Here is a 113,322-nt window from a genome sequence, read left to right as displayed (position 1 = left end):
GAACTGCACCGCTGGCACGGCATCTGGGCCTACGACAACGGCCGCTACGCCGAGGCGATCAAACAGTTCCAACACGCCTCGCGCTACGCCGACAAATATTCGCAGCACTTCCTCAGCATGATGCACTGGTACGGCGAAGGCACCGACCGCAACCCCGTGCTGGCCTACATCTGGGCCGACCTGGCCGCCGAGCGCGGCGACAACGCCGAACTGCTGGCGATGCGCGAGAAAATCTGGGAATCGCTGACGCCCGAGCAGCAGGTGCAGGTGGCGGTGCAGGGCGAGGGCTACTTCGCCCGCTACGGCGACGCGACCACGCTGCCGCGCATCAACTCGCACATCCGCCACTTCGCCCGCAGCCAGACCGGCAGCCGCGTCGGCGCCCAGACCGCGCGCCTGGACGTAGGCCTGGGCCGGCCGGACATCTGGGCCGCCGGCGGCGGCAGCGCGGTGTCGGTCCAGGCCATGCGCGGCATCGCCCAGGGCGAGTTCTACGGCGACCACCGCACCCGCACCGACGCCTACTGGAAGGACCAGGGTCTGCTGCTGCGCACGCTGACCGGGCAGGTCGAGGTGGGCGAGGTGAAAAAGGTCGAGGCACCGGAGAAGTAGGGACGCATTGCCAAGAGCAAATCCCCCTCAATCCCCCTTTTCCAAAGGGGGAAGACCAGTCGGCGGTATCGAATCCAGGCGCAGCTTTGTTCCCCCCTTTGAAAAAGGGGGGCAAGGGGGGGGGATTTGCTTTACCGCTTCACCGAGCCCCCACCCGAATCCGCACCCCCAACCACGCTCCACCCCACCGCGCAATCTGCGAACTTGCCCCGCCCTTGCCTACACTAGGCGCATGGCCAAGCTCTACTTCTACTACTCGGCGATGAACGCCGGTAAGACCACCACCCTGCTGCAGTCCGCGCACAACTACCGCGAACGCGGCATGCGCGTGGCCATCCTCACCCCGCGCCTGGACGACCGCGCCGGCAGCGGCACCGTCGCCTCGCGCATCGGCCTGAAGGCCGATGCCATCGGTTTCGGCCACGATCAGGACCTGGAGGCGCTGATCCGCGCCGACATCGCCGCCCACGGCGCGCTGAACTGCGTGCTGGTCGACGAAGCCCAGTTCATGACCCGCTCCCAGGTCTGGCAACTCAGCGAGGTCGTCGACCAGCTGCGCATCCCCGTGCTCTGTTACGGCCTGCGCACCGACTTCCGCGGCGAACTGTTCGAAGGCAGCCAATACCTGCTGGCCTGGGCGGACGAGCTGACCGAGATCAAGACCATCTGCCACAGCGGCAAGAAGGCCACCATGACCGTGCGCGTCGACGAAGCCGGGCGCGCGGTGCTCGACGGCCCGCAGGTCGAGATCGGCGGTAACGATCGCTACATCTCGGTGTCGCGCGCGGAGTACAAGCGGGTGATGCGGGGCGAGGGGACGATCGAGCCGTTGCAGCCGTCATTGCCGTTGTAAGTTCGGCAGCCGCCGCCTCCGAGGTTTCGTTCGACCATCACGGTCAGGTTGAGCGTGCGATGCGTCTGTGCGCGCGATTAAGGCGTCAATGAAGTGTTGTTCTGCACCTGGTTGGCACAAGTGATTCGGATCTGACTTCGCAGCATTTGCGACGACCGCGCTTTAGGCTCCAAACTGTATTCGGGGGGATCGGCAACGCCGGTTCTGAAGTTTGGTTCGATACCGGCCGTTCGTCCGGCAAGAGCGTCATCGCATGCAGTCTTATCTTGTGCCTACAGCGGCGCGTCCGGCAATCGGTGCGCGCGCGAATCGTCGCGCGTTCACCCTGTTCTCCAGCATCGTTCTGATTGCATTGATGTGGGCGGCGGCCGGTTCGGTGGCGGCTCAGTCCATGACGACCGAGGCCGAGTACCAGAAGAAGATTCAGGCAGCCTCGACGATCACCGCCGCCGGCGAAGGGGTGTTCGGCAACCGAACGACGGATGCGACAGGCAAGACCGAGTTCGTGAATATCGACATCGATGTTCCGGGCAGCAGTGGCCTGCCCGTGCAATTCGGTCGGCGTCTGCCGATCGACTGGTGGTATCTGCCCGAACAATTGGGCGGGCTCGGGAACTGGGATGTCGAAGTTCCGTATATTCAGACGACCGTGTCCAGCAACATGGGGTGGTCGGTGGCGGGGGCGTCCTCCCCGAATCGGTACAAGCGCTGTTCCTTTCCGGGCTTGCCGGCCGTAGAGGGTCTTCTGATCAGCTCGGAGGAGGTGTCGCACGGCTATCGCCTGCATGTGCCCGGCGTAGGCGACGAGCCGATGCTGGTGGATCACAACCTCAACACGGACCCCACGAACGGTTCGAGTTACCCGTGGGTGCTCAAATCGATGGGCCGAGTCGGTTGCTTGCCTACCGTCAAGAACGGCTATCCCGGCGAAGGCTTCTATCTGCTCACGACAGATGGCGTGAAGTATTACTTCGACGTCGCTGTCGAACGTACCGCGATGAAGATCCGGAAGGGGCCGAAAGGTCTGCCCGGATACACGATGGCGCGCAAGAACATCTATCTGCTGGCATCGCGCATCGAGGATCGATTCGGTAACTACGTCAACTACACCTATGTCGACGGGCGTCTGAGCAGCATCGCCGCTAACGACGGGCGCCAAATCACCGTGCAGTACGGCGCAGGCTCAGTGACCGCCAGCAGCCACGGACGCAGTTGGACCTACACACTGACGAACGGCCATCTGACCCAGGTAGCCAATCCGGACGGCTCCACCTGGCAGTATCCGGCATACGGTTTCAGTTCGCCCTATGACCAGCAGCAGTCGGACGCGATGGGGTTGTCCTATTTCGATCCCGGCACCATGTGCCAGGTCGAGTCTAGTCCCGATCGCTTTGCGGGAGAGTTCCCGTTTACGGTCAAGCATCCCAGTGGCGCACAAGCGACGTTTCAGTTCGAGGGGCGGCGTTTTCATCGCAGCCGTGTGCCCTACATTTGCTTCATCGACTTCTTTGATCATGAAGTCCGCGTGGCGGGTGGTTCTGTCAATTTCACCGCGACCCTGGATTGGGAATTAATCATCAAGATGTCCGAAGATGGTTATTCGTGGGAAGCGGCTGTCGACAATGTCGAGCTGTACGAAAGCCAGGGGCTGGTTGAAGAATACGTCGACGTTGGAGGTCACGCTCGGATCGGAACGCCGAACTATTTCGACGTGTTCTCGCTCAAGTCGCTGACGATTTCCGGCCCAGGCATTGCATCCCAGGTGACCGGTTACGCGTATCAGCAGGACACCTACCCCTACTGCGGCATCTACAATCATCAAACCGGCACGCCGGACGGGCCGACCTGTCAGGAAGACCCGTGTGCGGGCCAAGCTTGCGGCGACGGCGTCGGCAGAACGACCACCATCACGCTGCCGAATGGGGCAGTGGTCAAGAAGCGCTATGGCGTCATCTTCGATAAGAACGAAGGGATGCTGCTCAGCGAGCAGGTTATCGGGGCGGGCGGTGCCGAAGCGCAGAGGGTGGACTACACCTACGTGCAAGACGAGCAAGTGGGGCAGCAGCCGTTTCCAAGCGAAGCGGGGTATGGCTTCGGCGATCGAATGGAGTCCAAGCTTCGCCCCTTGAAGTCGACATCCTTGGTGCGCGATGGCGTGACCTACACCAGTGCGGTCGGTGCATTCGATAGGTTTGCTAGGCCCACCTCGGTCACCCGCGCCAGCACCATCAACGGCGGCCACACCCGCACCGACACCACGCAGTACCACGACGACCTGTCCAAGTGGGTGCTGGGCCAGACCAAGCTGTCCACCACCAACGGCATCGAAGTCGGCCGCACCGAGTTCACCGCCAACGCCCAGCCCTACCGCAGCTTCCGCTACGGCGAAACCACGCCGTCGCAAACCCTGACCTACAACGCCGACGGCACCGTCGCCACGGTCACGGACGGCAACAATAACGTCACCACGCTGTCGAACTGGAAGCGCGGCATCCCGCAGACCATCCAGCACCCGGCCACCGCCGAGTCGCCCTCGGGCAGCACGCAGTCGGCGTCCGTCAACGACAGCGGCTGGATCGACTGGGTGACCGACGAGAACGGCTACAAGACCAGCTACCAGTACGACACCATGGGCCGGCTGTCGCGCATCGTCTATCCCACCGACGACACCGTGGCCTGGAACGACAAGCTGTTCTCGTTCCAGCAGGTCAACCAGGAAGAAATGGGCGTGCCCGCCGGCCACTGGCGGCAGACGGTGGTGCAGGGCAACTACGAAAAGCTGACCCTGTTCGATGCGCTGTGGCGCCCGATCCTGCAGTACGAACGCGACAACGCCGATTCCAACGGCACCTACCGGATCGTCCGCAACGCCTTCGATCACGACGGGCGGCAGACCTTCGCCTCCTATCCGCGCAACCCGTACGCGGACGGCAACTGGAACCTCAACACCGGCACCTGGACCACCTACGACGCGCTGGGCCGGGCCACCAAGGTCGAGCAGGACTCGGAGCTGGGCAAACTCACCACGACCACCGCCTATGCGTGGGGCGGCGACATCGTGGTCACCAACCCGCGCGGCCACCAGACCCGCACCCGCTACGCGGCCTGGGACCAGCCCACCACCGATTACCCGATCGAAATCATCCAGCCGGTGGCCACCACCACCATCGACCGCGATCCGATCTACTTCCTGCGCCCCAAGTCGGTCACCCGCTCGGGCACCTACGCCGGCCAGCCGGTGCAGGCGCTGCGCCGGTACACCTACGACGGCCTCAACCGCCTGTGCCGCACGGACGAGCCTGAGACCGGCTCGACCGTCATGGGTTACGACGCCAACGACAACATGACCTGGTCGGCCGCCGGCCTGTCGGGCCTGAACAGCGTCAACTGCGACCACGTGGCCGCCTACAACGCCGGCCGCACCGTCACCCGCAACTACGACGCACGCAACCGCATCACCCAGTTGGGCTTCCCTGACGGCCTGGGCAATCAGTCCTGGACCTACACCAAGGACGGCCTGCCGGCCACGATCACCACCTACAACGGCAGCAACAATACCTGGCCCTGGATCAACGCCTACCACTACAACAAGCGCCGCCTGCTCGACGGCCAGGGCGACAGCATCAGCCAACCCGGCTGGTACACCTGGTCCTTGGGCTACGGCTACGACCGCAACGGCCACCTGTCGGTACAGACCTACCCGACCGGCTTGGCGGTGGGCTATGCGCCCAACGCCCTGGGCCAGGCGACCCAGGTGGCCACCGTCGCCGGCAGCACCACCACCGGCACCTACGCCAGCGGCGTCAGCTACTACCCCAACGGCGCGATCAAGCAGTTCACCTATGGCAACGGCCTGCTCCACGCGATGTGGCAGAACGGTCGCCAATTGCCGTGGACGGTCGATGACGGCGGCCTGTCAAGCTTCTCGTACACCTACGACGAGAACGGCAACCCCACCCAGATCACGGATAACGCCCAGGGCGCCAATTTCCACCGCTACCTGGAATACGACGCCCAGGACCGTCTGCTGCGCGCCGGTTCGCTGATGTTCGGCGGCACCAACCACTGGATCGACTACGCCTACGACCCGATCGACAACCTGCGCAGCGTCAGCCACCCGGGCGTGCGCGAGCACAGCTACTGGTACGACGCCAACAACCGCCTGACCAACGTCCGCAACGCCGGCGGCGCTACGGTCACCGGCCTGGGCTACGACGTCCAGGGCAATCTGAACAACAAGAACGGCCAGGCCTACTGGTTTACCTTCGGCAACCGCCTGCGCGAGGTGACCGGCAAGGAGAGCTACGCCTACGACGGCCTGGGCCGCCGCGTGCAGACCATGCAGGCCGACGGCACGGTGCGCCTGTTCCAGTACAGCCAGGCCGGGCAGTACTTGTTCGGCTCCAAGCAGACCCCCGCGGGCGTGCAAACGACCCAGGAGAACATCTACCTGGCCGGCAGCCTGATCGCGACGGTGGACCACAACTGGCCCAGCAATACGGTCATCGCCACGAAGTACCACCACACCGATGCGCTGGGCAGTCCGGTGGCGACGACCAACGCCGCGGGCGCACTGATCGAGCGGACGAACTACGAGCCGTACGGCAGCGCGATCAACAAGACGGTCAACGGCATCGGCTACACCGGGCATGTGATGGATGGGGCCACGGGCCTGACGTACATGCAGCAGCGGTATTACGATCCGACGCTAGGGAGATTCCTGTCCGTGGATCCGGTGACCGCTAATTCGGGTACCGGCTCGAACTTCAATCGTTATTGGTATGGGAACAACAATCCCTACAGATTCACGGATCCGGATGGTCGGCAGTCTACTGAAAATGTAAGGGCGCAGCCCACAGGAATACCATACATTGACTGGTTTATGACTCCATCAGATGAGCGGGGCAGCCAGCGTCTGATGATGAAGAAGCAGCTCGCATTTGAAATGAGCTTGCCGCGTAGCTGGAGAGACGTCGCACTGAATATTGGAATTGCGCTTTCGGCTGGAGCCGGTGCTGCGGGCCGTGGAGCCGCTCGCAGTATGGCGCGAAGTGGCGCCAGGGGAGCCAGCGGGCCGCTGGAAACAACGAGCGGAAATATATGGCACGGCAACAGCAGTGGCTCGGCCGCTTCGGGCGGCGATGCGCTAGCACCTATGCATCCGCGGACTCAGCGAGCCCTTGATATAGTGCAGAAACCATCTAGAACTCATGGGCAGTGCTGTGAAATTGATGCGATCAATAAAGCGCTAAATGCCGGTGACGATGTTCGGGGAGCAAAGATGGGTCCAGTGAAGCTAAATGAATCGGGCAGGATTATCCCGCCGTGCTCGACTTGTCGAGAAGTGAAGAAGACGCTGGGAATTGAGTAAAACATGAATATTGACACCATCGAGAGTGAGTTTTTTGTCTTTCTAGACAAGGCTTGGGCGTTAGAGGACGTTTCACCTTTTTTACGTTCTTATGTGCGTCTTCTTCTAGTCTTTAAACACGAACTTTCGCTAATTGAGATCGATGCGCTGCTAGAACGGCAGAGACAACTCGCCGACAACCGGCTGGCGGCAGATTCTTTTTCTGAGTTGACGGCCGCGCTGCGCGAGAAGCTCAATCGTCATCTAAGTCGAAATGAAAGTGGGAGCAGAGAGGAGGCGCTAAATCGATTGCTTTTCAGTGCTTTCCTGGACTCTACAGAGTCCGATTTTTTTTATCTCGTAGAGCCGATGTTCGATTTCGCAAGGAGAATGGGTGTCAATCCTGAGGTGCTCAAAGATGTATTGGAGGAGGAGTTTCCAGGGTTCGCGATTACAGACTCGTAGGGTAGGAGTGCGGCAATAGATCGGGAATACAGGAATACAGACTGTGCCAATACCAATACAGACTGGGACACCCACTATTTCCTCCGCGCATTTCTGGTTGTTACCAGTTGAAGGTCATCAAGCAGCGAAGCGCCGCTCAAAGACCAGAAGGGATTGGCGTCGACCACGCGTGATCCTCCCTATCGGGTATCAGCGTCCCCATGCTTTAGGTCAGTCCGAGTACGAGAGCTTCGCCGCCAAACCGATGCCCTTGAGCCATCGCTGCTGTAGGTCTCGCGCTCGCGCGGTGAGGTCTTCAACTTCGCCCGCCACACGCCAGTACCTCGATCCAATGCCTCTGACTCGGACAGGCCAGCGCTCGGGTTTGGGCTCGATTCGCGTTAACACGGCCGGAGTCGACCTCGGTAGCGCGCCGCGCTTGCCTGACCGCACCTGTTGGCCCGTCCATTCGACAAGCGCCAAATACTCCCCGAGTTTCACCGGCAGGCATGCCGCTACGGAGCCGGCGATGGGGCGTAGTGGTTGAACTCGGCTCACGTCGGTCAGTGTCTCCAGATGCCGCTTGAGGCTGGTGTGTTCGCAGCCGTCCAGCCGTCGGGTGAGTCCGGCGCGGACGGGGTTCAAATCGACATAGGCCATCGCGGCAAGCACGGCACGGTCATCGCACAACCGCTGGGCTTTGAATCGGCCCTGCCAGAACCGCCCGTTACATCCATCCTCCGCGTTGGCCGCGCACGCAATCGGCTCGGCCAGACACCTCATGAGCCAAGACAGATCCGTCAGCGCAAGTGAAGTCCGGTGGAGGAAAAGGCATGGCCGGGCAATTGAGGCGGACGGAGCAGGCTACCGGACTTCCCGCTATAGGTTATGGGCCTGATCTCGGCAAACATGTGTTGCGAAACTGCGCGGCCACGAACTGCGAAAAGACTTTGATCGAGGTAGTTAAGCCATGAACTCAATAATAATATTTCAAGCTTTAGAGTCTAGGTGGAGCCCAGAGAGCTGGGCGGTAGAAAATGGTGCGGATCGTGGGAAGGGCGGTGAGTTTGTGGTGGAGGGGGTGGCGGGATGGGTTTCCGTTGTGCAGGATAAAGATTTAGTAAATGATTACGACTTGCGTGAGATGGATTTAGTTCGGAAACTGATTCCAGAATTCAATGCGTATGTGATTGAGTGGCGCGGAGATGATCTGATGAGTGATTTGCTGAATTCCGCGCCTTTCGGTCATTTTGCGTTGGTGGACAATGATCATGGCCTTCTAGTTCCATTCGGTGACATTCGTGATATTCCTTGCCGTTTCTGGGTTCAGTCTAATAAGCTCGAAAAGTGGCGATAATTTCGGAAATAGAGGTGGGCTCGGGCCGATCATGTAGCAAATGGGAAATAGCGCGACTAACTAGGGACACCCACTGCTTCGCCCGCAACGCCCTGGCCCACGCGTTGTCGGAAGTTCGAGTCATCCACTTTCCTTAGATGGGTGGGAAAATAGGGGGGCAGGGTGGAGCGGCTCTAGTAATTCGACCTCCTATTCGGAGCCGGTGCAGCCGTCTTTGCCCGTGTGGCTGCGCGTCGGCGCAGCGCGCCTCCCCCCGATCGCCCAGCGTCTAAACGACCATTGAGTCGCGAGCTGCATTTCTTCGCTCTATCGGCGCCACCGCGGCCGGCCGCCTGGCCTGCAGTCGCAACGTTTGCGATTGCCCTGCCTTAGCCTCCACACTGTGGTCAGGGGGGCCGGCAGAGCCGGCTTGAGTTCAAGCTTACAGTCCGTGCCGCTCGGCCCGGCGAGAGCATCCATCGCATGCAATCCTATTCCGTTTCCGCTTCGACGGTCCCGGTCTCCGGTGCTCGTCTGTCTTGTCGCGCGCCTCTGCTGAGTTGGTCAATGCGATGCACGGTGCTGGCATTGCTCGCCACGACGAGCATTGCCGCGTTCGCGCAGTCGACGTACGTCACGCCTTCGGATGAGTTCCGGAAACGTATCGATCAACAGAGCGTCGCGCCCTTGGGCGACTCCATTTTCGGTGCAGACACGAGTCTCTATTCCGGGGCCACGGAGTTCTCGGCCGTCGATATCGATGTGCCAGGCAACAGCGCGTTGCCGGTTCGGTTCGGTCGGCGATTCGTGATCGAAGACCGTAAGCAGATGGGATACATCTCGGGTTTGGACGATTGGGATGTGGATCTTCCCCATATCGAGACCACGGCTTCGGAGCAGGGATGGATGGTGCTTGGCTACAACCATCCGGATCGATACAACCGTTGCACGACTCTAATTCCTCCGCTGACGGGAAACTCCTTGATCACGGTCGAGCAAGCCTGGGGTGGCTATCAGCTCCACTTGCCCGGCCAGGGCGACCAGGAGCTGATGAAGGCGATTCCGGGCGCGTTCTCAGCGCCGAGCGACGGTGGCCAGTATCCCTGGGTAACCTCCGCGAACGTTCGTCTGAGTTGCCTGAGTAGTCTGCAGAACGGACATCCCGGCCAGGGCTTCATGGCGCTTATGCCCGACGGCGTGCGCTACTGGTTCAATTGGATGATCGAGCGAGAAGCGCCGACGATGCGTAAAGCCGGGCCGCAAATGGCTGCGGCAGCGCTACGAAAGCGGTACTTCCTATTGGCTACCCGGGTTGAGGACAGGTTCGGCAACTGGGTGACCTACTCCTATTCGGGCGACAAATTGACCAGCATTGCGGCCAACGACGGCCGCGCTATCACCCTCGCCTATGCCAATGGCAAGGTGTCGACTGCGACCGCGCATGGGCGGACATGGACTTATCAGTACGGCACAGGCGGCTTATCGGCAGTGATTCAGCCGGACGGCGCACGGTGGTCATTCGAGAAGACAGGCAGTCTGGTCTCGAATAAACCTGGAGACCCTTCCGTTCTGCCAGTGGATACGTGGGAGCCGCAGTGCCTCGAATCGGATCCTGCCCTGCTTGGGCCTTTCCGCTATGTGATCACGCATCCGGGCGGCGCGCGCGGCGATTTTCAGTTCGGTCTGGCGCGGCACTATCGCTCTACCGTGCCGTGGACCTGTCAATGGGAATACCCGCCTTTCGACAAGGTAACGCTGCCTAGTGAGGTTGGGAGTTCGCAGGTGGTTAGGGACGTGCTGTTTCTCATGAGCAGAGGCATGCCGTTCCATCTGGCAAAGAGCGCGGTTCCTGGCGCGGAGGAAGCCTTTCAACAGATGAGCGGTATCACCATCGAGCACTTCATCGGTCAGGATGAACTGAGAGTGCCGAACTATTTCGATGTGCTCGCTTTGACATCGCGCAAGGTGACCGGCCCGGCAATCGCGGAGCAGACGACGAGCTACCACTACGGCGAAGTGTCACCGTTGGGCTTCTGCTATCCGGGGTCGGGCTGCGCCGGGCAGGAAGAGGCGAAGTGGGTGACCGTCACTCATCCGGATGGAACCAAGGATAAGTATCGCTACGGGGTTCAGTATGCGATCAACGAGGGACGATTGCTGGAAACGGCAAAAGCCAAGCCGGACGACGCGGTGGTTTCGAGCACATCGTCCATCTACATGTCCAGCCAGGAAGTCGCGCAGCAGCCGTTCGCGCCGCGGGTCGGCGAAGCGCTACGCGACATCCCGATGGTTTCGTATGTCCACCCACAGGTCAGTACCATCACGTTGTTGGACGGTGTCACGTACAGCAGTACGGTCGACAGTTTCGATGCCCTGGCTCGCCCGGTTTCCGTGACCCGTTCCAGCAACATCAGCTACGGCTACACACGCACCGACGTCACGTCGTATCACGACAATCTGTCCAAGTGGGTTCTAGGCCAAGTGGCATCGATCAGCACCGCCGGCCTGGTGCCAACCCAGACTGAATACGACGCCACTACCGCGCTGCCGATTCGAACCTACGCGTTCGGCACATTGACGCAAACGACGACCTACAACGCCGACGGCACCATGGCCACCGTCAAGGACGGCAACAACAATCTAACCACGGTGTCGGATTGGAAGCGCGGTATCCCACGTACGGTCAGGCACCCGGCTACGCCGGAGTCACCTAGCGGGGCGACGCAGACGGTGGTCGTCGATGATCACGGTTGGATTAGTTCGACGACCGACGAAAATGGATACGCCACCCAGTATGGCTACGACAGCATGGGGCGCTTGTCTTCGGTTGCGTACCCAGTCGACGATTCAGTGTTGTGGAACAATACAATCACTTCGTTCGTCCAGGTGAATCAGGCCGAGATGGGTGTGCCCGCCGGACACTGGCGCCAGATAGTGCAGCAAGGCAACTACGAAAAACTGACCTTGTTCGATGCTCTGTTGCGGCCGGTACTCCAGTATGAGCGGGACATCTCCAACAACGATCAGACGTATCGAATCGTCGCCAACGCCTACGACACCGCTGGCCGTCAGATCTTCGCCTCGTATCCGCGGAATCCGTATGCGGATGGCAACTGGTCGATTGGTTCCAGCGGCACACACACGTTCTACGACACGTTGGGTCGAGTGGTCAAAGTCCAGCAAGACTCGGAGCTCGGCGCTCCGGTCACTACCACTACCGAATACCTGACGGGTGGCGACATCAAGGTGGTCAACCCCCGAGGCAAGGTTACGCGGACGCGTTATGCGGCATGGGATCAGCCGACTACCGATTATCCGATTGAAATTTTTCACCCCGAAGGCGCATTCACGCAAATCGTACGTGACGCCATGTTGCGGCCGATCCAGACCCGTCGCACGGAGGTGGCGCCATGAGCCGCTACGATCGCCGAGAAATCGACTCGAGCTTCAAAGACCGGACGTGTCAGTCGAAGCCAGCGAACTTTCTCCGAAGACTGAAGTTGACGCATCAGGGGGCGCGTATGTTGGTTGCACGCACATTCCTCATGCTGTTGTTGCTTTTTGTGGGGATGGGCATTGCACAGGCCAACGGACCATGGATTCGCATCGCTAGCCCGGCGAATGGCGCGTCGTTTCCGGCCCCTGGCAACGTCACCATCAGCGTGGAAGTGGGAAGCACCGACCCCGCCTTGACGGTCGACGATATTTTCGTCCAGGTCAACGACGAGCCGGTTCAGAACAACTCGCAATTGCAGAATCTCGCGCCGGGCACGTACAACGTTTACGCCTTTGCGAACGTCTATAACGGTGGTGTGGTAGAGCCTGACCCGGTGGAAGTGGTCGGGCAATTCGTGATTACTGCCGCGCCGGCACGAAATGCGCAGTTCGTGTCCCAGTCGGTGCCGATAGCAATGGCGGCCGGCCAGTCCTATGCCGTTACCGTGCAGATGAAGAACATCGGCACGGCGACGTGGACATCCGGCGGCGCATATAAGTTGGGTTCGCGTAACCCGGTCAATGGAGATACCTGGTCCCTTACTCGTGTTGCCGTTCCCGGTGACGTGGCGCCGGGGCAGACCGCGAGCTTTACTTTCACGACGCGGGCACCGACGGCGCCTGGAACTTATAATTTCCAATGGGGCATGCTGCAGGAAGGCGTCGAATCGTTCGGAGAAGCTAGTTCGAATCTGTCCATTGCCGTAACTTCAGGATCGATTTCGGCCACGCCGAATCCGTGCGCCATTCCGAGCGGAGGTGCCGTATGTACCAGCTCCATCACTTGGTCTTCCAGCGCTAACGACGCTGAGGTCTGGGTAACAGGTCTGGACAATGCCAATCCGCAACTCTTCGCGCGGGCCAAAAGCGGCACGCAAAGCGCAAGTTGGATCAACGCCGTGGGAAAGCGCTTTCATCTCAAGAGCGGCGCCCTGACAACAGCTACCATCGATGTGGCGGGCCAGTTCGCCGCCAATGTCGCACCGTCGGTGCATCTGACGGCACCCGTTGGCGGACAAGTGTTTCCGGCTGGTAGCACGGTCACGCTTAAGGCATCGGCATCTGACCCGGATAACGGAATCCAGCGGGTCGAGTTCTATGTCGATGGTGTCAAGGTCGGCGAGGACGCCAGTGCCCCCTATAGCGTCGGCTGGATATCGACGGCGGGGCCGCATTCGCTTGCTGCCGTCGCTATCGATCCGCTCAACGCGCAGACAACGTCGACCGCGGTCGGCATCACGGTTAGTTCACCGCCGTCTGTCGTGACGGGCGGGGTGGGGCGGTATTACGTCTACAACAACGATCCCGCGTACGGGGCCGATCAGCGCTTGTGCAAGATCATCGAGCCGGAGACCGGTGCGACGGTCATGCGCTATGACAGTGCCGGCAACCTGATGTGGTCGGCATCCGGCCTGAATCTGCCCAGCACCACCAGCTGCGACTACGCTGCGGCCCATGCATCCGGTCGTCGTTCCGATCGTCTTTACGATGCGCGCAACCGCGTGACCGATTTGTCCTTCCCGGATGGCAACGGCAACCAGCATTGGGGCTACACGCCCGATGGACTGCCGCATCAGCTCAGGACTTGGAACGACGCCGGTACCACCGTGGTCGATACCGTCTACGCGTACAACAAGCGTAGACTGCTGGCCAAAGAATCGTTATTGCGGCCGTACGAATGGGCGATCGGCTATGGATACGATCAGAACGGCAGTCTGGCCGCGCAGACCTATCCAACCGGTTTGGCGCTGACCTATGCGCCAAACGCCCTGGGGCAGGCGACTCAGGTGGGTACGGCTCCGAACAGCACCACCTCAGGTACTTACGCGTCCGGTGTCGGCTACTACCCCAACGGCGCCATTAAGCAGTTCACCTACGGCAACGGCATCGTGCATACGATGTTGCAGAACGCTCGTCAATTGCCGCAAACCACGCAGGATGGCAGCGTCCTTGGTTTCACCAATCTCTATGACGAGAACGGCAACACCACGCTGATAGACGACTTGGTGCAGGGCCAGAACTTCAAGCGCTATCTAAGCTACGACGGCCTGGACCGTCTGACGGCGGCCGGCTCGGCGATGTTCGGCGGTACCACCCACTACATCAATTACACCTACGACGCGCTAGACAACATCCGTACCGTAAGCCACCCCGGCGTGCGCGAGCATACCTACTGGTATGACGCATCCAATCGTCTGACCAATGTCCAAGCCACCGCCGGCGGTGCGACGGTCATCGGCCTGGGTTACGACGTCCAGGGCAACCAGACCAACAAGAACGGGCAGGAGTACAACTTCGACTACGGCAATCGCCTGCGTCGGGTGACAGGCAAGGAGCGTTACCGCTACGACAGTCTGGGCCGTCGCTCCGATGTGCTCTACGAAGACGGCTCCGTCCACGTGTTCCAGTACAGCCAGGCAGGGCTGCCGTTGTTCAGCTCCAAGGTTTCCGCTGCCGCTGTCCAGACGACGCATGAGAACATCTATCTGGCGGGCAGCCTGATCGCGACGGTGGACCACAACTGGCCCAGCAACACGGTGATCGCGACGAAGTATCACCACACCGATGCGCTGGGCAGCCCGGTGGCGGTCACCGATACGAGCGGGGCGGTGATCGAGCGAACCAATTACGAGCCTTACGGTAGCCCGATCAACAAGACGGTCAACGGAATTGGTTACACCGGTCATGTGATGGATGGGATGACCGGGCTGACGTATATGCAGCAGCGGTACTATGACCCTTCAATTGGACGTTTTTTGAGCGCTGATCCGGTTTTGGCGTATCCCGATTCAGGTGGCAACTTTAATAGATATCGATATGTAAATAACAATCCATATGGATTCTATGATCCTGATGGGCGCCAATCTGTCAAAAGCGCTTATATTCGGCTAAGGGCGAATGTAATAAATTTTGCCAGAGGAATGGGAAAAGAGACGTTTGACGCAGTTGCAGAGGATGCGTTTACTTCAACACCCAATCCAATGGCAATCCCTGCGTATCCTGGGGAGTTTTCGTTTGCTGAGCAATGCGGATGCGCGTACAACTCGCCGTTTTCAGCAACTAGTAATAATGAGGAGCAACTAGGTAGGGACATGGCCCCTGCTGCAGCAGTTTTACTTGCCTTGTCTGGCAAGAGAGGGGCTGTATCAGGTCCGCGAATAATGCGGTCAGTGGGTTCAGCTGTAAATCGCGGCATGTCTTTCTCAAGGGCGCGATTGCAAGCCAAGTTTAAACATGCTAGTGATTTTGGTGTAAATGGCGCATGGAATCGTGAAGCGGGTGCTTCCTTTGAACAGGCGCTTAGGAATCACATCGATGCTGACGGTACACTGGTTATACAGGGTACTTATAGATGGGCAAATGATGTTACTCATTTCTACAATCCTTCTACGGGATTGAACGTTATTAGAGATGCGGATATGAATTTCGTATCGGGTTGGCGCCTTAGTCCGCGTCAGCAGGCAGACATTATGGAGAATGGCAATGTCTATTGATGGCATTGGGGCGAATGACGCTATTTACCTAATGGAAGCCTTCGTTCGCGGAAAAATGACGATTGAAGATTTTTCTTTCGAGTACCAGAAGTGGTGGAGGCGCGCACGTGAAGCTGATTTTTTCTCTACGCTGAGCCCATATTTACAAAGAGCACTCGATGTGGTTTTTACCAGCATTGAGCACGCGGACGAGGGGGGGCTCGATCATATGAGTGCAGAGGTGGTGTGTAAGATCGAGGTTCGTGTCGCCTTGAGTATAGTCATTGGTATTAGGTAGTAAACTAAGGGCGACTAGGTTGATCTGCTGGCATCGTATAGTGTGAATCGATGTTTCGCCTTTTGTTCGTGAAGCCTACTGCCGCAGAGAATTGCTAGTGTTGAGCAACCGTATTTTCGTTATTCGGAATAGATCAAGTCTTCCCATGCTTGTATGGCCGGGGGTTATTTGTTGACGACGATGCGCTTTCGGTGTGAATGCTGTGCGGCGACCGTGGCGTAGACAGTCGTATCTATCTTCGAAGCATCTTGCAAGTCTGTGCGAAAACTAACCTCCGCACTTCGCCTTGATCCCATCAATCTCCCGCCCGATCGCACTCCCATCCGGCCGCTGCGTCGCCAACGTGCGATGCAACACATCCAAACGTTCCCGCGCCTCCGCCTTCGCCGGCCCGACGCACCGCACATGCGCGGCGTAAGCCTGCGCCAGCCAGCCGATCTTGCGCAGTTCGATATCCGAGTTCGGCAGCGCCGATAGCGTGTCGAGTTGAGCCAGCGCCGCGGCGTCGCCGGCCAACGCTTGCGGGTACGCCAGGCTGAGTTCGGCGCGGCGGGTGTGGGAATGCGCGCCGCCGTAGCCGGCGCGGGTTTGGCGGACGGCTTCGCCGAGCAGGGCCAGGCCGCGGTCGCGTTCGCCCAGGGCCAAAAGAACTTCGCCTTCGAGGCGGTCGGTGTCGCCGAGCAGGGGATGATCGACGCCGTAGCGTGCGTCGCGCAGGCGGCGGGATTCGCGCAGCAGGGTTTGGGCTTCGCGGTCGCGGTCTTGTTCGTGCAGGACCATCGCCAGGTTGAACAGGGTGCCGGCGAGGCGGCCGGTGTCGCCGTGCTTGCGGGCGATTTCGATCGCGCGGCGCAGGGCGATCACGGCGTCGGGCAGTTGGCCGCGTTCCCAGGCGATCACGCCCAGGCTGTTGTAGGTGGCGCTGAGGTCGGCGTGGTCGGCGCCCAGTCTGGCGCTGAGCAGGTCGCGGATTTCGCGGAATTCTCTTTCGGCCAGGGCGAAGCGGCCCTGGTCGACATGGATGGCGGCCAGCTGGCGGCGCGCGGCCAGGGTGGTGGGGTGTTGCGCGCCGTTGACCTCCAGCGCGATCGCCAGGGCATTGGCGGCTTCGCGTTCGGAGGCGTCGGTGAGGCCGAGGTCGCGCAGGCGCGCGGCGATGTTCCAGCCGATCTCGACCAGCAGCGGATGCTTTTCGCCGCCGCTCTGGCGCAGCTGCGTGCGCGCGCGCTCGAAGCCGGCCAAGGCGGCGCGGGTTTCGCCGACGTCGGCCTGCAGGCCGGCCAGGTCCATGAGGTTCTCGACTTCGCCGACTTCGTTGTGCAGCACTTCGCGGCGCAACGCCAGCGAGCGTTCGAACAGCAATCGCGCGCTCTGGCGCTCGCCGTTGATGCGGCGGCAGCGACCGAGTTGGGAATAGAACTCGCTGGCTTGGGTGGGCAGTTGCGCCTGTTCGCGCCGGGCCTGGTCGTTCCAGGGTTGCATCAGCTCGATGCAGGCGCGCGATTCGCCGAGCAGGCGCAGCACCTGGCCGCGTTGGGTCAGCGATTCCAGGCGCAGGCTGGCGGGCACGTCGTCGGTGACGTCGAGGATGTTGGCCTGACGGTCCAGCAGCACCTTGGCTTCGTTGTAGTCGCCCAGGCCGGTGCGCAGGCGCGCGACCACGCCCAGCAGTTCGGCGCGCTCGCGCGGCTGTCGCGCGAGTTCGCGATTGCCGCGCGCGACGGACGCGTCCAGCAGGCCGCGCAGGTCCAGCGCCTGGCCTTCGGGCGTGCCGCGCGCGCTTTCGAACAGGCCGACCATGAAGTCCTGCATGGCCTGCGCGCGGCTGGCTTCGCGCACGGCCTGGCGTGCCTGCCAGGCGACGATGGCCAGCGCCGCGCCCAGCACCAGGGTGACCAGGGTGGTGGTGGCCAGCGCCCAACGGTGGCGCTGCACGTACTTGTTGAAGCGGTAGCCCAGGCTTTGCGCGCGCGCCTGCACCGGGCGTCCGGCTTCGAAGCGCTGCAGATCCAGCGCAAGCGCTTCGACCGACGGGTAGCGTTGCTCGGGGCGCTTGGACAGCGTCTTGAGCACGATGTTGTCGAGGTCGCCGGCCAGCTGGCGCGCGTGACGGCGCAGCGCGGCGCTGTCCGGCGGCGGGCCTTCCTCGCCGGTGCTTTCGGCGTTGCGCAGCACGGTCTGCGAAGGACGCAGCGGGTCGGCGGCGAGGATCGCCTCTTCCCACTCGGCGTCGGTCTGGCGTTTGAGGCGGTAGGGCTTGGTTTCGGTCAGCAGTTCGTACAGCACCACGCCCAGCGAGTAGACGTCGGTCATGGTGGTGACCGGTTCGCCGCGCACCTGTTCCGGCGCGGCGTAGTGCAGGGTGAAGGCGCGCACGCCGGTGCGGGTCTGCTCGGGGATCGGCACGTCGGTGTCGAGCAGCTTGGCGATGCCGAAGTCGAGCAGGCGCACGTCACCGCCCGGCGTGACCATGATGTTGGACGGTTTGAGGTCGCGGTGGACGATCAGGTTGGCGTGGGCGTGGCTGACCGCGTCGCAGATCTGCTGGAACATGTGCAGCCGCTTGTCCAGCGGCGTGGACTGGTTGCGGCAGTAGTCGGTGATGGGTTCGCCTTCGACGTATTCCAGCGCGAGATAGGGCAGGCCGTCGGTGCTGATGCCGGCGTCGAGCAGGCGCGCGATGTGCGGATGCGCCAGACGCGCGAGGATCTGGCGTTCGCGGGTGAAGCGGATGCGCAGGTTGGTGTCGGCCAGGCCGGGGCGCAGCAGTTTCAGGGCGACGCGGCGCTGATAGAGGCCGTCGGCACGCGAGGCCAGCCAGACCTGGCCCATGCCGCCTTCGCCGAGCAGGCTTTCCAATCGGTACGGGCCGACGGTGCTGCCGGGACGCGCGCCGGCCAGGGCGGCCACCAGCGGTTCGGCGAGGAAGTCCTCGTGGCCTTCCTCCAGCGCGATCAGGGTTTCGAGTTCGTCGGCGAGTTCGGAGTCCTCACCGCGCAGCTCGCTCAGGCGCGCGGCGCGCGCCGGCGGATCGAGCTCGAACAAGGCGTCGAGCAGGGGGGACAGCCGTTGCCAACGCTCGGCGTCCACGGGCGGCGCTGCTCAGCTGTCTTTGAGCGACGCCAGCAGGAACAGGCGGGCTTTCTGCCAGTCGCGGCGGATGCTGCGTTCCGAACGTTGCAGCAGCGCGGCGATCTCCAGTTCCGACAGGCCGGCGAAGTAGCGCAGCTCCACCACCTGCGCCAGGCGCTGGTCGACGGCGGCCAGCTTGGTCAGCGCGGTGTCCAGGCCCAGGGTTTCCTCGTCCAGGCGCAGGCCGCCCTCGACGTCGTCGGGCAGCTCGGTGACGCGATGCAGGTCGCCGCCGCGCTTTTGCGCGAGGCGTTGGCGGGCGTAGTCCACGACCACGCTGCGCATGGCCGAGGCGGCGTAGGCGAAGAAGTGGGCGCGGTCGTCGAACTGCGCTTCGCGGCGGCCGACCAGCTTGAGGTAGGCCTCGTGCACCAGTGCGGTCGCGTCCAGGGTCTGGCCGTGCTGGCCGGCGAGCTGGCGCCGCGCCATGGTGTGCAGCTCCTGGTACAGCGTCGCCAGCACACGGTCCAGCGCGCCGCGATCGCCTTCGCGCGCGGCGTCCAACAGCAGGGTGATGTCAGCGCTTTCGGCCATCGTGTTCCCCGGGGCAAGGCGCGACTATAACGTGTTCATCTTGGCCCGGCGCATTCGCCGGTTGGCATCAAAATTGCCTAGGGCGTGCGCCAAGTCAACGCTGGCAGTGGCCGCACCAGACCGTGGCGCGCTGGCCCACCGAGGCCTGTTTGAGGGCGCGGCCGCAGCGCGGGCAGGGCTCGCCGCCGTGGCCGTAGGCGGCCAGTTCCTGTTCGAAGTAGCCCGGCGCGCCGTCGGGGCTGATGAAGTCGCGCAAGGTGGTGCCGCCGCGCTGGATGGCGTAGCCCAGGATGGTCTTGATGGCGCCGGCCAGCTCGCCGTAGCGCTCGCGCGAGACCTTGCCGGCGGCGCGCAGCGGCGACACGCCGGCGGCGAACAGGGCCTCGGCGACGTAGATGTTGCCCACGCCGACCACCACGCGCTGGTCCATCAGGAAGGTCTTCACCGGCGCCTTGCGGCCGCGGCTTAGATCGAACAAATAGTCGCCGTCGAAATCGTCCGACAGCGGTTCCGGACCGAGCTCGCTGAGCAGTTCGTGGGTCTCGCCGGGCCGCTGCCACAGCAGGCAGCCGAAGCGGCGCGGGTCGTTGAAGCGCAGCACGCGGTCGGAATCCAGCAGCAGGTCGACGTGGTCGTGCGCGCGCACCGGGGTGTCGGCCGGCAGCACGCGCAGGCTGCCGGACATGCCCAGGTGCAGCAGGGCGCTGCCGGCCGCGGTGTCCAGCAGCAGGTACTTGGCGCGACGGCGCACGGTGGCGATGCGCTGGCCGGGCAGGTCGGTTTCGATTTCGTGCGGAATCGGCCAGCGCAGATCCGGGCGGCGCAGGATCGCGGCGACCACTTCGCGGCCTTCCAGGTGCGGCGCCAGGCCGCGGCGGGTGGTTTCGACTTCGGGGAGTTCGGGCATGCGGCAAGGGTACTCTCGTCGTGGCGCTGGGCGGCGGTGCGGCGCTTGCCTGCCGGGGCGGATAGGGTGCTGCCGGATTGCCGAAGTTCGAGCGCCAGACGCCGCCAACCGCGCACGTTGACCGAAGTTAGCGCCTCGCCGGCGGGCCGAACGCGTCCTTGCGACCGCCTCGCCCATCGCCCTAGCTGAAGCGCTTCAGCTAGGCCCGCCGTCGCCCGCCTTGCGCGCTCCCCCGGCGATCCCCATCACAGAACCAGCCCGTACCGGCGCGAACGGTATGGTTCGGGTGGCATGATCCCGCGCGGGAGCCTGCCCCCGGCGCCTCCCCTTTCCGGCCCGCCCCGCGCGAGCCGGTCGTTCGTTCCCGGAGTTCCATCCATGCCCGCTTCCTTGCTCGACTTCCTTGCCGGCGGCCTGATCCAGGCCAGCTTCTGGGAGCTCGTCGTCTATTTCATGGTGGTCACCCAGCTCACCATCATGTCGGTGACGCTGTACCTGCACCGCTCGATGGCGCACCGCTCGGTCGATTTCCATCCCGCGTTGGCGCACGTGTTCCGCTTCTGGACCTGGCTGACCACCTCCATGATCACCAAGGAGTGGGCGGCGATCCATCGCAAGCACCACGCCAAGTGCGAGACCGAGGAAGACCCGCACAGTCCGCAGTTCAAGGGCATCGACACGGTGATGTGGCGCGGCGTAGAGCTGTATCGCGCGGCGCGCGGCGAGCGCGAGGACATCGAGAAGTACGGCAAGGGCTGCCCCGACGACTGGATCGAACGCAAGCTCTACACCCCGCACGCGACCAAGGGCCCGGTCCTGCTGCTGTTCCTGAGCTTCGCCCTGTTCGGCTTCGCCGGCGTGGCGATCTGGGCGCTGCAGATGCTGTGGATTCCGTTCTGGGCTGCGGGCGTGGTCAACGGCCTGGGCCACTGGTGGGGCTACCGCAACTTCGAGACCACCGACACCGCGACCAACCTGACACCGTGGGGTTTCTGGATCGGCGGCGAAGAGCTGCACAACAACCATCACGCCTTCCCGAGCTCGGCCAAGTTCGCCCTGCGCAAGTGGGAGTTCGACATCGGCTGGACCGTGATCCGCGGCCTGCAGGCCCTGCGCCTGGCCAAGGTGCTGCGCGTGGCGCCGTCGCTGGACGTGCGTCCGAACATCGCCATGCCCGACGCGGAGACGCTGAAGGCGCTGCTGGCGATCCGTTTCCAGGCCATGACCGATTACTACCGCAGCGTCACGCTGCCGGCGCTGCGCGAGGAAGCCTCGAATGCGGGCGACCGCGTGCGCGCGCTGCCGCGCAAGCTGCGCAAGGGGCTGGCCGACGGCGGCCGCTGGCTGGACGGCGACGCGCGCGAGCGGCTGCAGAACTGGGTCGCCGAGCGTCCGCGCATGGCCACCCTGGCCGATTTCCGCCAGCGTCTGGCGCAGGTGCTGGACGATCGCTCGCACGACGCCCAGGCCACCCTGCAGAAGCTGCACGCCTGGTGCGCCGAGGCCGAGGCCAGCGGCATCCAGGCGCTGCAGGCGTTCTCGGCCCGCCTCAAGGGCTACGCGCTGGCGCCCGCGCGCGCCTGATCCTGCCGCGCCGCAGCACGCCAGCAAGCCCGCGCAGCGATGCGCGGGCTTTTTGTTTGCGCTGCGCGCGGGCGCTTCTTCACACCGAAGTCTCACTGTGACGCGTCGTATTGCGGGCCTCGCATCGGCGGTGTTAGCTTCGATGCAGGACGCGATCGCGCGCTTGGACGCGCGCGAGACGCAGGCGTAAGCCACAGGGAGGTGCGTGTATGCGCAGGGATCGCTATGCCTATGTCGCCTTGGCCCTGGCCTGCGCGCTGGTGGTGCTGCTGGGCGTGCAGAACCGCCAGCTGCGTCGCGACTACGCCGCCCTGATCGACGAAACCGCGAGGCCGCAGGTCGGCAGCTGGCTGCCCAGCGCCGAAGCGGCCACGCTCGCGGGCCCGAAGCTCGTGCTCGGCCGCGCCGCCGGCGAACGCCAGCTGCTGTACTTCTTCGACCCCACCTGTCCCGTGTGCGAGGCCTCGGTGCCCGCGATCCTCGACCTCGGCCGCGCCTTGCAGCGTCAGGATCCGGCGCAGGTGCAGATGGTCGGCGTGGCGCGCCAGGACGCGCCGGCGCTGGCCGCGTATCTGCGCGCGCGCGGTTTCGATTTTCCGGTCGCGCTGTCGACGCCGAAGATCCGCGCGCTGTTCAAACTCAATCTGGTGCCGCTGCTGGTCGTGGTCGACCGCGATGGCCGCGTCGTGTATTCGCACGTCGGAAAAATAGATACCAAGGAGCAGGTGCCCACCATCCTGACCGCGTTGCGCGCCACGGAACGGCATGCCATGCCACAGCATGTAGCGGTTGGATCATCGCAATGGAGAGAACGATGAAGGTCTTGTCTAAGCGTCTGAAGGCGGTCGTCTTCGCGGTCGCAATCGTCGGCACCCTGGGATTCGGCGCCGCGCAGGCGTTCGGCACCCATCCCGACACCGGCTGCCCGATCAAGCCGGGTTGCAAGTACGGCGGCCAACGCGTCGGCTGCTGCGTGCTGCCGTAAGCGATACGACAACGCTCCCCCAGGGCGATCCCCTGTCGTCGCCCTCGTACGGCCGGCCCTCGTGGCCGGCCGTACGTCTTATCGGCGCCGGCCGCGCCTGAATCGCGCCCCACATGCGGCGCGTGCGGACTTGTCTGCGCCGCGCGCGCGCGTCAGGCTGCGCAGCATCTCCCGTCCGAATCCACGCATGCGTCCCTCGCTCCTCGTCCTGTGCCTGCTCGCGCTGCCGTCCGCGGCTGCCGCCCAGGTCAATTCCACCGGCGACTATCTGTCGCGCATGGACACCGACGGCGACGGCAAGGTGTCGCTGGTCGAGTATCAGGATTGGCTGAGTTACGGTTTCGACGCGATGGACAAGAACCGCAACGGCGTGCTCGAACCCGAGGAGCTTCCGTCCGGCCGCCGCAGCGCCGGCGCCGCGTTGACGCGCGAGCAGCACCGCGCCCAACTCGCCGAGACCTTCCGCAAGCAGGACCGCAACCGCAACGGCAGCCTGGACGCGCGCGAGCTGGCGTCGCCGCCGCAGTAACCGGGCTCAGTCGCAGCCGTCGCGTTCGCCGTCGAAGTAGGTTTCGGCGACGCGTCCGTCGCCATCGATGCGCTGGATGAGCAGGCGCTCGTCGTGCGCCTTGACCACGATCCATTCGTCCGCGCCGTCCTGCCGGTAGGCGGCGACATGGCCGCCGTCCGCGCGCGGCAGCAACGCCGCGCCGACCTGCGGCAGGCGCAGGTAGTGACTCGGCAGGCGCGCGTCCATCGTCGGGTAGCCGGGGATCGGCCGGCGCAGTCCCAGCGTGCTGCCGTCGCGGGCGAACATCAGGTCCAGGCGCGATACCGGCGGATCGCCGTAGGCGCTCATGGCGTGGCCGCTGAGCGCGCCTTCGACTTCGCGGTCGGGCAACAGGCGTAGAAACCCGTCGACCGGACCGCCCGGCGTGGCACGCGTGGCCCAGCAGCCGCGCACGAAGTCGATGTCGTCGGCGGCGCCGGCGGGTGACGCGATCAGCAGCGCCGCCGCGAGCAGGACCGTGCCGTGCAAGCGCTTGCTGCGCGGGCCGGCGATGGACGGCAGTGCGTGAGTCGGTGTCATGGCGGCGCTCCGTGATCCGCGCACCCTAGCACCGGTCGCCTCCTGGAACGTCGGCCTGCGTACGCTTCGCGCTGCGCCGTTCAGCGCGCAGCGCTGTTGCGCTGCTGATGGCGCCGCGCCTTGGCGACATTGCCGCAGGTGGCCATGTCGCACCAGCGCCGGCGGCCGTTCTTGGACGTGTCGATGAAGACCCAGCCGCAGTCGTGGCCGTCGCAGATGCGCAGGCGGTCGAGTTGCGCGTCCTTGAGCAGGTCGATCGCGTGCGCGGTGAGCACGTGCGCGATCAGGTCCGCGCCGGAGCGTTCGACCGACCATTCGGCCAGCAGGCGGCCCTTGCGTGCGGTCAGTCTGGCGGCCGAGGACGCGGTCAGGCGCGCCTTGTCCAGCGTCGCCAGATCTTCGGCGGCCGGCGCCTGCTCCTGCGCAAGCGCGTACAGGATCGCGCACAAGGCCTCGCGCAGCGTCTTGCACCGGTTGAGTGCGGCGGCGGCTTTGGCGGGTTCGGCGTTCGCCAGTTCCTCCAGCCGGACCAGGTCGGCGCGCGCGTAGTGACCCGACTGCCGTGCCCAGCGCAGCAGCGCGCCGTAATCGTCCAGCCAGTCGCGCGGCTGGGTGTCGCGCGCGGTGACCGTGTTGACCAGGTCCAGGGCGAGGTGGCCGGCGACCAGGTCGGCGGGCTGGAAGGCGTGGTGCTCGATGCGCATGGATAACCTGCTAACTGATATTGACAGGTTATGGCGACGGGCCTATAACCGTCAAAACTAGTTTTAAAGGTTGAGTGCCATGAGCCCGAACCTGCGCTTCGCGCGCCGCTGCCTGGAAACCGGCTTGCTCGCCGCCGGCATCGGCGTGGCGGGCGGCGCGTGCGCGCCCGCGACCTCCGCCGAAGCGGACGCGAGCCCGATGCGGACCGAAACGACAGCGCCGACGCGCATCGTCGCCCTCGACGCACCCAGCAACCTCGGCCTGCGCCCGCCCGCGCCCGGTGTCGAGCCGGGTGCGCGCAAGTTAGCGGCTGCCATACGCGACACCGGCTTGCTCGCACGCCTGGGTGCGCGCGACGCCGGGGGTGCCGAGGCCCCGGCTTATTCGCCCGATCCGGATCACGCGGTCGGCTTCCGCAACGGCACCGCGCTGGCGGCATACACGCGCACGCTGGCCGATCGCCTCGCCCCCTTGCTGGACGGCGACGAGTTCGTGTTCATGCTGGGCGGCGACTGCAGCGTGCTGCTCGGCTCCACGCTCGCGCTCAAGCGCCGCGGCCGTTACGGCCTGGCCTTCGTCGATGCGCACGACGACTACTCCTATGCCCGCGACAGCAAACGCTACGCCGGCATCTACACCGCCGCCGGCGTCGACCTGGGCCTGGCGACCGGACACGGGCCGGCGACGCTGACCGACATCGACGGCTTGGCGCCCTACCTGCGCGAGACCGATGCGGTCCAGCTGGGTTTGTCGCGCACGCACGCAGACAGCGAGTACGCGGCGACCGAGTCCTACGACGCGTCCGCCATCCATACCCTGGATGTGGAGACGATACGCCGCCGCGGCGGAACGGCAGCGGGTGCCGAAGCGCGCGCGCGGCTGGAATCCGCCGACACGCAGGGTTACTGGATCCACGTCGATGCCGACGTGCTGGATGCCCGGGTGATGCCGGCGGTGGATTCGCCCAACGAGCGCGGACTGAGCTTCGCGCAACTGCGCGCGTTGTTGGCGCCGTTGCTGGCTAGCCCGAAGGCGGTGGGTCTGGAGCTGACGATCTACGACCCGGATCTGGATCCGGACGGGCGCTACGGCGCCGCGCTGGCGCACACGATCGAGGGCGCGTTCGCCGACAGCGGCCGCTTCGGCGTACCCGCGCCCGCTAAGGTGCCGCGAACGCGCCGCTAGGCGTCCTGGAAACTGCAGGGCAGCGGCGCCTCGTCGACGTCCTCGTAGATCTCGGGGCGAAAGCGCGGCGTGCAGATCGCCAGGAACACCAGTTGGCCGTCGCCGAGATTGGCGATGCGCTGCCGACAATCGGGCGGGATCAGCACCGTGTCGCCGGGACCGACCTCCTGCGCCGGCAGGTCGCCGATTTCGATGCGGCCGCGGCCTTCGGCGATCACGTAACGCTCGCCGGTGCCGCGCAGGCGATGCCAGCGCGTGGTCACGCCCGGCTCGACCCGCACGCGCGCGATCGACAACTCGGGGTCGTCGTCGCTGTTGGACAGCTCGACGATGTGGCATTGCTCCGAGATGTAGAACTCGGTGGACGGGTCGTAGAGGCGGATGGCGGGTTTCATGGCGGGGTCCGGAGTCGCAGGGGCGGTCGCATGCACGACTGTAGCCAATGCGGCGAACGCCGTCGTGAGCGCGCGCGTCGATCCGGTTTTTTGCAGGGTCCGGTCCAAAAAACAACGCCGGCTTGCGCCGGCGTTGCCTCTACCGCATACGACGTGGGGTCGTTCGGGTCAGTCGGTGATGTCGCGGTCCTTGGTTTCCGGCAGGAACAGCGCGCCGATCACCACCGTCATCGCGGCGACGATGATCGGGTACCACAGGCCGCTGTAGATGTTGCCGGTGGCGGCGACGATGGCGAAGGCGGTGAACGGCAGGAAGCCGCCGAACCAGCCGTTGCCGATGTGGTACGGCAGCGACATCGAGGTGTAGCGGATGCGGGTCGGGAACAGCTCGACCAGCCAGGCGGCGATCGGGCCGTACACCATGGTCACCAGCAGCACCAGGAAGGTCAGCAGCACGATCACCACCGGCGTGTTGACCTGCGCCGGATCGGCGCTGGACGGATAGCCCGCGGTCTTGAGCGCGTCGCCCAACTGCTTGCCGAACGCGTCGGACTGCGCCTTGAACTCGTCCTTGCTCAGCGCCTCGCCTTCGAAGCTGCTCACGCTGACGCCGCCGATCGACACCGTGGCCACGCTACCGGCCGCGGCCGGAGCGTTGACGTAGGGAATGCCCTTCTTGGCCAGCGCCGACTTGATGATGTCGCAGGACTGCTTGAAGGTCGCCTTGCCGACCGGGTCGAACTGGAACGCGCAGCGCTCCGGATCGGCGCTCACCGTGACCGGCGACTTCGCCACCGCCGACTCCAGCGCCGGATTGACGTTGTGGGTCAGCGCCTTGAACACCGGGAAGTAGGTGAACACCGCGATCAGGCAGCCGGCCAGCACGATCTTCTTGCGCCCGATCTTGTCCGACAGCCAGCCGAAGAAGATGAAGCCGCCGGTGGCCAGCGCCAGCGCGATCGCGATGAGGATATCGGCGCGGTTGGGATCCAGGCCCAAGGTCTTGGTGAGGAAGAACAGCGAGTAGAACTGGCCGCCGTACCAGACCACGGCCTGGCCGGCGGTGGCGCCGAGCAGGGCGAGCAAGGCGATCTTGCCGTTGCGCGAGAAGAAGCTTTCGGTGATCGGCGCCTTGGAGGTCTTGCCCTCGGCCTTCATCTGCTGGAACAGCGGCGACTCGGCCAGCTGCATGCGGATCCACACCGACACGCCCAGCAGCACCACCGAGACCAGGAACGGAATGCGCCAGGCCCATTCCTCGAACGCTTCCTTTCCGAAGTAGTTGCGGCAGCCCCAGATCACCAGCAGCGACAGGAACAGGCCCAGCGTCGCGGTGGTCTGGATGAAGCTGGTGTACAGGCCGCGCTTGCCGTTGGGCGCGTGCTCGGCGACATAGGTCGCCGCGCCGCCGTACTCGCCGCCCAGCGCCAGGCCCTGGGCCAGGCGCAGCGTGATCAGGATGATCGGCGCGGCGATGCCCATGGTCGCGTAACTGGGCAGGATGCCGACCAGGAAGGTCGCCAGGCCCATGATCACGATGGTGACCAGGAAGGTGTACTTGCGCCCGATCATGTCGCCCAGGCGGCCGAACACCAGCGCGCCGAACGGACGCACCGCGAAGCCGGCGGCGAAGGCCAGCAGGGCGAAGATGAACTGGCTGGTGTCGTTGAGGCCGCCGAAGAACTGCTTGCCGATGATGACGGCGAGCGAACCGTACAGATAGAAGTCGTACCACTCGAAGACGGTGCCCAGGCTGGACGCGAAGATGACCTTCTTGTGGCCCTTGGTGAGCTCGCCGGATCCGGGCGATGCGCTGGCGGTGACGCTGGACATGGTGCGTTCCCCTAAAGGTTAGAAGCTGTACTTGACGTGCGTCTGCAGGCGGCTGAGCTCGCCGGAGTCGCCGTTCTCGAGTTCGCGCTTGCCCCAGATCAGTTCCGCGCCGACGTCGAGCTTGGGCAACGGAGAATAGATCAGGTTGACGTGCGCCGACTGCGCCGACTGGGTGATGCCCAGGCCGGTCAAGGCGGTTTCGTTGTCGTACTCGGCGCGCGAATAGAACAGGTTGCCGCGCAGCTTCGGGCTGAACACGTGACGCCAGCCGACGAAGCCGCTGATCAGGTCGATGTTCTCCAGGTTGCCGGTGGAATCGAGCACGGCGTCGTTGTTGAGCGCCAAGCCCACGTAACGGCCGATGCCGCTGCCGGCGGTGACCATGTAGCGCAGGTCGTCGCTCTTGCCCAGGTTGAACTTGCCCGAGATGCTGGCGCCGTAACCGGTGCTGCTGTCGTTGACCGGGCCGGTCTGGTACTTGAGCTGGCGCGCGAGCAGGCCGACGCCGAAGTGGCCCCAGTCGCCCTTGGCGGTGTAGCGCGCGGTCACGTCCGGCATGCTGCCGTCGTCGCCGGCGACCTGGGCCATGTTGCCGCGGAACGGCGTGTACACGGTTTCCGGGTTCTCGATCGAGAACGACCACGGGCCCTTGGTGTAGCGCAACTGGGCCTGGCGCACGAACACCGTGCCCTCGGTGGGGCCGAGGAAGTCGACGGTATCCGGCAGCGCGGCGGTGTCTTGGAAGTTGGACCAGGCCTGGCCGGCCATCCAGTTGTTCCAGGTCACGTAGGCCTGGCGCAGGGTGAGGGCGTAGGTGTTGGTGGCGATCTCGTTGCCGGTGAAGGCGGTGGTGCCGCCGCCGAACAAATCGAACTCAAGGTAGGCCTTGAGCTTGTCGCCGCTGTCCAGGTCGGTGTCGGCGGCGAACCAGAAGCGCGAGAAGTTCGCGCCCATGTCGGTGTCGGTGCCGCCTTCGCGCGTGCGCCCGCCGCCGACCGGAATCGCCTTGGGGACGTAGAACAGGCGTCCGACCGAACCGTCGGCGATGTCGCCGTCGTTGGTCTGGGTGACGGAGGCGTCGAGCTTGATGAAGCCGCCGTAGCTGAAGCGCGTGCCCGGATTGGCGCCGGGTGTGATCGCCGCGGTCTGCAGCGCGGGCTTGCCGGCGACCGGCGCCGGTGCGGCCGGTGCCGCCGTCTGCGCGGTCTTGACCTCGGCGATCTGGCTTTGCTGCTGCTGTTGCTGCGAGACCAACTGCTGGACCATGGCTTCGAGCTGGGCGACGCGCGCCTCCAGCTCCTTTTCCTTCGCCGTCTGGGCGTAGGCCATACCGGGCAGCGTCAGGGCGACCAGCAGTGCCGCGGCCAGCGGGCGCCGCCGGATCGCGCTCCCCGCCGGCGATGCGTTGCGAATGGACATGATTCCCTCCCGAGGAATGCCGCGCAGGGCGCGCGACTGCGGCCAGACTGCGCGTGGGTTCGGGGAGGGGCCATTCGCCATTGGTCGTAAAAACGCGCATTCAGACGCCGCCTACGACCATGGTCTAAACCGGGGTCACGGCGGCTATCGTGGCGGATGCGGCACACTGGCGGTTCGCCCGCGCCTGCGCGCGAACACTAGCCGTCCCGCCCCTCAACCGACCCGTCCCACGTCCAACCGCCGGAGCGCCCCATGACCTCACCCGCCACCGTCTATCCCGTTGTCGCGGACTTCGCCGATCGGGCGCGGATCACGCGGGAGGACTACGAGCGCCTGTACGCCGAATCGGTGCAGCAGCCCGAGGCGTTCTGGGGCCGGGTCGCGCAGCGCCTGGACTGGTACACGCCGCCGACCCAGATCAAGAACGTCAGCTTCGCGCTAGACGACTTCCGCATCCGCTGGTACGAGGACGGCGAGCTCAACGCCAGCGTCAACTGCCTGGACCGCCACCTGGCCACGCGCGGCGACAAGACCGCGCTGCTGTTCGAGCACGACGATCCCAACCTGCCCGCCGAGCACGTGACCTACCGCGAACTGCACGCGCGCGTCTGCCGCCTGGCCAACGCCTTGCGCGCGCTGGGCGTGCGCAAGGGCGATCGCATCACCATCTACCTGCCGATGATTCCGGAGGCGATCGTCGCGATGCTGGCCTGCGCGCGCGTCGGCGCGATCCATTCGGTGGTGTTCGGCGGCTTCGCGCCCAACTCCATCGCCGACCGCGTCGCCGACTGCGCCAGCAAGCTCATCATCACCGCCGACGAAGGCCTGCGCGGCGGCAAGAAGATCCCGCTCAAGGCCAACGTCGACGCCGCGCTCAAGCTGCCGGGCACCAACTCGGTCGAAACCGTGCTGGTGGTGCGCCACACCGGCGCCGCGGTGGACATGCAGATGCCGCGCGACCGCTGGTACGAGGCCGTGGTCGAGGGCCAGCCGGCGACCTGCGAGCCGGAGCGCATGAACGCGGAAGACCCGCTGTTCATCCTCTACACCTCCGGCAGCACCGGCAAACCCAAGGGCGTGCTGCACACCACCGGCGGTTATCTGGCCTACGCCAGCTACACCCACGAGGCGGTGTTCGACCTGCGCGAGGACGACATCTACTGGTGCACCGCCGACGTCGGCTGGGTCACCGGCCACAGCTACATCGTGTACGGGCCGCTGGCCAACGGCGCGACCGCGCTGGTGTTCGAGGGCGTGCCCAACTACCCCAACGTGTCGCGCTTCTGGGAGGTCATCGACAAGCACCAGGTCACGATCTTCTACACCGCGCCGACCGCGATCCGCGCGCTGATGCGCGACGGCGACGAGCCGGTGACGCGCACTTCGCGCAAGTCGTTGCGTCTGCTGGGCTCGGTCGGCGAGCCGATCAATCCCGAAGCCTGGCGCTGGTATTACGAGGTGGTCGGCGATTCGCGCTGCCCCATCGTCGACACCTGGTGGCAGACCGAAACCGGCGGCATCCTGATCACCCCGCTGGCCGGCGCGATCGACCTCAAGCCCGGCTCGGCGACCAAACCCTTCTTCGGCGTGCAGCCGGCGCTGGTCGACGCCAACGGCGCCGCGCTCGAGGGCGCGGCCGAAGGCAATCTGGTGCTGCTGGATTCCTGGCCGGGCCAGATGCGCACGGTCTACGGCGACCACGCGCGCTTCATCGAGACTTACTTCAAGACCTATCCGGGCAGCTACTTCACCGGCGACGGCTGCCGCCGCGACGACGACGGCTATTACTGGATCACCGGCCGCGTCGACGACGTGATCAACGTCAGCGGCCACCGCATCGGCACCGCCGAGGTCGAGAGCGCGCTGGTGCTGCATCCCAAGGTCGCCGAAGCGGCCGTGGTGGGTTTCCCGCACGACCTCAAGGGTCAGGGCATCTACGCCTATGTGACGCTGATTGCCGGCGAGGCGCCCGGCGAAGACCTGCGCAAGGAACTGGTCGCGTGGGTGCGCAAGGAGATCGGCCCCATCGCCACGCCCGATCACCTGCAATGGGCGCCGGGCCTGCCCAAGACGCGCTCGGGCAAGATCATGCGCCGCATCCTGCGCAAGATCGCCGAGAACGCACCGGACCAACTGGGCGACACCAGCACGCTGGCCGATCCGTCGGTGGTGGAGAGCTTGGTCAACGATAGGTTGGGTAAGTGAGGGGGAGGAGCAACAGCAAATCCCCCCTAACCCCCCTTTTTCAAAGGGGGGAATCCGTTGCGTCGCTGTTTGCGGTTTCGCATGAGTGCGCGCGCGCTTGGTTACCCATGCAGCCGCCTTTGCTTTTCCCCCCTTTGAAAAAGGGGGGCAGGGGGGATTTGCTTTCCCGTCAGCAGCGGTCAGCGCATCTGCTCCCTGATCACCTCCCAAATCGCAGCCAGCACCGCCTCGGTCTCCAGCAACACCTGCCGATTGTCGAAACGAAGCACCCGCAAGCCCATCGCCGCGAGCACGGCCTCGCGCCGTCGGTCCGCCGCCGACGCGTCCGGCCCGAAGTGCTGTCCCCCATCGACTTCCACCACCAAGCTCGCGGCGGCTGCGTAGAAATCCACCACATAGATCGCAAGGGGCTTCTGTCTGTAGAAGCGAGCGCCCTCGATCTGACGCCGCCGCAAGCGAAGCCAAAGCAGCTGTTCCGCGTCGGTCATTGCAGTCCGCAAACGGCGTGCCGGTCGCTGCAGATTTTTTCGGTACGGCAACATGCAGGAATTAAAGCGCCCGCCGCAGCCACCGCGACAGACGGCCGATGCCGCGTCGTAGCGCAGGAAAAACCTTACCCAGGAGCGCAACCGTGGCTACCCTGCTGATCGCCGACGACCACCCGCTGTTCCGCGAGGCCCTGCGCGGCGCAGTAGCGCGGGTGCTGCCCGATGCGCTGTTGCGCGAGGCCGACAGCGTCGATGCGCTGTACGCGTTGGTCGAAGCCGAGTCCGACGCCGACCTGCTGCTGCTGGATCTCAACATGCCCGGCGCGCAGGGGTTCAGCGCGCTGGTGCACCTGCGCGCGCTGCACCCGCAGCTGCCGATCGTGGTGGTGTCCGCGCGCGAGGAGCCGGCAGTGATGCGGCGCGCGCTGGATCACGGCGCGGTCGGTTTCATTCCCAAGTCGGCCGACGCGGCGACCCTGGGCGAGGCGATCGCCAGCGTGCTGGCCGGCGATCGCTGGGCGCCGGCCGCGGCCCTGTCGGCGCCGGCGGCGGCCGAGGACGAGCACGATGCCGCGCAGCGCCTGCGCGACCTCACCCCGCAGCAGTTCCGCGTATTGCAGATGTTGGGCGCCGGCTTGCTCAACAAGCAGATCGGTTACGAGCTGGGCGTGTCCGAGGCGACGGTGAAGGCGCACGTGACCGCGATCCTGCGCAAGCTCGGCGCCAACAACCGCACCCAAGCGGTGCTGATCGCCGGCCGTCTGGCGCTGGACCCTGGCGCGATCGTGCTGCCGGCCGAAGAGGGCGAGTAGAAGCGGCTCGGGCGCCTGCTGCACCCGTCCACCGCATCGATCGCGCTAGGCGATGGCAGCGGTGCGCAAGGGTCATAGACTCGCCGCCGGAAAATTGCCGGGGTGTTCGTGAGCAAACGAATGGCCGTGTCGTTGCGTATGAGTTATTTCGTATGCCTTTGCGCACTGCTGGGTTCGGTCCCTGTAGGATTGAAATCCGATAAGTCCGCCTGAGTGCTCGACATGCGCAACGCAGTCGATGTGGGATCCCGCAAGCTGTCGTGGCTATGCGCACTACTCGCCCTCTTCGCCAGTCCGTTGTCGTATGCCGGCGACGACGACTGCAGTTTCGACCAGGATTACCTGATCAAGCGGGTGGCCGAGGCGGCGGCGCGCCATCCCGGCGGGCGCATCAGCGCGGACGGACACGTGGTGTCCTGGCGCAGTGCCGACGGCAGCGTGCTGAGCGTGGCTTACGGAGGCTGCGTGGATTTGGGTGCGACAGTCAGGCTCCGCTATCCCTCCGATCGACGCCCCGACAATCGGATCGCGTTGCGCCGGCTGTTCGCGGCGGTGTCGACGTATTGGTCGCCCGCCGATGCCCAGGGCATGGTTGCGGCGTTCGCGAGTGGGGCGTTCAGCGTCCGCGCGGAGAGCCGCGAGTTGGTCGAGCTGGACCTCTCGCGCGATGAGGAATCGCCGTTCCCGCTAGGTCTCACCCTATCGATCACGCCTACGGAGCTTGCGGTCACTTGGACGGATGGCTGATGCGCGTGTTCGAAATCGAGATGGGCGCATGAGCGCCGAATCGGAGCGTGACTATCCGCAACGGGTCGATAAATCCATTCTGATCCAGGCATCGCCGCTCGCGGTCTGGGCCGCACTGACCGAAGCGCATGCGCTCGAAGCCTGGATGTCGGACGAGGAGTTCGCGGTGCAGACCGACTGGACGCCAGGCGGTCCGGTGGTGTTCCGCGGCCTACTGCACGGTCGCCTGCGTTTCGAGAATCGAGGTGTGGTCCAGGCCTTTGATCCTCCGCGCGTGTTGCAGTACACGCACTGGAGTTCGCTGTCGCGGCGGGTCTTTCCCGATCTGCTCGAGCACCACGTCGTGCTGCGCTTCGAGCTGACGCCTTCGGACGGCGCCACGTGCGTGACCCTGGCCTTGAGCAACCTGGGCAACTACGCCGTGTACGGGCACATTAACTATTACTGGGAAATTGCGCTGCCTGCGTTGCGGCGCTACTGCGAAGAGGCAACGCGGGCTTAGGCGCATGCCGTAAGCCTAATCCAGCGCGCGCCTCAAACCGAAACAGTGTGCCGCTGCGCGGCCAGGAACGCGCGCAGCGAGGCCGGCTTGATCGGTTTGGTCAGCACGCGGCAACCGCGTTCGCGCGCGGCCAGTTTCAGCGCGTCGCTGCCGTCGCCGGTGAGCAGGGCCGCGGGCAGGGCGCGTCCGGCACGCGCGCGCAAGGCGTCGACCACGCCCAGGCCGTCGAGGCGGTCGTGCAAGTGGAAATCGATCAGGGCCACGTCGGGCCGTTGCTCCATCAATGCCAGGGCTTCGTCGACGGTGGCCGCGACCAGCGCGGTCGCCTGCCAGCGGCCGAGCAGGGCGCGCATGCCGTCCAGGATTTCCAGGTCGTTGTCCACGCACAGCACGCGCAGGCCCGCCAGGGAGTCGGCGATCGCGGGCGCGGCTTTGATGCGCGCGCGCGTCGTGCGGCCGCAGGGCACGGCGATCGAGAACACGCTGCCGCGCCCGACCTGCGAGCGCACGCGCAGCGGATGGTCGAGGGTGCGTGCGATGCGTTGGCAGATCGACAGGCCCAGGCCCAGGCCGCGTTCGCCACCGACGCCGGGCTGATCGAAGCGGCGGAATTCGTCGAAGATCTGCTCGAGGTGATGCTCGGGGATGCCCGGGCCGGTGTCCCATACCTGCAGTTCGATCTGACCCTGACGCACGCGTGCAGCCATCAGTACGCCGCCTTCGCGTGTGTAACGCAGGGCATTGGCGATGAAATTCTGCAAGGCGCGCCGCAGCAGGCGGCGGTCGCTGCGCACCGGCATTTCGTTCAGCGGCACGCGCACGCGCAGTTGCAGGCCGCGTCCGGCCGCGCCGGGCGCGTACTGCGCGGCCAGTTCGCGCAGCAGTTCGCCGGCGTCGAAATCGGTGGGCTCCGGACGCAGCGCGCCGGCGTCCAGGCGCGAGATGTCGAGCAGGCCGTCGAGCAGATCCTCGGCCGCGCGCAGCGAGGCGTCGACGCGTTCGGCCAGGCGCGACTGTTCGTCGGCGTCGGTGGTCTCGCGCAATGCGGTGGTGAACAGGCGCGCGGCGTTCAAGGGTTGCAGCACGTCGTGGCTGACCGCGGCCAGGAAGCGGGTCTTGGACTGCTGCGCGGCCTCGGCTTCCTGGGTGCGCTGCTCGACGCGGTGCTCCAGGGTTTCGTTGGCCTCGCGCAACGCCTGCTCGGCGCGCTTGTAGTCGGTGACGTCGCTGTAGCTGGTGACGTAGCCGCCGCCCAGCAGCGGGCGGCCGACCATCTCGATCACCTGGCCGTTCGCGCGCACGCGTTCGAACACGTGCGAGGCGCCCGCGCGCAGATGGGCGAGGCGGCGGCGCACCTGCGCGTCGATGTCGCCCGTGCCCATCTCGCCGCGTTCGGCGTTCCAACGGATCAGGTCGCTGACCGGGCGGCCGACGTAGAGCATGCCGTCGGGATAGTCGAACAATTCCTGATAGCGGCGGTTCCATGCGACCAGACGCATGTCGCGGTCGACCACGCTCACGCCCTGGCTGATGTTCTCCAGCGTGGTCGACAGCACTTGGCGGTTGAAGCGCAGCTCCTGATTCGCCTCGTCTAGCAGCGCCACCACTTCGCCCAGTTCCATGCCCGAGCCGCGCAAGGCGCTGGTCAGGGTCAGGCGCGCCGACGCGGCGCCGATCGCGGAGGCCAGCAGGCGTTCGGTGAACTGCGCCAGCGCGCGGTCGGCGGGTTGGTCGGGCAGCCAGTCGCGGCCCTGGGCCTGGGCGTATTCCTCGAACGCGCGCCGCGCATGGCGCTCGCCGACGATGCGTTCGGCCAGGGTCAGCAGTTCGCCGCTGCGCACGCTGCCGGCCCAGCCGCCGGGGCCCAGCGCGGGGCGTTGCACGTACGGATCCAGGTAGGTCGCGGCCAGCAGTTGCTCCTGCAGGCGCGGGCGTTGGCGCACCGACACGAACAGGAAGGCGCCGACGTTGAACAGCAGCGACCAGAACGTGCCGTGGGTGAGCGCGTCCCAGCCGGTCAGCCCGAACAGCTGCTCCGGCCGCAGCCAGGACACGCCCAGCGGGCCGTGCTCGATCCAGTCGGCGTCCAGCCAGCCCACTCGCGCCAGCGCCGGCAGCAGCAGCGTGTACAGCCACAATGCAGCGCCGGCCAGCAAACCCGCGAACGCGCCGGCGCGACTGGCGCCGCGCCAGTAGAGGCCGCCGATCAGCGCCGGTGCGAATTGCGCCACCGCGGCGAACGCGAGCAGGCCGTGCTGGGCCAGGCTGTCGGCGCCCATCGAGGCGCGGTGGTAGGCGTAGGCCATCATCGCCAGCACCAGGATGGTCGCGCGCCGCACCCACAGCACCTGACGGTCGATGCCCTGAGTCTCGCGCAGGGCGCCGCTGCGCAACAGCAGCGGCACGATCAGGTCGTTGCTGACCATGGTCGCCAGGGCGACGCTGGCGACGATCACCATGCCGGTCGCGGCCGAGAAGCCGCCGATGTAGACCATCAGCGCCAGCGTTTCCTGTTTCAGCGCCAGCGGCAGCGCGAGCACGTAAGTGTCCGGCGACACCGCGCTGCCGGACAGCACGGCCTGGCCGGTCAGGGTGATCGGCACCACCAGCAGACTGATCAGGGCGAGGTAACCGCCGAACAGCCAGCGCGCGGGGCGCAGGTCGTTGGGGTCCTGGCATTCGACCACGGCGACGTGGAACTGGCGCGGCAGGCACAGGATCGCGGTGAAGGCCAGCAGGGTTTGGGCGACGAAGCCCGGCGGCAGGCCGGGCGCGGTGACCACGCGCGCGGCCTGGCCCACGCGCGCGGCCAGGCCGCCGTCGCCGGGCAGATGGGCGAGCGCGAACACGCCGATGGCGACGAACGCGACCAGTTTGACCAGCGACTCCAGCGCGACCGCCAGGACCATGCCGTGGTGGTGCTCGGTGGCGTCGATCTGGCGCGTGCCGAACAGGATCGCGAACACCGCCAGCAGCAGCGCCACGTACAGCGCCGGGTCGGCGAGCAGGCTGGCGTCGGACGGCACGCCGGCCAGCACTTCCACGCTCATCGCCACGGCCTTGAACTGCAAGGCGACGTAGGGCACCGCGGCGGTCAGCGCGACCGCCGCGACCAGTGCGGCCAGGCCCGGCGCGCGGCCGTAGCGCGAGGACAGGAAGTCGGCGATGGAGACGATGCGGTGTTCGCCGGAGATCAGCACCAGGCGTTCGAGGATGCGCCAGCCGAAGGCCAGCATCAGCAGCGGGCCCAGGTAGATCGGCAGGAAGCCCAGGCCGGTGCGCGCGGCGGTGCCGACCGCGCCGTAGAAGGTCCACGACGAGCAGTACACGGCCAGCGCCAGCGAATACACCGCCGGCCGCAGCCAGCGCAGCTTGGGCGTGCGCGCGGTGCGCTGATCGCCGTAGTAGGCGACGGCGAACAGCAGGCCGACGTAACCGGCCGATACCAGCAGCAATATCCAGCCGGGGATCACCGCAGCGCCACTCCGCGTTCGGATCAGGGAGTGTACGGCGGGCGAGGCGGAGGGCGCTGGGGGGCTACGAAAGTCGTAGAGCGGCCCTCATCCCAATCCCTCTCCCGCAGGCGGGAGAGGGGCTGCTGCTTCGCAGCTTTATTTCCTGCTGCGAAGGGGGAGTAGGTTGCTGGTTTTGCCGTCATCCCCGCGAAAGCGGGGATCCAGTGACTTCAGCGTGGGGCTGCGAAGGCGAGTGGGATCGAGGAAAGCACCGCGAACCGCGGCGAATGAGATGCCCCCGTCCGCCAAAGCCGTCATCCCCGCGAAAGCGGGGATCCAGTGACTTCAGCGTCGGGCTGCGAAGGCGAGTGGGATCGAAGAAAGCACCGCGAACCGCGGCGAATGAGATGCCCCCTGTCCGCAAAAGCCGTCATCCCCGCGAAAGCGGGGATCCAGTGACTTCAGCGTGGGGCAGCGAAGGCGGGTGGGATCGAAGAAAGCACCGCGAACCGCAGCGAATGAGATGCCCGCCGTCCGCCACAGCCGTCATCCCCGCGAAAGCGGGGATCCAGTGACTTCAGCGTGGGGCTGCGAAGGCGAGTGGGATCGAAGAAAGCACCGCGAACCGTAGCGAATGAGATGCCCCCGTCCGCCACAACCGTCATCCCCGCGAAAGCGGGGATCCAGTGACTTCAGCGTGGGGTTGGGGGAGCGGGGCATCGCAAGGCGTTCGAATCGCAGGCAAAAAGAAACCCGCCTGGTGGGCGGGTTTCTCGCGAGGCCTGGATCCCCGCTTTCGCGGGGATGACCTTCCGGCAAAGCCGTTCGCGCGCAGCGCGAACGGGCCGGAAGGTCACTTGATCTTGCCTTCCTTATAAATCACGTGCTTGCGAACGACGGGGTCGTACTTCTTGACCTCCATCTTGTTCGGGGTGTTCTTCTTGTTCTTGTCGGTCGTGTAGAAGTGACCGGTGTTGGCCGAGGAGATCAGACGGATCTTGTCGCGCTTGGAAGCCATGATTCAGGTCCTCAGATCTTTTCGCCGCGGGCGCGGAGATCGGCCAGGACGGCGTCGATGCCGTTCTTGTCGATGGTGCGCATGGCGTTGGCGGAAACACGCAGCTTGACCCAACGGTTCTCACTGGCGACCCAGAAGCGGCGCTCGTGCAGGTTGGGGAGGAAGCGGCGGCGGGTTTTGTTCATGGCGTGCGAGACGTTGTTGCCGGTCGTCGTTCGCTTGCCCGTTACTTGGCATACGCGGGACATGTGCACCTCGAAAGGATTGGATGCTTCCCTTGGCCAGGGAGGCGGCGGCCCCGCCGTCGGCGCGGAATTCCGCGGACAGCGCGCGATACGGGTGGTTACCTCAGCCGAGCGAGGCGGTCGGAATCGCACTTCCGGGACCGCCCGGACCTGCCCCTAGGGGAGGGTCGGACACAGCGAGCCGCGTATTATGGCGGCAAATCCCAGCCGGGACAAGCACTTGGGGCCAGGCGGGCCGGCCGAGCCCAGCCGCGGGTATGCTGAAGGCCTGTCGCGGCTACCTGAACGGGCGTACCGACCATGAATCCACGTCTGGCGACCTGCTCCTGCGGCCAGCTGCGGCTGGCCTGCGAGGGCGAGCCCACCCGGATTTCGATCTGCCACTGCCTGGAGTGCCAGCGCCGCACCGGCAGCGTGTACGGCGTGCAGGCGCGCTACCCGCGCGAGCGGGCGCGCCTGCTGGAGGGCCAATCCAGCCGCTACCAGCGCCGCGGCGACGCCGGCACCCTGGCCACCTTCCATTTCTGTCCCAACTGCGGGTCCATCGTGTACTGGGAGCCGGAGGCGTTCCCGGATTCGTTGGTGGTCGCGGTGGGCGCGTTCGCCGAGCCGGGCTTCCCGGCCCCCACGGTCTCGGTGTACGAGGAGCGGCGGCACGGCTGGGTGCAGTTGCCCGAGGGGATCGAGCACTACGATTGAGTTGCCGGTCGCTGCGGTTAGCGCCGCACCGCGCGTGGCCTCAATGCCCGGCGCGATCCCGGTGCCAGCCGCGGTGCTTGATGTCCAGGTACAGGCTGTAGGCGGCGGTGAAGGCCGGGAACAGGTTCTGGATCACGCCCACCGAGTCCTGCTTCTGCGAGAACACGAAGTAGCTCAGCGTCATCGCGCTGCCGACCAGGCTCATGTACCAGAACGCGCGCGGGATCACCGGCTTGCCCTGGCGCTTGCTGGCCACGAACTGCACCAGCCAGCGGCCGCCGAACATCAGCGCGCCGGTCAGGCCGATCAGCTTCCACGGCGACATGTGCAGGCCGGTCCAGGCCAGCCATTCAATCGGCGAATTCATGAAGTCCATGGCTCAGACCTCTTCGGTGGCGGTGACCTTGCCGCGCTTGATCAACCAGGCGACGCCGCGCAGGTCGCTGATGCCGACCAGGGCGCGGTTGAGGTTGTTGTACTTGGACACGCCGGTGGAACGCGCGCGGTGGTTGACCGGCACGCTCACCGTCTTCCAGCCGGCGCGCTGCATCAGCGCGGGCAGGTAGCGGTGCATGTGGTTGAAGTGCGGCAGATCGAGGAAGGCCTCGCGCTCGAACAGCTTGATGCCGCAGCCGGTGTCGGGGGTGTCGTCGCGCAGCATGCGGCTGCGGATCGCGTTGGCCCACTTGGAGGCCCAGCGCTTGCTGCCCGAGTCCTGACGGTTCACGCGCCAGCCCGCGAACAGCTTGATGTCGGGCGCCGATTCGGCGCGCTTGGCCAGCAGCTTGGGAATGTCGGCCGGGTCGTTCTGGCCGTCGCCGTCGAGCGTGGCGATCCACCGACCGCGCGCGGCTTTCACGCCGTTGCGGATCGCGGTGCTCTGGCCGCTCTGGGTGACGTGGTGGACCACGCGCAATTCGGGCACCTGCGCCTTGAGCGCGCGCAGCGCGTCCAGGGTGCCGTCGCGCGAACGGTCGTCGACGTAGACGATCTCGAAGTCCCCGCCTTCATCGGGCGCAAGGCCGCGCAGGGCGGCGGTGATCTCGTGGATCAGCGGGGCGACGTTGTCCTGCTCGTTGAACACGGGGACGACGACGGACAGTGATGGGTTCTGGCTTGCGGTCATCTGGCGAACTCGTCGCGGCTCGCGTGAGCCGGGAGGGGCCTCCGGGTCGGCGGAGGCGGTTGCAACACGTTACGGCCTGCGGCGGTCGCTGGCGCGGGGCCGGCTCAGACCTTGGCGCCGAAATAGTCCCGGCACCAGGCGACCACCTGCGGCAATCCGGTTTCGATCGAGGTCGCAGGCTCGAACCCGAACGCCGCCTTGGCGCGCGCAGTATCGGCCATCGTCTCGATCATGTCGCCGGGCTGCATCGGCTTGTAGACCTTCTGCGCCGGCTTAGCCGCCGCGGCCTCGATCACCGCGATGAAATGCTCCAGCTCGACCGGGGTGTGGTTGCCCAGGTTGAACACCCGGTGCGGCGGGTCGTCCTGGGACGGGTGCGCGAGCGCGCCCAGCACGCCGGCGACGATGTCGTCGACGAAGGTGAAGTCGCGGCGCATGCGGCCGTGATTGAACACCTCGATCGGCCGGCCCGCCAGCACTGCGCGCGAGAACAGCAGCGGCGCCATGTCGGGACGGCCCCAGGGGCCGTAGACGGTGAAGAAGCGCAGGCCGGTGGCGTGCAGGCCGTAGAGATGGGCGTAGGTGTGCGCCATCAGTTCGTTGGCGGCCTTGGTCGCCGCGTACAGCGAGCGCGGCCGGTCGACGCGCTGGTCTTCCGAGAACGGCGCCACCGCCGAGTCGCCGTAGACCGAGGACGAACTGGCGTAGACCAGGTGCTGCACGCCGCGATGGCGGCACAGCTCCAGCAGGTTCACGAAGCCGGCCAGGTTGCTGTCGACGTAGGCGTGCGGATGGGTCAGCGAGTAGCGCACGCCGGCCTGCGCGGCCAGGTGGATCACCTGGGTCGGCGCGAACTCGTCGAACAGCGCGGCCAGGCCGTCGCGGTCGCCCAGGTCCAGGGCGCGGATCTCGACGTCCGGGCACAGCGCGGCGACGCGATCGCGCTTGAGCTGCGGGTCGTAGTAGTCGTTGTAGCTGTCCAGCCCGACCACGGCCTGGCCGCGGGCGCGCAGGGCGCGGCAGACGTAGCTGCCGATGAAGCCGGCGGCGCCGGTGACGAGGATGGTCATGGGGCGAGGAGGGCGGGTGCGGAGACGGAGAGCATGCGTGAGCGGTGGTTACCGTTGCGACAGTGTCCGCGAATCCGTGTCGGAATCGTGTTCGGCGCCGACGGCCGCACCGATCCGTGGCGGAACGCGGGCGACAGCTTGGCCGCCCGCGCCTGAAGCGCAGCAGACTCCGCGCCGGGGCCGGAGTCCGCCGGCCGCGGTCACTTCACCGCCAGTTGCTTGGCCAGGGCCAGGGCTTCGTTGAGCTCGCCCTGGGTGGCCGCGTCGATCCAGACGTAGATGCGGACCTTGCTCTTGGGCTTGTCGCCCGGCAGCAGGATCGTGGTCTCGCGCGAGAACGGGCGGGTGCCGCTGGGCTTCTTGTACCAGACCACCTGCTGGGTGCCGACCGTGCCCTTCTCGGCGCGGTTGTCCTTCTCGGGCTTGAAGCCACGCGTGCCCAGGTACACGCCCAGGCCCTTGCCGGCGGCGATGGCGGACGGCAGCTCCAGGTAGCACAGGGTGTAATCGTCGCCCTGGCGCTGGGTCCAGGCCAGGTCGGCGTTGTTGAGGGTGGGGCAGCTGGCGCCGGCCTGGGCGAAGGCCAGGGACGGGGACAGCAGCAGGGCCGCGAGGGCAATCCGTTTCATGTGCATCTCCTTCAGTGGTGGGGTGTTTCGTGCGCGGCCGTGGCGCGGGACCAGTCTAGCCGGTCGCCGCGCAGGCGCTGGGATTCGAAAGGCGCCGGCGGGCGGCGTCGTAGGCGCGAGCGGCGGCGCCGATGCGCCCCGCGTAGCGAGAGTGTCCATGCGTTTCCCCTGTGCATGCGGACCGGGCCAGCATGCCGGTCCAGCATGACACGAATCCCTTCCCGCGCCACCGCGCGGGCGGCGGCTCAGCCTTCGCTGCGGCCGCGCAGCTTTTCCAGTACGCCGTCCAACGAGTCCAGGTCGCTGTAGTGAATGACCAGGCGGCCCTTGCCGCCGCGGCCGTGCAGCACGTTGACCTGGGTGTTCAGCGATTCCGACAGCTCGCGTTCCAGCGTGGCGATGTCGGCCTGCGGCTTGGCCTTGGCCGGCTTGGGCTTGCCGCTGCCGGTCGGGACCTTGCCCGCGGCCAGCTGCTGCACGCGATGCTCGACGTCGCGCACCGACCAGCCCAGTTCGGCGGCCTGGCGCGCCAGCGCGATCGCGGCCTGCGGGGCCAGGGTCAGCAGCGCGCGCGCATGGCCCATGTCCAGGGCGCGGGTTTCCACCAGCACGCGGATTTCGGCCGGCAGCTCCAGCAGGCGCAGCAGGTTGGACACCGCCACTCGCGAGCGCCCGACCGCTTCGGCGGCCTGGGCGTGGGTGAGATCGAACTCGTCGATCAGGCGCTGCAGCGCGTTGGCCTCTTCCAGCGGATTGAGGTCTTCGCGCTGGATGTTCTCGATCAGCGCCATCGCGACCACGGTGCGGTCGTCGACTTCGCGGATCACCACCGGGATTTCGGTCAGGCCGGCCAGCTGGGTGGCGCGCCAGCGGCGTTCGCCGGCGATGATCTCGTAGCGCTTGCCGCCGATGTCGCGCACCACGATCGGCTGGATCACGCCCTGGGCCTTGATCGACTCGGCCAGCTCGGCCAGCTTGTCGTGGTCCCAGGTCTTGCGCGGCTGGTACTTGCCGGCGGTCAGCGCGTCCACCGGCAGGGTGCGCATCACGTCGGACTCGGTGGCTTCCAGGATCGGCGCCTCGGCGGCGGCCTTCGGGCCGAGCAGGGCTTCCAGGCCGCGGCCCAGGCCGCGCTTCTTCGCCGCGCTCATGCCACGGTCTCCTTGTGTGCGGTTTTGGCGGCCTGCTCGCGTTCGCGCTGGCGGCGCAGCACTTCGCCGGCCAGGCCCAGGTAAGCGATGCCGCCGCGGCTGGCCTTGTCGTAGCCGACGATGCTCTGGCCGTGGCTGGGGGCCTCGGCCAGGCGCACGTTGCGCGGCACGATGGTGCGGAACACGCGGTCGCCGAAGTGGTTGGTCAGCTCGGCCGACACCGCGTTGGCCAGGTTGTTGCGCACGTCGAACATGGTGCGCAGCACGCCTTCGATTTCCAGCTCGGGATTGAGCCTGGCCTTGAGCGCGTTGATGGTGTCGAGCAGGGCGCTGATGCCTTCCAGCGCGTAGTACTCGCACTGCATCGGCACGATGATCGAGTCGGCCGCGGTCAGCGCGTTGAGCGTCAGCAGCGACAGCGCCGGCGGGCAGTCGATCAGGATGTAGTCGTAGTTGCCGCGCAGCGGCGCCAGCGCGGCCTTCAAGCGTTGCTCGCGCGCGTCCTCGCCCATCAGGCGGATTTCGGCGGCGGTCAGTTCGATGTTGGCCGGCAGCAGGTCGAAGTCTTCCGGCGCGCGCAGCAGGATCGAGGCGGCCTCGGCTTCGCCCAGCATCACGTCGCAGATCGAGTCCTCGATGCTGCGCTTGTCGATGCCGCTGCCCATCGTGGCGTTGCCCTGCGGGTCCAGGTCCACCAGCAGCACGCGCTTGGGCGCGCGCGCGAGCGCGGCGGCCAGGTTGACCGCGGTGGTGGTCTTGCCCACTCCGCCTTTCTGGTTGGCGACGGCGATGATGCGGGCCATGCGGCTCGTCCCCTGCTGTACGGGCTGTGTGATGGGTTCGGACGGCGCCGGGCGCCGGTCGGACTGGGGATTATGCCCGGACGGGGCGCGTTCGCGCTCCGTCATGCGGCATCGGGGTGTGCGTGGGCGCCGGCGCGGGCGACCACGACCAGGTGGCGCTCGGCGTCCAGGCCCGGCACCGCCAGCGGGTGCGAGCCGCGCACGGCCCAGCCGGCGGGCAGGGCGGCGATCTCGTCCACGGGGTGGGCGCCCTTCATCGCCAGCAGCGCGCCGTCGGGCTTGAGCAGGTGCCCGCCCAGTTCCAGGATCAGCGGCAGGGTCGCCAGCGCGCGCGCGGTGATGGCATCAAAGGCGCCGGGTTCGGCGAAGGCTTCGATCCGCGATTCGGCCACGCGCGCGTCCTTCAGGCCCAGCGTGCGCAGGGCCTCGCGCATGAAGCGCGCTTTCTTGCCGTTGCTCTCCACCAGGGTCACGCGCAGGCCGGGCTTGACGATGGCCAGGGGAATACCGGGCAGGCCGGCGCCCGTGCCCAGATCGGCCAGGGCGCCGCCGTCGTGCGCGATCGCGTCGACGTAGGGGTGCATGGCCAGAGAGTCCAGCAGGTGCTTGGTCACCATCTCCTGCGGATCGCGCACGGCGGTGAGGTTGTAGGTGCGGTTCCAGCGCGCGAGCAGGGCCAGGTAGTCCAGCAGCGGCGCGGCCAGGGCCGGATCCAGGGCCAGCGCGGACAGGCCGGATTCGAGCTCGCGGCGGAGCCCGGGCGGGAGGGGGGCGGTTGCGTTCATTGCCGACAGTATCGCCGATGGCGGCGACCGGCTCCGCGCGCGGTCCGAATCAGGGCGGCGCCGGCGCGCCCGGTCGCGGGCGCCAGGCCAGCGCGCCGACGTAGCCCGGCGCGGGCGCCAGCTCCTGCAGCCGCCATTCGTGCGGCGCGCCCAGGGCGGGGTCGCTGTCCACCAGTACCAGCAGTGCGTCGCGCTCCTCGAAGCGCAGCCGGTGCAGGCCGAACGAGAGACCGTGGCCGTGGGCCTTGAGCACGGCTTCCTTCAGGCACCACAGGCGCAGGAAGGCGCGGTCGCGGTCGGCCTGGGCGTCCAGCCAGGCGGTTTCGGGAGCGGTGAAGTAGCGCTCGGACACCGCCAGCGCGCGCGGCCGCGGGCGCAGTCGCTCCAGGTCCACGCCGACCCGGCCGTGCGCGGTCAGGGCGATCAGCAGGCTGTCGCCGCTGTGGCTCCAGTTGCAGTCCCAGTGCTGGAACGGCGCCTCCAGGTAGGGCCGCTGGCGGTCGTCGCGGGCCAGGCGCAGGGCCTGCGGATCGGTCCGCAACTGCTGCGCCAGCCAGGCCTGCGCCTGCGCCTGCGCGGCGTGGCCGGGCGTATGCGGCTGCCAGGTCCAGCGTGGCGGGAGCAGCGGTTGGGGCGGAGTCATCGACGGATCAGGCACATGAACGAGGCGTTTGACGGAACGCCGGCGCGCCAGCGTAAGCTAAAGCAGGGGATGCGGCGTTGGCCGCGATCGATGCCGTTGCCGCGAGGCCGGCGCACAGGGGAAGGCGGCGCAGGCCGTCGGCGCCGGGACCTGCACGGTCGCGGCGGGAGCAAGCAATGGCGGACGATGTCAGCAGTAGTTGATCACGATGCGGTGCCCGGCGACGAACGCGTCGCGCTGGTGATCGGGGCGCAGACGCGCTTGTTTGCGTATGCGCACGGTCAGGCCGTGGCGCAGGAACGCTTCGAACGCGAGGTGCGCGCGCTGGCCGCGGCGCTACCGGCGGCGCGCCATGCGATCAATCTGTGCGAGGACCGCTACCGCTTCCTGGTCGCGTTCTGCGCGGCCGCGCTGCGCGGGCAGACCACTTTGTTGCCGTCCTCGCGCGCGCCGGCCGTGGTCGACGACACCTATGCGCAGCACGCCGACAGCTACTGTCTGGGCGACGGCGCGCTGGATCCGCCGCCGCCGCGCTACTGGCGCCTGCCCGAGGTGCTGTCGCAGGCCGACGGACCCGCGCCGTGCGTCGCCGCGCAGGCCCTGGTCGCGATCGGCTTCACCTCCGGCAGCACCGGCCAGCCCAAACCCAATCCCAAGACCTGGCAGGCGTTCCGCGCCAGCACCGCGCAGAACCTGGCGGCGTTGCACGATCTGCTCGCGCCCGACGCGATCACGCCGCTGGTGGCGACCGTGCCGCCGCAGCACATGTACGGCATGGAGATGTCGGTGCTGCTGCCCTTGCTCGGACCGGTCGCCGTGCACGCCGCGCGTCCGTTCTTTCCCGGCGATGTCGCCCTGGCGCTGGCCGACGCGCCGTCGCCGCCGCTGCTGGTCACCACGCCGGTGCATCTGCGCGCGCTGGTCGAATCCGGCATCGATCTGCCGCCGCTGGCCGGCATCGTCTCGGCGACCGCGCCGTTGACGCAGGAGCTCGCGCTGGCCGCCGAGCAGCGTTACGGCTGCGAGGTGCGCGAAGTGTTCGGTTCCACCGAGACCTGCGTGATCGCGCGCCGCCGCACCGCCCACGAGCAGGCGTGGACGCCGCTGCCGGGCGTGCGTGTGTCGCCGCAGCCCGACGGCACCGCGGTGCACGCGCCGCACCTGCCCGAGCCGGTGGTGCTGGCGGACCTGATGGAAGTCGGCGCCGACGGCCGCTTCGTGCTGCGCGGCCGCAGCGCGGACCTGCTGGAAATCGCCGGCAAGCGCGCGTCGCTGGGCGATCTCACCCGCAAGCTGCTGGCGATCGACGGCGTCGAGGACGCGGCGGTGTTCCAGCTCGATGCCGAGGACGGCGCGGTGCGCCGCATCGCCGCGCTCGCGGTGGCGCCGACGCTGGACGAGGCGCGCATCCTGCAGGCGCTGCGCGCGAGCGTGGACCCGGTGTTCCTGCCGCGGCCCCTGCGCTGCGTCGCCGCGCTGCCGCGCAACGAAACCGGCAAGCTGCCGCGCGACCGGCTGCTGTCGCTGTTGCGCGGCAACGACGGCTGACCCGCACGCGGCGTGTCTACGCCGCGTGACGCGCGCGCCGTCGCGCAGACATCTCCGTCACAAACTTCCGCCCAGACTCGTTCTGTCTCGTAGGGCAGACGTGCCGGTCGCATCGGCGCGTCTGCGCGACGGGCGTCCTGTGAACTGAAGAAGGAGACACGAGCATGATGGGCATCATCATTTGGCTGGTGGTAGGCGGCGTCATCGGCTGGATCGCCAGCATGATCATGAGGACCGACGGCCAGCAGGGCATCTTCCTGAACATCATCGTCGGCATCGTCGGTGCGTTCCTGGGCGGTTGGCTGGGCGGGGTGCTCGGTTTGGGCGCGGGCGACATCAACGACGGCAATTTCAGTCTCAACGGGCTGTTGCTGTCGCTGGTCGGCGCGATCGTGCTGTTGGGCATCGTCAATCTGTTCCGGCGCGGCCGCGTGCGCTGAATGCGCTTTGCGTGCGCTACGAAAAAGCCCGGCATCGCCGGGCTTTTTTCTAGGCTCGCATTCGCGCGTTGCGCCGATGCCTGCCTGTAGGAGCGGCGTGAGCCGCGACCGCGAATCCCGGCTATCGAGCCTATCCGGTTCCGATGGCCTCCAAATCCCGGCGTTGCGCTTTTAGCTCCCTCCTTTGACAAAGGGTGAAGCCGTGCGTTTACGAACCGCAGGTTCGTGCACGGGTGAACGACAACAGGCTGTGCCTGTTGGCCGGGCGGGTTGGGGAGGATTTGCTTTGGCCGTTGCTTTGCTGCTTCTGACCGAAGGTCAACGACTTCCGCCTGCTGCGCATGCGGGTCACTTTCTCTTGCATGCACTCTCTGTAGGAGCGGCGTGAGCCGCGACCGCGAACTCCGGCTATTGCGCCTACCCGGCTCCGATGGCCGCCAAACTCCGGCGTCGCGCTCTTAGCTCCCTCCTTTGGAAAAGGAGGGTTGGGGAGGATTTGCTTTGGCTGTTGCTCCGCTGCTTCTGACCGAAGGTCAAAGGCTTCCGCCTGCTGCGCATGCGGGTCACTTTCTCTTGCTGACCCAAGAGAAAGTAACCAAAGAGAAGGGTCTGAGCCAGGAGCTCCCGTGTGGCTTCGGTTCTTGCGCCGGGATTTTTCGATAGGACATCCCTGTCCTATCGAAAAACGGCGCGCGTCCTGCGCGCCGCCCTCCGGGTCTGGGAGTGGTCGTGTGGCTTCGGTTCTATGGACTTCAATGCCGGAGCAAACTCAACGGCAACGGCAACGGCAACGGCAACGGCAACGGCAACGGCAACGGCAACGGCTGAAGCGAGCGTTTAATTCCAGGTGCCTGCGTTGGTGCTGCCATCAATCCGCCAGCTCCACCCACGCCGGTGCGTGATCGCTGGGGCGTTCCCAGGTGCGGGGTTCGCGGTCGATGCCTGCGCCCACGCAGCGGGCGCGCAAGGTGTCGGAGATCAGCGTCAGGTCGATGCGCAGCCCCAGGTTGCGGCGGAACGCCGCCTGTCGGTAATCCCACCAGCTGAACTCGCCCTCGGCCTGCGGATGCAAGCGATAGGCATCGTGCAGTCCCAGGGCTTGCAATCGCTGCAGCGCCTCGCGTTCCGCGGTGGAAGTCAGGATATGGCCCTCATTCCACACCGTCGGGTCGTACACGTCGCGCGCGTCGGGGGCGATGTTGAAATCGCCCAGCACGATCATCTGCGGATAGCGCTGCAGCTCCTGCGCGATCCAGGCGTGCACCGCGTCCAGCCAGCGCAGTTTGTAGGCGTACTTGTCGGTGCCCACGTCCTGGCCGTTGACCACGTACAGGTTGACGATGCGCAGCTCCCCGACGGTGGCGGCGATCACGCGCTTCTGCTCGTCCTCCAGTCCGGGCACGCCGATCTGCACGTCCTGCGCCGGTTCGCGCGACAGGATCGCCACGCCGTTGTAGGTCTTCTGTCCGGCGAACACGCTGCGGTAGCCCAGCGCCGACAGCTCGGTGTCGGGGAAGCGGTGGTCTTCCAGTTTGGTTTCCTGCAGCGCCACCACGTCGGGCAGGCGCAGGCCCAGCCAGGTTTCCAGGTGCGGCATGCGCACGTTGAGCGAGTTGACGTTCCAGCTGTAGATCTTCATGCGACGCCTGTCGGAAGGGGGGGCGTGGATAGCGATGCCGGCACCGCGCGCAGGCCGCGCGCACCCGTATGAGGCGTCGGCGGCTTGGGCCTTGGGGCAGGCGCTGTGGCCACTTTAAGGCATGATCGCGCCGCTAACCCAAGTCGGCCGGCGCTACAGGGGATCACCCGTTCGGATCGGGTCGCCGCTGTCCGCCTGCGGCTCCCGCGTCCTGGGACATGGCGCGGGTCGAATGCGGGCAACGCGCGCCGGCCGCATTCCCTGTCGCCATGTCGGAGGCGGGTATGTAGCCGGCGTCCGCAGGCAGGTCGATGGGCGCGCCGCGGTGCAGGTCGGCAAGCATGCGGCGAGCGGTCAACTGTTGATAGCCCTCGTCGCCCAGCGCGCGTCCGGCCAGATCCTCCGCGCTGCGCCATTGCGCCGCGGCGCCCTTGCGGTCGCAAGTTTGATAGGCGTGCAAGCCACGATAGAGCATCGACTCGTACAGCGTCATGGCGCGGATGTACTCGTTGACGCTCTGAGCGTCGGATCGCGTCGTGGCGATGAAACTTTGGTTCTTCGTGATCCAGTCCGCGAACCCACGGTCGGCGAGCGCATGCTGGCCTCTGCGAAAAAGCAGCTTGTTCTGGAACACGGTGAGCTCCAGCACATAGTTGTCGTCCGCGGAGAAGTAGCGCCCCGCTTCGCCGGCTGCGACGTTCAGCAGTTCCGCGGCGTCGGCCAGGCGCTCCTTGGGGCCGAAATTCGTCAGTCCTTCCGCAAGTTTCAGGCGTTGCCACGGCGTGGGCAGGCCGCTGGCCTGCATGTCCCGAATCGCGTCGCCCAACAGCGTGAAGCCGCGTAGCGTGTCGGCATCCGTGCGGTGATCGCTGGACATGTCCAGCATGAAATAGCCGAGCCTGGAGCGCGCATTCAGCGTGCGCTCGCTACGCGGGCCCAGGTTGTTCGTCAGTACGCCGATCGCGTGCTCCATCAGCGCGATCTTTTCCTGCGCCGATTTGGGCATATGCCACATCGCCGAGTTCAGCGCCCAGGCGTACTCGGGGTGCTCCCGGCCGTACGTCGCTTCGATGATCGACAAGCCCTTTTGGATGGCCGCGCCCGCATAGCTTTGATCCTCGGCCTCGCCCACGCGCAGCCAGGCCCAGCCGGTCTTGGGGTGGCGTTCGCCCAGGGTGCGTATGCGGCTGTCGCGCAATCGCTTGGCGACCGCCAAGGCGTCCGGTGCTCCGCGGCGGGCGAGCAAGCCGAACAGGCGCTCGCGGGCGTCGTCGGCGAGCACCGGATTGATGCCGTCGGCCAGTTGCACCGCGCGCTTGCCGTCCTCTTCGGCTTGCTTTGCGCGCAGCAGAGAGCTGTTGTATTCCGACCGCAAGATCAACAGCTCGGCGGTCGGTTCGCGATTGTCCAGAGGGGCGGCCTCGGCGAGCGCCGCGTCCACCGTGCGCATCGCCGACCGCATCTGTGCCAGTCCCCATTGCGCGCGCGCCAGCTCGGCCTGCAAGGCGATACGTGGGCACTCGCGGTGACCGGCATCGCAGGCGTCCAGTCCGGCCAGCGCGGCGCTCGCCAGCGTCGCGGCTTGCGCGTGGCGGCCGCGGAGGTTGAGCATGGCCGAGCGGGTGGCGGCCACGGCGCCGGTGGCGTCGTCGCGGTCGCCGAGGGTGCGCGTGGCCACGTCCGCCAACCGCTCGGCATCGCGCATGTCGCCAATGGCGGCGCGGCTGCGCGCCAGCGTGGCGTAAGCGCGCGCCAGCAGCGCCGGGTGTTCGGCCAAACGCAGGCGACGCAGCTCGCGTTCGGTCTTGTCCAGCAGCGCGCGCGACGAGAACGGCGCCGTGCCCAGGCCGGAAATCGTCGCGGTGCCCAGGTTGGCGGCGAACAAGTGGCCGATCGTCTCGCTGGCGCGCGCATCGCGCAGGTCCTGCCGATGCCGCTGATAAGCCAGGCCGGAGACCGCGAGCGCAGCGATCAAAGCGGTGGCGACGATCCCGGCCGGCACGCGGTTGCGGCTCAGCCATCGGCCCGCGCGCGCGGGCCAGGCCAGCGGGCGGGCCGACACCGGGCGCTGGTCCAGCCAGCGTTGCAGGTCGTCGGCCAGCGCCGCGACGCTGGCGTAGCGGTCCTCGGGCCGATGGGCGACCGCCTTGCGTGCGATCGCGGACAGATCGCCGGACAGCCGCCGCGCCAGCGCCGCCACGCTGGCTTCGCCGCGCACGCGCGCGACGTCTTCGGCCGCGCCGTCCAGCAAGCGGTCCATCGGCCTGCCGTCGGCATCGGACAGCGGCAGGGCGCCCAGCAGCGGATGGCGCGCCTGCGGCCATTGGCCGCACAGCAGACGATAGATCAGCACGCCGAAGGCATAAACATCGGTGGCGACCGAGCGCACGCCCAGCTGCCGTTGCTCGGCGGCCGCATAGTCCTCGGTGATCGCGATGCCGCCGTTCGCGGCGCCGGACAGGCTGGAGATGCCGAAGTCGACCAGCTGCACACGGCCGTCGCGATCGATCAGCAGGTTGTTCGGCTTGATGTCGCCATGCACCACGCCTTGCGCATGCGCATACGACAGGGCCCGGCTGGCCTGCAGCAGCAATTCGATGCGCGAGCGGATGCCGAGCCGGCGCACGTCGCACCAGGTGTCGATCGGCGCGCCCGGTACGTAGCGCATCGCGAACCAAGGCTGGCCGTCGGCATCGATGCCGCCGTCGTAAAGGCTGGCGATGCCGGGGTGGTCCAGCCGCGCCAGCAGCTGGCGTTCCTGCAGGAATGCGGCCGTCAGCTGCGGGCCGGCATGCTTCGCCAGCACGAACTTGAGCGCGACCCGCTGCTGGTATTGCCCATCGTCGCGTTGCGCCTCGTAGACCGTGCCCATGCCGCCGCTGGCGATCACCCGCTCGATCCGCCACGCGCCCACGCGGGTGCCCAGGCGGGGGTCCGAGGCGGGTCGTTCGCCGGCCGGCGGCTGCGCGCGCGCGATCACGTCCACGGCCGAGCCATCGACCAGGTGCCCATCGCGCTCGCCGTCGGCGCGCAACAAATCGTCCAGGGCGGCATGCAAGGCCGGATCTTCGCTCGCCAGGATCTGCATCCGGCGCGCCCGTTCGGCCGCCGGCATCTGGGCGTATTCGTCGAACAGCGACAGCGCGCGCAGGTGGTGGCTGCTCACGGGTCGCTTACTCCGCGCGCCTCAGTCGCCGCCACTGGCCAGCGGCGCCCCCAGCTGCGACACCAGGAAGGCACGCGCCTTGAGCCAGTCGCGGCGTACGGTGCGTTCCGTCAGGCCCAGCGCTTCGGCGATTTCGATTTCGGTCATGCCGGCAAAGTAGCGCATCTCCACCACGGTGCCCAAGCGAGGATAGGCAGCGGATAGCTCGTTCAAAGCGACGCTCAACGCCAGCATTTCGTCCAGCCGCGGGTCGTAGCCGAGGGTGTCGACCGCATCCTCGGGTGCGGGCGCGCCGGCCTGGCGTTTCAAGGCTTTCAGCCGCTCGGCCTCGTCCAGCAGGGCGTAGCGCATGGAGCGTGCCATCACCGCCAGTAAGTGCTGGCGGTTCTGCAGGCTCAGCCGGCTGGGGTCGAACCGCAGCCAAGCCCGATTGACCAGGGACGTGGCCGAGCGGCCTTCGCTCCACTGGCGCAGCCGCTGCTGGGCGATCTGGTGCAGTTCGTCATAGAGCAGGCCGTAGACCTGGTCCCAGGCCTCACCCTGACCAGACTGGGCCCGTTCGATCAGGGCCGTCACCGACTCGATCGATGCGGACGGCAGGAGAGGCTCTTCATCCATCGCGGTCTTCGGTTTCCCCACGGCATGTCCGGTTCCCAAGCCGAATCCCGACTTTGGGACTAGGGGCACCCTAAGTCGTGCCCGATTTCGACAGGGGCAGGCTGTGGGTATGTTCGGTGCGGGTGGGGCAAATAGCAATCTGGATGTGGCGGCTGGGGCGATGGGTTCAGCGGCGAAGCGCGGCGCTCGTATGCCATTGCGCGCCACGCCGCCGCCGTCCCGGCCGGGCGCGAGCGGGCCGTCGCCGACGACAGGCCCGATGGGCCACGACGACTCCCACTCCCCCTGCGCAGCTGAAGCGCGCAGGGTCGCGTCGGTGCGATTCGCACCGAACCTGGGGCAAGGCCGCCGGTTGCTCGTGGCGCTGTGCGCTGCGATGTCGATACTGCTGCCGGCGCATGCGCTTGCGCAGACGGTGATCTATCGGGAGACCTTCAACAACGGCAATGCCAACAACAACGGCAATCCGAGATTGGTCAATACCTATGTTGGGCCCGGACCGCTCAACATGACCTATACCGCCGACCCGGCATGGCTCACGAACTGCAACGGGCTGGTGACTGCGGGCAATGTACCCGCGAACAATGCGGTCGGACTAGCCGCTTGTCCGGGCAGCAACGACACGGGGTTTTCTGCCTGGAGCGGTTCGGGCATCGCGCAGAAAGCCGTCGGCGCTTACAACCTAAATACTCCGAGCGGCGCTCTGTCGACGCCTGGCGACCCTTCGGGCGCTGCTTATGGCGGAGATATCGGCATTACCGCCTGGACCGCTAGCCCTCCGACCGTGGGTAGCGTCATTCTGCAGAATGCGCAGCCGATTCCGTTCCCGGCGGTGCCGCCCGGAGGCACCGGGCGCTTCGTCACCTTCCAGTTTGTCGCCGGGGCGGCAAGCTGCAACGCGGCGCATCCGCTGATAACCGTCAATTTGAACGGAACCCAGCTGGGCGGGCAGATGGACCTGTGTACGGGTGGTACGAACGTTCGCAATTACAATTCGATCACGAACCGGGCGGGTGCAGGGTTCAATACCGCTCGCGCGGCCACTTTTACGCCGGCAGGGGCTGGCAGTGCGGTGTTGGTGACGGGGGGCGGGCTGACCTTCACCATCATCAACCAGCAGGCCAGTGGCATTGGCAATGACTATGCCTACGACAACTTCACCGCGCTGGACGTCACGCCCAGCGTGACCAAGGCGGTGGACATCGCCTCCAACTATGTCGGCCAGGTCAAGCGGTTGACCTTCACCATTACCAACACCAGCGGCGACAACGGCGCCAAGGTGGGCTGGGGTTTCACCGATACGCTGCCGGGCAGCGTCGTGATCGCGCCCACCCCCAATGCAACGACGACTTGCGGCGCCGGCACCACGCTGACCGCCAACGCCGGCGATGGCACCTTCACCGTCGCGGGCGGCAATCTGCCCGCCGGCACCGCAGGCGGCGCGGCCACCACCTGCACGGTCAGCGTGAACGTGACCAGCAACACATTGGGCACATTTACCAACACGCAGGCCAGTTACACCAGCTCAACCGCCCTGAACATCCCGAACCAGTCGGTGCCGATGACCTGGGTGGCCAATACCGTCACCGTCACCAAGATCAGCAATGGTGCCACCGGAACCTTCGACTTCTCGGGGTCGAACGGGATTGCCAGCCACCAGATAACGACCACGGCGCAGGGTGCGCCCGGCACCGCCGGGGCGCTGCAGACCTTGACGCTTGCCAGCACCACCACAACGACCACGCTCGCCGAAGCCGCACTAGCGGGCTGGACTGTCACCGGTACGCCGTCCTGCACCGTGGGTGGCTCGGCGCTTGCCGGGGTCACCTACAACGCCGGAACGCGGACGCTGACCTTGCCGGCATTGCCGCTGGTCGCCGGCGCGGGCCGCAATGTGCTGTGTACGTTCACCAACACTGTCGCGCCGCCGGCGTTGACCGTGACCAAAATTTCCAACGGCGGCACCGATACGTTCGGCTTCTCGGGCAACAACGGCATCGCTGCGCACAACATCACCACCACGGCGGCCGGCGCGCCCGGCACGGCCGGCGCGCAGCAGACGCTGACCACTGCGGCCACCGCGACGGCGATCACCGAAAACGCCCCGCCCGCGGGTTGGGTGCTGTCGAGCGCGGCCTGTACGGTGACGCCGCCGGGTGGAACGGCCGCGCCCGCCGCGGGCACGTTCGATGCGGCCAGCCGCACGTTCAACCTGACGGCGGCCGATACCGCTGCCGGCAACACCATCGCCTGCACCTTCTCCAACGCGCTCCGCCCGACGACCCTGACCATCACCAAGATCACCCAGGCCGACAACGGCGGCGGCCCGTTCAACTTCGTCATCCAGCGAGGGGCCGGCGGCGGCACGACCAACCAGAGCCTGACGACGACGGCCGCGGGCGCGTCGGGAGCGGCTACCGGAGCGACGATCACGCTGACGCCCGGCGCCTTCTTCCGGGTCAACGAAGGCCTTCCGGTCGCCTACTCGGTGACCGACGCGAACTGCGTCATGACCAGGCCCGACGGTACGACCCAAACCTATGGCGCCATTCCTACCTCTGGCATCCCCAATGAAGTCATTGTGCCGGGCGGCGATGTGCAGGCCGGTTCGACCACTGTGTGCACCTTCACCAACACCCGACGACCGAGGCTCCAGATCACCAAGCTCACTGCAGGCGACGCGGGCGGTCCGTTCAGCTTCACGGCTCCAAACAGCGGTTTCGGCACGCTCCCCATCACTACGACCGCCGCGGGCGCTCCGGGGACGACGGCCGCCGCCCGGCCGATCAACATCGGCTTCGCGGGCAATATCGTGGAAGCCGCGCCGCCTGCCGGTTGGGCGTTCACGGATGCCGCCTGCACCGTGACCACGCCCGCCGGCGTGACCACGCAGGCGCAGGGTCCGGTCAACGTCGCTGCGCGCAGCTTCCCGCTGACCGCGCAGGACACCGCCGCCGGTAACGCGATCGCCTGTACCTTCACCAACCAGCGCCAGGCCAGCCTGCAACTGGCCAAGGCCTGGGCTGCGGGCAGCACCGCAGGGCACCAGGTCAGCATCGGCGCGACCACGGGCGGCGCCAACAACACCGCCGCGTTCGATGCGACCGCGCCGAACGCCGCCGACAGCGGCGCGCCGGTGGCGGTGAGCATCGGCGATACGGTCACGCTGCCTGCGGAAGGGGGCACGAACGCGGCCAACTACACCACGGCGCTGGCCTGTACCGGCGGCCACACGCTGTCGGGCAACGACGGCCAGCAGGCCAACACGCTGACCATCACCAGCGCCAATGCCGCGGTGTGCACCTACACCAACACACTGCGCACGACGGACCTGTCGATCACCAAAACCAACACGTCGGCCGCCGGCCCCAGCGACCAGGCCGACGACACCCTGCAACGCGGCTCGGCGGTCACCTACACCCTGGTGGTGACCAACAACGGCCCGGCCACGGTCACTGGTGCCGTGGTGCGCGATGCGCCCGGCGCGGAACTGACGTGTGCGGCCGGCAATCCGGTGACCATCACCGGCAACGGCGTGCCATCGGGCAGCTTCACCGTTGCCGACCTGACCGGCGCGGGCGGCATCGTGTTGGGGCAGCTTAACGTGGGCCAGAGCGCCACCTTGCGCTACGACTGCACGGTGAATTGAGGGGAGGGACGGGCCGGCACCTCGCGTGCCGGCCCGGTTACTTGGCCAGCATCCGCACCAGCTTGTCGATCTTTCCGCGGTAAGGCGGCTTGAGCCAGTCGCTGGCGGCGAAACGGCGCTGGCGGAACACGGGCAGCAACTTGCTGAAGGTGTCGAAGCCGTTGCGGCCGTGGATGGCGCCGATGCCGCTGGGGCCGATGCCGCCGAAGGGCAGGTCGTGGGCGCCGAAGTGCAGCAGGGTGTCGTTGACGGTGACGCCACCGGCCAGGGTCTGGGCCAGGATGCGTTCGACGCGTTCGCGGTCGTAGCCGAAGGGATACAGCGCCAACGGGCGATCGAGCGCGTTGATGCGCGCGATCGCTTCGTCCAGGTTGCGGTAGGACAGCACCGGCAGGATCGGGCCGAAGATTTCGTGCTGCATGACCTGGGCGTCGGCGCCGGGCTCGATCACCAGGGTCGGCGGGAACAGGCGTTCGCGCGCGGCGGTGTCCGGATCCAGCGCGAACGGTTCGATCACCTGCAGGCCGCGCGCGCGGGCGTCGTCGACGTAGCCGCGCAGGCGTGCGTACTGGCTGTCGTTGATGATGCGGGTGTAGTCCTGCGATGCGCCGAGTTCGCCGTAGCGCGCGCGCAGCTGCGCCTGCAGCGCGGCCACCAGGGCGTCGCGGCGGGCCGCGTCGACCAGCACGTAATCCACGCCGATGCAGGTCTGGCCGGCGTTGAACCACTTGCCGCTGGCGATGCGCGCGGCGGCCACTTCGATCGGGAAGTCTTCGCAGACCACGGCCGGGGCCTTGCCGCCCAGCTCCAGCGTCACCGGCGTGAGGTTGGGCGCGGCGGCGGCCATGACCTTGCGGCCGACGGCGGTGGAGCCGGTGAACAGCAGATGGTCGAAGGGCAGCGCGGAGAACGCGGCGCCGACCTCGGCCCCGCCCATGGCCACGGACACGCGGTCGGCCGGAAACACCTCGGCGAGCAGTTCGCGCAGGAAGGCGCTGGTGCGCGGGGTGTGCTCGGAGGGTTTGAGGTAGACGTGGTTGCCGGCGGCGATGGCCGAGACCAGCGGCACCAGGGCCAGGTTCACCGGGTAGTTCCAGGGCGAGAGGATGCCGACCACGCCCACCGGCTCGGGCCGGATCTCGGCGCGCGCGGGCCAGAAGCGCCAGCCCACGGCGGCGCGGCGCGGACGCATCCAGCGGCGCAGTCGGCCGATGGCGTGGTCGAGTTCGGCCAGGGTGATCATGGCCTCCGACAGCAGGTTCTCGTGGCTGGAGCGGTGGCCGAAGTCGGCCTGGATGGCCGCGTCCATGGCCGGCACGCGCGCCCGGAACGCGTCGCGCAGGCGCAGCAGGTCGGCGCGGCGCTGGGCGTAGTCGGGCTTGTGCGCCTGCCAGGCCGTGCGCAGACGTTCGCGGGTGGCGGCCAGCTCGCTGGGCGTGGTGTCGGCGGTGATGTCCATACGCCGCAGTGTAGTCGCGCCGGGCGTTCGCGGGGGTGTCCGCGATGGGGCGGCAGAGGCCAGCGATGGGGGGCGACGCGGCCGTCCTGGGGCTGGTCGCCGGCGGTGCGGATCGGGCAGGCTCTGCGCGGGACCGGCGCCGGGGAGCGGCATGATCGATTGGACACGCTTGCAAGGCCTGCTGACAGCGGACGCAGCGGCGGCACTGCGCGTGACGCTGGCGGCGCAGCCGCAACGGCAGTGCTACGCGGTCGCCTACTACGGCAGCTACCGCGAACTCGATGGCGCGATCTGGCTGCCGACGCTGGCGGCCAACAGCCTGCAGGCGCTGGGGCGCGAGCGGCCCTTGGACGTGCACCCGCAGGCGTTCTGGAGCGAGGCCTGGAATCCGCCGGACTGGGAGCACAGCGACATCGACTACGTGAGCCAGGCGCTCAACGCGGCCGCTGCCGAGGTCGAACGCGTCGCTCGCAGCGCCACCCGAGAGGAGTGGTGGGCGATCGAGCGCCGCTGGATGCAGACCCTGGTCGAGGCCGCTCGTGAGCTGCAGCGCCTGCTGCAGGACGGCGGCCTCGCGCTGGCGCCGGGCTTCATCGCCTTCGTGCACGACGAACAGGGCCAGACCGAGTTGCTGCGCGAGGGCATCGGCGAGGCCAGGTTCGCGCGTTTGTTTCCGGACGAAGTGGCGGCGCAGGCCGAACGCGAACGCGTGCTGGCGCTGGCGCTGCCCGAGCGCATCGCCACCCTGATCCAGCACAGCGACCGCGTCGGCGGCGCTTTCGATACCGAGCAGGCGCGCGAGCAACTCTGCGCGCTCGGAGAGCCGGCGCTGCCGGCCCTGCTGACGCGCCTGCACGCACGCGGCGAGTGGTGGGTGGCGGCCTTGCTGGGCCGGATCGGCGTGGCCTCGCCGGAGGCGATCGCGGCGTTGCGGCGGCGGGTCGAGCGCCGCGGCGACGAGCCCGCTCAAGCCTGGGCGGCGCGATCGCTGGCGGTGCTGGGCGACGGCGAATGGCTGTTCGATCAACTCGGGCGACGTCGCGACGCGGCCCTGGCGGGCCTGTGCGCGCCCTACCGCGCCTGGCGCGACGCGACGCGCGCCGGGCTGGACTACGCGCCCCTGGAGCGCCTGCTGTCCGCCGCGCCGGCCATCGCCGACGGTGCGCGCGAGGAGCTCAAGCCCGGCAGCAGCTACTGTCGGCTGCGCGAGGACGAACTCGATGCCGTCCTACGCGGCCTCGCGTCGCCGCACGCGTTCGTGCGCGCCCACGCGGCGGCGATCATGGGCGAGCGCGGACTGGGCGCGGCCGCGGGCGCGCGCCTGCTGCCGGCACTGGCGCAGCGCCTCGCGCACGACCCGGACGCGCAGGTGCGCCGGTTCGCCGCCTTGAGCCTGGGCTACTGGAAGCGCGAGGCTCGGCCCTGGTGCGCCAGCCTCGAAGCCGCGCTGGCCGATGGCGACGAGCGTGTGCGCGCCGCCGCACAGGCCGCCCTGGCCGAGGCCGGCGCCGACTAGTTGCGACGCTGCGCCGGGCCGAACCCACCGCGTCATCGGCGGCGGCTTACAATCGGCGCATGAGCCTGCGTCCCTATCTAGAACACACCCCCGAACTCGGTCAGCGCGTTTACGTCGACCCGGCCGCCACCGTCATCGGTCAAGTCGCATTGGACGACGACGTGTCGATCTGGCCCGGCTGCGTGGTCCGCGGCGACGTCAACTTCATCCGCATCGGCGCGCGCACCAACATCCAGGACGGCACCATCGTCCACGTCACTCACGAAGGCCCGTTCACGCGTCCGGGCGGCCTGCCGACGGTGATCGCCAACGACGTCACCATCGGTCACGGCGCGATCGTGCACGCCTGCCGCATCGAGGAGTTCGCGCTGATCGGCATGGGCGCCAAGATCCTCGACGGCGCCACCGTGCAGCGCTTCGGCTTCGTCGGCGCGGGCGCGGTGATCGCGCCGGGCAAGACGGTCGGCGAGGGCGAGCTGTGGCTGGGCAATCCGGCACGCATGGTGCGTAAATTGAGTGAGCGCGAGATCGAACAACTGCAATACAGCGCCCAGCACTACGTGCGCTTGAAGGACCGTTATCTGGGCATGGCCGACGCGGGCTAGGCACGGCAGTGGGCCGCGTTTACAGTCGCGGCAGGGGAGACCACGGAAATCGCATGGACGAGTTGCACCGAACACCGGCCGCGCGCCGCCGGACGCGGCCGTCGCCGCCCGCAGGCGCCGCCGCGCCGTGATGCTGGATACCTACCGCGAAGTGGTGACGCCCGAAGGCGTCGCCCTGCGACTGCCCGCGGCCGGGCCGGTGCCGCGCGCGCTGGCCTGGTCGATCGACCTGTGCATCCGCCTGGCGCTGCTGTTCATCGGCTCGCTGCTGTTCGGCGTGCTCGGCACCGGCGGCATGGGCTTCTTCCTGGTGCTGATGTTCTTGCTGCTGTGGTTTTATCACGTGGCCTTCGAGGCGATGTGGGACGGCCGCACGCCGGGCAAGCGCGCGCTGGGCTTGCGCGTGGTCGCCGGCAACGGCGCGCCGGTGGGCTGGATGCAGTCGTTCGTGCGCAATCTGCTGCGCGTGGTCGACATGCTGCCGTTCGGCTACGCCTTCGGCCTGATCGCCAGCTACGCCGATCCCTACGGCCGCCGGCTGGGCGACATGGTCGCCGGCACCCTGGTCGTGCACGAGGCGCGGCGCCACGACGCCGCGGCCGCGCCGATCGACACCGCCAGCGCGCCGCCGGTGCCGCTGCTGCCCTATGAGCAGGCGGCGCTGGTCGCGTTCGCCGAACGCGCGCCGCGCCTGGCCGCCGCGCGCCAGATCGAACTGGCCGACCTGGTCCAGCCGCTGACCGGCGCGCGCGGCGAGACCGCCGTGGCGCGCGTGTACGGCATCGCCAACTGGCTCCTGGGGCGCCGATGAATCAGGTCGCCGCGATCAAGCAGGAACGTTTCGTCGAGCGCCACCAGGCCGAGTGGCAGGAGCTGGAAGCCTGGCTGGACGCGCGCGGCGACAGCGCCAAGCGCGCGCGCGCCGAACGTCGCAGCTGGCAGGGCCTGCCCGACTACGAAGTGCCGGCGCGTTACCGCCGCCTGTGCCAGCAGCTCGCGTTGGCGCGCCGGCGCGGCTACAGCGCCGCCGTCACCGACCGCCTGCAGGCACTGATGCAGCGCGGCCACGGCCTGCTGTACCGCGCGCCGCGTCCGCGCTGGCGGCGCGCGCTGGAGTTCCTGTTCGCCGGCTTCCCGCGCCTGGTGCGCGCCGAGCGCGGCTGCATGGCCGCGGCCGCGGCGCTGTTCTGGGTGCCGCTGGTCACGATGTTCGTCGCCATCCAGATCCAGCCCGACCTGGCCAGCGCGCTGTTCCCACCGGAACAGCTGGCCGAGTTCGAGCACATGTACGACCCCAACAGTCCGCTGCAGAAGCTCGGCCGCGGCGCCGAGACCGACGTGGCGATGTTCGGCTATTACATCCTCAACAACGTCAGCATCGGCTTCCGCACCTTCGCCAGCGGCTTCCTGTTCGGGCTGGGCTCGATCGTGGTGCTGATCAGCAACGGCGTGATCATCGGCGGCGTGGCCGGGCATCTGCAGGCGGTCGGCCACGGCGATCCGTTCTGGCGCTTCGTCGCCGGACACTCGGCGCCGGAACTCAACGCGATCTGGATCGCCGGCGGCGCCGGCCTGCGCCTGGGCCTGAACCTGGTCGCGCCGGGACGGCGGCGGCGCATCGACGCCTTGATCGAAGGCGGCATACGCGGCGCCAAGATCTGCGTCGGCGTGCTGGCGATGCTGGTGTTCGCCGCGTTCGTGGAAGCGTTCTGGTCGTCGATCCCGACCATACCGGCGGCGATCAAGTACGGCGTGGGCGCGCTGCTGTGGCTGCTGGTCGGCGGCTGGCTGTACCTGGGCGGACGCAACCAGGACGTGGCGATCGAGGACCGGATCGAGTCATGAAGATCGAGTCGCTCACCGTCGCGTTGCGCCCGCGCACGGCCTGGGAAGCGGTGGAGCTGGGCAGCGCCCTGGCGCGCCGCCATGCCGCTGCGATCTGGAAGTCCTATCTGCTGCTGACCCTGCCGCTGTTCGTCGCGCTCAACGCCGCGGCCTGGGCGCTGGACAAGCTGTGGCTGGCGACGCTGCTGATGTGGTGGCTGAAGCCGGTATTCGACCGCATACCCTTGTACGTGCTGTCGCGGGCGGTGTTCGGCGACGTGCCGGGCACCCGCCAGACTTTGCGCGCGCAACTGAGTTGGGGCCTGCGCTGGGGCTGGTCGTACCTGACCTGGCGCCGGCTCAGTCCGGCGCGTTCGCTGTACATGCCGGTGGATTTTCTCGAGGGCGGGCGCGGCGCCGAGGCGCGCCAGCGCCGCAACGCATTGGGCGCGCCGGTGTACGGCGTGGCCGCGCTGCTGACCCTGGTCTGCTTCCATTTCGAGGGCGCGCTGTACGTGGGCCTGGCGACGGGCGCGGCGATCTTCATTCCCAACGAGTACCTGTCCGATTCCGCACAGACGGTCTGGCAGGCGCTGCTGGCGGAGGCGAGCTGGACGCAACTGGCCAGCAACGCGCTGGCCTGGGCCGCGACCTGCGCGATCGCGCCGTTCTATGTCGGCGCCGGCTTCGGCTTGTATCTCAACCGCCGTACCGAGATCGAAGGCTGGGACATCGAGATCGTGTTCCGCCGCCTGCGCGCGCGTCTGAGCGCGGCCAGCGCGCCGCTGCTGCTCGCGCTGTGCCTGGGCATGGGCATGGGCCTGCTGCCGGACGCATCGGCACAGGACGCCGCGCCGACGGCGCCGATGATCGCGCCGGCCGCGGAGGCGTCCAGCGACGATGCCGCAACGGACGAGGCGGCATCGGAAACCTTCGTCGAGGACGAGGACGCGCCGCCCTCGATCGGCGCGCCGCTGCGCGAGCCGATCGGGCCGGCCGATGTCGACGTCGACGAGGACGACGAGAAGGCCGTGCAGAAGGCCATCGCCGCGCGCGAAGCGAAGGTGCCGCCGACGCTGGACGAGGTCTTCGGCGACGCGCGCGCGGACGACGCCGGCCTGCGCAAGGCGGTCGAACAGGCCTACAAGGATCCGACCGTCGCGCCGCGGCGCAAGGTCTCGTCCTGGAAACCGCGCAATCCCGACCCGCCCAAGACGCCCAAGAACGCACCGGCGCTGGAAGGGCTGGGCGCGATCATCGCCTTGATCGGCAAGTACGGCCTGTGGGTGCTGGTCGGCGCGCTGGCGCTGGCGATCATCCTCACTTCGCCGCGCTGGCTGCGTTGGCTGCGCGACAGCGTGCGCGCCGAACAGGTCGAGCCCGAACAGGTCCGCACCAGCGTGGTCATCGAACCCGAGCCGCTGCCCGACGACATTCCCAGCGCCGCGCGCCGCCTGTGGCAGGCCGGCCGCCAGCGCGACGCGCTGGCCCTGCTGTACCGCGCCAGCGTGGAAGCCATGGTCGAGCGCGCGCAGGTGGTGCTGGTGCCGGGCGCGACCGAGGCCGAGTGCCTGCGCGCCTCGCGCAAGATGCCGCTGGCCGAGGACCGCGAAGCCTTCGCCGGCACCGTGCGCGTGTGGCAGTACGCCGCCTACGCGCAGCGTCTGCCGGCCATCGACGAATTCGACGCCCTGCTGCGCACCCTCAGCCAACGCTTCGGGTGGGCCGCATGAACCTGCGCACCGGATTGGCCACCGCGCTGGTGGTCCTGCTGCTGGCGGGCTTGGGCTACTGGTGGTGGCGCACGCACGAGCGGGTCGAGGAATGGATCGACCTGCCGCGCAGCGGCGAGGCGGCCAGCAATCCGCTGTACGTGCTCAAGCTGGCCTTGAAGAAGGACGGCGTGAAGGCGCTCTCGCGCCAGCGCCTGCAAGCCGACCGCTATCCGCTGGGCGCGCGCGACACCGTGCTGCTGCTGCGCGATCCGCGCCAGCTGTCGGGTGCCGACGCCGAACGCCTGCTGGCCTGGGTGCACGGCGGCGGGCACCTGATCGTGCGCACGCCGCCGCCGGGCGAACTCAGCGCGGCCACGCCGATACCGTTGCTGCACGAGCTTGGGGTGAAATTCTTCCCGCAGCGCGAATCCGATTGCGTGGCGATGTACGTCGAGCGCCAGGATTCGCATGTCGAGTTCTGTCAGGGCCGACGGTTCCTGCTGATGGAGCGCGCGGCCACGCCGCTGCGCGCCTGGGGCGAGGACGACAGCGGCTACGTGTTCGCGCGCCTGCCGCAGGGGCGCGGCAGCGTCGACGTGGTGGCCGATCTGGATTTTGCGGCCAACGCCGCCGGCAAGGAGCGCGCCGAGGCGATCAAGGACGTGCCGCATATCGCCTTGCTGCGTCAGCTGCTGGCGCCGAACTACCGCGCCGGCACCGTGCATCTGATCTACGCGGCGGACATGCCCTCGCTGTGGATGACCCTGCTGCTGCGCAGTTGGATGGCCTGGGGGCCGCTGCTGCTGGCGCTGCTGCTATGGCTGTGGCGGCGCGCGCAGCGCTTCGGCCCACAGCTGCCGTCGCCGGTCAGCGAGCGCCGTTCGCTGCTCGAACACGTCTTCGCCAGCGGCGAGCACGCCTACCGCTACGGCTACGGCCATCTGCTGCATGCCGCCGTGCGAAACGCCTTCCTGTACCGCCTGCGCCGCCGCGATCCGCAGGCCGCCGCGCTCGACGGCGAGCCGCAGGCGGCGCTGTTGGCCGAACGATTCAAGCTGTCGCCCGCGGAGATCCGCGAGGCGCTGGCCACGCCGGTCGCGCGCGATCACGCCGCGTTCCGTTCCCGCATCGCCACTTTGATCCGACTGAGAAACTCCCTATGACCACCACGCCCGCGAACGTGCCCGCACCGATCACCGGTACCGAACTGGCGCAACGCGCCGCCGCCGTGCGCGACGAGGTCGGCAAGGCCTTCATCGGCCAGGACGCCGCGCTGGACCAGATCCTGATCGCGCTGCTCGCCGGCGGCCACGCCCTGATCGAGGGCGTGCCCGGCCTGGGCAAGACCCTGCTGGTGCGCGCGCTGTCCAAGGCCCTGGACTGCGGCTATGCGCGCGTGCAGTTCACCCCCGACCTGATGCCCAGCGACATCAGCGGCCACGCGGTCTACGACCCCAAGACCGAAAGCTTCAACATCCGCCGCGGCCCGGTGTTCACCAACCTGCTGCTGGCCGACGAAATCAATCGCGCGCCGGCCAAGACCCAGTCGGCGCTGCTGGAGGCGATGCAGGAACTGCAGGTCACCATCGAAGGCCACAGCTTCGAGCTGGCGCCGCCGTTCCTGACCCTGGCCACGCAGAACCCGGTCGAGCAGGAGGGCACGTACCCGCTGCCGGAAGCGCAACTGGACCGCTTCTTGCTCAAGGTGCTGATCGGCTACCCCAGCCGCGCCGACGAGAAGCGCATGGTCAGCGCGGTCAGTCAGGGCCGCAGCGCCTCGGACTTCGACCTGTCGCAGGTGCAGCGCGTGCTGGGCCCGGAGGAGATCGTGGCCATGCAGCACGGCACCGCCCTGGTCACGGTCGACGATGCGGTCATCGATTACGCGGTGCGCATCGCCGCGGCCACGCGCGAATGGCCGGGCATCGCGCTGGGCGCCGGTCCGCGCGGCAGCCTGGCGCTGGTGCGCGCCTCGCGCGCGCAGGCGGTGCTGTCGGGCCGCGATTTCGTCACCCCCGACGACGTCCGCGAAATCGCCAAGCCGGCCTTGCGCCATCGCATCGCGCTGGCGCCGGAAATGCAGATCGAAGGCCAGTCGCCCGACGACGTGTTGCACGCGCTGCTGGCCAAGGTCGAAGCGCCGCGTCAATGAGCGCTGTCGCGACACCCGCCGTCGCGCGATCGGAGCGCACCGTGCCGCGACCGGCGCCGGCGCTGCTGGCCTTGCTGGTGCTGTGGGGCGCGTTCGGCCTGGTGGCCAGCATCGGATGGGTGCCGGCGCGATGGTGGTGGATCGCCGGCGCCGCGCTGGCCGCGATCGCCGCGGTCGACGCCTGGCGGGTGCACCGCGCGGCGACGCCGCGCGTGCGGCGCAGCATGCCCGACACCTGGCCGATCGGCCTGGAGCGCGAGGTCAGCCTGAGCCTGGACGCCGATGCGCGCCGGCAGGCGCTGGACGTGTTCGATCTGTATCCGGGCGGCTGGACGATGCAGGGCCTGCCGCGCCGTCTGGCCTTGCGACGCGGCGAAACCAGCAGCATCGATTACCGGCTGCGCGCCGACGAGCGCGGCGACTTCGCCTTCGACGGCGTGCAACTGCGCCTGCATTCGCCGTGGCGTTTGTGGTGGCAGTCGCGCGTGGCCGGCGCGGTGCAGCCGGTGCGGGTATTCCCGAACTTCGCGCCGCTGGCCAAGTTCGCCATGTTCAGTGCCGAACAGGCCTCGCGCCTGGTCGGCGCGCACCTCAAGCGCCGTCGCGGCGAAGGCACCGACTTCCACCAGATGCGCGAGTACCGCGTCGGCGACAGCCTGCGCCAGATCGACTGGAAGGCGACCGCGCGCGCGCGCCGCCTGATCTCGCGCGAGTACCAGGACGAGCGCAATCAGCAGCTGGTACTGATGCTGGACACCGGCCGTCGTCTGCTCGCGCGCGACGGCGCGCTCTCGCACTTCGACCGCGTGCTCGACGCGGCGCTGGTCGTGGCCTACCTGGCCCTGCGCCAGGGCGACGCGGTCGGCCTGCTCGCCAGCGGCGGCGCTTCGGCCTGGGTGCCGCCGCGCCGCGGCGTGGGCGCGATCGACAGCCTGCTGCGCGCCAGCTACGCCTTGCAGCCGCAGCCGGTCGCCACCGATTTCCTCGCCGCCGCCACCGAGCTGTCGCTGCGCCAGCGCCGGCGTTCGCTGGTGATGCTGGTCACCAACCTGCGCGACGAGGACATGGACGACGTGCTGGCCGCGGTGCAGATGCTGCGCAAGCGCCATCTGGTCTGCGTGGCCTCGCTGCGCGAGGACTCGCTGGACGCCGCGCTGGCCGACGAGGTGCACGACCTGCGCGACGCGGTCCGCGCCGGCGCCACCGCGCAGTACCTGGAGCAGCGCACCGCCGCCCACGACGCGCTGCGCCACCACGGCGTGATGGTGCTGGACGTGTCCTGCGACCAACTGGCCGCCTCGCTGGTGGAGAAATACCTGGCGGTGAAGCGCGACGGCTTGCTGTAAGCCTGGCCTGCGGCATCGCGCAGCGGCCTTCGGTGGGAGCGGCCGAAGCCGCGATGGCTTTCCAGCAGGCGCGGATCGACCGCTGAGCGCGGCAAACGCGACTTAGGTCGCTCCCACAGGCGGCGGCGAGGCCGCATCGGGACGCGTGGCGATTTCCAGCGCCGACAGCAGCGCCATCGCCTCATCGCGATCGGCGCCGCACATGTCCGCCGACGGCTGCAACGAGCCGCAGAACGCCGGGCGCTCGGGCCGGCCGAACAAGCGGCAGCGCAGTTGGTCGTCCAGCTGCACGCAGGGCATGCCCGCGGGTTTGCCGTACGGCATGCCCGGAATCGGTGAGGCGATCGAGGGCGCGGTGCAGCAGGCCCCGCAGTGTTCGCGGCAGTGCATGCGCGTGCTCAGTCCGGCGCCTGAAAGGCTACGGCCGTGCGCACCGCGCTCAGCGGTATCGGCCCGTAGACGTGCGGGTAGGCCTGGCCGCTGCGTGGGCTGGGGTCGTAGCGCAAGACATCGCCCAGCGCAGCGGCGTCCAGGTGCAACAGGATCAATTCGCCGCGGCCGCGCTGGTGCCGTTCGATCACGTCCGCCAGTTGCGCCTGCGTTGCGCAATGCAGGAAGCCTTCACGCTGCAGGCCCGCGTTGCGGTACTCGCCATCGCGCTGCGCGCGCGCCCAGTCGGCGGGATCGGCGAAGTGGTAGACGGTGTCGGCTTGCATGGCGTCGCTACTGGCGGATTCGGTCGGCATGACGGCGCAGTGCGCTCGCGCGCACGCATTCTGGCTTATGCCGTTTGCGCCGGTCGCCGTATCAGGATCGCGGCGATCACCAGGCCCATCGCGATCGCATGCAGCACGGTCGCGACACCGCTGAACACGCTCATGACCAGCGTCAGCGACGATGTGGCCTCGCCGTTCTGGCTCATCCATATCAACCACACGTGCGCGCCCAGGCCGAACAGGGAGCCGAGGATGAACAGCGCGAAGCCCGCGCAAGCGTAGATGCTGGCCGCACCCAGCGTGCGTCGGCGCATCAGGCACAGCACCAGGCCGATCGTGCTTAGCAATAGATGCGGGGTCGCGTACAGAACCGGGCCGAGCAAGGAGGTCAGCAGGGTTTCGGATTCCATTCTCGTCTCAGTGTGGGTGCCAACACGCAGGGGCGGCTGCAGCTTGCGGCCGTTCTCTGCGCGCGGCGGATCAGTCGGCGGTGACCAGGGCGTCGTCGCGTTCGCGCAGCGCGGCGTAGACCGGGTCGGTCTCCGGGCGCACGCGGTGCCAGCGTTCGAAGCTCTCGGCGGCCTGTTCGACCAGCATGCCCAGGCCGTCGATGCGATCGTGCGCGCTGGCCGCCTTGGCCCAGGCCAGGAACGGGATCGCCACCTCGCCGTAGCTCAGATCGACCGCGGCGGTGCGCGGATTGGCCAGCGACATCGGCAGCGCCGGCAACTCCGCGTCGCGCGCGGCCGAGGTGGCGTTGACGATCAGGTCGAAGGTGCCCAGCGCGACCATGTCCTTCATGTAGCGCGGATGCACGCGGCCGGGCAGGCCCAACGCATCGGCCAGCGCATCGGCGCGTTCGGGCGTGCGGTTGACGATGTAGAGGTCGCCGATGCCGGCATCCAGCAACGCCGGCGCGACGCCGCGCGCGGCGCCGCCGGCGCCGATCAGCAGGGTGCGGCGTTCGCGCAGGTCCAGGCCGTGGCGATCGGTGAGGTCGCGTATCAGGCCGGCGCCGTCGGTGTTGTCGCCTTCCCAGCCGGTGGCGCTGCGGATCAGGGTGTTGGCGGCGCCGGCGCGGCGCGCGCGTTCGCTCAGGTGCGTGCAGATGCTGGCCGCGCGCGTCTTGTGCGGCAGCGTGATGTTGGCGCCCAGGCCGCCCTCGGCCGCGAACTCGGCCAGCAAGGCGTCGAACTGCTCCGGCGCGGCGTCGATGGCGACGTACTCCAGTGCGATGCCGAGTTGCCGTCCGAACGCGGCGTGGATCCGCGGCGACAGCGAGTGCGCCACCGGGTGGCCGATCACCGCATAACGTGGAATGGACATGGACAGCCTCGTTGGGGATGCTGATGGGGAACATTCAAGGGAGACGCACTATGCGGCGCGCCACGGCCTTGTCCGGTCTCAGTCTACTCTCAGCCTTGCTGCTGGCCATGCCCGCTGCGGGCTTTCTGTCGGAGTTCGGCATCGAGGGCATGGGCGTGGTCTCCACCCCGCATGCGGAAGTGCGCGCCAGTGTGAGTCCCGACGGGCGGCGTATCGTCTGGGGCAGCACCGACCGCCCCGGCGGCGCGGGTGGCTGGGATCTGTGGCAGGCCAGCCTGAAACAGGGGCGTTGGCAGGAGCCTGCGCCGCTGGCGCTAAACACCGGCGCCAAGGAGTTCGCCCCGGCCTTCAGCGCCGACGGCCGCTGGCTGTACTTCTTCTCCGACCGTCCCGGCGGACGCGGCGGCGACGATCTGTACCGCGCGCCGGTGCTCGCCGACGGGAGTTATGGCCCTGCGCAGAGCCTGGGCGCGGGCGTGAACGGCCGCGGCGACGAATGGGCGCCCACGCCCAGCCGCGACGGCCGCCATCTGCTGTTCGCCAGCAACAGCTTCGGCGGCGCGGGTCGCCACGATCTGTTCGTCGCGCGCTGGAACGGCAAGGCCTATGTCGATCCCAAGCCGGTGGCCGGGGTGAACACCGCCGCCGACGAGTTCGACGCGGCCTGGCTGGGCGACGGCCGCGCGATCGTGTTCGCGCGTTCGGCGAATGTCGATAAGGACCCGATCCGGCTCTACGTGGCCCAGTGCGACGGCGCCAAGTACGCGGACGCCGCGCCGCTGTCGCTATCGTTCAACGGCGAGGACGGCTACACCCTGGGCCCGGCGATCGACTGGAACAAACCCGGCGAATTGCTGATCACCGGCAGCGCGAAAGCGCCGAAGGCCGGCAAGCTGGACATCTATCGGATGAAGGCGCCCGCGGCGACGGGGCAGGGCGGTTGCATCGCGCCGTGAGCGCCGAGCAGAAGATCGTGCTGCGCTTGCTGCGCGGCTATCGCGACGAACTGGACGCGATGGTCGAGGCTTGGATCGACGTGGGCGTCATGGACGCGGCGACCGCGCTTTGATGCGGTGCGGCGATTCGATTCATTGCCGATTCACCGCTTGGCAAGAAACCATGCCGCACATGGTTCTGCAAGAATCGATACGCAGAATGTTATCGATAAGGTTTGCGCACAGCTGCAATAGAGGCCTGTTTTTCAGGCCTTTTTCATAAATTTTCGGTGAATTCCGTCGGTCTGCGGCGACGGGCCGGATGTCCGAAAAGCCGTGACAGCGCGGCGCGCGGCTTGCTTACCTGCGCGGGCTACATCCGTAGCGTAAAAGGAATTTACTTATGCGTATTGCCCGAGCCCGCAAGACCGCCGCGCTGATTTTGCTGTTGTTGCTCGCCGTCGCCGCGCCGCTGAGCGCCACCCAAGTCGGTGGCCCACGTCTGCCCACCAACCCCAACCTCCCTCCGATCCAGCTCGAGGGCGTGTGGGAGGCCACCGTGAGCTGGACGCAGTGGGACAGCAAAACCGGCGGCTTCATCCTGATGTTCCAAGACTACAGCGCGCCCACGCGCGAAGGCTGCGAGGCCCAGATCAGCAATATCGGTCCGGGCGCCACCATCACCAAGTTCTGTACGTTCCGCGCCTACTGATGCAAGCGACCGCGAGGCTCATCGAGCCTCGCGGTCGTCATCGTAGGATGCGGCAAGCGCAGCGCACCGCGCGCCACGCCGCGCTTATTTCGCCTCGCGCAACCAGCGCGCCGCGTCCAGCGCGAAATAGGTCAGCACGCCGTCGGCGCCGGCGCGCTTGATCGAGGTCAGCGCCTCCAGCACGCAGCCGCGCTCGTCCAGCCAGCCGTTCTGGATCGCCGCGCGCAGCATCGCGTACTCGCCGCTGACCTGATAGACGAAGGTCGGCGCGCCGAACTCGTCCTTGGCGCGGCGCACGATGTCCAGGTAGGGCATGCCAGGTTTGACCATGATCATGTCGGCGCCTTCGTCGAGGTCGAGCGCGATCTCGCGCATGGCCTCGTCGCTGTTGGCCGGGTCCATCTGGTACGTGTATTTGTTGCCCTTGCCCAGCGCGCCGGCGCTGCCGACGGCGTCGCGGAACGGGCCGTAGAAACTGGACGCGTACTTGGCGCTGTAGGCCAGGATGCGGGTATGGATGTGGCCTTCGAGTTCCAGCGCCTCGCGGATGCGGCCGATGCGGCCGTCCATCATGTCGCTGGGCGCGACCACGTCGGCGCCAGCGACCGCGTGCGACAGCGCCTGCTTGACCAAGGCTTCCACGGTTTCGTCGTTCATGACGTAGCCGCTGTCGTCGATCAGGCCGTCCTGGCCGTGGGTGGTGTACGGGTCCAGGGCGACATCGGTGATCACGCCCAGCTCCGGGAAGTGCTGCTTGAGCGCGCGCACCGCGCGCTGGCACAGGCCGTCTTCGCGCCAGGCGTCCTCGGCGGTCAGCGATTTGGCGTCCGGCGCGGTGACCGGGAACAGCGCCAATGCCGGCACGCGCAGCTCGCTGGCCTGCTCGGCCACGCGCAGCAACTCGTCGATCGACAGCCGCTCGATGCCGGGCATCGAGCCGACCGCGGCGCGGCCGTTCAGTTCGTGCACGAACACCGGATAGATCAGGTCGTTCGCGGTGAGGACCGTCTCGCGCATCAGGCGGCGCGAAAACTCGTCGCGGCGCATCCGCCGCGGGCGTGTGTAGGGATAGCTCATGGGGCTAGTTTACTCCCGGCTGTGCGTGGGCCGGGCGCTGGGGCTGTAGGTGGGACGTTTTGTCATAGCGGTGGGCGCATAGCCCCTCTCCCGCGGGGAGAGGGGTTGGGGAGAAGGTCCGGCGCGAGCGTGGAACTCGAACCTCAATCCGGACCCTCATCCGGCCCTGCGGGCCGCCTTCTCCCGAGGGGGAAGGGAGCGTCAGGGGCCTCGCTCCAAGCGCTTGCTTCGAAGACAGGGTCAGCACGCAGTCTTAGTTCGCCGCGTCCGTCTGAGGCGACATGGAAAGCAGCGGCGCCACAAATCAAACCGGATACACCCGATACCGCAGCGGCTTCACCCCGACCGTGGCGCCGATCGCCGGCACCGCCGCTTCCGGCGTTGCCACCAGGTCCAGCTCCAGCGTGCGCGGCTGGCCCTCGACCTGCAGCTCCACGGTGATGCGGTCGGCCAGGCGATGCACGGCGACCACGCGCGCGGGCAGGCCGTCGCCGTCCGCAACGAGGGCTAGGTCGTGCGGGCGCACGTATAAGCGCGCCGCGCCGTCGCCGATGCCGTCGGCGGGCAGGCGCAGGGCGTGGCCGGCTGCCGCGAACTGCGCGCCGGCTGCGCGCCCTTCCAGCACGTTGGCGCGGCCGATGAAATCGAACACATACGCCGACGCCGGTTCGCGGTAGATCTGCTCCGGCGTGCCGACCTGTTCGATGCGGCCGTCGCGCAGCACCACCACCCGATCGGCCAGCTCCAGCGCTTCTTCCTGATCGTGGGTGACGAACAATGTGGTCTGGCCGGTCTGTTCGTGCAGGCGCCGCAGCCAGCGCCGCAGCTCCACGCGCACCTTGGCGTCGAGCGCGCCGAACGGTTCGTCCAGCAGCAGCACGGTGGGATCGATCGCCAGCGCGCGCGCCAGCGCGACGCGCTGTTTCTGGCCGCCGGACAACTGCTCCGGATAGCGGGCGCCGAGTTCCGGCAACTGGATCAGCGTCAGCAGCTCCTGCACGCGGCGCGCGATCGTGGCCTTGTCCGGGCGGCGCTTGCGCGGCCGGCTGCGCAGGCCGAAGGCGATGTTCTCGGCCACCGTCATGTGCTTGAACAGCGCGTAATGCTGGAACACGAAACCGACGTTGCGTTCGCGCAGGCTCAGCCGGGTCGCGTCCTGGTCGCCGAACAACAGCCGGCCGCTGTCGGGATGCAGCAGGCCGGCGATCACGCGCAATAGCGTGGTCTTGCCCGAGCCCGACGGGCCCAGCAGCGCGACCAATTCGCCCGAAGCGATGTCCAGGTCGACCGCGTCCAGCGCGGCGACGTTGGCGTAACGCTTGCCGATGGCTTGGATGTGCAGGTCCATGCCCTTGCCCTGAACCGTCTTGCGGCCATCATGACCCAAGGCCGCGACCGGCGGTACGAGGTCGGTCACGGGGGCCGCTTCCGGGTCGGTGGCGCGCCACGGCGCCGGATCGTTCGCTGTCGCCGGATTCGAATCGGTGAGGTTCATCTCAATGCCGCCTGTGTGATTGCGCCAGGGCGTCGCCGTGGCGCGCTTCCAGCCAGAACTTGATGACCAGGGTGACCAGGGCCAGGCCGGCCAGCAGCGACGCCGCGGCGAACGCCGCGGTGCTGTCGAATTCGTTGTAGAGGATCTCGATGTGCAGCGGCAGGGTGTTGGTCAGGCCGCGAATATGGCCGGACACCACCGACACCGCGCCGAACTCGCCCATCGCGCGCGCGCCGCACAGCAGCACGCCGTACAGCAGGCCCCATTTGATGTTGGGCAGGGTCACGCGGCGGAACATGGTCCAGGCGCCGGCGCCCAGCGAGCGCGCGGCCAGTTCCTCGTCGGCGCCTTGCTGCTGCATCAACGGAATCAATTCGCGGACCACGAACGGGAAGGTGATGAACAACGTGGCCAGCACGATGCCTGGGCGCGCGAACAGGATCTTGATGTCGTAGTGCGCCAGCAACTCGGCGAACCAGCCGTGCGAGCCGAACAGCAGCACCAGGCACAGGCCGGCCACCACCGGCGAGACCGCGAACGGCAGATCGATCAGCGCCAGCAGCACGCGCTTGCCGGCGAACTCGAAGCGGGTGACCGCCCAGGCGGTGAGCACGCCGAACACCGCATTGAGCGGTATCACGATCGCGGCGGTGAACAGGGTCAGCTTCAGCGCCGCGACCGCGTCGGGTTCCTTGAGCGCGGCGAACCACACGCCGACGCCCTTGGCGAAGGCCGCGCCCAGCACCATCAGCAGCGGCATCACCACCAGCAGCGCCATCACCAGCACCGCCGACAGGATCAGCAGCCAGCGCAGCCATGCGGGCTCTTGCAGATCGTCGCGCTCGCGCGCGACGGATTCACCGGCCATGGCGGCGCTCCCGGCGTTCGTGCGCGAACAGCGACGGAATCGCGTTGATCGCCAGCAGACATACGAAGGACGCCGCCAGCAGCAGCGCGGCGATCGCGATCGCGCCGTTGTAGTCGTACTCCTCCAGACGGATCGTGATCAGCAGCGGCGCGATCTCGGTCTTGTAGGGCAGGTTGCCGGCGATGAAGATCACCGAGCCGTACTCGCCCAGGCCGCGCGCGAACGCGAGCGAGAAACCGGTCAGCAGCGCCGGCAGCAGTTCGGGCAGAATCACGCGTCGCAGCGTGGTCAGGCGCGAGGCGCCCAGCGAGGCCGCGGCTTCTTCCTGCTCGCGGCCCAGCGCTTCCAGCACCGGTTGCACCGTGCGCACCGCGAACGGCAGGCCGATGAACACCAGCGCGATCACGATGCCGGCCGGCGCGTAGGCGATCTTGAATCCGGCCGGTTCCAGCCAGCGTCCGACCCAGCCGTTGGAGGAGTAGATCGCGGTCAGCGCGATGCCGGCCACCGCGGTCGGCAGCGCGAACGGCAGATCGACCAGCGCGTCGAGCAGGCGCCGGCCCGGAAAGCGGTAGCGCACCAGCACCCAGGCGATCAGCGCGCCGGCGAACAAGGCCAGCACCGACGCGGCGAACGCGGCGCCGAAGCTGAGCTTGAGCGCGGCCTGCACGCGCGGGTCCTGCACGGCGCGCAGCCAGCCGTCCACGCCGAGGTTGGCGGCGCGTACGGTCAGCGCGGCCAGCGGCAGCAGCACCACCAGGCTCAGCCACGCCAGGCCCAGCCCCAGGCTGATGCCCAAACCCGGCAAGGGGCGGCGCCAGCGTGCGGCGGTGTGCGGGGGGAGGGTGAGGGCGGCGCTCATGGGTGGGCTGGTCGTCGTGCTCGTTGTTGTTCGATCGATGGGTGCAGTGGCGGTTGCCGTTGGGTCGCTTGTGCTCGTGTTGCTTGTGCTCGCGTTGCTTGTGCTCGTTTTGCTTCGGCTCGTTCTGTTCTGGCTCGTCTTGCTTTTGCTCGTCATTCCCGCGAAGGCGGGAATCCAGTGACTTCAGGCCGGAGGTCGGACAGGTGCGATGGTTCGAAGAATGGTTTCTGGCTTCGTTCGTACACGCCGTGGCTTCCTGACGTCCCGGTCACTGGATTCCCGCCTTCGCGGGAATGACGGTGGTGTAGATGTGGTGGAGGTTGGAGATTCCTCTGTTTCCGGGTAGCCGGAAGAAAATCACCTCACGCCTAACACCTCACTTCGGCTGATAAATCCGATCGAAGAAGCCGCCGTCGGCGAAATGCTCGGCCTGCGCCTTCTTCCAACCGCCGAACGCGCTGTCGATCGTCACCTGCTTGACCTGCGCGAACTGGCTCAGCTCCGCCGCCGGCACCTTGTCGGGTTCGGCCGGGCGGTAATGGTGCTTGGCGGCCAGGCGCTGGCCCTGCGGCGTGTACAGGAAGCGCAGGTAGGCTTCGGCCTGCTTGCGCGTACCGTGCTTGGCGACGTTCTTGTCGACCCAGGCCACCGGCGGTTCGGCTTTGATGCTCAGGCTGGGCACGACGATTTCGTACTTGCTGCGGTTGCCGGGCTCGTCCAGGGTCAGCAGCGCTTCGTTTTCCCAGGCCAGCAGTACGTCGCCGATGCCGCGCTCGACGAAGGTGGTGGTGGCGCCGCGCGCGCCGGTGTCCAGCACCGGCACGTTCTTGAACAGGCGGGTCAGGTAGTCGACGACCTTGCCGCCGTCGCGGTACTGCTGCGAGGCCCAGGCCCAGGCGGCCAGGTAGTTCCAGCGCGCGCCGCCGGAGGTCTTGGGATTGGGCGTGATCACCGCCACGCCCGGCTTGACCAGATCGCCCCAGTCGCGCACGCCCTTGGGATTGCCCTTGCGCACCAGGAACACGATGGTCGAGGTGTAGGGCGAGCTCTGGTGCGGCAGGCGCGACTGCCAGTTCGCCGGCAGCAGCTTGCCGTTGCTGGCGATGGCGTCGATGTCGGCGGCCAGCGCCAGGGTGACCACGTCGGCTTCCAGGCCGTCGATCACCGAGCGCGCCTGCTTGCCGGAACCGCCGTGCGAAGCGCGGATCTTCAAGGTTTCGCCGGTCTGTTGCTTCCACTGCGCGGCGAAGGCGGTGTTGACCTCGGCGTAGAACTCGCGCGTGGGATCGTAGGAGACGTTGAGCAGTTCGACGTCCTTGGCGGCGGCCGGGCCGGCCACCAACGAAAGCGCGACGACGATGGAGGAGAGCAGGAGTTTCATGGGGGAACCTCGTTGCGTCGTGAAGCGCGCGCCGTACGGTCGCGCGCCGATGCGGAGCATGCTCAGAAGGAGAATTGCGCCCGCGTGAAGAAAGCCTTTTCGTCTTCGCGGTCGGCGCCGGCCGGCGCGCCGCCCTCGAAGTCGGTCTGGGTGTAGTTGGCGACCAGCTTGAAATTGCCGGTGAGGTACCAGTTCAGGCCCAGGCCCCAGCTGCTGGCCTCGGACGCGACCGCGGAAGGATCGGCGAAGCGCGGGAACGCGGCGTCGTCGATCGTGAGGCGGCCGTAACGTGCGACCAATTCCAGCGCGCCCCAACCGGCGCCGCCGGGCGCGAACGGCTGGCTGGGTTTGACCACGCCCTTGTAGCTGGCGTCCTCGCCGGTGAGCACCCAGCCGGCGGTGACTTGCCAGGCCTGGTGGTCGAGCGTGTCGCGTGCGCCGCTGGCCGGCACCAGCAGTTGCTGGCGCGAGCGGATGTATTCGCCGAGCAGGCCCAGGCGGTTGCGGTAGTAATAGGCCTGCGGCGACCAGCGCGAGTGCTCGCCGTCGGCGAACACCGTGCTGCGGTAGTTGAAGAACTGCACCTGGCCCGGCGTGCGATAGCGCGGCAGGAAGTTGTTGCCGCTGCCGCGCTTGTCGCCCTGGCTGGCGCCGACGCCGAAGCCCAGACCGGACAGGGCGCCGCCGCTGTTCTTCCACGGTTCCACGAACACGCGGCCGATCAGATCGAACTCGTTGTCGGGATTGGTGGTGGCGCCGTCGCGGCCGTCGGGCGCGCCGTTGAAGGCGCCGACCGCGTAGCTGACCGCGCCGTCGGCGAACTCGCCCTGCAGTTGCACGCCCAGGTCGCGCACCGGCGCCAGTTCGCTGGCGAAGCCGCCTTCGACCATGGCGCCGGCGCTGCTGGACTGCAGGCGTTCCAGGCCCAGCGGCACCTTGTAGCGGCCCACGCGCACGGTCGCGCGCGGACTGAAACGCACGTCGACGTAGGCATCGTTGACGGTGGCGCTGTCGCCGGCCAACTGCGCGCCCAGGCGGAACGCGAACAGCGAGCCCCAGGTGCCTTCGATGGTGGGTTCGACGCGACGGAACAGGAAGGTGTCGTTCTGCGGCGTGCGCTGATCGTCGATGAAGAAACGGCCGTCGGCCTGGATCAGGCCGCGGAACTTGACCTCCAGATCGCCCGGCGGCGGCGACTTCACCGACAGACCCTTGGCGGCGCTGAGGGTGACGGTGGGCGTGGAGGCGATGCGCGCGGCTTCGGTTTCGGCCTGCAGTTCCAGCTTGCGCTCGATCACGCGCAGACGCTGGTCCAGGTCGGCCGGATCGACGGCGGCGGTGTCGGCGTTGCCGGACGGCGCGGTGCCCAGGCGTTGTTCGATCGCCTGCAGGCGGCGGGCCAGGTCTTCGACGCTGAGGTTGGCGTTCTGGGCCTGCGCGGGCAGGGTCAGCGCGCAACCCAGCGCGCCCAGCAGCCAGGCGGGGGACGCGGTCGCGGTAGCGGGTCGCCGATGTCGATGGGGCATGGCGGTGTCCTTAACGAAAGAAGGGGGAAGGATGTCGTGCGCGTGGGTGCGGTGGAAGGCCTCGGTCCGTCGAAGCCGGCTAAGGACTTCGACAGCGGCGGACGCGTGCGGGCGACGTCGCCCTCACAGCGGCCGGCTCCGCGGCTCTTCGACGCGCACGCGCTCGCTGCGCGTGATCTGCACGATCTGCGATCCGTGCACCACCACTTCCACCTGACCGTAACCGATCTCGCGCAGCGCGGTCAGCACCGCGAACTCGCTGTCGCTGAGGTTGACGATATTGACCGCGGGCTCGACCTCGACCGCGTGCGCCGCGTCCGTGCCGCGTCCGCGCGGCTTGCGCCGGGCCGCGTTCATGCCGCATCTCCGGCCAGCAACGCGGCGCCCGGGCCGCGCGCGAGCTCGCCCAGGCTGCAGCCGTCCAGCACCCGCGACAGGGCGTCGCGCGCCTCGCGCATCAGCGCACGCAGCTCGCACTGCGCCGGATCGGGGCAGTCGGCGCAGGCGCGGTAGGCGCTGACGCTGGCGCAGCGCACCGGCGCCAGCGGGCCGTCGATGGCGCGGATCAGGTCGCCGACGCGGATCTGCTCGGCTGGACGCGCCAGGGCGTGGCCGCCCTTCTGGCCGCGGCGGCTGTGGATGAAACCGGCTTCGCGCAGATCGACCAGGATCGATTCCAGGAATTTCTCGGGCGTGCGGCTGTGTTCGGCGATCGCCCGGGCTTGCAGCCGGCCGTCGTCGGCGCGCGCCAGCGCGCACATCGCGCGCAGTGCGTATTTCGCCTTCATCGTCAGCATTTCCTATTCGCCATGTAGGGAATAAGGCCGCAAAGCCCGCCACGACGGAAAAGGCGATGCGTCATCTGCATATGCTCAGGCGGCATGTGCCCGCTACGATGCGCGTATGCGATCCCTACGTACCCTGCCGCCCGTGGCCCGCGCCTGCCTGATCGCGCTCGCCGCGCTGGCGGCGCTGTGCTGGTTGGGCCCCGGGCTGAGCGCTTACGACCCGCATACGCCGGATTGGGAGGCCCTGTCGGCCGCGCCCGGGCAGGCCGGGCACTGGTTCGGCACCGACGCGATCGGCCGCGACGTGTACGCGCGCACCCTGGCCGGCGGGCGACTGTCGCTGACCATCGGCCTGTTGGCCAGCGTGGTCGCGCTGGCGATCGGCCTGGGCTACGGCGCCATCGCCGGCCTGGCCGGCGGCCGCGTCGAGCGCGCGCTGTTGCGCGTGCTGGACGTGTTCTCGGCGCTGCCGTTCCTGTTAGTGGTGATCTTGCTGCTGACGTTGTTCGAGCGTTCGCTGGGCCTGCTGCTGGCGGCGATCGGCGGCTACGTCTGGATCGATCTGGCGCGGGTGATGCGCGCGGAGGCGGCGCGCCTGCGCGAGGCGCCGTTCGTGCTCGCCGCGCAGGCCGCCGGCGCCGGATTCGGCCAGCGCCTGCGCTGGCACGTGCTGCCCAATCTGCTGCCGCTGGCGTTCGTGTACCTGGGGCTGATCCTGCCGCAGGCGATCCTGGTCGAGAGTTTCCTGGGCTTCCTCGGGCTGTCGGTGGACGAGCCTTCGGCCAGTTGGGGCACGCTGCTGTCGGAGGGCGTGCAGGAGCTCGACAGTGCGCCATGGACGCTGCTGTTCCCGGCCGGATTCCTGGTCGCGACCCTGGCCACGTTCCAGTTTCTCGGCGACGGCCTGCGCGATTGGCTGGACGTGCGCGGCGAACACGAGGCCGCGGCCGCATGAGCGCGACGCTAGCGGTGAAGGGGCTATGTGTCGATGCCGGCGCGCGCCGCCTGCTCGGGCCGCTGGACCTGCAACTGCACGCGGGCGAATGCCTGGGCGTGGTCGGCGAGAGCGGCAGCGGCAAAAGCCTGAGCGCGCTGTCGTTGCTGGGGCTGCTGCCGCCGGGCTTGCGCGCCACGGGCGGGCTGAGCGTGGACGGCGACACGATCGCGCCGGGCTCGCGCGCGCACGCGGCGCTGCGCGGCCGCGTGCTGGGCTGGGTGCCGCAGGATCCACTGGCGTCGCTGCATCCTTTGCGCAGCGTCGGCAGCCAGTTGCGGGAAACCTTGCGCGTGGTGCGCGGGCTGGAGCGCGGCGCGGCGCAGGACGAGGCGCAGGCGCTGCTGGCGCGCGTGCAGTTGCCGGAGCCGGCGGCGGCGCTGCGCCGTTATCCGCATCAGTTCTCGGGCGGGCAGCGCCAACGCGTGGCGATCGCGCTGGCCTTGGCGACGCGGCCGCGCGTGCTGATCGCCGACGAGCCGACCTCGGCGCTGGACGCGCGCATCGCGCGCGACATCCTCGACCTGCTCGACGCGCTGCGGCGCGAGGACGGTCTGGCCCTGTTGCTGATCAGCCACGACCTGCCCCTGGTCGGCGCCTACGCGCAGCGCCTGGTGGTGCTGCAGCGCGGCCAGGCGGTGGAACGCGGCGGCACCGCGGCGGTGTTCGCCTCGCCGCAGCATGCGTACACGCGCGAGTTGCTGGCCGCCGACGCGATCGCGCCCACGGCGACCGATGCGTCGGCGAGCGACGCGCCGGTGCTGTTGCGCGGCGAAGGCCTGCGCATGCGCTACCCGCACGCGCCGCGCGCGGCCCTGGACGGCGTCTCGATCGAGCTGCGGCGCGGCGAGGGCCTGGCCCTGGTCGGCGAAAGCGGCAGCGGCAAAAGTACGCTGGGCCGCGCCTTGTTGCGGCTGCTGCGCGGCGCGCAAGGGCGGGTGCTGCTGGACGGCGTCGATCTGAGCGCGGCGACGCCGCGCGCGCTGCGCGATCTGCGCGCGCGCACCGGAGTGGTGTTCCAGGATCCCTACGCCTCGCTGGATCCGCGCATGCGCGTGGCCGAGATCGTGGCCGAGCCGCTGCGCATCCATGCGCGCGGCGACGCGGCCGCGCGGCGCGCGCGCGCCGGCGAATTGCTGCAGGCGGTGGGCCTGGAGGCGGCCATGCTGGACCGTTACCCGCACCAGTTTTCCGGCGGTCAGCGCCAGCGCATCGCGATCGCGCGCGCGCTGGCCACCGATCCGGAGCTGCTGGTCTGCGACGAAGCGGTGTCGGCGCTGGACGCGCACCATCGCGGCGCGATCCTGGCCTTGCTGGCGCGGCTCAAGCGCGAGCGCGGGCTGGCCTTGCTGTTCGTCACCCACGACCTGGCCGCGGCCGCCGCGGTGGCCGAACGCATCGCGGTGTTGGAGGCGGGGCGCATCGTCGAGACCGGACCGACCGGGCAGGTGCTGCGCGCGCCGGTCCATGCGCATACGCGCGCGTTGCTGGCGGCGCGGCCGAGTAGCGCGGTGGGTTGACCGCGCAAGGGGTGCGGGTGCGTCCGAGCCGCGATTTCCTACGTGCCTACGGGCAGCCCTTTCGGTAGGGCGCATCGCGGCTCACGCCGTTCCTACCCCAAAGCGGGCTTTCGCTCGGGCGCTCAGAGCGGTGCGGTCGTTGTCTGCGTTGCGGAAGGGCAGCGCATCGGTGTGCGGAGGAATCGCGGCTTACGCCGCTGCCACCGCGGATGCGCCGCACGGCCTCGGCGGCCTGGCCTCAGAACAGACCGCCCGTCATCGACAGGCGCACGATCGCGACCACGATCACCAGGGTGTTGAGCACCAGGCCGGTCTTGGCGCGGCCGCGGTGTTGCTCGCGGGTGAACAGGATGCCGATCGCGGCGATCACGGCGCCGACGGCGGCGAAGGGGATCAGCAGCCAGTTGCTGAGTCCGATCACCGGGATCAGGGCGATCACCATCCAGATCATCGCGAAGATGCCCCAAAGCAGGCTGATCAATCCCATCGTGCGGTCTCCCATGCGGGCGCGGATGCGCTCAAGGCCATGATGCTGCCGGCCGGCGCGGTTTCAAGGGCCGGCGGTCGCCGGGTCGGGGTGTCTTTCGGCACCCCTTGGGGCTGAGGCGGCGGCGTGCAGGCGGTTGAGCGCCGGCATGCGGCGTCTCGGCCATCGTTCCGGCGAACGCCGGAATGACAGGAGTTTGATTCCCGACGCAAGGGATAAGCGCGAAGGTCAACATGGGTTCCGGCGTTCGCCGGAATGACGGGAGGTTGATTCCCGAAGCCCGAATTTAGACCCTCGAATCCCAGCTAGAGATCGTGCACGCCGTCGATTTCGACGCGCAGTTCGCGGCGGCAGACCGCGGCCTGCACCACGATGCGGTCGATGCCGGGCAGGCGTGCGTCCAGCGCGGCCATCACCGCCGGCACTTCCTCGCTGTCGCGCACGTACACCTTCAAGCGTGCGCCGGGGCCGAAGCGCGCCGGCAGCGACGGGCGTTGCGCGCGCGCCGCGGCGATCAGGCTGTCGAAGTTGGCCAGGGTTTCGTCGAGCTGGGTGTCGACCGAATCGATGTGGCGCGACTCGTGGCCGACGATGGCGGCGGTGCCCGACAGCAGCAGCGGCATCGCGCTGCCGGCCGGCGGCAGCATCGCGCGCGCGAAGCTCGGCGGCTGCGGGCCGTACTGACGCGGATACCGGTAGGCGCTGACCTGGCGCGGGTTTTCCAGCGGCGTGCCGGGCGTGCGCGAGGCCAGCCAATACACCTGCAGGCGCTGCGTCGCGCCGGCCTGGCTGACCTTGCCGATCGCGGTCGCGGCGGGCAATTGCGCCGGGTCGAAGTCGCCCAGGCCGGCCGCGCGGCCGACGCAGAACACGCGGTAGCGTTCGGCATCGCCCTGGCCGACGGTGATGCCGTCGAGGTAGTTCCAGATCCGCAGCAGGTGCGGGTAGCCGCGCTCGCGGGTGAACTGCGTCATGCGCGCGTAGATGGTCTCCGCCGCCGCGCCGATGCCGTCGTTGACGTTGACGCCCGGCGGTTCGTCGATCTCCATCGCGCCGAACTGCAGCGCGCCGTCCTCGGCCCAGACCAGGTCGCCGTCGCGGCCGCAGGCCACCGGCGCCGAGCCGCGCCAGACTTCCAGGCGCGGCTCGCCGAAGGGTTCCAGCGCCACGCGCAGGTAGCGCGGATCGTCGTGATGCGGCGCATCGGCGCCGAAGCCGAACACCGCCAGCACGTCGTCGCCGGCCAGGATGCTGGCCGGGTCGGCGCCGCTGTAATCGACGCTGTAGCGCGGGCTGGACGCCAGCACGGTAGCGGCCGCGCTCACGGGTTGCCCTGCTGCAGCGTGTCGCCGCGGAAATCGACCCCGACCTGCCGCTTGCGCCGCAGCCAGCCGCGCAGCGCCTCCGGCGCCATGCGCAGCGCGGTCATCGCGTAGATGAAGCGGAACATGCGCAGGCGGCGCAGCACCGCCGGGTTGTCGAACACGTCGCCGGCCAGCATCGAGATCACCGCCTGCTCGACCTGCCAGTAGTTGCGCGGCGCGCTGAACAAGGTGCGCATCACCGGCGTGGTGAAGCGGTAGATGAACCACTGGAAGTGCTTGAGGCCGCGCTTGAGGCGCTTGACCATCGCCGCCTGCAGCGCCGCCTCGCGCGAAGGATCGCGCAGCGCGCCGTCGACCACCTCGGCCGCCTGCTCGCCGCTGTTCATGCCCAGGTACACGCCGGAGGAGAACACCGGATCGACGAAGGCGTAGGCGTCGCCGACCATCACCCAGCCCGGGCCGGTCATCTGCGTGCAGGTGTAGGAATAGTTGCCGGTGACATGGACCGCGCCGACGCGTTGCGCGCCTTGCATGCGCGCCCACACCTGCGGCTCGGACTCCAGGGTCTTCATCAGGAACGCTTCGGTCTCGCCGCGGCGCTGCTTGAGGTATTCGGGGAAGCACACCGCGCCGACGCTCATCACGTCCTTCTGCAGCGGGATCAGCCACATCCAGCCGTGCGCGAAACGCTGCACGGTGATGTTGCCGGCGTCCTCGCCGTCGCGGCGTTCGACGCCGGTGAAGTGGCTGAAGATCGCCGCCGACTGGTGCAGCGGGTTCTTGCGCTTGAGCTTGAGCTGGCTGCCGAAGAACGCATCGCGGCCGCTGCCGTCGACCACGTAGCGCGGGCGCACGGTCAGCGCGGCGCCGTCGGCGTCGCGCGCATGGACCACGCTGGGGCGGCCGTCGGCGCCGAATTCGACCTTCTCCACCTTGACCCGCTCGCGCGCGTCCACGCCGTTGGCCTGGGCATTGCGGAACAGCAGCTGGTCGAATTCCTCGCGCTTGACCTGGTAGGCGTAGCCGAACTTCGGGTTCAGCGCGCGCTCGAAGCGGAAGGTGTTGTAGTTGCGTTCGTCGATCGGAAACTCGGCGCCCGGCTTGTGGGTGCCGATCGCCTTGACCTGGTCCAGCACGCCCAGACGCTCGAGGATGGGCAGGTTCATCGGCAGCAGCGACTCGCCGATGTGGAAGCGCGGGTGCGCGTCCTTTTCCAGCAGCAGCACCTTCCAGCCCTTGCGCGCCAGCAGGGTCGCGGCGGTGGTGCCGGCGGGGCCGCCGCCGATGACCAGCACGTCGGGGCTGAGGTCGGAGCCGGCGGCAGGGCCGTTCAGGTTTGCGTCCGGGTGGGCGTCGGCGGGGCCGGACGCGGGAATCGTTGAGCTCATCGGCGAATGATAGCTCGCCGTCCGTGATCGCTGTCCGGATCCGGGCGCCCAAACCGTCCCAGCGCTGGGACGGTTGCGCGCGGCCGCCCGATGCCGGATCGTGGCGCACCTTGCCGCCCGCCGTTGGATCGTCCCGATGTCCGAACTGAGCCCCGCCGAACACGAGCTCGCCCAGCTCCTGGTCGAAACCCTGAACCTGGAAGACGTCGACCCGGCCGCGATCGCGCCCGAGGCGGCCCTGTTCGGGGAAGGCCTGGGCCTGGACTCGATCGACGCCCTGGAACTGGCCCTGGTGGTGTCCAAGCGCTACGGCTTCCAGCTGCGCTCGGACAGCGACGAGAACCGCCGCATCTTCGCCTCGCTGCGCGCGCTGTCGGCGCATATCGAACGGAACCGCACCAGCTGAGCGCGCCCGCGCCCGGCCGGTCGCGCGGCCGCTGCCCGCGCACGCCCTGCCCAGAGCTGCCCCGTCCATGGACGCCGCGCGCATGACCGGCGCCGTGCTGCGCCTGCTGCTGGCGATCGCCTACCCCTTGCTCGCGCACTGGGCCAGCCACGACGGCGGCGGCTGGCCGGCGGCGATCGCCCTGATCGACCTGGCCCTGCTGGTGCAGATCGAGGCCCTGCTGCACCTGCGCCTGAGCGCCTGGCTGGTGTTCGCCGCGATCGTGGCCGGCTTGGCCGCGATCGTCCACACCCCCTATCCGCAGCTGTTGCTGCTGACCCCGCCGGTGCTGTTCACCGGCGCCCTGGCCTGGTGGTTCGCGCGCAGCCTGCGCGCGCCGCGCGAGGGCCTGATCACCCGCATCGTCGCGGCCCTGGACGCCTGCGAACCCAGCCGGCTGCCGGCCGACGTCTACCAGTACTCGCGCCGCCTGACCGCGATCTGGGCCTGGCTGCTGGGCGGCCTGGCGCTGGCCAATGCGGTGCTGGCGATGATCGCCGTGCCCGGCGGCGTGCTGGCGCGGCTGGGCCAGATCCCGCCGGTGTCGATCAGCCAGGAGCAGTGGTCGTGGTTCGCCAACCTGCTCAACTACGGCATCGTCGGCGGCTTCTTCGTCGGCGAGTACCTGTACCGCAAGCGCGTGTTCACCGATCGCCCCTACCGCAACTTCTGGGACTTCCTGCGCCGCATGGGCGCGCTGGGCCCGGCGTTCTGGCGCAGCCTGTTCGATTGAAGCCAGGATCGGCATAGCGACGCGGTTATCCTGTGGCTCCGCCGCCGCGACCGTCGCTCAGCCCGTCCGCATGGAATTCCGCATCGCCGCCGATCATCCCAGCTTGCCCGGGCATTTCCCCGGCCGGCCGGTGGTGCCGGGCGTGGTCGTGCTGGACCGCGTGCTGGACGCGATCGAGGCCGCGCACGGGCCGCTGGCGGGACTGCGCTTGCCGCAGGTGAAGTTCGCCCAGCCCCTGCTGCCGGAGCAGACCGCGCGCATCGAACTCGACGCGCTGGACGGCGCCGCGCCGCGCTGGCGGTTCCGCGTGCTGCATGGCGACGCCCTGTTGGCCAGCGGCGAAGTCGTCGCGGACGCGCCGGCATGAGCGGCGAACACTGGAAGCAGCGCCCGGAGGGCGGCAGCCCGTTCGCGCTGCGGCTGCTGCGGCTGATCGCGCGCTGCGGCGGGCGCGGCCTGGCGCGGCTGTGCCTGTATCCGATCACCGCCTACTTCGTGCTGGTGCGCGGCCCGGAACGGCGTGCCTCGCGCGCCTACCTGACGCGCGCGCTGGGCCGCCGGCCGGGGCTGTTGGAGATCGCGCGCCACATCCACACCTTCGCCGCGACCATCCTGGACCGCTTGTTCATGCTCGGCGGGCAGATGCATTACTTCGACGTGCGCGTGAGCGGGCTGGACGCGCTGCGCGCGCAGCACGGGCGCGGCGGCGCGCTGATCTTCGGTTCCCACCTGGGCAGCTTCGAGGCCCTGCGCGTGCTCGCGCGCAGCGCGCCGGAGGTGCAGGTGCGGGTGGTGTTCGACCGTTCGCACAACCCGGCGATGACCCAACTGCTGGACTCGCTGGACCCGCGCATCGCCGCCGGCGTGATCGATGCCGGCCAGGACGGTCCGTCGATCGTGCTGGCGGTGAAGCAGGCCCTGGACGAGGGCGCGCTGGTGGCCCTGCTGGTCGATCGCGCGCGGCCGGGCGAGCCCTGGCTGCGCACGCCGTTCCTGGGCGCGCCGGCGCCGTTCCCGCTGGCGCCGTGGCTGGTCGCGGCGACGTTGAAAGCGCCGGTGATGCTGGCCTTCGGTCTGTACCGCGGCGGCGCCCGCTACGATCTGGTGTTCGAGCCGTTCAGCGACGGATCGGCGATCGCGCGCCAGGATCGGGCGCGGGTGCTGGCGACGCAGATCGAAGCCTACGCCGCGCGCCTGCAGCACCACGCCTGCGACGCGCCCTACAACTGGTTCAACTTCTACGACTTCTGGCATGCCGATGACGCGGTCCAAGACAGCACAGCTTCCGACAGCCACGCGCAGGGCGGCGGCGCCGGCCTCGCCCACGACGATCCGGCCGCGCCGCTGGGCCTGGGCGCTGGCGCTGGCCTGCGCCGCCGGCTCGCTGAGCGCCGCTCCGCCTGAGCCGGCCGCGGGCGCCGCGCCCGCCGCGGCGGTGGACCCGGACTGGATCCTGGCGCGGCTGGCGCAACCGGCCAGCATGCGCACCGCCTTCGTCGAGATCCGCGGCTCGGCCCTGCTCAAGGCGCCGCTGCGCCTGAGCGGCGAGTACCAGCGCCTGGAGGACGACACCCTGATACGCGACGTGCGCGCGCCTTACGTCGAGACCACCACCATCCGCGCCGGCGAAGTGAAGATCCAGCGCGCCGGCAAGGCCGCGCGCACGTTCTCGCTGTCGCGCGCGCCGGAACTGGCCGGCCTGCAGGCCAGCTTCGGCGCCCTGCTGGCCGGCGACCGCAAGCGCCTGGAGCAGCAGTACCACGTCGTCGCCGAAGGCACGCGCCAGCAGTGGACGATGACGCTGACCCCGCGCAGCAACGCGGTCGCGGCCAAGCTGCAGGGCATCACCCTGCGCGGCCGCGGCGCCGAGCTGCGCTGCATCGAGGCGCGTCCGGCGCGTTCGGACGCCAGCGGCGCGATCGAGTTGCAGCGCACGCTGCTGGCCGGCGCCGCGCGTGAGGCGGCCGCCGTCACCGACGCCAGCCAGCTCGCCGCGCTGTGCCGCGGCCACGGCACAGCGCCGCGATGACGCCAGCGCGTCGTCTGGGCCTGGCCCTGCTGTGGCTGGCCGCGCTCGCGCTCGGCGCTTGGGCGATCAGCCAGCATCTGCAGCTCAGCGGCGATCTGCGCCGCTTCATGCCCAGCGCGCGCACGCCCGCGCAGAAGCTGTTGATCGACGAGCTGGGCGAGGGGCCGGGCTCGCGTCTGTTGCTGGTCGCGCTGTCGGGCGACACGCCGCAGGCGCTGGCCGCGCAATCGGAGGCGATGCGCCGCGCGCTGGCGGCGAAAGCGGAATTCAAGTTGGTCGCCAACGGCGCCGACCTGGGCCTGGACGCGATTCCCGAACGCCTGCGCCCGTATCGCTATCTGCTGTCGCCGACGCTGGACACGCAGGCCTTCGACGCGGCCTACCTGAGCGATGAATTGCAGGCGCGCGTGCAGGATCTGGGCTCGCCGGCCTCGGCGATGCTCGAACCCTTGCTGCCCAGCGACCCGACCCTGGAAACCCTGAAGCTGGCCGAGGCCTGGCAGCCGGCGAACGCGCCGCAGCGTTTGCACGGCGTGTGGTTCGACCGCGCCGGCCGCGAGGCGCTGCTGGCGCTGGAAACGCGCGCGGCGGGCTTCGATCCCACCGGCCAGCAGGCCGCGGTGGATGCAATCCGCGCCGCGTTCGCGCAGGCGCGCGGCGCGTCCAAATCGCAGCTGACGCTGAGCGGGCCGGGCGCGTTCTCGGTCGAGATCGGCGGCCGCACCGCGCGCGAGGCCAGCCTGATCGGCACCATCGACAGCCTGGTGTTCGTGCTGCTGCTGTGGCTGGCCTATCGCAGCTGGAAGGCGCCGCTGCTGGGCGGCCTGCCGCTGGCCAGCGCCGGCCTGGCCGGCCTGGGCGCGGTCGCGTTGGCCTTCGACGGCGTGCACGGCATCACCGTCGCGTTCGGCTTCACCCTGATCGGCGTGGCGCAGGATTATCCGATCCACCTGTTCAGCCATCAGCGGCCGGGCCTGTCGCCCTGGGCCAGCGCGCGCGCGCTGTGGCCGACGCTGGGCACCGGCGTGGCCTCGACCTGCATCGCCTACCTGACCTTCATGGTGTCCGGGGTGGACGGCCTGCAGCAGTTGGCGGTGTTCACCATCGTCGGCCTGGGCACGGCCGCGCTGACCACGCGCTTCGTGTTGCCGGCGCTGATCGATCCCGCGCCGCGCGACGCCGCCGGATCGGCCGCGCTGGCGCGCGCGTGGCGGGCGCTGGCGCGCCTGCCGCGTTTGCGCGCGCCGGCGATGCTGGTGCTGGCCGCGCTCGCGCTGGGCGTGACCTGGCTGGCGCCGGGGCCGTTCTGGCAGAACGATCTGGCCAAGCTCACGCCGGTGCCCGCCGATGCGCTCGCGCGCGACGCGCAGCTGCGCGGCGAACTCGGCGCGCCCGACGTGCGTTACGTGATCGCGCTGGAAGCTGGTGACGCCGAAGCCGCGCTGCGCGCGTCGGAACGGTTGATGCCGGCCTTGCAAGGTTTGCGCGCGCAAGGCGCGATCGGCGGCTACGACCTGGCCGCGCGTTACCTGCCCAGCGCGGCCACCCAGCGCGCGCGTCAGATCAAGCTGCCCGGCGCGGCCACGCTGGACGCGGCGCTGGCCACGGCGGTGGCCGACAGTCCGTTCCGCGCCGACGCCTTCGCCGGTTTCGGCGCCGACGTCGCCGCCGCGCGCCAGGCCCCGCCGCTGATTCCGGCCGACCTGGACGGCACGCCGCTGGCGGCCAGCGTCGCCGGTTTGTTGCTGCAGCGTCCCGGCCACGCTACCGCGCTGGTGTCGCTGAGTGGGCTGGAGGATCCGGCCGCGGTCGCGCGCGTCGCCGGCGCCCACGGCGCGCAATTGCTGGACCTCAAGCAGGCTTCCGAATCGCTGGTCGCCGCCTACCGCGGACGCGTGCTGCTGGCGCTGGGCCTGGCGGCGGTGCTGCTGGCGGCGACGGTGTGGTTCGCGCTGCGTTCGCCGCGGCGCGTGCTGCGCGTGCTGGCGCCGATGGCGCTGACCACGCTGCTGATCCTGGCGGTGCTGCGCGGGCTCGGCGTCGAACTCAACCTGTTCCACCTGGTCGCGCTGATCCTGGCGGCGGGCCTGGGCCTGGACTACGCGCTGTTCTTCGATCATGCCGGCGACGATTACGCCGAGCAGCTGCGCACCCTGCATGCGGTGATCGTCTGCAGCCTGACCACGCTGCTGGTGTTCGCGCTGCTGGCGTCGTCGTCGATTCCGGTGCTGCGCGCGATCGGCGCCACGGTGGCGCTGGGCGTGGCGTTCAATTTCGTGCTGGCGCTGTTGATCGTGCGCGAGCCGGCTTCGATGCGCGAGGGCGACGATGCGGCGGCGTGAGGACATCGCCGCGCTGATCCCGCACCAGGGCCTGATGTGCCTGTGGGAAGAGGTGTTGGACTGGGATGCGGACAGCATCGCGCTGCGCGGCCACGGCCACCGCGACCCCGCGCATCCGTTGCGCAGCGACGGGCGACTACGCGCGGTGCACCTGTGCGAATACGGCGCGCAGGCGATGGCGGTGCACGGCGGCCTGCTCGCGCAAGCGGCCGGGGAGGCCGCGCGTCCGGGCCTGCTGGTGGCGCTGCGCGGCGTCGAATTGCACCTGGCGCGCATCGACGACCTGCCCGGCGCGATCCAAGCGCGGGCGCGCAAGCTCATCGACGCCGGCGACAGCTGGCAGTACGAGTTCGCCCTGCATCACCAGGGCGTGTTGCTGGCGTCCGGCCGCGCCGCGGTGATGCTGCGCCCGGACTGAGCTTCACGGCGCCGATGGCGTCGCGTTCCAGATAGGTGTCGCGCGCTCACGCGCGGCCGCCTACCGGAGCAAGGCCATGACCATGGAGTTCCAGCTGACCAGTGTGCAGCCGTATCAGGCCGACGGCCAGTTCGGCCAGACCTTCAACCTGCGCATCACACTGCCTGAGCGCTACGGCGCGCGTCTGAACTGGCTCGAGTGCACCGACCGGCCCTACGTGGCTGGCATGGAGCCCGACACCTGGACCGACATGTTCGCGTTGGTGGGTGGGCAGTCGAGCGTGTTCGACAACTGGGAGGCTACCAATGCCGACGACGGTGCGGTCACGATCAACTTCGTCGACCCGCCGTCGATACGCATGGAGCCGGGCGCGCAGCGCACGCTGCAGTTCTGGGTGGTGGTGCTGGACGGCGACGGCGAGGACTGGGCGGTGTGGCAGGCCATCCAGACCCTGGCCTGCGACGCCAGCGGCGCGATCGTCACTCAGTCCCTGGTGCGGACCTCCAACACCTACGGCAACGATGGCGAACCCCCGTACCCGCCAGGCTTCTCGCCGTACTGAACGGCGCCGGCGCGGCCCCGCATGTCGCGGCTCGCGCGCACCGGCGCTTCGATGAAGGTGTTGCTGGCTTCCGCTGCGGGCGCCGGGCGGGGACAATTCGGGTCCGTCCCGCCGCGAGTCCAGCGCATGAGCCAGCCGTCCTCCACCGCCCGTCGCGCCCTGGTCACCGGCGGCAGCGGCGATCTGGGCGCGGCGATCTGCGCGCGCCTGGCCGCCGACGGCCTGCACGTGCTCGTTCACGCCAACGCCAACCTGGCGCGTGCGCAGGCCACGGTGGCGGCGATCCGCGAAGCCGGCGGCAGCGCCCAGGCGTTGGCCTTCGACGTCGCCGACGGCGAGGCCACGCGCGAGGCGCTGGAAGCCGTGTTGGCCGACGGCCCGATCCAGGTTGTGGTCAACAACGCCGGCGCGCACGACGACGCGCCGATGGCCGGCATGACGGACGAACAATGGAAGCGCGTGATCGACATCTCGCTGCACGGCTTCTTCCACGTCACCCAACCGCTGTTGCTGCCGATGGCGCGCACGCGCTGGGGCCGCATCGTCAGCGTGTCCTCGATCGCCGCGGTGCTGGGCAATCGCGGCCAGACCAACTACGCCGCGGCCAAGGCCGGCCTGCACGGCGCCTCGATGTCGCTGGCGCGCGAAATGGCCTCGCGCGGCATCACCGTCAACGTGGTCGCGCCGGGCGTGATCGAAAGCCGCATGACCGCCGACACCTTCCCGCCCGAGACCGTGCGCCAGCTGGTGCCGGCCGGTCGCGCCGGGCGGCCGGACGAGGTGGCCGCGCTGGTCGCGTTCCTGTGCTCGGACGGCGCCAGCTACGTCACCGGCCAGGTGATCGGCGTCAACGGCGGCATGGGTTAGGCGCGCGTGCGCGGCCTTCCGTCGGGCGGGCGCGCCCGTTCGGCGCTCGGTCAGGCGGTGCGGCCGGGGCGGCGGTAGCATGCAGCCACCACCGCAGCGGAGTCCTGCCATGCGTCGTTACCTTCTGATCTTGCTGCTGCCGTTGCTGGCCGCGTGCGCCAGCTCGCACGTCCTGGTTGGCTCGCCGCGGCCGCCGGTCGACCCCGCCACGGTACGGGTGTACTTCACTCCGCCCGCCGGCGGTTACGAGCAGATCGCCATGCTCCAGAGCAACAGCGGTTCGTTCACCTACGGCGAGCAGAACAAGATGAACTCGGTGATCGCCAAGCTGCGCAACGAGGCCGCCAAGCTCGGCGCCAACGGCGTGCTGTTCCAGGGCACCGAGGACGGTTACGGCGGTGGCGGCATGACCGTCGGCGCCGGCGGCGGCCGTTACGGCGGCCGCAGTTTCAGCTCCGGCGGCGTCGGCATCGACATCACGCCGCGGCAGAAGTACGCGCACGGCATCGCGATCTGGATGGCCAATCCGCCGCCGCCGGACGCCGTGCCGGCCGCGTCCGTGCCGCCGGCACCGCCCGCACCGCCGCGCGGTAACTGACGCTCGAGCGCGCGCCGTCGGGCGCATCGGCGAACGCCGTGCGCCCGCCGAACAGGTTCAGCAGAAAGGCCGTCGCCGTGGCGGCGCCTTCATACCCTCGGCGCCATCGGGCCGTGCGCGTTCAACACGGACGCGAGGCGATCGCGCCGCACGCGTGAGGCGGATTCAGCGCGGCTCGGCGGGCAGATCGCGCGGGGCAGCGCGCGTGAACTCGCCGCTGGGGTCGTCGATCACCGGCAAGGCCGCGCGCGTGCGCTTGTACTCGCGCACCACCTGGCCGTAGCCCCATACCTGCGACACCACGTGCGAAGTGATGCGGTAGAGGTCGCGCAAGGGACGGAAATGGCTCTTGCGGAACTGCACCGCGGCGTCGGCCTGCTGGTAGCGCGATTCGATCGGCACCGAGACCACGCCCAGGCCGAGCCGGCGCGCGGCCGAGATCAGGATCTGCGCCTCGAACACGAAGTCCTCGCCGGGCACGTCCTGCAGCGCGCACACCGCGGCCGGGTAGTAGCGCTGCCCGCTCTGGCTGTCGGCGATGCGGTAGCCGCAGCCCCAGCCGATGCCCCAGTCGCCGAATTCGTTGGCCAGGCGCCGGTAGGTCGGCGCCGACGCGCGCTTGCGCAGGCGCGCGCCGATCACGATGCAGCCGGGATGGCGCTGCGCGCTGGCCAGCAGGCGCGGCAGGTCGGCCGGGTCGTGCTGGCCGTCGCCGTCCATGGTCAGCACGCCGGCATAGCCGCGCCGCAGCGCTTCGCGGAAACCGTCGCGCAGGCTGGCGCCCTTGCCCATGCGGCGTTCGTGCCGCAGCACCGTCACCGGCAGGTCGGCGATGCATTGCGCGGTGCCGTCGTCGGAACCGTCGTCGATCACGATCACGTTGGGGCAATGCGCGAGCGCGCCGGTGACGGTCTCGCGGATGCGCAGCGATTCGTTGAGCGCGGGGATCACCACCGCGACCTGGTCGCGTTCGAGGCGCGCGGAATCAGTCATACGCCAGCTCCAGCGCCAGCACGCGCCCGGCACCGGCGTTCAGGCGCACCCGCGCGCCGCCTTCGGCCAGGACGTCGAACAAGGGCGCCATCGACGCCATCGCATTGCCCTGCGCGCGCGCGGTGAGCACGCCGCCGGCGTCGGCGACGCCATCGTGCAGCTGCGCGCTCAGCCGCACTGCGCCGGCGCGCGGCGTGCGCGACAGCACCAGCGCGCCGCCGAGCAGGCCCGCGCTGGCGGTGACCGTGCTCAGCGCGCCGATCGATTCGCCGTCGTAGCCGACCAGCAGCACCGCTGACGCGCCGTCGGCCAGCTGCGCCATCGCCTCGATCAGGCCTTGCGCGAAGCTGGCCTGTTCGGCGCTGATCGCGGTCGCCGCGCGCATGCAGCCGGCGCCGATGGTCCAGTAGCCGGCGGCGGCGTTGTGCACCGAGTTATGGAAGCGCGTCGGCGAGATCGCGCGCGGGTCGCTGGCCAGCGTGGTGCACATGTAGTCGGTGATGCCCAGATCGCCCTGCGCGGACGCGAACACGCTGGCCAGTGCGGCCGGATCGCGATCGGCGGCCTGGCAAGCGGCCAGCGCGACGTCCAGCGCCACCGCCACGGTTTCCGGCGCGCGCCGGCGCTCGTTGGCGGGCAGCAGCTGCGGCGACGGGCGGGGAGGCGCATCGGTCGCGGCGTCGGCGCCGGCGACGTGCGCGCGCGCGGCCTCCCAGGACGGCAAGCCGCGGCTCCAGTAGGCGATGCCCTCGATATACACCGCGGTCATGCGCGCGCGAACACCAGCGAGCAATTGTTGCCGCCGAAGCCGAAGGAATTGTTCATCGCGTAGCGGATCTCGCGTTGGGCGTTGGCGAAACGGATCTGCGGGCCGCAGACCGGGTCGGGCGTGTCGCTGTTGAGGGTGCCGGGCAACTCGCCGCGCTCCAGCGCCAGCAACGCGATCGTCGATTCGACGATGCCGGCCGCGCCCAGGGTGTGGCCGGTCCAGCCCTTGGTCGAACTGGCGTGCAGCGTGTCGGGGAACAGCGCGGCCACCGCGATCGCCTCGGCCTGGTCGTTGGCCGGCGTGGCGGTGCCGTGCAGGTTGAGGTAACCGACATCGCCGGCGTCGATGCCGGCGCGCGACAGCGCGTCGCGCATCGCCAGCTGCGCGCCCAGCCCCTGCGGATGCGGCGCGGACATGTGGTGGGCGTCGCTGGATTCGCCGTAGCCGCGCAGTTGCAAGGCGCCGGCGTCGTCGCCGTCGATGCGTTCGATCAGGGCGTAGCCGCCGGCTTCGCCCAGCGACAGGCCGGTGCGCCCGGCATCGAACGGCTTGCACGGCTCGTCGGTCACCAGCTGCAGCGAGTTGAAACCGAACAGCACGCTGCCGCACAAGGTGTCGACGCCGCCGACCAGGGCCGCATCGGCGTAGCCCGACGCGATCAGGCGCGCGGCCTGCGCGAACACCTTGGCGCTGGACGAGCAGGCGGTGGCCACGGTCACGCAGGGCCCGCGCAGCCCGGTCGCGGCCTGCACGAAGCCGCCCAGCGAATGCGGCTGGTGCACCTGCGGCCGGTCCAGGTCGGCCGGGAAGCGGCCATCGTGCAAGCGCGCATAGGCTTCTTCGGTGGCGCCGATGCTGGCCGTCGAGGTGCCCAGCACCAGGGCCACGCGCTCGGCGCCGCGGCGCGCGATCAGTTCAGCCAGGGTCTCGCGCAGGCCGTCCTGGTTCAACGCCAGCCAGGCCAGGCGGTTGTTGCGGCATTCCCACACCGCGAATTCATCCGGCAGCGCGGCCGTTTCCAGGCCGTCGACGCGGCCGATCCAGCAATCCAGCGGGTCGGCGCCGAAGTCGTTGCGGCGCAATCCGCCGCGACGCTCGCGCAGGGCCCGGGCCTGGGCTTCGCGACCGCGCCCCAGCGCGGTGGTCGCGGTGTAGGCGCGAATCGCCAGTGCGGGCATGGGCGGGGGCGGCGACGGCTCTAGCGACACGCGGAACTCCAGGCGATACGAGGCCGGAGTATAGCCAGCGCGGCACGCGGCTCGCGCCGGCGCGCGTTCAGGCGGGACGGCGCGTCTGCACGCGTGCGGCGGCGGCCGCAGGCGTAGACTGCGCATCCCGCCGCCGTCCCGCAGCCGCATCGCGCATGTCCAGCCGTACCGCCCACCGCCTGGCCCTGTTCGGCGACCGCGACGTGCTGCATGCCTGCGCGGTGGCCACGGCGGTCTGCGCGCTCAGCGCCGGTCTGGTCTATGTCGGCTACTTCGTGCACGTGCTGCGGGTGGCGCGCAACGCGCCCTGCCAGCCCGAGCGCGGCGAATGCGTACTGCTGTTCGGCAAGCACGCGCCGCGCGGGCATATCGATCGCGATTTCGAAGCGCGCCTGGACCGCGCGGTCTCGCTGTGGCGCGAGCGCCCGCCGGCCAGCGTGGTGCTGCTGGGCGGCGGCGCGGCCGACGATCTGAGCGAGGCCGAAGTCGCGCGCGGCGGCCTGCTCGCGCGCGGCCTGTCGCCGGACACGCCCTGGCGCCTGGAAGCCGAATCGCGCGACACCCTGCAGAACCTGCGCAACGCGCGCCATCTGCTGGGCGAGGGCATGCGCTCGCGCGTGACCTTGCTCAGCAGCCGCTATCACCTGGCGCGCTGCGCCTTGTTCGCGCGCCAGCTGGGCTTCGACTGGGAGCTGTGCGCGGCCGAACCGCGCCTGCAGCTGAGCCCGCGCATGCTGCTGCGCCTGGCCGGCGAGGCCGCCTACGTGTGCATGAGCGACATCGGCGCGCGCTGGGCGCGCCTGATCGGCCATCGCCGCATGCTGTCGCGGGTGACCTGAGCCGCAACGAGCGGTTGGCGCGGCGGCAGGTAGGGTGGCGGCGGCGTCGGTTTACGACCCGGAGCGTGTTTTCCGTTCGGGAAAGCGATCGCGCTTAGGGGCGCCCGAGGCCCGTCGGCCGGCGCTTTCGGGGCGCCAGGACACGGTGGTGGGTGCGCGGCAACGGCTTGCGTGCGCCGCGAGGCGATCAGCCCGCGGCGCGGCGGCGAATCGGCGCGGTCCGGCTGCCGTTGGCGGCGGCGCTCGTCGCGGCGGTGGCACTGCGGAAGCCGGCGCGCAGGTTCTCCGGCGGCTCCGGCTCGGTGCACACCGACAGCACGCGGCAACGCGCATCGCCGATCGCGATGTAGGCGTGGCCCATGTTGCTGTCGAAGTAGATCGAATCGCCGACCTCCAGACGCGCGGGCGCGTACAGATCGGTGTGCAGCTCCAGCGAACCTTCCAGCACCAGTGCGAACTCTTCGCCCGGGTGGCGGACCAGATCGCCGAATTCCTGCAGCGAGCGCGCGCGCACCTCGGCCACGATCGGCGTGAAACGCTTCTGGCGCAGCTCGGCGGCCGGAAAATACTGGCCGTAGTTGTCGGTTTCGATCGCGAAACCCTGATTGGCGCGGGTGATGCTGCGGCGCCCGGTCGGCACCTGCGCCGGCGCGGACGACTGCGCCGCGGGCCCGAACAGGTCGGCGATATCGACCTCCAGGCCGCGGCTGATGCGGGTGAGCTTGTCGTAGGTCAGCGACATGCGGTTGTTCTCGACCTTGGACAGGGTCGAGATCGGCAGGCCGGTGCGATCGCTGAGTTCGGACAGCGTCCAGCCGCGCTGGGTGCGCAGTGCGCGCAGGGTGTCGCCGGGCTGCGATGCGGTACCGGAAACGCCGCCTTGCGGGCCGCGTTTGCTGCGTACTGCGCGTGTATTGGAGGTCATGGGCGAACTTTAGGGCCAACACGAGAGTGCTGCCAAGCGATCACCAAAATAGCCCAATGCGAGAAATTTGTCGTTAGCGCTAAAATGCCCGCGCGCGCAGGGCGCGGCGGCCATGCCGCTTAGGATGTAGCGCCGCCGCCGGCCGCGTCGGATGCAAAGGGGAGTCGCCGTGGTGCCTAAGTCGATGAATGCGCTCCGGGGCCGGATCGGCCTGGGCTGCCTGGTGCTGGCGCTGGTTGCGGCGCCGCTCGCGGCCGCGCCGCAAGCCGCGGCTCCGCCCACGGCGGCGCCGGTGGTTCAGGCGCCCGTCGCCCCGGTCGAACCCGTCCCCGCCGCCGCCGATCCGGCCGCGGTGGTGTTCGAGCAGGAGACCCCGCGCCCCGGCGTCGCGCCCAGCCGCAGCAGCCCGACCGCCGAGGTTCCCGCCCCCACCACGACCGATCCCGTCGCCGCCGACGGCGCCGTCGCGCCGCTGGCCGTCACCGCCGATCCGGTCGTCGACCCGGCCGCGGATGCGCTGCCCGACGCCTTCGTCGATCCGGCCCTGCCGCTGCCGCTGCCCGATGCGCTGACTCAGATCGACTCGCCCGCCGGCGCCGCGATCGCGCTGCAGGCCGACGCCGCGCCGCAACTCGGCGCCGCCGATGCGCTGGCCTATTTCGATGGCCTGATCGGTCCCGCGCTCGCGCGCAGCGACGTGGCCGGCGTCACCCTGGTCGTGGTCAAGGACGGCGGCGTGCTGCTGAGCAAGGGCTACGGCTACGCCGACGTCGCGCGCCGCCGCCCGGTCGATCCCGCGCGCACGCTGTTCCGTCCGGGCTCGGTGTCCAAGCTGTTCACCTGGACCGCGGTGATGCAGCAGGTCGAGCGCGGCCGCATCGACCTGGACGCCGACATCAACCGTTACCTGGACTTCAAGGTCGCGCCCTACCGCGGCCGGCCGGTCACGATGCGCCAGCTGATGACGCACACCGCCGGCTTCGAGGAATCGCTGAAGCATCTGTTCGCGGCCGACGCGCGCGCCCTGCGTTCCAACGCGAGCTATCTCAAGTCCGTCCAGCCCGAGCGCGTGTTCGCGCCCGGCGAGGTGCCGGCCTATTCCAATTACGGCGCCGCGCTGGCCGGTTATGTGGTCGAGCGCGTGACCCGGCAGCGCTTCGAGGACTACATCGAAGCGCAGGTGCTGCGCCCCTTGGGGATGCACCGTTCCAGTTTCCGCCAGCCCTTGCCCGCGGCGCTGGCGGCGGACATGGCCGCCGCTTACCGCGACGGCCGCGACGCGCCGCCGCGCGCGTTCGAGCTGGTCAATCCCGCGCCCGCGGGCAGCCTGTCGGCCACTGCCGAAGATATGGCGCGCTTCATGCTCGCCCAACTCGGCCAGGGCCGCCTGGGCGAAGTCGAACTGATGCGGCCGGACACCGCGCAGCGCATGCATTCGGCGGCGTTCCGTCCGCTGCCGGCGCTGAACGCGATGGCCCTGGGCTTCTTACGCGACGACCGCAGCGGCGCGCTCACCCTGGGCCACGACGGCGCCACCGAAGCCTTCCAAAGCAGCCTGCGCCTGTATCCGCAAACCCAGGTCGGCCTGTTCGTGTCGGTGGACGGCCCCGGCGCCAGCGCGGCCGCGCTGCGGCGCGAAGTGGTGCGCGGCTTCCAGCAGCGCTACTACCCGCGCGCGTTCGCGGTCGAGCCCACGCTGACCAGCGCGCGCGCGCATGGCCAGCAATTGGTCGGCCGCTACGAAAGCAGCCGCTCGGTGTTCACCAGCGTGCTGGCGATCACGCGTTACCTCTCGCAGAGCCGGATCGTGTTGCACGACGACGCCACGCTGTCGGTGTCGACGCTGCTGGCGCCGGACGGAAAGCCGCGCCGTTGGCGCGAGGTGCGGCCCTATGTGTGGCGCGAGGTCGGCGGCGATGCGCTGCTGGCGGCGAAACTCGATCGCGGCCACGTGGTCGCGGTCGCCAGCGACATGCATCCGCCGGCGATGTGGCTGCAGCCGGTGTCGGGCTGGCGCTCGGCGGGCTGGTCCTTGCCGCTGCTGCTGGGCGCGCTGGCACTGCATGCCCTGGCATTGCTGCTGTGGCCGGTGGCCGCGCTGGTGCGCCGCCACTACGGCCGCCGCCTGGCGCTGGACGCGCGTGCGCGGCGCTGGCGCCTGCTGGTGCGCCTGGGCCTGATCTGCAACCTGGCGATGGCGGCAGCCTGGTTGTGGTTGCTGTCGCGCATCGACGCCGACGTCGCCCAGCTCGACGGCGGCCTGGACGGCTGGATCCGCTTCGCGCAGCTGCTGACCCTGCTGTCGCTGCCGATCGCCGCCTTGGCGATCGCCGATGCGGTCCGCGCCTGGCGCGCGCCACGCGATGTCTGGCGGCGCGTCGGTGCCAGCGCGATCGCGCTGGCCTGCGTGGCGGTCGCGGCGTTCGCGATCGCTTCGAATCTGCTGACCTGGAGCTTGAACTACTGAGCCGGGGCATTCGCTAACCCCGGCTGGCAAGTCCGTGCGTTGCTGTACATGATGCGGGCTGGGTTCGGGGGACGATCATGCGGATGCGCAACAGTGGCAGGGGATGGCTGACGGCAGCGCTGTGCGCGTTCGCGCTGGCGGCACCGGCGCAGGAGATGGCCGGCGTTGCGGATGGCTCGACGTCGGCGGCGCAGGATCGCGTGCGCGCGGTCGCCATCGAGGCCGGCCTCAGTCCCCGGGAGCTGGTGGTCGAGTTCGATCGGCCGATGCGGATCTGGGACAACGGCATCGACGACGGTCAGGTCAGGACCGAACCCGCGCTGCCGCTGCGTTGCGCCTGGCGCGACGATCTGGCGATCGTCTGCAGTTTCGCCGGCGATCGCCAGCCCAGCAGAGCCACCGAATACACGGTGCGCCTGGCGGCCGGCCTACATACGCTGGAAGGCGTGGCCGTGCCCGCGTCGACGACGAAGGTGGAATACGAGCGGCCGACGCTGTCGGGCCAGGTCGGCGCCTGGAAGAACGGCGTCGCCACGATCGAGTTGGACGCCGACGGTCAGACCGACGCGCAACACGTCGCCGAAGTACTGCGCTTGAGCGTCAACGGACGCGACGTGCCGCTCCCGCCACTGAAGCGCCTTCCCCGCCGCGGCGAGTGGGACACCGGCGCGCGTTTCGAACTGGAACTGACATCGATCACTCAAGCCGACGCACGCGTGGTCCTGTCGCATCAGGCCGGCCTGCGCAGTACGGAAGGGCCGCTGCGCGGTACCGGCTCCGGTCCGCTCGTCGATGTCGTCATCAACGAACCGTTCCGCTTGCGCGGTGTCGTTTGCAACGACCGCGACGGACGTCATGCCCTTGCTCCGGTCGCAGGCGCGCTGGCCATCGACTGCCTGCCCGGCGAGCCGATACGGCTGGTGTTCTCGCACCGTTTGCACACCGGCGCGACCGCATGGGCGGCCAAGCAGGCGCCGGACGTGAAGTTGCATGGCCAGCCCGCCGATATCGGCCGTTACGAAGAACCGCTGTTCGGCGCGGATAAGCATCGTCCCCAGCAGGCGCCCAGCCAGGCCTGGGAGCTCAGCATCGATGCGCCCAACGTCGAGCGGCGCCTGGCCTTGGACGACAGCTTGCGGTCCGCGCGCGGCGGCAGCGCGGTCGCGCCGGTCGATCTGCGCATTCGCCTGCTCGACTATCGGCCTTCGTTGCAGGCGCCTCATGCGAAAGGCTTGATCGCCGACGGCCACCGGCCTCCCGCTTTGTTGAGTGCGGTCAATGTCAGACGCCTCGAAACCGAGATAACCGGCTTGTCGGATCGCGCCTGGAACGCACCGTCGTCGTTGTCCGCGAGCGCCGCCAACGTGCCGACCGAGATTGCGATACCGCGCGCCGCCGCCAGCACGCTCGCCAAGGGCGGCTGGTTGGAATGGCGATTGCCGCAGGGCGAGGCGCTGCAGTTCGCGGCGCCGGCGTTCGATCTGTTCGCAGTGGCCGGCCGCCGGCAGGTGCTGGCCTGGGCCAGCGATTGGAACGGCGGCGGCGCAGTGGCGGGCGCCTCGGTTGAACTGCTGCTGCGCGATAGCGATGCCGGCACACCTCGCGTGGTGGCCAGCGGTACCACCGCCGCGGACGGTACGGTCGTGCTGCGCCTGCCCGGCGACGTGAAGCTGCCGGAACGGATTAGCCACAATGCCTACCAGGCCCACTGGTGGCTGCGCGCGACGAACGGAGGCGGCCGGCGCGAAGCGCGCGCCGTGCTGGCGCTGGGCCAGAGCAACGATTGGCAGTTCAAGCTGGGCAAGGGCTACGAGCGCAAACTTTGGGGCGTGGCCGACAAGCCGTTGTATCGCGCGGGCGAGACCGTGCGCTACCGGCTCTGGCGACGCGAGCTGCATGGAACGCGCCTGAAGGACGCACCGCGCGATCTGCCGCAGCGTCTGCAGCTGATCGAATCCTGGGGCAAGACGATACAGGCCTGGGACGCCGTCGCCGACGAAAGCGGCGCCTTCCAGGGCGAACTGAAGCTGCCGGAGCACTTGCCGGACAATCGCTACTGCATCGGCGTCGGGGCTGACGGCGACACCGAGGGCAGCTGCTTCTTCGTCGGTACTTACCGCGGCCAGGATCTGTGGGCGCAGGCCAACGCGCAGGATCGGCTGTTGCGCGCGGGCGACCGTTTCGAGATCGAGCTCAGCGCCGGCTACTACTCGGGCGGCGCGGCCGCGGACGCGCGCATCTCCGATGTGAGCGGCATGCTCACCGGACTGCCGCTGGAAACGGCGTATCCGCAATACGGCGATTACGGCTTCGTCGACGTCAACACGGACGCGGCGAGCGAAGGTATTCGGCTGCGGAACGAGGACGAGCCGCTGCGCACCGATCGCGAAGGACACCGGCGCCTCAGCCTGCCGGTGGCCTTCAAGCTCTCAGACCCGGAGCAGGACCAGCTTCCGGCGTTCGGCCGCTTGCAAGTGACCGTTTCGGTAACGCCCAGCGAACGCGAGGGCACGACCAGCAACGCGGTGCAGGCCCGCTATGCCGGTTACGAGCGATACGTCGGCTTGCGCACCGATCCCGCATGGTCCATCGACCGGGACAAACCGCTGCAACTGGACGCCGTCGTGATCGATGCCGAAGGGCACGAGATCGCCGATGCACCGGTCGAAGTGGAGGTGCATCACGTCGACGATGCCACGAAGGTGTTGCAGCGTTGCGTCCTGATCGCCCGTCGGCCGGCGCCCTGCGACTTTCCGCGCGCCGAGCCGGGCGAGTATCGGTTGGTCGCGCGCAGCGGCACCGCCGCGCCAGCGACGATCTCGCGCTACCTGTGGGACGGCCCGCGCGCTACCGCCGAAGCCGTTAAGGAGCCGGCCTTACGATTGGAGCGGACTCCCGCGCCGGGCGCTACCAAGGTCACGGTTCAACTCTCGCAGCCCTACGCCAAAGCGCGCGTTCTGCTGGTGTCGCGTGACGGCGACCGCATGCTCGCGCATCGGGTCGCGACCATGAGCGAGCCGGTGCAAAGCTTCGACATCGAGCTGGGCGACGAGCCGGGCAGAAACGTCGACCTGCAGGCCTATGTGTTGGATGCCGACATCGCCGAAAAGGCGGTCGATGCGGATGGCTTCCGAACGCCGCCCGCGCGCAGCGAGACCGATCTGCGCATCGAGCTGCCGCGCGTCGCGCCGCGCGCCGCGGCGGTGGAGCCCCGCTTCGATGCGGCATCCGCGCGGCCCGGCGACTCGGTCGGATTGATCTTGCACAACCGCTCCGCGCAGACGCGCGAGGTGACGGTAACGGTGCTGGACGATGCCGTGCGCGCCCTCGCGGGCGAGGAGTGGGCGCTGTTCGACCCGCAGGGCAAGCAATGGCTGAGCGCCGACACGCCGCGTTACGGCAACGGGCTGTTCGACATCTCCTTCCGGTCCTGGCTCAGCGGTCCCTGGCGCATGCATCTGCCGTGGCCGAGCACGGCGGCCGACGCCGACACGCCGATACTGGAACGCGTCGAAGTGGTCGGGTCGAGGGTCAAACGGGCCGATGTGTCTGAGGAAAATACCTCGTTGGATCGCATCGAGGTCACCGGTTCGCGGATCGCGTTGAAGGACATCTTCAGTGCCGGCACTGGACGGCTCGACGCGGCCACGCGGCCGCGCGATACCCCGAGCGGGTTGCAGGCGTTGGCGCGCGTGCGCACGCAGTTCGCCGATACCGCGCAGTGGATGCCCGCTTTGCGTCTGGCGCCCGGCGAGAGCCGTCGCATCGAACTGAAGCTGCCGGACAATCTGACGCGCTGGCGCGCGGTGGTCTGGAACAACGGCGCCGACGAGGACTTCGACATGAGCGAAGCCACGCTGGAGGTGGGCTTGCCGCTGGAAGTGCGGCTGCAGGCGCCGGCGCGGCTGTATCCCGGCGACCGCGCACGTCTGGCGGCGAACGTGCGTCAAAGCGACGAGGCACCCGTCGCCGTACGCGCCTTGTTGCAGACTCAGGGCGCGGCGGCGACGCAGGCCGTCAGCACGCTCGCATTGTCGTCGCGCGGGCAGACGGGCTACGCCGCCGAGCTGTCGGCCGATGCGATCGGCAGTGTGCTGGCTACCGCCGCGGTCGAGGCCGGCGCGCGACACGATGCGGTCGCCGCCCCCATCGAGGTCGCATCGCCCTGGATCGAGGCCAGCCGCAGGCAGGCCGGCTGGCTGGACGGGCAGGCCTTGGATCTGCCGCTACCGACTTTGCCCGACGGCGCGCTGGAATCGCGCCTGCAACTGAGCCTGCAGCGCGGCAGCGGCGCCCTGCTGGATCGTTGGACGGCCGATCTGCGCGACTATCCGCATCGCTGCTGGGAGCAGATCCTTAGCCGCGCGGTCGCCGCGGCATTGGCGTTGCAGCGCGACGGCGCCGCGCACTGGCCGGAGGCGAAAGCCGTCGTGCGCGAAGCGCTGGACAATGCCGCAGTGTTCCAGGACGACGACGGCGGCTTCCGCTACTTCGTCGAGGACGGCGCGGGTTACCAGTTCGCTTTCGGGCGCGATCCACGCGATCAGCCGCAGGTCGCCCTGACCGCTTACAGCGCCGACGCCTTGCAACTGCTGCAGGACTTGGGGCATGCGGTTCCCGCGCCGGTGCGGCGCAAAGCGCTCGCGTTCCTGAAAACGCAGTCCCAGCCGTCCACCGCGAAGAAGCCGACGTCCGAGCAAAGCGAAGCGCTGAACCGCTGGGCGCTCGCGGCCGGCGCCCTCGGCATGGACGACGCGGCAGCGCGCGATGGGCTGTGGCGGCGATGGAGCGAATTGTCGTTGCCGGCTCAAGTGGCGTTGACGCGCGGCCTGGCGCGCAGCGGCGACGATCGCGCCAAGGCCGGGTTGGCCCAGGTGTTGTCGCATGCGCCTGCACGCGGGCCGTCGCGCGTGCTGTCGACAGGCGCCGACTACGAGCGCTGGATGAGCTCGAACCTGCGCGAACAATGCGCGCTGATCGATCTGCTGCGCGACTATCCGGCGCTGGCGGCGGCGGGCATGCGGCGCGAGTTGATCGCCGGGCTCACCGACCTGTATGCGGGCGGCAGCCAGCATGTGGACACGCAAAGCGGCGCCGTCTGTCTGGCGGCGCTGCGCGACGACGCGGTCGCGAACGCCAACGAAACGTTCGTGGCGGATGTCGGCTTGGGTACGGAACACGCGACGCTCACGCTCGCTCCCGGCCAGACCGAGGCGCAATGGCGGCCGCAGCAGAAAGCGGCGGGCAGCCTGACGGTTGCGCCGGGCGCGGCCGGTACGGCGCCCGTGGCGTATCTGGCCGAGGTCGTCTATCGCGAAGACGCACGGCGCGCCCAAGCCAGCGCGGCGGGCTTGTCGATCGAGCGTCGCTACGCAGTGTTGCGCGGCGGGCGTTGGGTGCCGGTGGCGCAGGCCGAGGTCCGTGCCGGCGATTGGCTGCGCGTCAGCCTGCGCGTGCACAACGGCGCGACGCGTCACTTCGTGGCGATCACCGACGAGGCGCCGGGCGGTCTGCGGCCCAGCGATCTGAGCCTGAACGGCGTCGCCGGCCTGGACCTCAAGCGCGTGTCCGATACCGGCAGCTACTGGTTCACCACCCGCCGCCTCGACGCGCGCAGCCCGCGCTTCTACGCCGAGTACTTGCCGGCGGGCGATCACGAGTTGCATTACTTCGCCCTGGCCGGCAACGGCGGCGATTACCTGGCCGCGCCGGCGCAGGTGGAGCTGATGTACGGCAAGGCCACACATGCGCGCACCGCGGCCGAGCGCTTACGGATCCTGCCGCCGGCGGACGCGAACACGGCGCCCTGAAACGAACAGGCCGCGGGAGCTGAACTCCCGCGGCCTGCCGACTAACGACGGTTCAGCGCTTGCGCTGCGCCGGCACGAAGTTCTCGCGCACCGCCTTGGCCAGCTGGTCCGGCGGCAGCAGGCCCTGGTCGAGCAGGAAGTTGTTGAACGCCAGGCGGTCGAACTTGTCGCCCAGCGCCAACTCGGTTTCCATGCGCAGCTCGAGGATGCGGCTGTAGCCGTAGAAGTAGCTGCCGGCCTGGCCGGGTGCGTTGAAGGTGTAGCGGTCGAGTTCCTGCTTGGTCATCGCCGGCGACAGGCCGACCTGTTCGCGCAGCACCTTGCCCGCGCTGTCGCGGTCGGTCAGGCCCAGGTTGAGCATGGGGTCCAGCATCGCGCGCGCCGCGCGCATCAGGCGGAACTGCAGGGCGATCAGCTGACCGTCCAGCGGCTCGTACGGGACCATCTCGGCCTCGGCGTACAGCGCCCAGCCTTCGACGTTGACCGAATTGAACGCGAACATGGTGCGCGCCAGCGAGATGCCGCGCTCGACCATGGCGGTGAACTGCAGCTCGTGGCCCGGACGGCCTTCGTGCGCCGACAGCGTCCACGCCACCGAGTCGAAGTTGAAATCGTCGTAATGCAGGGTGCTGCCGTCGGGATTGGGCACGGCGATCGGCAGCACGAACTGGCCCTGCTGGCCGGTGTTGCCGATCAGCGGTGCCGGCAGGAAATGCGGCGCCGGCTGCGCGGCCGACTCGGCCTCGCTGCCCAGTCGCATCACCATCGGGCGCTGCGGCACGTCGACGATCTTCTCCTTGCGGATGATCGGGTCGATCGCGTCGATCACGGTGCGGTAACGCGCTTCCAGCTGATCGTTAGGAATGGCGTTCTTCTTTAGTCCGCCGATCACCGCGACGTAGTCGTGACCGTCGATGCCGGTCAGGCCCTTGGCCTGCGCCACCAGCGGCGCCAGCTGGCGCATCGCCGCGCGCGTTTCCATGAACTCGACCTGGGCGCGGCGGATCAGCAGCTGCGGGTCGACGTCGATGCCGTACTGCTTGAGGCCGAACGCGTACAGCTCCGGCGGCAGGCGGTTGTCGGTGCGCGCCTGCGGCAGCACGGTGCTGCGCGCCCAGGCCGCGTAGTCCTTGAACTGCTGTTCCATCGCCGCCAGCGCGGGTTCGGCGCCGGCGATTTTGTACTTCTCGAACAGCTTGCGGATGCCGGCGGCGTAGGTTTCGACGTTGCCCAGCGCTTGCTCGACTTCGAGTTTGGTCGGGCGCAGCTTGGCCGCGTCGCCGGCGCGTTCTTCGTAGCGCTGGCGCGCAAGCACGGTGATCGGGGTGGTGTCCGTGCCCTGGCCGACGTAGTTCTTCAGGCGCGCCAAGGCGCGCGCGCGGCGCTCGGGCGGGGTCTGGTCGGACAGCAGGCCCTGCATGCCCTGGAACACCATCTGCGGCGCGTCGTTCCACGGCAGGGTCAGGCGCTCGTTGAGTTCGCTGCCGGCGATGCTCTGATCGGCGGCGGCGATCATGATTTCCAGATCCTGGCGCACGTCGGCGTTGCGTTCCAACATCAGCTTGCCGCGCAGTTCCTCGCGCGCCTTGCCGATGGTCGCGCGAAAGCGCGCGCTGTTGTCGGGCTTGAGGTCGGCGACGCGCTCGTCGAAACCGGGCACGCCGAAGAACGACATCTGCTCCGGCGCGAACTCGCCCTGCGCCTTGAGCAGGATCTGTGCGTATTCGTTGCTTTGGGTGACCCAGGCCGGCGCGGGCTTGGTCGCGCCGGCCGCGGGCTTGGCGGCCGGCGCGGCGAACGCGGCCGTCGGCGCGAGCAGCGCCAGGGAAATCGCAAGAGCGAGGGTCTTCATGGGCGGGGTAGGGCCGTGGTGAGGTCCGCCGACCATAGGCCCCGGGCGCGGCGCGGGCATGCGCCGTAGGTCACGTCCGGGCGATCAGGCCTCCAGGCCGTCGTCCTTGGGCCGGTCGCAGCCCGGCGCGCGGGATTCCTCGGAGTCCTCGGAGTCGTCGGGCAGCGAGGGCGGCGTCGTCAGCAACGAGATTTCGCGGCCGTCGGCCAGTTGCAGCGCCATGGTCGTGTATTCCCATCCGTCGCCTTCGCCGTAGTCAAACGCCATCACCGACAGCTTGGCTTCGGCCTTGGGGCCGATCAGCGGGATGCTCAGGAAAGCATGGCCGCCGTCGCTGTCCTGCTGGACGCTGCCCATGACGAGCAGGCCCGGCTCCATCGGCTGGCCCAGTTCGGCGATCACCTTGGGATCCTTGCGCGCTCGCGCCAGGGCTTCGACATAGGCCGGATGCGAGGTCATCTGGTTGCGGACCGTCGAGAACACCCCGAGCACCAGGCCCACGATCAGGCCCAGTCCCAGCACCACCAACAGCGGCAGGAACCACAGACGGTTGCGTTGCGCCCAGTCGCGCTGGGGCAGGGGCGGCGGGACGGCGGCCATGCGGGCAGTTCCAGGGGCGATACGCGCAGTATCCGCAGTCCCGGCGCCGGCGCCAAGGCGCGGCGTGCCGGTTGCGCCGGGCCGTGGTAAAACGCCTCAAAAGGGGGCGACATGGCTCAGGTTCCGAAGATCGACACGCCGTGCCCGCTGGGCGTCGACGAACAGCGCCGGCTCGATGGCCACTGCACGCGCTGCGACAAACACGTGCACCGGCTGGACGCGATGAGCGACAGCGACAGGCGCGCCTTGCTGGCCGCCGCCGATGGTCCTATCTGCGTGTCGTACCGGTCCGAGCACCCGCGTGCGATGCGGCGTGGCGCGGGTTTCGGTCTCGCGATCGCGGCGACGCTGGTGTCCGGCGGCGCCTTCGCCTCCGATCCGCCGGACTTGCTGCCCGCAGCGACCGGCGAGCAGGCCTCGCCGGTCGCGCCCGCGCCCTTGCTGGCCGCACCGGCGCCGTCGCAGGACTGCGAGGACGAGAAGCTGGAGCGCATCGTGCTTGGCGGCGTCAGCGACCCGCACGACGCGCAGTGGGTCGACGACAGCGAGCTGCCCGACCTGCCGATGCGCGATGCGGCGACGCTGGACGAGGCGGCCGCCTCCACAGACGCCTCTACGGATAACCCCATTGCCCGGCGCTGACCGTTAGCCACCTGTAACCCGTCCTGCAGGAGAGTCCGCCATGGCCCTGGTTCCCAAGATCGATCAGCCTTGTCCGCTAGGTGTCGACGAACTGCGTCGCATCGACGGCTACTGCGGCCGCTGCAGCACGCAGGTGCATGCGCTGGACGGCTTGAGCGAGTCCGAGCGCCGCGCGCTGCTGCAGGCCGCGTCCGGCCCGATCTGCGTGTCCTACCGGGTGCCGCGTCCGGCACCGACGCGTCGCGGCGCGGGTTTCGGCATCGCCATCGCCGCCACCCTGGTCTCGGGCGGCGCATTCGCCGCCGACCCGCCGGCTTTGCTGACGCCGGCAGCGGCCGAGCCCGCGGTGTCTCCGTTCGCGATCGCGCCGCTATTGCCGGAGGCGAAGCCCGAAGAGTGCGACGAGGCGAGCAAGCTGGACCTCATCGAAGTCGTCGGCGGCGGCGTCAGCGACCCGCGCGATGCGCAGTGGGTCGACGACAGCGATCTCCCCGACCTGCCGATGCGCGATGCCGCCGACCTGGACGCCGCTCCTGCGCTGGCGCATGCCAACGGCGACACGTCCGAGCACGGCACGCGCTAGGCGAGAAGCTCAGCGCGCATCGCCGGTCACCCCGGTCGCTTCGACCACCTTCAGCCGGCCGATCGCCGCCATCACGCCGGCGCTGTCCTGCGGCAGGCCGTCGCCGATGCGCAGTGCGATGTGGCCGCTGTCGAAGCGGCCCAGGCCGGCGTCGTAGCTGAGCCAGCGCTGGCCGTTCCAGGCCTGCACCCAGACGTGCGGACCGAACACGTGGCTCTGGCCGACGAAGCGGCTGGAATAGGCAACGCCATAGGCGATGCGCGTGGGAATGCCTTGCGCGCGGCCCAGTGCCGCCAGCAGCAGCGCGAACTCGGTGCAGTCGCCGCCGCGCGCGGCCAGCGCCTGCGAGGCGCTGAGGTATTCGCGGTAGCTGATCGGCCCGTTCATGTGCTGCTGCACGGCCTGCACCAGCGACTGCATGCGCCGCTCCACGCCGTTGCCGCGCGCATGCGCACGCGCGAACGCGCGCACGCTGCGCTCGTCGCTGTCGATCCAGGCATTGGCGCCGCGGTAGTGGCGCAACTGCGCGGCATCGGGCGCGGCTTCGTCGCCGCAGTCGGCGCAGATGTCGATCTGCGCCGACGAAGCGCTGGCGTCGCGTAGCCGCACGCGCTGTTCGCCGGTGGCCGGCCACGGCCAGACCATCGCGGGCTCGAACGCCAGCATGTAGCGGATGCGGCCGTTGCGCGCTCGCTCGGACATCTTGTACGGCGACGCCACGAGGCGCGCCTGGATCAGCGCGCGCGCCTGCGTTTCGGTCGCCGCCAGCGCCGGTGCAGGGGCCGGCGGTGCGGCCTGAGCGGCGGCAGCCGCCAGCGCCGCCGCCAGCGTCAGGGGCCGCGCCGCGCGCAGGCTGGACCTCACGGCTTCAGGCAGCGCGCGAAGAAGTCCTCGGTGATGCGCAGCCGATGCAGATTGTCCTTGCCCTTGAGGCCGTGCTTGGCGCCGGGGTAGGTCATCAGCTCGAACGGCTGGCCGCGCTGCTGCAAGGCGCTCATCAGCACCGTGGAGTTGGTGAACAGCACGTTGTCGTCGGCCATGCCGTGGATCAGCAGCAGCTTGGACTTCAGGCCGTCGATGTGTTCGAGCACGCGCGCGTCGCGGTAGCCGGCGACGTTGCGGTCCGGCAGGTTCATGTAGCGCTCGGTGTAGTGGCTGTCGTACAGCGCCCAATCGGTGACCGGCGCGCCGGCCACGCCGCAGGCGTAGGCGTCGCTGGCCTGGGCCAGCAGCATCAGGGTCATGTAGCCGCCGTTGGACCAGCCGTAAACGCCGATGCGTGCGCCGTCCACCCAGGGCTGCGACTTCAGCCAGGCCACGCCTTTGAGCTGGTCGGCCACTTCCACCGTGCCCTGCTTGCCGTACAGCGCGCCGCCGAAGGCCGCGCCGCGGCGCGGGGTGCCGCGGTTGTCGATCGAGAACACCACATAGCCGTGCTGGGCCAGGTACTGGTTGAAGTCCGGCGCCCAGCTGCGCTTGACGGTCTGCGAGGCCGGGCCGCCATAGACGTTGACCACCACCGGATAGCGCTTCGCAGGGTCGAACCCGGACGGCTTGATCACGCTGTACTGCAGCGTCGTCTTGCCGTCGGCGGCGGTGAGGGTGCCGAACTCGATCGGGCGATGCGCCTGGCGATAGCGCGCGTACGGGTGCTGGGCGTCGGCGGGATCGTTGTCGATCAGCGCGGCGATGCGGCTGCCGTCGTTGCGGTACAGCTCCAACTGCGGCGGCGTGGCCGGGTTGGACCAGTTGTCGACATAGACGCTGGCGTTGCGCGCGAAGCTGGCGCCGTGGATGCCGTCGGTCTTGGACAGGCGTTCGATCGCGCCGCCGGCCAGCGGCACGCGGTAGATCTGCACGTCCAGCGGCGAGTCCTTGCCGGCGGCGAAGTAGACCTGGCCGGCGTCCTCGTCCACCGCCAGCACGCTGTCCACCGGCCAGTCGCCGGAGGTCAGCGGCGTGGCCTGCTTGCCGTCGGCGGACAGCAGGTACAGGTGCTCGTAGCCGCTGCGCTCGCTGTTCCACAGGATGCGGCCGTCCTTGAGGAAGTGCAGGTCGTTGTTGAGCGGCACCCAGGTCTTGGCGCGTTCGGTCACCAGCACGCGCTGCGCGCCGCTGTCCAGGTCGGCCTCGATCAGTTCCAGCAGGTGCTGGTCGCGCGACTGGCGCTGGAACGTCAGGTGCTGCGGATCGCGCCAGTCGACGCGGGCCAGGTAGATGTCGGGGTTCTTGCCCAGGTCGATCCAGCGCGGCTGGCCGCCCTTGGGCGCGATCACGCCGAGCTGGATCAGCACGTTGCGGTCGCCGGCGGCGGGATAGCGCTGCTCGACCACGTCGGTGCGGTCGGGGTAGACCTCGTAGCGCTTCTGCACCGGCACCGGGCTTTCGTCGATGCGCGCATAAGCGATGGCCGAATCGTCCGGCGCCCACCAGTAACCGGTGTGGCGGTCCATTTCCTCGTCGGCGACGAACTCGGCGATGCCGTTGCCGATGGTGTCGCTGCCGTCGGAGGTGAGCTGGGTCGCCTTGCCGTCGGCCAGGTCGATCACCCAAAGATTGCGATCGCGCACGAAGCTGACGTAGCCGCCCTTGGGCGACAGCTTGGGATCGGTGGCGAAGCCTTCGCCGCGGGTGAGCTTGCGCACCGCGGCCTTGCCGGTTTTCGTCAGGTCGTAGAGGTAGAGCTCGCCGCCGAGCGGGAACAGCAGGGTCTTGCCGTCCGGCGACCACTGGTAATCGACGATGCCCGACAGCGCGGCGATGCGCTGGCGCTCGCGGCGCGCCTTCTCGGCGTCGCTGAGCACTTCCGCACCGGGCAGCACGTCGTCGGAATCGACCAGCAGGGTCGATTTGCCGCTGGCGATGTCGTAGGCCCACAGATCCAGGCGGTTCTTGTCGCGCTGCTTGCCGCGCAGGAAGCCGACGCGGCTGCCGTCGGGCGCGATGCGCGGCTTGGTCAGGCTGGGCCCGGACAGCGGCGCGTCGCCGGCCAGCGCTTCCAGGGTGAGTTTTTCGGGCGCGGTCTGGGCAAGGACGGGAGCGGTGAGCGACATGGCGATCAGAAGACAGGCGGCGAGGCCGCGGACGATGGGAGTGTTCATGCGGTGCGGGCCGGGGTTCCGAACAGGTGTTTGCGCATCTCGTCGGTCATTTCGCGAGACGGTCGATAGGTCTGTTCCAAGGCGTAGGCGCGTTGGAACGCGGGGCGGGCGGCGAGGGCATCGTGCCAGCGCCGCACCTGCGGGTAGTCGGCCAGGTCGATGTAATGCCAGGCATGCGCATGCGCCCAGGGATGGCAGGCGAAGTCGGCGATGCTCAGGGCGTCGCCGGCGACGTACTCGCGTCCGGCCAGGCGGCGGTCGAGCACGCCGTACAGGCGCTGGGTCTCGCGCTGGTAGCGCTCGATCGCGTACGGGATCTTGTCCGGTGCGTAGCGGTTGAAGTGATGGTTCTGGCCCAGCATCGGGCCGTAGCCGCCGACCTGCCAGAACAGCCATTCGTCGACCTCGACGCGTGCGCGCGTGTCGGCGGGCAGGTAGGTGCCGATCTTGGCGG

The 113,322-nt window shown here is 68.6% G+C and carries 98 protein-coding genes (2 of these 98 running past the window's edge); 49 read left to right on the top strand and 49 right to left on the bottom strand.

All coding sequences use genetic code 11. The features are described from left to right. The 4 genes from LVB77_RS00665 to LVB77_RS00650 form a co-directional block, all read left to right on the top strand. On the top strand, positions 1-612 hold the 3' portion of the coding sequence (locus LVB77_RS00665; RefSeq protein WP_232908305.1) for an SEL1-like repeat protein. The gene continues 141 nt to the left of window position 1, outside the view; only the last 612 of its 753 coding nucleotides appear in the window; the start codon falls outside the window, past its left edge; its stop codon occupies positions 610-612. A gap of 232 nt (positions 613-844) precedes the next feature. Further along, the gene (locus LVB77_RS00660) at positions 845-1,465 is read left to right on the top strand and encodes a thymidine kinase (protein WP_232908304.1); all 621 of its coding nucleotides are present in this window, start codon (positions 845-847) and stop codon (positions 1,463-1,465) included. A gap of 253 nt (positions 1,466-1,718) precedes the next feature. After that, complete coding sequence (locus tag LVB77_RS00655) at positions 1,719-6,836, top strand: RHS repeat-associated core domain-containing protein (RefSeq protein WP_232908303.1); 5,118 nt, start codon at positions 1,719-1,721, stop codon at positions 6,834-6,836. A 3-nt stretch (positions 6,837-6,839) separates the two neighbouring features. Next, positions 6,840-7,280: a hypothetical protein gene (locus tag LVB77_RS00650; protein WP_232908302.1), complete on the top strand. Its 441-nt coding sequence runs from the start codon at positions 6,840-6,842 to the stop codon at positions 7,278-7,280. Between the two features lie 210 nt (positions 7,281-7,490). Here LVB77_RS00650 and LVB77_RS00645 read toward each other — a convergent pair whose 3' ends face one another. Next, the gene (locus tag LVB77_RS00645) at positions 7,491-8,042 is read right to left on the bottom strand and encodes a hypothetical protein (protein WP_232908301.1); all 552 of its coding nucleotides are present in this window, start codon (positions 8,040-8,042) and stop codon (positions 7,491-7,493) included. Between the two features lie 187 nt (positions 8,043-8,229). On the opposite strand from LVB77_RS00645, the gene LVB77_RS00640 reads away from it, so the two are divergent. The 4 genes from LVB77_RS00640 to LVB77_RS00625 all read left to right on the top strand — a co-directional run bounded on the left by LVB77_RS00640 (position 8,230) and on the right by LVB77_RS00625 (position 15,861). Next, a complete protein-coding gene (locus tag LVB77_RS00640) occupies positions 8,230-8,616 on the top strand; it encodes a hypothetical protein (RefSeq protein ID WP_232908300.1) in 387 nt (128 codons plus the stop codon). Between the two features lie 462 nt (positions 8,617-9,078). Then, positions 9,079-12,009 (top strand): RHS repeat domain-containing protein, encoded by a 2,931-nt coding sequence (locus tag LVB77_RS00635; RefSeq protein WP_232908299.1) that lies wholly within the window; start codon positions 9,079-9,081, stop codon positions 12,007-12,009. Next, positions 12,006-15,584, top strand: a complete 3,579-nt coding sequence (locus LVB77_RS00630) for a colicin D domain-containing protein (protein ID WP_232908298.1) — start codon at positions 12,006-12,008, stop codon at positions 15,582-15,584. The genes LVB77_RS00635 and LVB77_RS00630 overlap by 4 nt, the downstream gene beginning before the upstream one ends. Beyond that, a complete protein-coding gene (locus LVB77_RS00625; RefSeq protein ID WP_232908297.1) occupies positions 15,574-15,861 on the top strand; it encodes a colicin immunity domain-containing protein in 288 nt (95 codons plus the stop codon). Before LVB77_RS00630 ends, LVB77_RS00625 begins: the two co-directional genes overlap by 11 nt. A gap of 267 nt (positions 15,862-16,128) precedes the next feature. On the opposite strand, the gene LVB77_RS00620 is transcribed toward LVB77_RS00625, so the two are convergent. The 3 genes from LVB77_RS00620 to mutM form a co-directional block, all read right to left on the bottom strand. Then, positions 16,129-18,951 (bottom strand): serine/threonine-protein kinase, encoded by a 2,823-nt coding sequence (locus tag LVB77_RS00620; protein ID WP_232908296.1) that lies wholly within the window; start codon positions 18,949-18,951, stop codon positions 16,129-16,131. A gap of 12 nt (positions 18,952-18,963) precedes the next feature. After that, positions 18,964-19,527 (bottom strand): ECF-type sigma factor, encoded by a 564-nt coding sequence (locus tag LVB77_RS00615; RefSeq protein ID WP_091637373.1) that lies wholly within the window; start codon positions 19,525-19,527, stop codon positions 18,964-18,966. Between the two features lie 94 nt (positions 19,528-19,621). Continuing rightward, positions 19,622-20,434: a bifunctional DNA-formamidopyrimidine glycosylase/DNA-(apurinic or apyrimidinic site) lyase gene (gene mutM, locus LVB77_RS00610; protein WP_232908295.1), complete on the bottom strand. Its 813-nt coding sequence runs from the start codon at positions 20,432-20,434 to the stop codon at positions 19,622-19,624. Positions 20,435-20,812: 378 nt separating this feature from the next. Here mutM and LVB77_RS00605 point away from each other — a divergent pair, with 378 nt between their 5' ends. From LVB77_RS00605 to LVB77_RS00590, 4 genes are all read left to right on the top strand, one after another. After that, positions 20,813-22,018 carry a fatty acid desaturase gene (locus LVB77_RS00605; protein WP_232908294.1) on the top strand — a complete coding sequence of 402 codons (1,206 nt, stop codon included), beginning with the start codon at positions 20,813-20,815 and terminating at the stop codon, positions 22,016-22,018. A gap of 209 nt (positions 22,019-22,227) precedes the next feature. Beyond that, a complete protein-coding gene (locus LVB77_RS00600) occupies positions 22,228-22,836 on the top strand; it encodes a redoxin family protein (protein WP_232908293.1) in 609 nt (202 codons plus the stop codon). Continuing rightward, entirely contained in the window at positions 22,833-23,003 is a 171-nt protein-coding gene (locus tag LVB77_RS00595) for a hypothetical protein (protein ID WP_232908292.1), read from the top strand. Before LVB77_RS00600 ends, LVB77_RS00595 begins: the two co-directional genes overlap by 4 nt. A gap of 187 nt (positions 23,004-23,190) precedes the next feature. Beyond that, a complete protein-coding gene (locus LVB77_RS00590) occupies positions 23,191-23,532 on the top strand; it encodes an EF-hand domain-containing protein (protein ID WP_232908291.1) in 342 nt (113 codons plus the stop codon). A gap of 6 nt (positions 23,533-23,538) precedes the next feature. Here LVB77_RS00590 and LVB77_RS00585 read toward each other — a convergent pair whose 3' ends face one another. Then, positions 23,539-24,093 (bottom strand): hypothetical protein, encoded by a 555-nt coding sequence (locus LVB77_RS00585; RefSeq protein WP_232908290.1) that lies wholly within the window; start codon positions 24,091-24,093, stop codon positions 23,539-23,541. A gap of 80 nt (positions 24,094-24,173) precedes the next feature. Beyond that, positions 24,174-24,797 (bottom strand): CGNR zinc finger domain-containing protein, encoded by a 624-nt coding sequence (locus LVB77_RS00580; RefSeq protein WP_232908289.1) that lies wholly within the window; start codon positions 24,795-24,797, stop codon positions 24,174-24,176. A 79-nt stretch (positions 24,798-24,876) separates the two neighbouring features. Here LVB77_RS00580 and LVB77_RS00575 point away from each other — a divergent pair, with 79 nt between their 5' ends. Continuing rightward, the gene (locus LVB77_RS00575) at positions 24,877-25,983 is read left to right on the top strand and encodes an arginase family protein (RefSeq protein WP_232908288.1); all 1,107 of its coding nucleotides are present in this window, start codon (positions 24,877-24,879) and stop codon (positions 25,981-25,983) included. Here the strand turns inward: LVB77_RS00575 and LVB77_RS00570 are convergent. The 3 genes from LVB77_RS00570 to LVB77_RS00560 all read right to left on the bottom strand — a co-directional run bounded on the left by LVB77_RS00570 (position 25,980) and on the right by LVB77_RS00560 (position 29,630). Further along, positions 25,980-26,378 carry a cupin domain-containing protein gene (locus LVB77_RS00570; protein WP_232908287.1) on the bottom strand — a complete coding sequence of 133 codons (399 nt, stop codon included), beginning with the start codon at positions 26,376-26,378 and terminating at the stop codon, positions 25,980-25,982. The two genes, LVB77_RS00575 and LVB77_RS00570, sit on opposite strands and share 4 nt — an antisense overlap. A 168-nt stretch (positions 26,379-26,546) precedes the next feature. Then, on the bottom strand, positions 26,547-28,211 hold the full coding sequence (locus LVB77_RS00565; RefSeq protein WP_232908286.1) for an MFS transporter: 1,665 nt from the start codon (positions 28,209-28,211) through the stop codon (positions 26,547-26,549). A gap of 18 nt (positions 28,212-28,229) precedes the next feature. After that, the gene (locus LVB77_RS00560) at positions 28,230-29,630 is read right to left on the bottom strand and encodes a DcaP family trimeric outer membrane transporter (RefSeq protein WP_232908285.1); all 1,401 of its coding nucleotides are present in this window, start codon (positions 29,628-29,630) and stop codon (positions 28,230-28,232) included. 252 nt (positions 29,631-29,882) lie between these two features. Between LVB77_RS00560 and acs the strand changes: the two genes are divergently transcribed. Continuing rightward, on the top strand, positions 29,883-31,835 hold the full coding sequence (gene acs, locus LVB77_RS00555) for an acetate--CoA ligase (RefSeq protein ID WP_232908284.1): 1,953 nt from the start codon (positions 29,883-29,885) through the stop codon (positions 31,833-31,835). Positions 31,836-32,014: 179 nt separating this feature from the next. Here the strand turns inward: acs and LVB77_RS00550 are convergent, their stop codons facing one another. Beyond that, positions 32,015-32,323, bottom strand: coding sequence for an endonuclease domain-containing protein (locus LVB77_RS00550; RefSeq protein WP_232908283.1), 309 nt, complete (start codon positions 32,321-32,323; stop codon positions 32,015-32,017). A 143-nt stretch (positions 32,324-32,466) separates the two neighbouring features. On the opposite strand from LVB77_RS00550, the gene LVB77_RS00545 reads away from it, so the two are divergent. The 3 genes from LVB77_RS00545 (at position 32,467) to LVB77_RS00535 (ending at position 34,384) form a co-directional block, all read left to right on the top strand. Then, on the top strand, positions 32,467-33,135 hold the full coding sequence (locus LVB77_RS00545; RefSeq protein WP_232908282.1) for a response regulator transcription factor: 669 nt from the start codon (positions 32,467-32,469) through the stop codon (positions 33,133-33,135). A gap of 222 nt (positions 33,136-33,357) precedes the next feature. Continuing rightward, positions 33,358-33,882, top strand: coding sequence for a hypothetical protein (locus tag LVB77_RS00540; protein ID WP_232908281.1), 525 nt, complete (start codon positions 33,358-33,360; stop codon positions 33,880-33,882). Positions 33,883-33,910: 28 nt separating this feature from the next. Further along, complete coding sequence (locus tag LVB77_RS00535; RefSeq protein ID WP_232908280.1) at positions 33,911-34,384, top strand: SRPBCC domain-containing protein; 474 nt, start codon at positions 33,911-33,913, stop codon at positions 34,382-34,384. 32 nt (positions 34,385-34,416) lie between these two features. On the opposite strand, the gene LVB77_RS00530 is transcribed toward LVB77_RS00535, so the two are convergent. From LVB77_RS00530 to rpmB, 3 genes are all read right to left on the bottom strand, one after another. Beyond that, positions 34,417-37,857 (bottom strand): PAS domain-containing hybrid sensor histidine kinase/response regulator, encoded by a 3,441-nt coding sequence (locus tag LVB77_RS00530; protein ID WP_232908279.1) that lies wholly within the window; start codon positions 37,855-37,857, stop codon positions 34,417-34,419. Positions 37,858-38,692: 835 nt separating this feature from the next. After that, positions 38,693-38,857, bottom strand: coding sequence for a 50S ribosomal protein L33 (rpmG, locus tag LVB77_RS00525; RefSeq protein ID WP_036168663.1), 165 nt, complete (start codon positions 38,855-38,857; stop codon positions 38,693-38,695). Between the two features lie 11 nt (positions 38,858-38,868). After that, positions 38,869-39,105, bottom strand: coding sequence for a 50S ribosomal protein L28 (rpmB, locus tag LVB77_RS00520; RefSeq protein WP_056177711.1), 237 nt, complete (start codon positions 39,103-39,105; stop codon positions 38,869-38,871). A 297-nt stretch (positions 39,106-39,402) separates the two neighbouring features. Here rpmB and LVB77_RS00515 point away from each other — a divergent pair, with 297 nt between their 5' ends. Next, a complete protein-coding gene (locus LVB77_RS00515) occupies positions 39,403-39,801 on the top strand; it encodes a GFA family protein (protein ID WP_232908278.1) in 399 nt (132 codons plus the stop codon). A gap of 40 nt (positions 39,802-39,841) precedes the next feature. Here the strand turns inward: LVB77_RS00515 and LVB77_RS00510 are convergent, their stop codons facing one another. The 8 genes from LVB77_RS00510 to LVB77_RS00475 all read right to left on the bottom strand — a co-directional run bounded on the left by LVB77_RS00510 (position 39,842) and on the right by LVB77_RS00475 (position 46,008). Further along, positions 39,842-40,177, bottom strand: a complete 336-nt coding sequence (locus LVB77_RS00510) for a lipid-A-disaccharide synthase N-terminal domain-containing protein (RefSeq protein ID WP_232908277.1) — start codon at positions 40,175-40,177, stop codon at positions 39,842-39,844. Between the two features lie 3 nt (positions 40,178-40,180). After that, on the bottom strand, positions 40,181-40,927 hold the full coding sequence (locus tag LVB77_RS00505; protein ID WP_232908276.1) for a glycosyltransferase family 2 protein: 747 nt from the start codon (positions 40,925-40,927) through the stop codon (positions 40,181-40,183). Positions 40,928-41,031: 104 nt separating this feature from the next. Next, positions 41,032-41,997, bottom strand: coding sequence for an NAD-dependent epimerase/dehydratase family protein (locus tag LVB77_RS00500; RefSeq protein WP_232908275.1), 966 nt, complete (start codon positions 41,995-41,997; stop codon positions 41,032-41,034). 200 nt (positions 41,998-42,197) lie between these two features. Continuing rightward, the gene (locus tag LVB77_RS00495) at positions 42,198-42,626 is read right to left on the bottom strand and encodes a hypothetical protein (RefSeq protein WP_232908274.1); all 429 of its coding nucleotides are present in this window, start codon (positions 42,624-42,626) and stop codon (positions 42,198-42,200) included. A 245-nt stretch (positions 42,627-42,871) separates the two neighbouring features. Beyond that, positions 42,872-43,777 carry a ParB/RepB/Spo0J family partition protein gene (locus LVB77_RS00490; protein ID WP_232908273.1) on the bottom strand — a complete coding sequence of 302 codons (906 nt, stop codon included), beginning with the start codon at positions 43,775-43,777 and terminating at the stop codon, positions 42,872-42,874. After that, entirely contained in the window at positions 43,774-44,580 is an 807-nt protein-coding gene (locus tag LVB77_RS00485) for an AAA family ATPase (protein WP_232908272.1), read from the bottom strand. The genes LVB77_RS00490 and LVB77_RS00485 overlap by 4 nt, the downstream gene beginning before the upstream one ends. A gap of 101 nt (positions 44,581-44,681) precedes the next feature. Beyond that, entirely contained in the window at positions 44,682-45,365 is a 684-nt protein-coding gene (rsmG, locus tag LVB77_RS00480; protein ID WP_232908271.1) for a 16S rRNA (guanine(527)-N(7))-methyltransferase RsmG, read from the bottom strand. A 49-nt stretch (positions 45,366-45,414) separates the two neighbouring features. Further along, positions 45,415-46,008 carry a 4'-phosphopantetheinyl transferase superfamily protein gene (locus tag LVB77_RS00475; RefSeq protein WP_232908270.1) on the bottom strand — a complete coding sequence of 198 codons (594 nt, stop codon included), beginning with the start codon at positions 46,006-46,008 and terminating at the stop codon, positions 45,415-45,417. Positions 46,009-46,194: 186 nt separating this feature from the next. Here LVB77_RS00475 and LVB77_RS00470 point away from each other — a divergent pair, with 186 nt between their 5' ends. Further along, the gene (locus tag LVB77_RS00470; protein WP_232908269.1) at positions 46,195-47,556 is read left to right on the top strand and encodes an AMP-binding protein; all 1,362 of its coding nucleotides are present in this window, start codon (positions 46,195-46,197) and stop codon (positions 47,554-47,556) included. Between the two features lie 167 nt (positions 47,557-47,723). Then, positions 47,724-47,996 (top strand): GlsB/YeaQ/YmgE family stress response membrane protein, encoded by a 273-nt coding sequence (locus LVB77_RS00465; protein ID WP_232910406.1) that lies wholly within the window; start codon positions 47,724-47,726, stop codon positions 47,994-47,996. A gap of 868 nt (positions 47,997-48,864) precedes the next feature. Here the strand turns inward: LVB77_RS00465 and xth are convergent. From xth to LVB77_RS00450, 3 genes are all read right to left on the bottom strand, one after another. Next, entirely contained in the window at positions 48,865-49,635 is a 771-nt protein-coding gene (xth, locus tag LVB77_RS00460) for an exodeoxyribonuclease III (protein ID WP_232908268.1), read from the bottom strand. A 163-nt stretch (positions 49,636-49,798) separates the two neighbouring features. After that, on the bottom strand, positions 49,799-52,801 hold the full coding sequence (locus tag LVB77_RS00455) for a serine/threonine-protein kinase (RefSeq protein ID WP_232908267.1): 3,003 nt from the start codon (positions 52,799-52,801) through the stop codon (positions 49,799-49,801). A gap of 21 nt (positions 52,802-52,822) precedes the next feature. Continuing rightward, entirely contained in the window at positions 52,823-53,419 is a 597-nt protein-coding gene (locus LVB77_RS00450) for an ECF-type sigma factor (protein WP_232908266.1), read from the bottom strand. A 259-nt stretch (positions 53,420-53,678) separates the two neighbouring features. Between LVB77_RS00450 and LVB77_RS00445 the strand changes: the two genes are divergently transcribed. Then, a complete protein-coding gene (locus tag LVB77_RS00445) occupies positions 53,679-57,068 on the top strand; it encodes a DUF11 domain-containing protein (RefSeq protein WP_232908265.1) in 3,390 nt (1,129 codons plus the stop codon). Positions 57,069-57,105: 37 nt separating this feature from the next. Here LVB77_RS00445 and LVB77_RS00440 read toward each other — a convergent pair whose 3' ends face one another. Beyond that, positions 57,106-58,527: a coniferyl aldehyde dehydrogenase gene (locus LVB77_RS00440; RefSeq protein ID WP_232908264.1), complete on the bottom strand. Its 1,422-nt coding sequence runs from the start codon at positions 58,525-58,527 to the stop codon at positions 57,106-57,108. A gap of 151 nt (positions 58,528-58,678) precedes the next feature. Here LVB77_RS00440 and LVB77_RS00435 point away from each other — a divergent pair, with 151 nt between their 5' ends. The 8 genes from LVB77_RS00435 to LVB77_RS00400 all read left to right on the top strand — a co-directional run bounded on the left by LVB77_RS00435 (position 58,679) and on the right by LVB77_RS00400 (position 67,685). Then, positions 58,679-60,043 carry a HEAT repeat domain-containing protein gene (locus LVB77_RS00435; protein WP_232908263.1) on the top strand — a complete coding sequence of 455 codons (1,365 nt, stop codon included), beginning with the start codon at positions 58,679-58,681 and terminating at the stop codon, positions 60,041-60,043. Positions 60,044-60,102: 59 nt separating this feature from the next. Beyond that, the gene (locus LVB77_RS00430) at positions 60,103-60,648 is read left to right on the top strand and encodes a gamma carbonic anhydrase family protein (RefSeq protein ID WP_232908262.1); all 546 of its coding nucleotides are present in this window, start codon (positions 60,103-60,105) and stop codon (positions 60,646-60,648) included. Positions 60,649-60,778: 130 nt separating this feature from the next. Next, a complete protein-coding gene (locus LVB77_RS00425; protein WP_232910404.1) occupies positions 60,779-61,459 on the top strand; it encodes an RDD family protein in 681 nt (226 codons plus the stop codon). A 14-nt stretch (positions 61,460-61,473) separates the two neighbouring features. Then, positions 61,474-62,493: a stage II sporulation protein M gene (locus LVB77_RS00420; RefSeq protein ID WP_232910402.1), complete on the top strand. Its 1,020-nt coding sequence runs from the start codon at positions 61,474-61,476 to the stop codon at positions 62,491-62,493. Beyond that, positions 62,490-64,205, top strand: a complete 1,716-nt coding sequence (locus tag LVB77_RS00415; RefSeq protein WP_232908261.1) for a DUF4129 domain-containing protein — start codon at positions 62,490-62,492, stop codon at positions 64,203-64,205. Before LVB77_RS00420 ends, LVB77_RS00415 begins: the two co-directional genes overlap by 4 nt. Next, positions 64,202-65,350, top strand: a complete 1,149-nt coding sequence (locus LVB77_RS00410; RefSeq protein WP_232908260.1) for a DUF4350 domain-containing protein — start codon at positions 64,202-64,204, stop codon at positions 65,348-65,350. The genes LVB77_RS00415 and LVB77_RS00410 overlap by 4 nt, the downstream gene beginning before the upstream one ends. Beyond that, positions 65,347-66,339 (top strand): MoxR family ATPase, encoded by a 993-nt coding sequence (locus LVB77_RS00405; RefSeq protein ID WP_232908259.1) that lies wholly within the window; start codon positions 65,347-65,349, stop codon positions 66,337-66,339. The genes LVB77_RS00410 and LVB77_RS00405 overlap by 4 nt, the downstream gene beginning before the upstream one ends. A 41-nt stretch (positions 66,340-66,380) precedes the next feature. Further along, complete coding sequence (locus LVB77_RS00400; RefSeq protein ID WP_232908258.1) at positions 66,381-67,685, top strand: DUF58 domain-containing protein; 1,305 nt, start codon at positions 66,381-66,383, stop codon at positions 67,683-67,685. A 102-nt stretch (positions 67,686-67,787) separates the two neighbouring features. Here LVB77_RS00400 and LVB77_RS00395 read toward each other — a convergent pair whose 3' ends face one another. The 4 genes from LVB77_RS00395 to aroE all read right to left on the bottom strand — a co-directional run bounded on the left by LVB77_RS00395 (position 67,788) and on the right by aroE (position 69,727). Continuing rightward, on the bottom strand, positions 67,788-68,075 hold the full coding sequence (locus LVB77_RS00395) for a YkgJ family cysteine cluster protein (protein ID WP_232908257.1): 288 nt from the start codon (positions 68,073-68,075) through the stop codon (positions 67,788-67,790). 8 nt (positions 68,076-68,083) lie between these two features. Then, on the bottom strand, positions 68,084-68,431 hold the full coding sequence (locus tag LVB77_RS00390; RefSeq protein ID WP_232908256.1) for a DUF952 domain-containing protein: 348 nt from the start codon (positions 68,429-68,431) through the stop codon (positions 68,084-68,086). Between the two features lie 35 nt (positions 68,432-68,466). Continuing rightward, positions 68,467-68,811 carry a hypothetical protein gene (locus tag LVB77_RS00385; protein ID WP_232908255.1) on the bottom strand — a complete coding sequence of 115 codons (345 nt, stop codon included), beginning with the start codon at positions 68,809-68,811 and terminating at the stop codon, positions 68,467-68,469. Between the two features lie 70 nt (positions 68,812-68,881). Beyond that, positions 68,882-69,727, bottom strand: a complete 846-nt coding sequence (gene aroE / locus LVB77_RS00380) for a shikimate dehydrogenase (protein ID WP_232908254.1) — start codon at positions 69,725-69,727, stop codon at positions 68,882-68,884. Positions 69,728-69,777: 50 nt separating this feature from the next. Here aroE and LVB77_RS00375 point away from each other — a divergent pair, with 50 nt between their 5' ends. Both LVB77_RS00375 and LVB77_RS00370 read left to right on the top strand, forming a co-directional pair. After that, complete coding sequence (locus LVB77_RS00375; RefSeq protein WP_232908253.1) at positions 69,778-70,683, top strand: TolB-like protein; 906 nt, start codon at positions 69,778-69,780, stop codon at positions 70,681-70,683. Positions 70,684-71,065: 382 nt separating this feature from the next. Beyond that, the gene (locus LVB77_RS00370) at positions 71,066-71,374 is read left to right on the top strand and encodes a hypothetical protein (RefSeq protein ID WP_232908252.1); all 309 of its coding nucleotides are present in this window, start codon (positions 71,066-71,068) and stop codon (positions 71,372-71,374) included. An 84-nt stretch (positions 71,375-71,458) separates the two neighbouring features. On the opposite strand, the gene hemB is transcribed toward LVB77_RS00370, so the two are convergent. The 4 genes from hemB to cysT all read right to left on the bottom strand — a co-directional run bounded on the left by hemB (position 71,459) and on the right by cysT (position 75,676). Next, a complete protein-coding gene (gene hemB, locus LVB77_RS00365) occupies positions 71,459-72,451 on the bottom strand; it encodes a porphobilinogen synthase (RefSeq protein WP_232908251.1) in 993 nt (330 codons plus the stop codon). Positions 72,452-72,755: 304 nt separating this feature from the next. Beyond that, complete coding sequence (locus LVB77_RS00360; RefSeq protein WP_343226241.1) at positions 72,756-73,799, bottom strand: sulfate/molybdate ABC transporter ATP-binding protein; 1,044 nt, start codon at positions 73,797-73,799, stop codon at positions 72,756-72,758. Between the two features lie 148 nt (positions 73,800-73,947). After that, positions 73,948-74,814 carry a sulfate ABC transporter permease subunit CysW gene (gene cysW, locus LVB77_RS00355; RefSeq protein ID WP_232908250.1) on the bottom strand — a complete coding sequence of 289 codons (867 nt, stop codon included), beginning with the start codon at positions 74,812-74,814 and terminating at the stop codon, positions 73,948-73,950. Continuing rightward, positions 74,804-75,676, bottom strand: a complete 873-nt coding sequence (gene cysT / locus LVB77_RS00350; protein ID WP_232908249.1) for a sulfate ABC transporter permease subunit CysT — start codon at positions 75,674-75,676, stop codon at positions 74,804-74,806. The genes cysW and cysT overlap by 11 nt, the downstream gene beginning before the upstream one ends. Here cysT and LVB77_RS00345 point away from each other — a divergent pair. Then, a complete protein-coding gene (locus LVB77_RS00345) occupies positions 75,675-75,857 on the top strand; it encodes a hypothetical protein (protein WP_232908248.1) in 183 nt (60 codons plus the stop codon). The genes cysT and LVB77_RS00345 overlap by 2 nt on opposite strands. 195 nt (positions 75,858-76,052) lie before the next feature. On the opposite strand, the gene LVB77_RS00340 is transcribed toward LVB77_RS00345, so the two are convergent. The 4 genes from LVB77_RS00340 to LVB77_RS00325 form a co-directional block, all read right to left on the bottom strand. Next, positions 76,053-77,057, bottom strand: a complete 1,005-nt coding sequence (locus LVB77_RS00340; protein WP_232908247.1) for a sulfate ABC transporter substrate-binding protein — start codon at positions 77,055-77,057, stop codon at positions 76,053-76,055. A 62-nt stretch (positions 77,058-77,119) separates the two neighbouring features. Then, on the bottom strand, positions 77,120-78,583 hold the full coding sequence (locus LVB77_RS00335; protein WP_232908246.1) for a porin: 1,464 nt from the start codon (positions 78,581-78,583) through the stop codon (positions 77,120-77,122). A gap of 123 nt (positions 78,584-78,706) precedes the next feature. Beyond that, complete coding sequence (locus LVB77_RS00330) at positions 78,707-78,940, bottom strand: DUF2292 domain-containing protein (protein ID WP_232908245.1); 234 nt, start codon at positions 78,938-78,940, stop codon at positions 78,707-78,709. Then, complete coding sequence (locus tag LVB77_RS00325; protein WP_232908244.1) at positions 78,937-79,371, bottom strand: Rrf2 family transcriptional regulator; 435 nt, start codon at positions 79,369-79,371, stop codon at positions 78,937-78,939. Before LVB77_RS00325 ends, LVB77_RS00330 begins: the two co-directional genes overlap by 4 nt. Before the next feature lie 115 nt (positions 79,372-79,486). On the opposite strand from LVB77_RS00325, the gene LVB77_RS00320 reads away from it, so the two are divergent. Further along, on the top strand, positions 79,487-80,326 hold the full coding sequence (locus LVB77_RS00320; protein WP_232908243.1) for an ABC transporter permease: 840 nt from the start codon (positions 79,487-79,489) through the stop codon (positions 80,324-80,326). Next, on the top strand, positions 80,323-81,885 hold the full coding sequence (locus LVB77_RS00315) for an ABC transporter ATP-binding protein (RefSeq protein ID WP_232908242.1): 1,563 nt from the start codon (positions 80,323-80,325) through the stop codon (positions 81,883-81,885). Before LVB77_RS00320 ends, LVB77_RS00315 begins: the two co-directional genes overlap by 4 nt. Before the next feature lie 238 nt (positions 81,886-82,123). Here the strand turns inward: LVB77_RS00315 and LVB77_RS00310 are convergent, their stop codons facing one another. The 3 genes from LVB77_RS00310 to LVB77_RS00300 form a co-directional block, all read right to left on the bottom strand. Beyond that, the gene (locus LVB77_RS00310) at positions 82,124-82,372 is read right to left on the bottom strand and encodes a hypothetical protein (protein WP_232908241.1); all 249 of its coding nucleotides are present in this window, start codon (positions 82,370-82,372) and stop codon (positions 82,124-82,126) included. A 305-nt stretch (positions 82,373-82,677) separates the two neighbouring features. Further along, positions 82,678-83,679, bottom strand: coding sequence for a pteridine-dependent deoxygenase (locus tag LVB77_RS00305; RefSeq protein ID WP_232910400.1), 1,002 nt, complete (start codon positions 83,677-83,679; stop codon positions 82,678-82,680). A 14-nt stretch (positions 83,680-83,693) separates the two neighbouring features. Then, positions 83,694-85,085 carry an NAD(P)/FAD-dependent oxidoreductase gene (locus tag LVB77_RS00300; RefSeq protein ID WP_232908240.1) on the bottom strand — a complete coding sequence of 464 codons (1,392 nt, stop codon included), beginning with the start codon at positions 85,083-85,085 and terminating at the stop codon, positions 83,694-83,696. A 136-nt stretch (positions 85,086-85,221) separates the two neighbouring features. Here LVB77_RS00300 and LVB77_RS00295 point away from each other — a divergent pair, with 136 nt between their 5' ends. From LVB77_RS00295 to LVB77_RS00250, 10 genes are all read left to right on the top strand, one after another. Then, positions 85,222-85,491: a phosphopantetheine-binding protein gene (locus LVB77_RS00295; protein WP_232908239.1), complete on the top strand. Its 270-nt coding sequence runs from the start codon at positions 85,222-85,224 to the stop codon at positions 85,489-85,491. Between the two features lie 82 nt (positions 85,492-85,573). After that, positions 85,574-86,263, top strand: coding sequence for a ketosynthase (locus LVB77_RS00290; protein ID WP_343226240.1), 690 nt, complete (start codon positions 85,574-85,576; stop codon positions 86,261-86,263). 70 nt (positions 86,264-86,333) lie between these two features. After that, positions 86,334-86,630, top strand: a complete 297-nt coding sequence (locus LVB77_RS00285) for a hypothetical protein (protein WP_232908237.1) — start codon at positions 86,334-86,336, stop codon at positions 86,628-86,630. Next, positions 86,627-87,667: an acyltransferase gene (locus LVB77_RS00280; protein ID WP_232908236.1), complete on the top strand. Its 1,041-nt coding sequence runs from the start codon at positions 86,627-86,629 to the stop codon at positions 87,665-87,667. The genes LVB77_RS00285 and LVB77_RS00280 overlap by 4 nt, the downstream gene beginning before the upstream one ends. A 31-nt stretch (positions 87,668-87,698) precedes the next feature. Next, on the top strand, positions 87,699-88,292 hold the full coding sequence (locus LVB77_RS00275) for a LolA-related protein (RefSeq protein ID WP_305068925.1): 594 nt from the start codon (positions 87,699-87,701) through the stop codon (positions 88,290-88,292). Continuing rightward, on the top strand, positions 88,289-90,634 hold the full coding sequence (locus LVB77_RS00270) for an MMPL family transporter (RefSeq protein ID WP_232908235.1): 2,346 nt from the start codon (positions 88,289-88,291) through the stop codon (positions 90,632-90,634). The genes LVB77_RS00275 and LVB77_RS00270 overlap by 4 nt, the downstream gene beginning before the upstream one ends. Further along, the gene (locus LVB77_RS00265) at positions 90,621-91,052 is read left to right on the top strand and encodes a phosphotransferase (RefSeq protein WP_232908234.1); all 432 of its coding nucleotides are present in this window, start codon (positions 90,621-90,623) and stop codon (positions 91,050-91,052) included. Before LVB77_RS00270 ends, LVB77_RS00265 begins: the two co-directional genes overlap by 14 nt. A 76-nt stretch (positions 91,053-91,128) precedes the next feature. Then, on the top strand, positions 91,129-91,614 hold the full coding sequence (locus tag LVB77_RS00260) for a hypothetical protein (protein WP_232908233.1): 486 nt from the start codon (positions 91,129-91,131) through the stop codon (positions 91,612-91,614). A 126-nt stretch (positions 91,615-91,740) separates the two neighbouring features. Next, complete coding sequence (gene fabG / locus LVB77_RS00255; RefSeq protein WP_232908232.1) at positions 91,741-92,481, top strand: 3-oxoacyl-ACP reductase FabG; 741 nt, start codon at positions 91,741-91,743, stop codon at positions 92,479-92,481. 109 nt (positions 92,482-92,590) lie between these two features. Then, entirely contained in the window at positions 92,591-93,079 is a 489-nt protein-coding gene (locus tag LVB77_RS00250; RefSeq protein ID WP_232908231.1) for a DUF4156 domain-containing protein, read from the top strand. A 165-nt stretch (positions 93,080-93,244) separates the two neighbouring features. Here LVB77_RS00250 and LVB77_RS00245 read toward each other — a convergent pair whose 3' ends face one another. From LVB77_RS00245 to LVB77_RS00235, 3 genes are read right to left on the bottom strand one after another with little or no spacing between them, the layout of a single operon-like run. Continuing rightward, positions 93,245-94,072, bottom strand: coding sequence for a glycosyltransferase family 2 protein (locus LVB77_RS00245; protein WP_232908230.1), 828 nt, complete (start codon positions 94,070-94,072; stop codon positions 93,245-93,247). Then, the gene (locus LVB77_RS00240; protein ID WP_232908229.1) at positions 94,065-94,841 is read right to left on the bottom strand and encodes a beta-ketoacyl synthase chain length factor; all 777 of its coding nucleotides are present in this window, start codon (positions 94,839-94,841) and stop codon (positions 94,065-94,067) included. The genes LVB77_RS00245 and LVB77_RS00240 overlap by 8 nt, the downstream gene beginning before the upstream one ends. Next, complete coding sequence (locus LVB77_RS00235) at positions 94,838-96,019, bottom strand: beta-ketoacyl-[acyl-carrier-protein] synthase family protein (protein ID WP_232908228.1); 1,182 nt, start codon at positions 96,017-96,019, stop codon at positions 94,838-94,840. The genes LVB77_RS00240 and LVB77_RS00235 overlap by 4 nt, the downstream gene beginning before the upstream one ends. A gap of 185 nt (positions 96,020-96,204) precedes the next feature. Here LVB77_RS00235 and LVB77_RS00230 point away from each other — a divergent pair, with 185 nt between their 5' ends. Further along, the gene (locus LVB77_RS00230) at positions 96,205-96,888 is read left to right on the top strand and encodes a YdcF family protein (protein WP_232908227.1); all 684 of its coding nucleotides are present in this window, start codon (positions 96,205-96,207) and stop codon (positions 96,886-96,888) included. A gap of 187 nt (positions 96,889-97,075) precedes the next feature. On the opposite strand, the gene LVB77_RS00225 is transcribed toward LVB77_RS00230, so the two are convergent. Next, the gene (locus LVB77_RS00225; protein WP_232908226.1) at positions 97,076-97,813 is read right to left on the bottom strand and encodes an XRE family transcriptional regulator; all 738 of its coding nucleotides are present in this window, start codon (positions 97,811-97,813) and stop codon (positions 97,076-97,078) included. A gap of 184 nt (positions 97,814-97,997) precedes the next feature. Between LVB77_RS00225 and LVB77_RS00220 the strand changes: the two genes are divergently transcribed. Together LVB77_RS00220 and LVB77_RS00215 are read left to right on the top strand one after the other, a co-directional pair. Further along, on the top strand, positions 97,998-100,280 hold the full coding sequence (locus LVB77_RS00220; protein ID WP_232908225.1) for a serine hydrolase domain-containing protein: 2,283 nt from the start codon (positions 97,998-98,000) through the stop codon (positions 100,278-100,280). Positions 100,281-100,363: 83 nt separating this feature from the next. Next, on the top strand, positions 100,364-106,090 hold the full coding sequence (locus LVB77_RS00215) for an MG2 domain-containing protein (protein WP_232908224.1): 5,727 nt from the start codon (positions 100,364-100,366) through the stop codon (positions 106,088-106,090). A 52-nt stretch (positions 106,091-106,142) separates the two neighbouring features. On the opposite strand, the gene LVB77_RS00210 is transcribed toward LVB77_RS00215, so the two are convergent. Next, positions 106,143-107,942 (bottom strand): DUF885 domain-containing protein, encoded by a 1,800-nt coding sequence (locus tag LVB77_RS00210; protein WP_232908223.1) that lies wholly within the window; start codon positions 107,940-107,942, stop codon positions 106,143-106,145. An 84-nt stretch (positions 107,943-108,026) separates the two neighbouring features. After that, a complete protein-coding gene (locus LVB77_RS00205; protein ID WP_232908222.1) occupies positions 108,027-108,542 on the bottom strand; it encodes a cytochrome c oxidase assembly factor Coa1 family protein in 516 nt (171 codons plus the stop codon). Positions 108,543-108,653: 111 nt separating this feature from the next. Here LVB77_RS00205 and LVB77_RS00200 point away from each other — a divergent pair, with 111 nt between their 5' ends. After that, on the top strand, positions 108,654-109,184 hold the full coding sequence (locus LVB77_RS00200; RefSeq protein ID WP_232908221.1) for a hypothetical protein: 531 nt from the start codon (positions 108,654-108,656) through the stop codon (positions 109,182-109,184). 40 nt (positions 109,185-109,224) lie between these two features. Further along, the gene (locus LVB77_RS00195) at positions 109,225-109,767 is read left to right on the top strand and encodes a hypothetical protein (protein ID WP_232908220.1); all 543 of its coding nucleotides are present in this window, start codon (positions 109,225-109,227) and stop codon (positions 109,765-109,767) included. 9 nt (positions 109,768-109,776) lie between these two features. Here LVB77_RS00195 and LVB77_RS00190 read toward each other — a convergent pair whose 3' ends face one another. The 3 genes in view from LVB77_RS00190 to LVB77_RS00180 are tightly spaced (at most 44 nt apart) and all read right to left on the bottom strand, a layout consistent with a single transcriptional unit that may run on beyond the window. Beyond that, positions 109,777-110,631, bottom strand: coding sequence for a transglutaminase-like domain-containing protein (locus LVB77_RS00190; RefSeq protein ID WP_232908219.1), 855 nt, complete (start codon positions 110,629-110,631; stop codon positions 109,777-109,779). Beyond that, positions 110,628-112,820 (bottom strand): S9 family peptidase, encoded by a 2,193-nt coding sequence (locus LVB77_RS00185; RefSeq protein ID WP_232910396.1) that lies wholly within the window; start codon positions 112,818-112,820, stop codon positions 110,628-110,630. The genes LVB77_RS00190 and LVB77_RS00185 overlap by 4 nt, the downstream gene beginning before the upstream one ends. Positions 112,821-112,864: 44 nt before the next feature. Continuing rightward, positions 112,865-113,322, bottom strand: partial view of a glutathione binding-like protein gene (locus tag LVB77_RS00180; protein WP_232908218.1) — the 3' portion only. 238 nt of this gene lie beyond the right edge of the window; only the last 458 of its 696 coding nucleotides appear in the window; the start codon falls outside the window, past its right edge; it ends in the stop codon at positions 112,865-112,867.

The sequence above is a fragment of the Lysobacter sp. 5GHs7-4 genome, assembly GCF_021284765.1.
GTDB lineage: Bacteria > Pseudomonadota > Gammaproteobacteria > Xanthomonadales > Xanthomonadaceae > Lysobacter.
Note: the sequence above shows the minus strand (reverse complement) of the source record. Positions and strands in the feature narration are given on the sequence as shown.

What these genes read in the sequence shown, in the direction of transcription:
- LVB77_RS00335 (WP_232908246.1), bottom strand. Translation starts at nt 78,583, where the DNA reads ATGCCCCATCGACATCGGCGACCCGCTACCGCGACCGCGTCCCCCGCC.
- LVB77_RS00360 (WP_343226241.1), bottom strand. Translation starts at nt 73,799, where the DNA reads ATGGACCTGCACATCCAAGCCATCGGCAAGCGTTACGCCAACGTCGCC.
- LVB77_RS00290 (WP_343226240.1), top strand. Translation starts at nt 85,574, where the DNA reads ATGACCGGCGCCGTGCTGCGCCTGCTGCTGGCGATCGCCTACCCCTTG.
- LVB77_RS00320 (WP_232908243.1), top strand. Translation starts at nt 79,487, where the DNA reads ATGCGATCCCTACGTACCCTGCCGCCCGTGGCCCGCGCCTGCCTGATC.
- LVB77_RS00375 (WP_232908253.1), top strand. Translation starts at nt 69,778, where the DNA reads ATGCGGCGCGCCACGGCCTTGTCCGGTCTCAGTCTACTCTCAGCCTTG.
- LVB77_RS00405 (WP_232908259.1), top strand. Translation starts at nt 65,347, where the DNA reads ATGACCACCACGCCCGCGAACGTGCCCGCACCGATCACCGGTACCGAA.
- LVB77_RS00300 (WP_232908240.1), bottom strand. Translation starts at nt 85,085, where the DNA reads ATGAGCTCAACGATTCCCGCGTCCGGCCCCGCCGACGCCCACCCGGAC.
- LVB77_RS00510 (WP_232908277.1), bottom strand. Translation starts at nt 40,177, where the DNA reads ATGGACTTCATGAATTCGCCGATTGAATGGCTGGCCTGGACCGGCCTG.
- LVB77_RS00385 (WP_232908255.1), bottom strand. Translation starts at nt 68,811, where the DNA reads ATGGAATCCGAAACCCTGCTGACCTCCTTGCTCGGCCCGGTTCTGTAC.
- LVB77_RS00240 (WP_232908229.1), bottom strand. Translation starts at nt 94,841, where the DNA reads ATGACCGCGGTGTATATCGAGGGCATCGCCTACTGGAGCCGCGGCTTG.
- LVB77_RS00410 (WP_232908260.1), top strand. Translation starts at nt 64,202, where the DNA reads ATGAACCTGCGCACCGGATTGGCCACCGCGCTGGTGGTCCTGCTGCTG.
- LVB77_RS00565 (WP_232908286.1), bottom strand. Translation starts at nt 28,211, where the DNA reads ATGTCCAGCGTCACCGCCAGCGCATCGCCCGGATCCGGCGAGCTCACC.
- LVB77_RS00535 (WP_232908280.1), top strand. Translation starts at nt 33,911, where the DNA reads ATGAGCGCCGAATCGGAGCGTGACTATCCGCAACGGGTCGATAAATCC.
- mutM (WP_232908295.1), bottom strand. Translation starts at nt 20,434, where the DNA reads ATGCCCGAACTCCCCGAAGTCGAAACCACCCGCCGCGGCCTGGCGCCG.
- LVB77_RS00185 (WP_232910396.1), bottom strand. Translation starts at nt 112,820, where the DNA reads ATGTCGCTCACCGCTCCCGTCCTTGCCCAGACCGCGCCCGAAAAACTC.
- LVB77_RS00280 (WP_232908236.1), top strand. Translation starts at nt 86,627, where the DNA reads ATGAGCGGCGAACACTGGAAGCAGCGCCCGGAGGGCGGCAGCCCGTTC.
- LVB77_RS00515 (WP_232908278.1), top strand. Translation starts at nt 39,403, where the DNA reads ATGAATCCACGTCTGGCGACCTGCTCCTGCGGCCAGCTGCGGCTGGCC.
- LVB77_RS00430 (WP_232908262.1), top strand. Translation starts at nt 60,103, where the DNA reads ATGAGCCTGCGTCCCTATCTAGAACACACCCCCGAACTCGGTCAGCGC.
- LVB77_RS00600 (WP_232908293.1), top strand. Translation starts at nt 22,228, where the DNA reads ATGCGCAGGGATCGCTATGCCTATGTCGCCTTGGCCCTGGCCTGCGCG.
- LVB77_RS00540 (WP_232908281.1), top strand. Translation starts at nt 33,358, where the DNA reads ATGCGCAACGCAGTCGATGTGGGATCCCGCAAGCTGTCGTGGCTATGC.
- LVB77_RS00625 (WP_232908297.1), top strand. Translation starts at nt 15,574, where the DNA reads ATGTCTATTGATGGCATTGGGGCGAATGACGCTATTTACCTAATGGAA.
- LVB77_RS00285 (WP_232908237.1), top strand. Translation starts at nt 86,334, where the DNA reads ATGGAATTCCGCATCGCCGCCGATCATCCCAGCTTGCCCGGGCATTTC.
- LVB77_RS00650 (WP_232908302.1), top strand. Translation starts at nt 6,840, where the DNA reads ATGAATATTGACACCATCGAGAGTGAGTTTTTTGTCTTTCTAGACAAG.
- LVB77_RS00595 (WP_232908292.1), top strand. Translation starts at nt 22,833, where the DNA reads ATGAAGGTCTTGTCTAAGCGTCTGAAGGCGGTCGTCTTCGCGGTCGCA.
- LVB77_RS00465 (WP_232910406.1), top strand. Translation starts at nt 47,724, where the DNA reads ATGGGCATCATCATTTGGCTGGTGGTAGGCGGCGTCATCGGCTGGATC.
- LVB77_RS00440 (WP_232908264.1), bottom strand. Translation starts at nt 58,527, where the DNA reads ATGGACATCACCGCCGACACCACGCCCAGCGAGCTGGCCGCCACCCGC.
- LVB77_RS00570 (WP_232908287.1), bottom strand. Translation starts at nt 26,378, where the DNA reads ATGAAACCCGCCATCCGCCTCTACGACCCGTCCACCGAGTTCTACATC.
- LVB77_RS00450 (WP_232908266.1), bottom strand. Translation starts at nt 53,419, where the DNA reads ATGGATGAAGAGCCTCTCCTGCCGTCCGCATCGATCGAGTCGGTGACG.
- LVB77_RS00340 (WP_232908247.1), bottom strand. Translation starts at nt 77,057, where the DNA reads ATGAAACTCCTGCTCTCCTCCATCGTCGTCGCGCTTTCGTTGGTGGCC.
- LVB77_RS00490 (WP_232908273.1), bottom strand. Translation starts at nt 43,777, where the DNA reads ATGAGCGCGGCGAAGAAGCGCGGCCTGGGCCGCGGCCTGGAAGCCCTG.
- LVB77_RS00435 (WP_232908263.1), top strand. Translation starts at nt 58,679, where the DNA reads ATGATCGATTGGACACGCTTGCAAGGCCTGCTGACAGCGGACGCAGCG.
- LVB77_RS00630 (WP_232908298.1), top strand. Translation starts at nt 12,006, where the DNA reads ATGAGCCGCTACGATCGCCGAGAAATCGACTCGAGCTTCAAAGACCGG.
- LVB77_RS00200 (WP_232908221.1), top strand. Translation starts at nt 108,654, where the DNA reads ATGGCTCAGGTTCCGAAGATCGACACGCCGTGCCCGCTGGGCGTCGAC.
- LVB77_RS00505 (WP_232908276.1), bottom strand. Translation starts at nt 40,927, where the DNA reads ATGACCGCAAGCCAGAACCCATCACTGTCCGTCGTCGTCCCCGTGTTC.
- hemB (WP_232908251.1), bottom strand. Translation starts at nt 72,451, where the DNA reads ATGAGCTATCCCTACACACGCCCGCGGCGGATGCGCCGCGACGAGTTT.
- LVB77_RS00580 (WP_232908289.1), bottom strand. Translation starts at nt 24,797, where the DNA reads ATGCGCATCGAGCACCACGCCTTCCAGCCCGCCGACCTGGTCGCCGGC.
- LVB77_RS00325 (WP_232908244.1), bottom strand. Translation starts at nt 79,371, where the DNA reads ATGAAGGCGAAATACGCACTGCGCGCGATGTGCGCGCTGGCGCGCGCC.
- LVB77_RS00230 (WP_232908227.1), top strand. Translation starts at nt 96,205, where the DNA reads ATGTCCAGCCGTACCGCCCACCGCCTGGCCCTGTTCGGCGACCGCGAC.
- LVB77_RS00390 (WP_232908256.1), bottom strand. Translation starts at nt 68,431, where the DNA reads ATGCCGACCGAATCCGCCAGTAGCGACGCCATGCAAGCCGACACCGTC.
- fabG (WP_232908232.1), top strand. Translation starts at nt 91,741, where the DNA reads ATGAGCCAGCCGTCCTCCACCGCCCGTCGCGCCCTGGTCACCGGCGGC.
- rpmB (WP_056177711.1), bottom strand. Translation starts at nt 39,105, where the DNA reads ATGTCCCGCGTATGCCAAGTAACGGGCAAGCGAACGACGACCGGCAAC.
- LVB77_RS00295 (WP_232908239.1), top strand. Translation starts at nt 85,222, where the DNA reads ATGTCCGAACTGAGCCCCGCCGAACACGAGCTCGCCCAGCTCCTGGTC.
- LVB77_RS00560 (WP_232908285.1), bottom strand. Translation starts at nt 29,630, where the DNA reads ATGTCCATTCGCAACGCATCGCCGGCGGGGAGCGCGATCCGGCGGCGC.
- LVB77_RS00315 (WP_232908242.1), top strand. Translation starts at nt 80,323, where the DNA reads ATGAGCGCGACGCTAGCGGTGAAGGGGCTATGTGTCGATGCCGGCGCG.
- LVB77_RS00660 (WP_232908304.1), top strand. Translation starts at nt 845, where the DNA reads ATGGCCAAGCTCTACTTCTACTACTCGGCGATGAACGCCGGTAAGACC.
- LVB77_RS00265 (WP_232908234.1), top strand. Translation starts at nt 90,621, where the DNA reads ATGCGGCGGCGTGAGGACATCGCCGCGCTGATCCCGCACCAGGGCCTG.
- LVB77_RS00500 (WP_232908275.1), bottom strand. Translation starts at nt 41,997, where the DNA reads ATGACCATCCTCGTCACCGGCGCCGCCGGCTTCATCGGCAGCTACGTC.
- LVB77_RS00445 (WP_232908265.1), top strand. Translation starts at nt 53,679, where the DNA reads ATGGGCCACGACGACTCCCACTCCCCCTGCGCAGCTGAAGCGCGCAGG.
- LVB77_RS00550 (WP_232908283.1), bottom strand. Translation starts at nt 32,323, where the DNA reads ATGACCGACGCGGAACAGCTGCTTTGGCTTCGCTTGCGGCGGCGTCAG.
- LVB77_RS00250 (WP_232908231.1), top strand. Translation starts at nt 92,591, where the DNA reads ATGCGTCGTTACCTTCTGATCTTGCTGCTGCCGTTGCTGGCCGCGTGC.
- LVB77_RS00195 (WP_232908220.1), top strand. Translation starts at nt 109,225, where the DNA reads ATGGCCCTGGTTCCCAAGATCGATCAGCCTTGTCCGCTAGGTGTCGAC.
- LVB77_RS00220 (WP_232908225.1), top strand. Translation starts at nt 97,998, where the DNA reads ATGAATGCGCTCCGGGGCCGGATCGGCCTGGGCTGCCTGGTGCTGGCG.
- LVB77_RS00615 (WP_091637373.1), bottom strand. Translation starts at nt 19,527, where the DNA reads ATGGCCGAAAGCGCTGACATCACCCTGCTGTTGGACGCCGCGCGCGAA.
- LVB77_RS00310 (WP_232908241.1), bottom strand. Translation starts at nt 82,372, where the DNA reads ATGGGATTGATCAGCCTGCTTTGGGGCATCTTCGCGATGATCTGGATG.
- LVB77_RS00590 (WP_232908291.1), top strand. Translation starts at nt 23,191, where the DNA reads ATGCGTCCCTCGCTCCTCGTCCTGTGCCTGCTCGCGCTGCCGTCCGCG.
- rpmG (WP_036168663.1), bottom strand. Translation starts at nt 38,857, where the DNA reads ATGGCTTCCAAGCGCGACAAGATCCGTCTGATCTCCTCGGCCAACACC.
- LVB77_RS00635 (WP_232908299.1), top strand. Translation starts at nt 9,079, where the DNA reads ATGCAATCCTATTCCGTTTCCGCTTCGACGGTCCCGGTCTCCGGTGCT.
- LVB77_RS00575 (WP_232908288.1), top strand. Translation starts at nt 24,877, where the DNA reads ATGAGCCCGAACCTGCGCTTCGCGCGCCGCTGCCTGGAAACCGGCTTG.
- xth (WP_232908268.1), bottom strand. Translation starts at nt 49,635, where the DNA reads ATGAAGATCTACAGCTGGAACGTCAACTCGCTCAACGTGCGCATGCCG.
- LVB77_RS00205 (WP_232908222.1), bottom strand. Translation starts at nt 108,542, where the DNA reads ATGGCCGCCGTCCCGCCGCCCCTGCCCCAGCGCGACTGGGCGCAACGC.
- LVB77_RS00210 (WP_232908223.1), bottom strand. Translation starts at nt 107,942, where the DNA reads ATGAAGACCCTCGCTCTTGCGATTTCCCTGGCGCTGCTCGCGCCGACG.
- LVB77_RS00425 (WP_232910404.1), top strand. Translation starts at nt 60,779, where the DNA reads ATGCTGGATACCTACCGCGAAGTGGTGACGCCCGAAGGCGTCGCCCTG.
- LVB77_RS00415 (WP_232908261.1), top strand. Translation starts at nt 62,490, where the DNA reads ATGAAGATCGAGTCGCTCACCGTCGCGTTGCGCCCGCGCACGGCCTGG.
- LVB77_RS00470 (WP_232908269.1), top strand. Translation starts at nt 46,195, where the DNA reads ATGTCAGCAGTAGTTGATCACGATGCGGTGCCCGGCGACGAACGCGTC.
- LVB77_RS00225 (WP_232908226.1), bottom strand. Translation starts at nt 97,813, where the DNA reads ATGACCTCCAATACACGCGCAGTACGCAGCAAACGCGGCCCGCAAGGC.
- LVB77_RS00475 (WP_232908270.1), bottom strand. Translation starts at nt 46,008, where the DNA reads ATGACTCCGCCCCAACCGCTGCTCCCGCCACGCTGGACCTGGCAGCCG.
- LVB77_RS00640 (WP_232908300.1), top strand. Translation starts at nt 8,230, where the DNA reads ATGAACTCAATAATAATATTTCAAGCTTTAGAGTCTAGGTGGAGCCCA.
- LVB77_RS00370 (WP_232908252.1), top strand. Translation starts at nt 71,066, where the DNA reads ATGCGTATTGCCCGAGCCCGCAAGACCGCCGCGCTGATTTTGCTGTTG.
- LVB77_RS00605 (WP_232908294.1), top strand. Translation starts at nt 20,813, where the DNA reads ATGCCCGCTTCCTTGCTCGACTTCCTTGCCGGCGGCCTGATCCAGGCC.
- aroE (WP_232908254.1), bottom strand. Translation starts at nt 69,727, where the DNA reads ATGTCCATTCCACGTTATGCGGTGATCGGCCACCCGGTGGCGCACTCG.
- cysW (WP_232908250.1), bottom strand. Translation starts at nt 74,814, where the DNA reads ATGGCCGGTGAATCCGTCGCGCGCGAGCGCGACGATCTGCAAGAGCCC.
- cysT (WP_232908249.1), bottom strand. Translation starts at nt 75,676, where the DNA reads ATGAGCGCCGCCCTCACCCTCCCCCCGCACACCGCCGCACGCTGGCGC.
- LVB77_RS00585 (WP_232908290.1), bottom strand. Translation starts at nt 24,093, where the DNA reads ATGACACCGACTCACGCACTGCCGTCCATCGCCGGCCCGCGCAGCAAG.
- LVB77_RS00345 (WP_232908248.1), top strand. Translation starts at nt 75,675, where the DNA reads ATGGGTGGGCTGGTCGTCGTGCTCGTTGTTGTTCGATCGATGGGTGCA.
- LVB77_RS00495 (WP_232908274.1), bottom strand. Translation starts at nt 42,626, where the DNA reads ATGAAACGGATTGCCCTCGCGGCCCTGCTGCTGTCCCCGTCCCTGGCC.
- LVB77_RS00645 (WP_232908301.1), bottom strand. Translation starts at nt 8,042, where the DNA reads ATGAGGTGTCTGGCCGAGCCGATTGCGTGCGCGGCCAACGCGGAGGAT.
- acs (WP_232908284.1), top strand. Translation starts at nt 29,883, where the DNA reads ATGACCTCACCCGCCACCGTCTATCCCGTTGTCGCGGACTTCGCCGAT.
- LVB77_RS00245 (WP_232908230.1), bottom strand. Translation starts at nt 94,072, where the DNA reads ATGACTGATTCCGCGCGCCTCGAACGCGACCAGGTCGCGGTGGTGATC.
- LVB77_RS00395 (WP_232908257.1), bottom strand. Translation starts at nt 68,075, where the DNA reads ATGCACTGCCGCGAACACTGCGGGGCCTGCTGCACCGCGCCCTCGATC.
- LVB77_RS00330 (WP_232908245.1), bottom strand. Translation starts at nt 78,940, where the DNA reads ATGAACGCGGCCCGGCGCAAGCCGCGCGGACGCGGCACGGACGCGGCG.
- LVB77_RS00260 (WP_232908233.1), top strand. Translation starts at nt 91,129, where the DNA reads ATGACCATGGAGTTCCAGCTGACCAGTGTGCAGCCGTATCAGGCCGAC.
- rsmG (WP_232908271.1), bottom strand. Translation starts at nt 45,365, where the DNA reads ATGAACGCAACCGCCCCCCTCCCGCCCGGGCTCCGCCGCGAGCTCGAA.
- LVB77_RS00485 (WP_232908272.1), bottom strand. Translation starts at nt 44,580, where the DNA reads ATGGCCCGCATCATCGCCGTCGCCAACCAGAAAGGCGGAGTGGGCAAG.
- LVB77_RS00215 (WP_232908224.1), top strand. Translation starts at nt 100,364, where the DNA reads ATGCGCAACAGTGGCAGGGGATGGCTGACGGCAGCGCTGTGCGCGTTC.
- LVB77_RS00655 (WP_232908303.1), top strand. Translation starts at nt 1,719, where the DNA reads ATGCAGTCTTATCTTGTGCCTACAGCGGCGCGTCCGGCAATCGGTGCG.
- LVB77_RS00270 (WP_232908235.1), top strand. Translation starts at nt 88,289, where the DNA reads ATGACGCCAGCGCGTCGTCTGGGCCTGGCCCTGCTGTGGCTGGCCGCG.
- LVB77_RS00235 (WP_232908228.1), bottom strand. Translation starts at nt 96,019, where the DNA reads ATGCCCGCACTGGCGATTCGCGCCTACACCGCGACCACCGCGCTGGGG.